This is a genomic window from Mesonia ostreae (assembly GCF_031845265.1).
GTDB lineage: Bacteria > Bacteroidota > Bacteroidia > Flavobacteriales > Flavobacteriaceae > Mesonia > Mesonia ostreae.
Genome location: NZ_JAVRBG010000007.1, coordinates 57,672 through 173,014 on the forward strand (window position 1 = coordinate 57,672; position 115,343 = coordinate 173,014).

The following is a 115,343-nucleotide window of genomic DNA, read 5'->3' on the forward strand; positions in this document are numbered from 1 at the left end:
AGTGGTTCCTGGTCTTACCTTCTATTATGTCACTAAAAGCATTATTGAGGAAAATAGTATCGTAAATGAGTTTGTAATTCATCAATTGGCAAAAGACAAGTTTAAAATTCTTTATGTCGCTGAAGCGGATTTGTCCCAACAAAAATTTAAAGAAATCATTAAAGCCGTAGAAACCTATTTAGAACCTCAACTTATAGTGGAATTAGAGCGCGTACCTATTCTTAAACGAACCAAAGGCGGTAAATTAAAACAGTTTGAAAGTTTTATATGAAAGAGATTTGCATCATCACCAATTACTTTCCGCCAGAAACGGGAGCAGCTTCTAATCGTATCGCAAAACTTGCCGTAGGTTTAAAAGAAAGAGGATTTAAAGTAAACGTGGTTTGCCCTTTACCAAATTACCCAAAAGGAAAAATTTTTGAAGACTACCAAGGAAAATGGAACGTCAAAGAGAATTATAAAGGCATTGAGGTACATAGATTGTGGGTATATGCCAACAACTCTTCCAATAAGTTTGCGCGTTTATTTTCTATGGTTTCCTTTTCTATGAGTTTGGGGATTTTTAAACTATTTCAACCAAAAAGCTTTCCGAAGAATATCATAATTCAAAGTCCGCCGCTTATTATTGCGAACACGGCTTTGCGTTTATTCAGCAATCAAAAAAGAAAGCTCATTTTAAATGTGTCCGATTTATGGCCTTCTGCAGGCTACGAATTAGGTGCTTTACAAAAAGGAAAATTTTACTCTATTTTAGAGAAAATGGAAGCTTACAATTATAAGAAAGCCAATTTGGTATTAGGTCAATCTCAAGAAATTTTAGAACGCGTAGTGTCTATTTTTCCAGAGCAAGACACTTTTTTATATCGCAATTTCCCAGAAGCACCTAAGTGGAAAGATTTCCGTTTAACGGAAGAAAAACAACCTATAAAATTAATTTATGCAGGTTTATTGGGCATTGCCCAAGGCATCGTAAAGCTTTGTCAACATATAGAATTAGGTGATAAAGAATTGCATATTTATGGGGCTGGGGCTGAAAAAGATGCTTTAGAGGATTATTTAAAAAATACTAACAAAAATATTTTCTATCACGGTGAAGTGAGCAGAGAAAAATTGCTGCAAAAGCTTCCTGAATATCATTTGGCTTTAGTTCCGCTTGTAAATGCTATATACGGCTCTACACCTTCAAAAATTTACGAAATGGCTCATAATGGGCTACCGATGCTATATTTTGCTGGTGGAGAAGGTGAAAAAGTAATTCAGGATTATAAGTTGGGCTATACGGTGACTCCAGGAGATTTTGGAGCTTTAAATAATCGCATCGCCCACTTAGAACTACGAGAATTATTAGAGTTTAAACAACAAGTGCTCACAACAGCTAGAACTCATTTTAATATTGAAAAACAATTGGATGAATTGGCAGACAGGTTATCTTAATACGCCTTATCATCTCCTTTAACGGCATTGTAAATGGTTTGAAAAACAATTTTTAAGTCTAGTAGTAGCGACCAGTTTTCTAAGTAAAAAATATCATAGCGCACGCGGTTAATAATATCATTTTCGGTTTCTACTTCTCCTCTAAATCCGCTGGTTTGTGCCAATCCTGTTATTCCTGGTTTTATAAAGTGCCTCACCATAAATTTATCTATTCGCTCAGCATACATATGCGTGTGACTTACCATATGCGGTCTAGGCCCTACCACAGACATATCTCCTAAAAGCACATTGTAAAACTGCGGCATTTCGTCTATACTGGTTTTTCTAATAAATTTTCCAACGTTGGTGATTCGTTTATCGCCTCTTTTCACTTGGTGTAAATCTGCTTGAGGATTTTCTCGCATAGAGCGGAATTTATAGCAGTAGAATTCTTTGTAATCCAATCCGTTTCTTTTTTGTCTAAAGAAGATAGGACCTTTTGATTCCATTCGTATCAAGATCGCTAAAAGGGGAGTAAGCCAAGAAAGTACGCATACAATTACCAAAATAGACATCACAATATCAAATGCTCTTTTAATCAATTTATTTAGAGGATCATCAATAGGAATATTCCGTAAAGAAAGAATAGGAAGATACCCGTAATATTCCATTTTTAATTGGCGGGTATAAATGTCTTTGTTATCTGGAAGAAACTTGAGCGGTTTTAAATTATTATCTGCAAACTCTATGACTTGATTGAGCTGCTCATTATTCAACTCTGCTACCGAGCAATAAATTTCGTTGATTTTATTTTCCAAAATCCAGTTAAAAACCTCTTTTAGATCAAAATCTTCGGATGAAAAATCGACTAATCTTTTGTATTGGTACCCATATTCTGTTTTCGAATTAAAGAAATTCTTTAAGGCTCTCGTTCGTTGATTGTCCCCTAAAATAATGGTGGTTCTATAGTTTCCGCCTAAGTCTTTTCTATAACTTTTTAATAAATAAAAAATGATTAATTTAATTACTAAAATGCTAGAAAAGACCTTCCCTACATACCAGAAGATATTTTCCCTAGACCGACTTAATTCTTCAAAAAAGCCAAAGAATGAAAAAATAAATAAGGTGAATATAGCCGCTTGCAAAAAGTTAAGCGATATAATTTTGGTGACTTTTGTAAAACGGTAGACTTCATAAAAGTCGGTTTTAATAGACATAATCAACCAGCCAATGGTAACAAACATTGTGAAGTTAAAGTAGTCTAAAAGCTCTAACTTAAACTGTAAAGCAAAGAGTAATATCACTGCGATATCTATGAGATAAACCAGCGGTCTTAAATAGGCAGAATATCTCCCTTGCTTAATCTGCATGCTTTATTTTCTTATGTGTTTGCTAAAGTCTTTATGCTCTTTTTTAGTAAGTTCTGCAGGCGATAGGTTTTTGAAATAATCGTATGTAACTTTCATCCCTTCTTCTCTATTTACAAGAGGTTCCCATCCTAAAATCTCTTTTGCACGAGAAATATCTGGCTGGCGCTGCATAGGATCATCTTTAGGCAGGTCTTTATAGATCACTTTCTGATCTGTACCTGTTAATCTCATAATTTCTTCTGCAAAATCTTTGATGGTAATCTCGTATGGATTCCCAATATTTACGGGCTCTACATAATCGCTAAGCAATAATCTGTAAATTCCTTCTATTTGATCTGTGACATAGCAAAAAGAACGGGTTTGTGAACCATCTCCAAATATAGTTAAATCTTCTCCCCGCAAAGCCTGACCTATAAAAGCAGGGATTACTCTCCCGTCATTAAGTCGCATTCTTGGTCCATAGGTATTAAAGATTCTTACAATACGCGTTTCTAAGCCGTGAAAGCGGTGATATGCCATGGTAATCGACTCTTGAAAACGCTTGGCTTCGTCATACACACCGCGTGGTCCTATGGTATTTACATTTCCATAGTATTCTTCGGTTTGTGGATGAACCAATGGATCTCCATACACTTCAGAAGTACTGGCAATAAGGATTCTTGCATTTTTTTCTTTAGCCAAGCCCAGTAGGTTATGCGTTCCCAAGCTTCCAACTTTTAGCGTCTGAATAGGAATTTTAAGGTAATCTATAGGACTGGCGGGACTAGCAAAATGCAGGATGTAATCTAGATCTCCTGCCACATGCACAAATTTGGTTATATCGTGGTGATGAAACTCAAATTGCTCTAGCGGAAAAAGATGCTCTATATTTTTTAAATCTCCCGTAATTAGGTTGTCCATTGCTAAGACATGATAGCCTTCCGCAATAAATTTGTCACAAAGATGAGATCCCAAGAATCCCGCAGCTCCCGTAATTAAAACTCTTTTTCTATTCATTTTCCTGTGGACTAAAAATTATAAATTTTTGTTACTACTTCCTATTTTGTAACACACAAATCCTATCTCTTCTAACTTCGGAATATCTAAGAGTCCTCTTCCATCAAACAGAAACGCTGGTTTTTGCATTTGGTCGTAAATTTTTTGCCAATCGTAGGTTTTAAACTCATCCCATTCGGTTAAAATAGCGATAGCATGAGCATCTTTACACGTCTCGTAAGGATCTTGAGTAACGCTTAATCCGCTTCGGTTTTCTTCGGAAGAACGCGTATTTAGGTAATCTAAATCGGTATACATTTGCTCTGTTTCTACCTTAGGATCGTAAACCGAAATTTGGGATTGCTCGCTCAGTAATTCATCGGCAACATAGATAGCAGCAGATTCTCGCGTGTCATTCGTATCTTTTTTAAACGCCCACCCCAGGAAAGCTATTTTTTTACCCGAAACCGTATTGAATAAGGTACTAATAATATTGTGAGCAAAGCGTCTTTTTTGATGATCGTTCATAATAATCACTTGCTCCCAATAATCTGCTACTTCGGTTAAACCGTAAGTTTTAGCAATATATACTAGGTTTAAAATATCTTTTTGAAAACAAGAACCTCCAAACCCAACGGAAGCTTTTAAAAATTTAGAGCCAATACGCGAATCCATTCCAATGGCTTTGGCTACTTCATTCACATCTGCTTCGGTTTTCTCACAAAGTTCTGATAAAGAATTAATAGACGATACGCGCTGCGCTAAAAATGCATTTGCTGTAAGCTTAGAAAGCTCTGATGACCACACGTTGGTAGTTAAAATTTGTTCCTTAGGCACCCAATTTGCATAAATACTTACCAAGGCTTCGATGGCTTCTTTTCCTTCTGTAGTATCGTTATCTCCTCCAATTAACACACGATCTGGATTCAATAAATCGGTTACCGCGGTTCCTTCCGCTAAAAACTCGGGATTAGATAAGATTTGAAATTTTACATCCTTCCCATTCGTATTGTCTAAGATACTTTTAATGGCAGAAGCTGTTCTTACTGGAAGTGTTGATTTTTCCACTACAATTTTATCGGTAGTGGCTACGCGTGCAATTTGACGAGCACAAAGTTCTATATATTTTAAATCTGCTGCCATGCCCTTCCCTTTTCCGTAGGTTTTGGTAGGCGTATTCACAGAGATAAAAACCATATCGGCTTCATCTATGGCTTGATCTACTTGCGTAGAAAAAAACAAATTTCTGCCTCTAGCTTCCTCCACCACTTTATCTAAACCAGGTTCATACACCGGTAATTTAGACAAATCTTTATCATTCCAAGCGTTTATCCTAGCCTCATTAATATCTACTACGGTTACTTTAACTTGAGGGCATTTTTGCGCAATCACAGCCATGGTTGGACCTCCAACATAGCCTGCGCCAATACAACAAATACTTTTTATTTTCATGATTTACTTATCTTTTAAACGAAATTTCTCTTTAAATACCAAATATAGAAACTTTGAGTTTCCCACGAGATATCTTTTCCACATGCGTTTGGGTTCTTGCAAAAATCTATAAAACCATTCTAATCCGCTTTTTTGCATCCAAAGCGGGGCTCTTTTGGTTTTCCCAGAAAGCACGTCAAAGCTTCCACCCACTCCCATAATAAACGGAACCGAATTTAATGCTTCTCGATGTTTGTGCAAAAATATCTCTTTTTGGGGAGAGCTCATGGCAACAAACAACATATTTGCTTTAGAGTGAACGATTTTATCTACGATTTGTTTTTCTTCGGAAGTAGAAAAATATCCATTTCTAAATCCTGCTATAATCTTGGGACTGTATTGCTTTTCAAATTTTCTTACGACTGCTTCGACCACCTCTTGTTTAGCTCCCAATAAATAAACTCTAAAATCTTTTTGATGAGCCATTTGCACTAAGTTAACAAATAAATCTATTCCTGCTACTCGTTCTTTTAAGGGTTTGTTTAAAAGCTTAGAAGCCCAAATCACCGCTTGGCCGTCGGCATTAATTACATCGGCCTCATTAACGCTTTTTCGCAAGACCTCATCGTTTTGCATGGCGACAATCTTACCCGCATTCACCACCGTATGATGTATTGGTTTATTTTGCACAATACTTTCATCCACCAGCTGCAAGGTTTCTTGCATGCTAAGATTATCAACAAAGGTTTTAAGAAGATGAATGCGTGGCATGGGTATTGTTTTAAAGCGGTAAAAGTACTGTTTTATCCTTTTTTAAATGATTTAGACTGGTTTTAATTTTTGATTACTTCGTGCAGTGCGAGAAGTGAACTCACGTTCTTTTATTACTAGTTTTAAAAGTATTAAATAGATAGGAACCGAGGCATTATAAAAAAAATTTCCTGTTATAAGTGGCACCGTTAAAAGCACCACATAGAAAGCGATTTCTCTGATTTGTAAGCTAAAATTGAAATAGTTTTTGAAAAACAAATATAAGTAAGGTAACATTCCCAAGGCTCCGAAATATAGAAACAAATCGATCAATTCTAATTGCGGTCTAGCTAAAGGCTGCGATAAGCCACCTACAAAGTAATGAATCGTTCTCCAGTTTTCTTGTATATAAGGTAGCGTATCTTCTATTAAAAGCTCATCCCGGTAGGATAAAATTGCGCTTAGCCAACCGTCTTCTTGAATGATACCTGTAAACAATTCCGAAGAAAACAAAAGAAGCATACTGGCCATCCCAATTAGAAACAATCCAAGGATTAATGGCCATTTCCATTTTTTTGGCAATGGAAAAGAAACTAAAGCGATAAAACCAAACAGCAATACGCCTAAGTAAATAGATTTGGTGCCGGTACAAAAAGCCGCAATGATACTCAGCCAAAACAAAGGCTTTTTGAAATAGGTTTTGGGAAATCGTATAAAGAAATAGAGCAGCGCTACCAGATATAAATAGGTGCTGTTGGACGAAGCGGTGATTAAACCATTATATCCCCAACGCTCGTTTATATATGCTTTAAAAATGAAAAGATTGAAAGCTACCGCCAAAAAAATAAGTATGTTATTAATCCATAGAAAAATCTCCCAAAATTTAAATATAAGTTGAGTTTTATTGAAGCTTAGCTGCTGAAAATCAGCAAAAAAAAGGATCATTATTATAAAGAACAAATACCGACTAAATCCTATCACAGAGGAAAATACGAAAGAATCTGGTAGGAAAACCTGTCCCAAGAGGAAAAAACCTATGAGAAGGGCAGGTATAATTAATTTACGCGGACTTTGATACAGAAGCATTCCCAGCATGAGTGCTAAAGCGATTAGTTTAACCACTTTTTGTACGATAAAATCTTGATCTGTGTTAAAAAAGAATATTTTGTTGAAAGCTTCTACGGAAATAAAAATCAGTAGAAAATAAAAAAACAGAGTCGATTTAGGAAGATTAAGAAGTCGTTTCATCGGCTAGATCTTTACTTTCCTTTGCTAAAAATTCGGCATAAAAAAGGGTTCCGAATAGCGCGACAAAATTAATTCCCATATTACGATCTAGCACATTTTCTACCATAAGAGACCAAAATAAGATAGTTAAAAAGCTTAAAAATAATAAGTTTTGGTACCTAAATGCAGTAATCGCGTTTCTAAAGAAATAAACGAGCATCAGTAACGATCCCACCACTCCAAAACGAAGCCAAAACCCCAAGAATTGATTGTGAGCATTGTACTCATTCTCTACAGAACTCTTCATATCGCGCCGCTGGTATTCTTTTAATAGCACTTCATTTTCTATTCCTCCTCCATAGCCCAAAATTGGCTTTTCTTTAATGAGATCTATGGCCACTTGCCAACGAGACCAACGTGAGTCTACTCTCATACTTTGGTTGGTGTTATACGTGCCCACATTTTCTTGTAACTCCCATAAGGTACCGTTAACTGTTTTTTGATACAAATAGGTTTTTTGCAGCGTGCTAAAACCCAAAACTCCTAAAACCAGAATCCCGGTAAGCAACACGGCAAAAGTTTTAAACGAAAGGTTATGAATAAGATATAATAAAACAAGCAATACCAAAATTCCATAAATAATTCTAGAGGCTAGAAAAACAATGCTTAAACTAAAAATAACAAAAGCCAATACTTTTAAAATCTTAGGCAGTTTTATTGGAGTGAAAAATAAAATACTTAATGCCAAAGCAAAATACATGCCCATATAAATGGGGTGCATACCACTTAGAGGTTTTAAGAAATTAAAACTGGTAAACGTATGGTTAAGGAGCCAATTCGGCGGATAGGATGTTTGACTAAAATTATAGAAATTAATAATTAACAAGATTAACCCACTTAAAAAAGATCCTGCTAAAAGACCGTAAGACGCATATTTCCTAAAGGTACCTGCCTGAATGTCTTTGCGGAAAAGAAATAATGGCGTTAGGCCTAAAAATACATATTTACTTAATTCATGAAATGCATCTACTTTTAGGGAGGAATAGATCCATCCCCAAAGTAAAGGTAAAAAGAAAACCATGGGAGAAAATAAAAGAAAGAAACCTAGTTTGCCATTCTTCCTAAATCCATTTAAACCAAAAGACAAGAGCGTAGTAACCACCAAGCCGATAAGACCAATATTACTCAATGATGTTTTTAAAGGTAAAAAAAAGGTCGCGATAACGATACAAACCATCGTTAATCCTTTTAATATGTTGAATTTATTTTGAATCATTACTGATTATTCTTCTAAAGAAGCGTAAAAATAAGCTAATTTTTTACCAATATCATTTAAGGCTTCTTGATTATAGTGTACCACATCTTTTAGCCACTGTCGCTCTATAAAAAATTCGGTTTCATTATAGCCTATATGCACATTCTCCATTTCTGCAGCTACTTCTCTTTGAGCTTCTCTTACCGCTTTATATCCTTGATCCTTTATAGAATCTCCTTGAAACCTGCCGGTTTCCACTATTATAAATGGAACTTCTCCTAAATGACTTTCGTACCTTTCCACTAATTGAATTAAAGCATTTTTATAGTCTTCTTTTTCAATAATTTGAGTTGTAATTCCCTGTCCCTCATTCTCCCCTTGGCTCCAAAAAATAGCATCTATGGATGCTTTTAGAACTTCTCCCTCTGAGAAACAAGCTTTCATCATCTCAATTTTAGTTAAGCTATTTTGAAATAAACTTCCTGACGGGCTCCAATTGCCCCAGTTTTCTATTTCAGCTTCCTTAGTTAAAGAAGATCCCCCTTTTGCGGCTTGAACAATCAAAACTTTATTATTTGTAATTCGGTTGTATTCGTAACCCAGAGTAGGGATAAAACTGCCAGTTTGAGCTTGTTGAAAGCCTAGATGGTTTTGCCCAATTGGATCGTTTAATAACCGGATGTCATCATATTGAGAATTGTATTCTACAACATCAATATTGTTTTGCATCCTTGAACTCTCCTTATCTCCAACCCCCATCGCATTGCTTTGACCAATTACAAGAAAATTCTTTTGTAACACAGGACCCTCTTTATTCTCTTTACAGGAAGTGGCTAGAACTATTAAGAGACATCCTAAAAACCCACCAAAATTTATATCTATTCTCATCATCTATTGTCTTAAAAAAATTCTTTAGTCCAAAAATAAAAGCTAGACAAAAGATACAACTGCTTCTCGTAATTGACTTTTTTATGACGATGCAAATCGAAATATTTCTTTATCTCTTCTTTATTAAAGAGCTGACTAAATAATCCGACATCCGAAAGCATTTGCTCTTCTAAATCATGTCCAATTTGTCCTTCAAACCAGCTTTTTGTAGGGGCATAAAAACCTCTTTTCTTTCTATAAATAATTTTTTTAGGTAAATGTTTTTCGGCTAACTTTTTATGTAACCATTTGTTTTTAAATAAACCTACCTTTAAAGAAGAAGGCAAACTCTCTGCAAAATGCATCAACTCCAAATCTAAAAAAGGAACCCGAGTTTCAATAGAGTGTTGCATTGAGACCTTATCTGTGTATAATAATAAATCATCAGAAAGATTCATTCGCGCATCTAATATCATCATGGCTTCTACCGCATTTCTATCTTCCAATTGATAAAACTTCAATTTATATTGTATAATTTCAATAGTTCGATTCTTAAAACCCCTTTCTGGAGGTTTTTCTCTTAAAAGCCTTTTTAACATTGCTTCATCAAATAAGGAATAGGATTCATTAAAGCGCGCTGCTCTTTGGTCTTGTTCAACAGCATTAACTGCTCTTCTAAGTCCATCTTTTTTAATCTTATGTTTTAAAGTACTTAGAAAAGGAACGGGCAAGCCACTAAGTGATTCTATAGTCTTTTGCGGATTATAGCGTAAATAACCTCCCCAGGGTTCATCTACCCCTTGCCCTGTAAGCGTTACTTTAAATCCGTCTTGATGAATTTTTTGAGTTAAAAAATGAATCGGAAAAATGGAAGTAGATCCCAAAGGTTCTTCTATGTTTTTGGTAAGTTGAGGAAAGATTTCTATAAAAGAAGATTCTTCTATAATTACCTTTTCATTTTCTAAACCTAGTATTTGTGCAGATTCTTCTGCATCTTCTAATTCGTTTATATTATCATCGGCTATGCGATAACCTCCTGTATAAGTTTTTAAATTTGTGTTAGAAACATCGGTTATCAATTTGGCAAGCAAAGCAGAATCTACTCCTCCACTTAGTAACATAGAGACTGGCACATCTCCCATTAACTGCCTGTTGATGGCTTTTTTTAAAAGAAAATCATATTGCTCTAAAGCTTCTTCTTTATTGATTTTCTTTATCGGTTTCGGAATGTTATCAAAGAATCGCCTTTGAGTTATTTTTTGGCTGGTGATATCTATCTCAAGTATACTTGCGGTATCTACTTTAAAAATGTTCTTAAACAGCGTATTTGGAGCTGGTACATAGCGTAATTTTAAATAGGTAGACAGATAATCATGATTAAATTCTTTTACAGTTCCTAATGCAAAGAGCGGTTTAATTTCTGAAGCAAAAGAAATAACCTTGCCCTCTTTTTCATAAAAATATAAAGGCTTCACCCCAAAAGGATCTCTAACCAAATAGAGCTTATTTAATTCTTTATCTAATAAGGCTAATGCAAAAATACCATTGAATTTCTTTACTCCCTCAATACCAAATTCTTGTAAATAGTAAAGAATGGTTTCAGTATCTGAATGACCTTTAAAATTTTTAAATGACAATTCTGATCTTAACTCTTGATGATTGTAAATCTCCCCGTTAAAAATTAGGGTAAATCTTTCGTTTTCAGAATGCATGGGTTGGCTTCCAGCATCACTCAAATCCACAATAGAAAGTCTTACATGACCCAATGTCAAATTTTTATACTGATAGGTCTGTTGAGCATCTGGACCTCGATGAACAATACAACTTAAAGCCTTTTTATCTATTGTATTGTTAAAACTACCTATAATACCACACATATATTATGCCTTGTTATTTCTACTTTAAGTCTAAAATTATTAAATTCACAATATATTGACTTACTTCTTGTCTCATAAAAATGATTATAAACTGCTAGAATTTTTATCCTTCTTAATTTTCAATTCTTTTTTTAATAAATTTTGCAGGTACACCTCCTACAACCGTAAAAGCAGCCACATCTTTATCCACAATAGCTCCGGCTGCAACAATGGCTCCTTCTCCAACTGTTACTCCAGGTAAAACCACCACATTACGCCCCAACCAAGCGCCTTTTTTAATTTTTGGTGGATTGGGTAAGGTTTCCCCTTGATATAAAATACTCAAGTCTACACGCCCATGTTTATGAGATATGCTTAGAATAGCTACATTAGGAGCTATAAGCACTTCTTCTTCAATAATGGCTTGTTGAATAAAAACATTCTCATTAATTTGGCAATTATATCCTATTTTGGTTCCTCTAGCATTAGATAAATACACCTTAGGTTCTAACTTGCTTTGTTTATCGTAGGGCATGATTTTTAAAACTTTAGCTACATACCAAACTCTTATCGTATTGCTAAACGAAACATACCTGCTATGTGGTAAATGTTGAATAAAAGCATAATAGATAAATAATGAAAGCTTAAATATCATTTTTTAAGAAGTTTTTTTTGTTTACAAACATAATTGCCAATGCTAATCCTATATAAAAACCGGCAATAGCAGAACTAAAAATATGTCCTGCTAAGTTAGAACTTATAGTTATAAAAATTAAAAATAAAATTACGGAATTAGCATAAATATAATCTTTAGCCTGAGATAGTTTTTTGGCATTTAAGAACCAATAATAAATTAGCATTAGTAAAACAGATAACCCTAAAACCCCGTTAGTAAATAATAGTGTAAAAAAATCGAGCTCTGGTATTGATCTTACTAGATTTACATAATATCTCTGCCCTAATCCGACTATTTTTTCTAACCAATTATAGTTTTTTTCAAAAACATTCCATCCATCAATTAAAAAGTTATTTCTGTTAGAAAGTAGCGTTTGCCAAAAATCCCCATCGTTCATCTTACTCGAGGTTTTTAGCTTTTCAACAACTCCAGACTGTGTTAATCCATAATAAAATATCCCCATCAAAATAGGTAAACCCAATAAGGCTATAGTAAACCATATTTTTAACCATTGCGGTGATATTTTTCTAGAGAAATTGCTAATCCACGGAATTAAAAAAACAACCAGAACCCCTCCCAAAACAGTTTTTGAAGTAATTAAAAAAGCAAATACAATAAATAGTAATAAGGTGGTTAAAAATAATAAATATCTTTTACTTTGTTTTAGGTAGGTAGCAATTAAGAAGCCTATGGTTAAAACAAGTATAGTAAGTTCATTTCCTGCATATATAAAACCTCTAGTCCCAACGGCGTTTCCATAACCATGAAAATAAAAAGCCATTCCTAAGCCCAAGGCTCCTAATGCTAAATTAATAGAAAGAAATAAAAACGAAATAAAAACAGCATACTTTATCCACTTATAGATATTAATAAAATATGAAGCTTGAATAAGACTTTTAAAGAAAAAAAAAGAAAGTGGAATAGTTACCCACTTCATTGCAATTATTATATCTTCTAGAAACGTTGTAAAGCTCCCTGACTTAATAAAACCAACAAAAGGAGCTAATTGAAAAACAGCGAAGAGCAATAGTAAAAATAAAAAATCTTTGGTAAAGTACACCCTAAGAGTCATTAAGACTAAAAGCAATAATTTGTATAATTGACTAATTGGAAGATGAATGTCCTGCATTAAAAAAAAGCCGTTTATCATATCTACACATACAGTAAAACACAATAACAGCAAGACAAGTTTATCTAAAATAGATAAGTGTAATTTCAAAATAAAATCATAATTTTGACAAATCTACGTATAATACTTCTAACCTATATTTACTCTATAGCAAATTTCTATGAAGATTTTTCTTATTTCCAATATGTTTCCCTCGAAAAATGATGGCTTATTTGGTGTTTTTGTTAAAAACTTTAAAGAAGAATTAGAAGATCACCATATTACTTTTTCTGAAACTGCCTTAATTAAAGGAAGAGCAATAAGTACATTAAAAAAAATAAGGAATTATAGCGTCCATTATTTTAAAATTGTGTCGTCTTTTTTTAAAGATTATGATCTTATTTATGTTCATTTTATAACCCATCATATTCCTATACTTTTAATTTTACTGCCTTTTAAAAACAAACCTTGGGTTCTTAATGCTCATGGGGATGATATTATAGGGCTTCAAAAATCAAGATTTCTTAACTATTTTGCAGTTAAGATTTTAAAAAAAGTTGATTTAATAGTAGTACCAACAAGTTACTTTAAAGAAAAAATTTTAAAAAATTATCCCTTTATAGAAAGCTCAAAAGTATTTATTTCCCCTTCAGGAGGGATTAGTCCTAAACTTTTCTATAAGAAGAAAAATATTGAAGAAAATAAAGTAATAACGCTCGGTTTTGTTTCTCGTTTTATTGAGGAAAAGGGCTGGAAAACATTTTTAGAATCTTTAAAACTACTTCAACAAAATAATGTATGTTTTAATGCAGTTATTGCTGGCAAAGGACCAGATGAAGAACTTATAAAAGATTATATAAAAAAGAATGATATTAATGGCACTAATTTTTTAGGTTTTGTAAATCAAAAAGACTTAGTGCATCTTTATAATCAATTAGATCTTTATATTTTTCCAACTTACAGAGAGGGGGAAAGTTTGGGATTAACAGGTATAGAGGCAATGGCCTGTGGAACTCCTGTGATTGCTTGTAATATGGCAGGTCCTTCAACTTATATTAAGCCGGGTCTTAATGGTTATTTGTTTGAACCAAAAAACAGTAACCAATTATATAAATATATTATGTCATATATCAGCAAAAATGAGCTAGAAAAAAAGAAAATGATCCAAGAAGCTTTAGATACCTCTAAAGAGTATGAACAAAAGTTAGTGGCAAAAAAATTAGTGATTCAATTAAATTCTATAGTAAATAGCGTTAGATAGAAGTTTGTTTCCTAAAAAACTTTTCTGCAATATATGCCATTGATATTACTACTATAACTGATGAAATAAGGTTAGTAAGTAAGGCTCCTATTAAACCATATTTTGGCAGTAAAAGATAAATAGAAATAATATTGGTAATAGCCCCCAAAAACATAATCCAAAACCTATATTTTTGTCTGTTTAAAGCAACAATAACCATTTCGTAGCCAGAATATATAAAGGAGAATAGAATCATAAGAGAAATAATGATAAAAGCCACTTGTGTTTCTTCAGTTAAACTAATTTTTGAAATAATTTTTAATATTGTTTCTCTAAAGTAAAACAGACTACATAGAATAAGAAGTAAAGCTGGTATGCTAATAAGTTGTAATTTATGAAAAAAGCTTTTTATTTCTTCTAAAGATTTTCCGGTGATATTTTGTAGTAACACTTGTGAAACAGCTACGTTTATTAATGCAAAAGGAGCTGTAATTAATAAAATTCCTCTATATTTTCCGTAAAGTTCTTCAGAGATTAATAGAGGCATAATTAACATTCCTCCTTGTACAAATGTTGCTGTTAAAATATCTTGAAAACCATAATAACCACGCTCATTTAAACTCCTGAATATGTTTATATCTTTAAAATGTATAGATTCTATTAAATCATTAGCGCTTATATCTTTTGATAGTAAAAAACATAGAAAAGTAGTGAAAAAGTTGATAAAAATTAAAGCATAGAAATAGAATGCAATATTAATAGGATAATCTATAAAGGTTAATCCAATAATCACCCCTATTAATAAGGAAAAAATAAGATTGATTAATAAATCAAATTTAAAACTTCCTAAAGCCTTTAAGTAGGTAAAAACTATTGTATTAATGCTAAAAAAAAAGCCCAAAATTATCCCTAAATATAAGAGTTGTCCATAGGGTTGATCTATAAATAAATCTATCAAATAGAAAAATACTATAGCAATACAGAAAAGTAAGTAAGAAGAAGCTAAACTTTGTTGAAAAATCAATTTTGCTTTCTCTGGGTTATTTCCAGATTTTATTAAAAAAGTTTGACTTCCAAAAGGTAAGATGGCTATAGAAAAATTAGCTATGGAATAAATAAAAGCAAAGATTCCAAAATCTTTATCTCCTAAAGAAGTTAACAAAAATATATTTAGCAACCATCTAGATCCAAATTGAAGACCCATTGATAAATTGTTAAACAATGTGTTTTTAAGAAATTTATTCTTAGTTAATTTGGTTATTATCAAAAGCTAGTTTATTTTTTATATAATTTACAATGATCACAACTCCCGGTCCAGAAAATATGACAAACAATGGATAAATCTCATATCTGTATCTAGTCTGAACCTCTATAAATATATAAGCAGTTACAAAACCTAAGAGCGCTATAAAAATCAATAGCGTATTCGTTCCCAATGCAAAGGGTTTTTTAGAAATTGTAAAACAAAAACAAAAAAATAGAATCGTAAGCCAAAAATAATTAGTTATCGCCTTTTTTGAACTGGAATTATAATTTGCCCAAAAAAATACTTCGTCAGGTTTTCCCCACATTAATTTAAACTTTTCTTCAAAGAGGTTTAACACTTCGAGCTTCTTATCTGTTCTTTCTGTTATTTTTTGTTTTGCTAAACGTTCAAAATCTAGAAAATTGTTTTGTTTTAATAAATCTGCATCATTTTTATTCCATTGCCCTGTTCTCTCAGGATTTAGTCCAACTAATAATTTATAACTAGGCGCAGGGTTATCATACAACGTATTTTTAGTAATATTAAAAAATAAAAATAAACCGCTAATAACAATCATTATCAAATGAAATGGGATCATTATCTTTAATGAGCTTACTAATAAAACTTTAATATTATTCTTTGTAAATATCTTTCTATGATTGAGAAAATGTATTATAAAATAGGCTAAGATGGCAAGAATAAAAACTGTACCAATAGGTCTAAAAATATGTCCTAACCCGATGAATAATGCACAATAAATGAGTTGTTTTTTGCAAATTAAAAAATATAAACCCATCATGATAAAAAATATAGAGATGGTTTGATTGGTAAGAATTGCCGTGTAAACAACAAATGGAGGGAATAATGCGGCAACAAATAAAGCAATAATTGCAGCTTGAGGATTAAACAATTTTTTAGTTATTTTATAGATGAAAAATACAATTCCTACACTCCATAAAACATTCATCACTTTAATAGACAATAACCCCCCCAAATATTTAATGAAAAATGCCAAGTAAATGGTAAATGGTATATTAAAAACAGCAAAATTATAATAGCTTTTATGAAAAGCTTCTCGATTACCTGATAACCAATCATTTGCTGTATTAAACATCATAACAAAATCAGATTTTAGCGGAGCTTCAATTGTTAAAATCAATCTTAATCGTACAAATAAAGCTATGAGTAAACCACTTAATAGAAGAAATATAAGGTTTTTATTGATTAATTTTCTTTTAAAAAGAAAGAAGGAGATTCCTAACGCAAGGAAAATGCTTAGCAGAAACTTTAAAATTTTTAAAGTAATTAGTTTTTCCTCAATTTGATGAAATGTGGAGGTAAACATCAAAAAAAATATAACTGAAAATACAATTAATACAAAAGGTTTAAGAATTTTAAGCATTTTTAAGTTTTTCAATGATATACCTAGGTCTTCCTTTTACCTGGTAATAAATTTTTCCAATATATTCTCCGATAACTCCAATGGCCAAAGTTTGAATACCTCCAAAAAAGACAACTGCAATTAAGATTGATGTCCATCCAGAGACTACATTACCAATGAGTAATTGTATTAACGCATATAAAGTTAAAAAGAATGAAAGAATTATTGAAAATACGCCTATGTATAATACTATTTTTAAAGGTTTATTACTAAAGGATGTAATTCCATCCCAAGCAAAAGCTAACATTTTTTTTAAAGGATATTTAGACTCCCCCAACGAGCGTTCTTTTCTCTTATAATAAACTACCCCTTGTTTAAAACCAATCTCTGGAAAAATACCTCTTAAAAATAAATGAGATTCCTTAAATTTTAGAAATTCAAGTAATACCTTATTGCTAATCAATCTAAAATCTGCGTGATGTTTAATGGATTTAACCCCCATTCTTAACATTAGATCATAAAATAACGTAGCCGTTTTACGCTTAAAGTAAGTATCATTTTGGCGGTCATTTCTTACTCCGTAAACGATATCATCGCCATTGTCGTAAGCATCAATCATTTTATCTATACAATCAATATCATCTTGTAAATCAACATCTATCGTTATATAAATATCGAAATTGTTTTTTAAGGTATCTAAACCTGCCAATAACGCAAACTGATGACCAAAATTATTAGCCAATTTTATAGCGATAATTGACTTTTCTTTATAACTGTCTAAAATTTTCCAAGTGTCATCTTTGCTTCCGTCATCTACAAAACAAAGTTTACTATCTGCGCTTATCTTCTTTTCATCCATTAAATAAGTTAGCTTCTTTAATAGATGAGATTTACTATAATCAAGAATTGTTTCTTCATTATAACAAGGCAAAATTATTGCTAATTGAGGAGTTTTGAGATCCATTTTAAAATTAATTTTATTACCGCTCCACTTTAAAATAAGGATTTAGCAAATTTTCTTTATTGTAACGTAAGGGCAAATCGTCTTCCATATTTATCACCTCAACATCTAAGCCTCTTAATACCGCGTGGGCTGCTGCAGTATCCCATTCCATCGTAGGGGCAAAGCGAGGGTAAATATCGGCATCGCTATCGGCAATGAGCATAAATTTTAGGGAACTTCCCATAGAAACGGTTTCTGCTTCTTTAAACTGGGCTATGTATTCTTTTGTTTCCTCGTTAAGGTGTGACCTGGAAGCTACAATACGCGTAGGTCCTTTATCATGCTTAATTAACTTTAACTCTACTTGCGGATCCATATTTTCAGACTTAAAAGCACCTATACCTTCTCCGCCATAATAAAGCTGATCTAAAACCGGAGCGTATACTACGCCTAAAATGGGTTTTTGTTTATAAATTAATGCAATGTTCACTGTAAACTCTCCATTCTTTTTGATAAACTCTTTGGTGCCGTCAAGCGGATCTACCATCCAGAAATATTCCCAACCCTTTCGCTCTCCGTAAGGAATTTTTGCTCCTTCTTCAGAAAGTATCGGCAAGCCGCTTTCTTTTAGTTTTTCAACAATAGTTTGATGCGCCCATTGATCTGCTTTAGTCAGCGGACTATGATCTCCTTTTTCTTCCACTCCAAAATCTTCAGAATTATAAACTTCTAAAATTTTGATTCCAGCATCTCTAGCCGCATCAATAATAAGTGGTACAAATTGTTTGATTTCCATAATTATAATATCATTCCGGCCGCGACCGTTTCATTTAATTTTTATACTGTTTTCTTTCATTTTATTTTAAAAGAAAATTTTCTTGATAAAGCTTGCTCAAACTTTTTTCCCAATCTACCATAGAAAACTCAAAAACATCTTTAAATTTTTCTTTACTTAAAACGCTATTTTTTGGTCGCGCTGCTTTGGTTTTATAAGCATTTGAGGCTATAAGTGTACATTTTGAGTCTTGCTGTAGGTTTAAAATAGCCTGGGCAAAACCATACCATGTAGTCTGTCCGTTATTGCTAAAATGGTAAATCCCATAATTTTGCTTTTTCTCCTTAATTAAATATAAGATAGCATGAGCTAAATCGTTTGCGTTCGTAGGTGTGCCGGTTTGCTCTTCTGTAATTTTTAAATCTATATTTTCTGCGGATTTCTGCAGAATTGTTTTGTAAAAATTATTCCCAAATTGCGAATATAACCACGAAGTACGTAAAATAAAGTAGGCTTGCGACTGTTCTTGAATAAGTTGCTCTCCTTTCAATTTTGAGGCGCCATACACATTTATAGGGTAAGTATCATCGTCTTCTGTATATGGAGATTTCTTTTCTCCATCAAAAACATAATCTGTAGAAATATGAATTAAAACACCGTGATGCGCATTACAAACAGCCACCAAATTCTCTACTGCGTAAGCATTAATCAAATATGCCTTATCTTCTTCTTCTTCGGCTTTCTCCACATTGGTATACGCAGCACAATTGATACAATAATCATAAGCTTCTGCTTTAAAATCTTTTTCTAAAGCATCCTTAGAACTTATGTCTAAACGAGCAACATCTTTAAAATAAAATTGAGCTTCCGGAAAGTTTTTAGCTGCTAATTGCAAGCATTTTCCTAATTGTCCTTCCCCTCCTATGACTAAGATTTTATCCATTTAAATATTCTTTTAAAGTTGGTAAACCCTTATCTTTTTCTGAAATAATCAATTGCTCTTGTGGCAGCTTCCAATCTATATGTAATTGGGGATCATTAAAGATAATTCCAGCTTCAGCGGCTTTATCGTAATAATTATCACATTTATAACTAAAAATAACCTCATCAGTTAAGCAAACAAATCCGTGAGCAAAACCTTTAGGCACGAATAATTGAAGTTGATTTTCGCTATTTAATACACAAGAGAATTTTTGTAAATACGTCTCTGAATCTGGACGTAAATCTACCATCACATCTTGTATTTCACCTAGTATAACGCGCACCAATTTAGCCTGTGCCGCTTCCCCAGTTTGAAAATGCAAACCACGCAAAGTTCCTTTTTGGGAAACAGACTGGTTGTCTTGCACAAAATTAACCACTAACCCCGTTTCTTCTTGAAATTTTTGCTGATTAAAACTTTCTAAAAAATAACCTCTTGCGTCTTTAAAAACCGATGGTTCTACAATAAAACAATCTCGTAAAGGGGTTTCTAAAATCTTCATGATTCAATATTTTTAGCATATCCACTTTTTAATAAGGGTGCTTTTAATTCTTCTAGTTGCTCCTTGTTGATGAATCCCATTTTATAGACTACCTCCTCAATAGCTCCTACTTTTAATCCTTGTCGCTCTTCTATGGCTTCCACAAAGTTAGAGGCCTGCATGAGAGATTTAAAAGTACCGGTATCTAACCACGCGGTTCCTTTATCTAAAATACTCACCTTTAACTTACCCTTTTTAAGGTACGCATTGTTCACATCGGTGATTTCAAGTTCTCCACGATGGCTGGGTTTAATATTTTTAGCAATTTCTACGACCTCATTATCATAAAAGTAAATGCCAGGAACAGCATACCTAGATTTCGGATTTTTAGGCTTTTCTTCAATAGAAATAGCAGTTCCTTCTTCATTAAATTCTACTACCCCATAACGTTCTGGATCGTGTACGTGATATGCATAAATTATTCCACCATCTGGATTGCTATTTTCTTGTAATAGTTCATCTAAACCACTGCCGTAAAAAATATTGTCTCCTAGAATAAGAGCCACTTTTTCTTTTCCTATAAACTCTTCCCCAATAATAAAGGCTTCGGCTAAACCGTTAGGGTTTTCCTGTACTTTATACTCAAAATGACAGCCAAGATGTGAACCGTCTCCCAATAATTTTTTAAATAAAGGTAAATCATGCGGCGTAGAGATGATTAAAATTTCTCGTATTCCTGCAGAAATAAGAGTGGATAAAGGATAATAAATCATCGGCTTATCATACACTGGGAGTAATTGTTTGCTAACCGCTAAAGTAAGGGGATGTAATCTTGTTCCTGAACCTCCTGCTAATATAATTCCTTTCATTGGATGTATTTATTTAAATACCATTGGATGGTTTTTTTAATTCCAGATTCAAAATTTTCTTTGGCTTCCCAACCTAATTTCCGTTCTATTTTTGATGCATCTATAGCATATCTAAAATCATGACCTGGTCTATCTTTTACAAAGCTAATTAGATTTTTATAGGATTCTTTGTTTTCTCTAGGATGAATATCGTCTAAGATTTCGCAAATGCTCTGCGCGATGTATAAATTTTGACGTTCATTCTTTCCTCCAATATTATAAGTTTCTCCTAATTTTCCTTCCGCTAAGGCTAGTTTAATTCCTTTACAATGATCCAACACAAATAACCAATCTCTAATGTTGGTTCCTTCCCCATAGATGGGAATAGTTTCTTCTTGAATCGCTTTACGGATAATCGTAGGAATCAATTTTTCGTCATGCTGATGCGGGCCGTAATTATTAGAACAATTAGTCGTCACTACAGGCATCCCGTAAGTATGAAAGTAACTTCTCACCAACATATCTGATGCTGCTTTTGAAGCGCTATATGGACTATTTGGAGCATACGGAGTTTCTTCGGTAAACAAGCCTGTTTCTCCCAAAGTTCCATAAACCTCATCTGTAGAAACATGTAAAAATCGAGCCTTAGAAAACTCCTCTTTTAAAGCAAACGGTTCTTCCATCCACGTTTTATACGCAGTTTGTAATAAATTAAAGCTACCGTTAACGTTGGTTTCTATAAATACAGAAGGATTTGCTATTGAATTATCTACATGGGATTCGGCTGCAAAATGAACGACTTCGTCAAATTGATGCTTTGCAAAAAGCTCTTGAATTAATTGAAGATTACAAATATCTCCTTCTATAAATTGATAATTGGGATGTTGAGACACTTCAATATTCGCTAAATCTCCCGCATAAGTAAGGCTATCTAGATTAACCACCTTCACTTCTTCTTGTAAACCTAACAGATAATTAATGTAGTTAGAACCTATGAATCCTGCACCACCTGTAACCAAAATTGTTTTCATAAATTATTCTTTTAATGCTCTTGCTTTCTTTAATACTACAATTAACACGTACAATATACTAAAGCCAATTAAAAGCAAAATTGGAGCTACCAACATTTTATTTTTTTGTAAAAAAGGCTTCTTATGTACGGGCTTAGAGCTTCCTAAATCAATTACTTTTAAAAATTCTTCATGTTTAATTTTTTCTGAAATAAGGTCGCGTGTTTCCCTTTGTAATTCAGAACGCTGAGAAATGAGTCCGTCAAAATCAAAATTAGCTCCGTTAACGATTACTCCCGTTGTTGCAGATTCATTTTTTTGAGAATAAGTGGCAATAAGCTCATCTAAGGAAGCGATAAATTTCTTATTGTCAACCACTTGTTGCTCTAAATAAGCCGACTTTTCTGCATATACTTTTGTAAAATAGGCATTCTCTCTTAGTTTTTTAAATACTTTTTGAAATAACTCTTCCCCATTTTGTTCTGAAGAATATTTTAAAGTAACACGATGAACACTTACTTTGTTTTGAATCAATTCGGTTTTAGCCTTCTCATCTAGTAAATTGGTTTCATCCAAATACTGTAGAAAAGATTTTTCCTCATAACCTAACAATTGTGTGATGTAAACAGGAGTTATCTGTAACGATAGCGAAGAAATAGCTTCCGTTTCTAACTCTTTCTGCCAAGATTTGTTTTTTGTAGACAAGGCAAAATTAACCTCATCTATCTTTTTATATAAATATGAAGAACCTTCATCACTCGCTGCCACTAAAGCTTCTATTTGATAATAGGTTTTAGTCTGCTGGTTCCAAAAATAGCCAACAATAAGTCCAACGATGATTATCGAAATTAAAACAATACTATACTTAAGTAGAAACTGAATTAATCTAAGAAATGCGTTTCCAATAGAATTAAACCCATTCTTTACCATTCTAAAAAGATCAAAAAGATCTATTTCTTCATTGTTTTTTGAATCGCTCATTATGATTTAAAAATTTGTTCTAATATTTTTTCTGTAATCAAATAGGTAGGTTTCACTCCAGAGGTGCCTAAACCACCAGAAGCCAATGTGCTTCCTGTTTCTAGCGGGTTATCACTAGCGTAATAAGCATACCTTACTTTTACATTTGCATTAATATTACCGCGCAATCTTGCCGCCGCCTGAATGGCTTTTTGGTAATGCGCTCCTTCCATTTCTAATCCAATCACATTCCACGTCGAATCGTGGAAAAATTTTAAAATGTCTTTATTTTGTAAAGAAGTTCCAAGCACAGTAATCATTGCACCGCCAAACACCTGTATATCATTTCCTTCTAATTCTTCTATCTTCAATTCATTGGTAAAAGGATAATTATCTGCAGTTCCTTCAAAAACGTGCGCATCTGGAATCATAATATCTCCTTTTCCTCCTTCCAAAATTCCCGCTTTTCCCATAATAGAAATAGAATCTACGTTAAGATGAAAACTTTTATCATCAAAAATATAAGGCTTTAAAAGCTCATCCATCGTTTCATAAGCCTGTTCTCCAAAAGCATAATCCATGACAATAATTACTGGAGCATCTTCTCCTTCAGCCTTAAAACGCTCTTCGTGATGGTCAATTTTACGGGTATCAAAAATCTGCACATCAATATTTGTCCCGCTACAATCTTCTAAGAAAGTCATTCCTTTGGCTAAAGCTACTTTCATTACTTTAGTTCTAACCTGCCCATTCGCAGGATTACTTAAAGCCTCATAAATTTCTCGTATAGACTTTTTCTTGAGTTCTGCTTTTAAAGCTATAGGTGCATAAAGTGTATTCATCACGCTATGCATATTGGCACTAATAATATGAATCTTTCTATTCAGTAAACCTTTTTCAACCAAGGTTTTCTTAATATGATCTGCCCAAATTTCACCGTGAATGTGATGTCCTAGACGTTCTCTTAGCACCGGACTAAAAGTTACAATTCGTTTATTATTATGTACAATTTCATCAATAGCTAATTTTCCTAAATGGTAAATAATATGTAAAAATCGCTCTTCATTTTTTGGCTGACTAAATAATGGATGAATCATTCGTACCTCGTTAAAGGTTCTTCCCAAAATGTTGGCCGTGTGGGTCAAAGCTATTTCACGCTCTGCCTCTGTAAGGTCCTTTTGTTGTACCGCTTTTTCCAGTTTTTTCCAGTCTCTGGTCACATTTCCCTCTTCATCAATAATCACTCGACGCATAATTTTATGTGACTCAATAAACATAAAAGTAAGATGAGTAAGAATATCGTAAATTTCCGACCTTCCTCTGGTAATTTCAATGTTCATTTGCTCCTCATCAATGCGGTAACAATTTCTTCTTCGCTTAGGAGGAACAATAGGCTGAAAATGAGAATTAGCATAACCTTCATCACTGGTTAAATTGATGAATCTACATTCCTCAATCCCAATAGGCAAACGATCTATAACGTATAATAGACCATTTAATTCTAATTTATCTTCTCCTACAGAGCCGTAAATTTCTGGTCTTAATATAAGCAATGCTTCTCTTAAAGTTTCTCCCGAAACTCCCATAGGCTTATAAAAACCACGGTTAAATAAGTGTCGCATCGTAATGTATAAACGCTCAATAGCATTAGAGCTTTCTTGCGCTCTATTTCTTCCCTGGGTCTTAAATTTATTCATGCATTTTTGTATCTTTTACAGTTGTCTATGTAAGGCATCGGCAATTTTTCTATCATTGGACAATCTTGGTATTTTATTTTGACCGCCTAATTTCCCTATAGACTTCATATAGGCCTGAAATCCATTTTTCTTTACGGAAGTGATTACTAGTGGTTTTAAAATTTTTCCCGATATTAAGTCTAGATAATAACTATTCTGCTCTTGTAAGTTTTCATCCAAACTTAAGGCAAATATATCTAAATTTTTAGGTTCTTCTTCAAACTCTATCAACCATTCGTGATAAGGTAAGCCTTTCGGCGGATTTATTTGCGGTGCGACCGTAAATTCATTAATTTTTACATCGTGTTCTTGCGCTGCTTTTTTCATCGCATATTCTACCTCTTTCGCAATTACGTGCTCTCCAAAGGCAGAGGTATAATGTTTTATTCTTCCCGAAACAATTACCCGGTAAGGTTTTACGCTTGTAAATATCACCGTATCTCCCAAATTATACGCCCAAAGTCCAGCATTGGTAGAAATAATCATTACATAATTAGTGTCTTTTTCTACTTCCGCTAAGCTTAAGCGCTTGGCATTTTCTTCAAAAAACTCTTCTGCTTTTATAAACTCATAAAAAATCCCGGCGTCGAGCCTTAACAACATTCCGGGTTTTCCTTGTTGATCTTGGTAAGCAAAAAAGCCTTCCGAAGCAGGGAATAATTCTATGCTATCTACCTTTCTTCCTATAAGCGAATCAAACTTAGTGCGATAAGGTTCAAAATTAACGCCGCCATAAATCAGTAAATCAAATTCTGGGAATAGTTCGCCTACCTTTTTTCCCGTTTTTTCCTGCAAACGCTCAAAATACATTTGCAACCAAGAAGGGATTCCGCTAAAAACACTCATTTCTTCAGGAAGTGTTTCTTCTACAATTGCATCTACTTTTGTTTCCCAATCTTCTATGCAATTGGTTTCCCAACTAGGCAATCTATTTTTTTGTAGGTATGCGGGCACATAATGCGCCACAATCCCCGAAAGTCTTCCCAACTTAATTCCATTTTTTTCTTGCATCTCTGGACTTCCTTGTAGAAAAATCATTTTCCCAGATACAAAATCTGCTTTTCCTGTTTCTGCAATATAATTAAGGATGGCATTCCTAGCGCCAGAAACATGTGTAGGCATAGATTCTTTTGTTAATGGAATGTATTTTGCACCGCTTGTTGTCCCCGATGTTTTAGCAAAATAAAGAGGCTTTCCTGGCCAAAGTACATCCTCTTCTCCCGCCACTACTTTATTCACATAAGGTTTTAAAGCTTCGTAATCTCGCACAGGAACTTCTCGCGTAAAATCTTGGTAACTTTTAATTTTATCAAAATTATGGTCTTTACCAAATTGGGTTTTTTTAGCCCTAGAGATCAATTCTGTAAAAACCTTTTGCTGGGTTTCTATAGGGTTCTTAGCCCATGTATTAATCTGGGACTTAACGACCTTCGCAAAAATTTTAGCTCCAAAAGTTTTTAATGACATACGCTTTTATTCAAACTCTAAAAATTCAGTTGGGTTAATGGGATACCCATCACTCCACAATTCAAAGTGCAGGTGAGGACCTGTAGAAAAACTTCCAGTAGATCCCGACATGGCGATCACTTCTCCCGCTTTAACCAATTCTCCTTGTTCTTTCGTTAAAGATGAATTGTGTTTATAGACAGAAATCAATCCGTAACTATGTTCTATAATAATCACATAACCCGTATCTGCGGTCCATGTGGCAAATATAACTGTTCCATCAGCAGTAGATTTTACCGGTGAGTTTTCTTTAGCAATAATATCTACAGCATAATGCTTCTCTTGTGCATTATAAGCTTCTGAAATCTGTCCACGCAACGGAGTAAACAATTTTACCGCTGTTTTGGCTACCGCTTTATCCAACACATTGTATTTATCTTCCTGCTCTACTTCTTTTCTCAAAATAGAATCATTAACGGAAGGTTGAAAATTCACCGTGTCAGAATTCACCGAAGTGGATGTTTCTAAAGTATCTTCTTTAAAATCTAACGGACTTACCTCGCCGCTTAACATTCTTTTGATGGAGGTGAAATATTGATTTTGTTTATGAATTACTTGTTGTAAAGAATCTGTTTTGTAAACTAACTGTGTAGCGGTTTGCTTTAATTGCGGAGAGGAATAACCAGGAATATATTCTCGTAACGGAGAAAAAGCAATGAGCAATGTGGTAAGTACAATCAAGACAATAACAGAAATCCCTACGGTTACAAAAACATTTAACAGAGTTAGCCTATACGAAAACCGCTCTTCAAACGTATCTTCATTAAGCACTACCAAACGGTATTTGTGTAGCAATTTTCTGGCAAACTTCTTTTTGCCTTTTTGTTTTTTACCCATATTCTTTAATTATTTGCAAATATAAGATAATATATTGTGCGTATTTATGTTCTTATTAACGCAGAGTTTAAATTTTAATTACTAAATTTGTTTAGATTAAAAATAGAAATTATGTTATTAAATATATTTTTGGCAATGCCTGGACCAGCCGCTCTTATTCTTATAGTGGTTGCAATTCTATTATTGTTTGGAGGAAAAAAGATTCCAGAATTAATGAAAGGTCTTGGTAGCGGTATCAAAGAATTTAAAGATGCTTCTAAGGAAGATGAAAAAACAGATACAAAAGCACCTGCCAATGAACCGGTAGAAGATAAAAAATAACTTTAAGTTAAGAGTCAAAACAAAAAGGCAGGATTTTTTAAAATCCTGCCTTTTTGTTTTCTACTTCTTTTATTTAATTTTAGCCGACTTTAAAATCGCTTCCAATTCAAAAATATTGTCTCGCTTAGTTGCTGAAGGTCTAAATACAAATCCTTCCAAGATTACATAGCGTTTATTCTTTTCGTCTCTTACAGCATAATTAATAAATGGTCCTGCCATAAATGCATTTTTCACTTCCCAAGTTCCTCTGGTTTCGTAGGCAAATTTTCCATCAATTTTAGATTCAAATAAATATGGTGCATAAGCCTCTTCTGTAATTAAAAAAGAGCCTTCTCTAGGTCCAGGCACACGAGCTTCTCCAATAGAATCTCTCATTTTAATAATATTACCTACCACATTGGTATCTCTATCAATCACATGAAAAGGAATTTCATATACCAAAATCTCCATACTTCCGTTAGGTACATCTTTTCGTATCCAAAAGAAATCTTTCTCGCTTTTAGCATATCGATAAGCCGTAGGAAACTTTAAGCTAACCCCTAAATTCTTTTCTAAGAGTTCATCTTTTTTTAAAGACTTAGAAATTCTTCGCTGCTGCTCCTTGATTTCAGTGTCCTTTAAGGCATTTATAATTTCATCATTATGAGAATTTAAAGTCTCCATAATGGCTGGTTTTGATGGACCCGAAACAAAAATACCCGTTTGCGGCTTCGCAAAAGTATCGGTTACCACTTCAAAGCTTGGCGAAGAGGATTTCTCTATTTTTAAAAAAGTTCTATTATTCTGTACAAAACCAGAAAATGCCTTAGGTGGAATTTGATTCATATCAAACAAAGGCTCTTGCTGCGGTAAACCATCTACGGGAGAAGCTAAATTTTTTCGTAAAGTCTCACCAATTTCTCCTTCCCATAAATCGTTATCTATAATGATAGAAAGATTATTTAATCTTCCGTTAGAGTCGCTTAAATTATTTTTTTCATTGGATTGGTCGTCGCAAGAAGTAACTAAAATTCCGATAAGGAATAGATAGAAAAAGTTTTTCATCGTGGTTAGCTTATGGTTTGATGTAAATTTATCCGTTAGAAACTTTTAATTTCATTCCCGGTTTTAATCTACTACCACTAATACCATTCCACTTTTGAATATTTTTTACACTAACTCCCGAAAATTTTCTAGAAATGCTCCATAAAGAATCTCCTTGCTTCACTGTGTAGGTTTTCATAGATGAAGATTTTCCTTTGCTAGAAGTATTTACGCTTGCAGTAGTTACCGGTTTTCTAGGATAAATGCTTAATCGCTGTCCTACTTTTAATCGGTTACTACGCAATCCATTCCAACGTTTAATTTGACTAATTCCAACCCCATATTTGGAAGCAATTTTTCCTAAAAAATCTCCGCTTCTTACCTTATAACGTATTTTATCCTCTGCATTTACATAGGTAGGTAAAGATTTTTCTTCTTTCTCTTTTGCGATTTGATCCTCCACAAAATTGTAAATAAGATTCTCATTAGATACAAATACTCCAGCTTCCCTTAACGGAAGTCTTATGTAATACTCTTCATCCTCTTGGTAAGGAATAATATCAATCTTATAACTTGGATTTAAAAAACTCAACAACTCTTTGTCTACGCCAGTAACCGTTGCAATTTGATCAAATTTGATAAGTTTCTTTACTTTAATCGTGTCGGTTTCAAAATAGGTAATTTCTGGTCGGTATGGTTTAAAGCCGTGTTCTTCGGCATACTCAAACATATACATAGTAGCGATAAATGCAGGCACATAGCCTGCGGTTTCTCTAGGTAAATAGTTTCTTAATTCCCAATAGTTTGTATTTCCGCCGCTTCTACGAATGGCTTTGGCCACATTTCCTGGACCTGAGTTATACGAAGCCAATGCCAAATCCCAATCTCCAAAAGTTTTATAAAGATTGGCCAAATATTGACACGCCGCCTCTGTAGATAGTACAGGATCCATACGCTCATCTACGTAACTACTCACATCTAAACCATGCATTTTCCCCGTAGCGAACATAAATTGCCACAAACCAGTAGCTCCTACTCTAGATTTTGCTCTAGGATTTAAAGCCGATTCAACAATGGCTAGATATTTCATCTCTAAGGGAATGTCGTATTTATCTAACTTCTCCTCAAAAAGCGGAAAGTAATACTGACTCAATGAAAGCAGCCGTTCTACCGACTCTTTTCTTCGTTTAATATAATAGTTAATCACACTTTCTAAAGATGGATTATATTCTACATTAAATGGTGTTTTGGCATTAATTCTTGCCAATCTCGCCTTCAAGGTATCTGTAGATACTACTTTGTAATTCACAGAATCTAAATCTGCCACCATCAAGACCGACTCATTCATGGTTTCATAAAGATCTGAATTAAGAAGCTTAGCTTTCCATAAAGAATCTACTTCTCTAGCAGACTGATAATCTCCCAAAAATATCTGAGTAGAGTCTTTTTGAATACTCGGCATAGGTTGAACCGAAGCAAAACCAGGAACCACCCGCTTTACTAATTGCTTTGTATCGTTCGCTTCCAAAACCTGTTTCTCAGGAATAGAATCTTTCTCTTTTATGGGCTGTCCTTGAGCAAACCCTGCAAAAGAAGTGATTAAAAATGCAACTGCCAATATCTTATTCATACGTGTAGTTTTCTATAATTTCATCAAAAATTGTTCCTTATACCAATTTGACAGCATAATGTCGACATAAGAAACAGGTTAGATATAACATCATCTGTTCGGTTTGGTATTAGCTGTTTTTTATGGCTTCAATACCAGGTAAAGACTTTCCTTCTAACATTTCTAACATCGCGCCTCCTCCTGTAGAAACATAACTTACTTTATCTTCAAAACCAAACTGTTTTACCGCAGCAACGCTATCGCCTCCTCCAACTAACGAAAAAGCACCAGCTTTTGTTGCTTTGGTAATCGCATTTCCTAAAGCGATGGTTCCTTTAGCAAAATTAGACATTTCAAAAACTCCTAATGGTCCATTCCATAATATAATTTTAGATTTCGCAATCACTTCAGCAAATATTTTATTAGTTTTTTCACCCACATCTAATCCCATCCAGCCTTCTGGGATTTGGTCTATTTTTTCAGTTTTAAAGTTGGCATCATTAGAGAACGCATCGGCTATAACCGCATCTACAGGTAAATGAACTTCTACATTTTTGGCTTTGGCTTGTTTTAAGATGTCTAGCGCCAATTCTAATTTATCATCTTCTACTAAAGAATCTCCCACACTTCCGCCTCGAGCTTTAATAAAAGTAAACGTCATTCCGCCGCCAATAATTAAATGATCTATTTTATCTAAAATATTTTCAATCACCGTAATTTTAGAAGACACTTTTGCTCCACCTAAAATCGCTGTTACTGGTTTTTCGTTAGAGTTAAACACCTTATCAATACTTTCTATTTCTTTGGCAAGTAAATATCCAAAGCATTTATCTTCAAAATAATTAGCCACTACCGTGGTAGAAGCATGCGCTCTATGTGCCGTTCCAAAAGCATCGTTTACATAAATATCTCCATGCTTTGATAAAGCTTCGGCGAAAGTCTCATCTCCTTTTTTCTCTTCGTCGTGAAACCTAAGGTTTTCTAGCAAAAGAATCTCTCCGTTGCTTAAATTTTTAGAGGCGTCCGAAGCTTTATCGCCTATGCAATTCTCCGTAAATTTTACTTGAACACCAATAACCTCAGACACTTTATTTACAATATGCTTCAAAGAATATTTGTCTTCTTTGCCAGAAGGTCTCCCCAAATGCGACATTAAAACCACACTCCCTCCATCTTCTAAAATCTTGGTAATGGTTTTTTTAGCCGATTGGATTCGGGTCGCATCGGTTACCTCAAATTTGTCATTGAGAGGAACATTAAAATCTACGCGCACAAGGGCTTTTTTATCTTTAAAATTATAGTCGTTAAGTGTTTTCATGAAAAGTTTTTTTCAAAGTTAAATATTTCTCACATTTGGAGGTAGCAAGCTCTAAAATAAATTAATTTTTGGTTAATTTCGCTCTTCTATGTTATTTTCAGAAATTTTAGGATTAGAGCACATTAAAAAGCACCTTAGCACGAGCGTAGATCGTGGCAGAATACCGCATGCTCAACTTTTTGTAGGAAAAAACGGAAGCGGAACCTTGCCTATGGCGATCGCGTATGCACAACATGTATTGTGTTCTAAAAATGAACGCGAAGAAGCTTGTCTAACTGCTTTTAAAAAACTTGCGCATCCCGATTTACATTTTACCTATCCTGTAGCCAATAATGACAGGGTAAAGAAAAATGCTACTGCGGAAGATTTTACAGGAGAATGGAGAGATTTTGTTTTAGATTCTCCCTACGGAAGTGTTTTTGACTGGTATCAATGTTTAGGAATTGAAAATAAACAAGGAAACATTAGTGTAAGAGATGCTCAAAATGTCTTGAAAACGTTGAGTTTAAAATCTTACGAAGGTGGTTATAAAATAATGATTATTTGGGAAGCCGATAAACTAAACACTTCTGCCTCCAACAAGCTCTTAAAACTCATTGAAGAGCCGCCAAATAATACCATCTTTATTCTAATTACTGAAAATGAAGAGCAGATTTTACAAACTATACGCTCTCGTTGCCAAGCTTTGCATTTTCCGCCATTAGGAGAAAAAGTGATTGCTACCGCTTTAGAGAAAAAGGGAATTGCTGCAGCAGAAGCTTTAAAAATTGCCCATAAATCTGACGGAAGCTATACGCAAGCTTTAAGCATGCTCGAGCAGCATGAAAGTGAAGCTATTTTTGAAACTTGGTTTATTACTTGGGTGCGATCTGCTTTTAGAGCTAAAGGAAACAAAGCTGCTATTAAAGACATCTTGCAGTGGAGTGAAGATATTGCAGCTACAGGTAGAGAGACGCAAAAAAGATTTTTACACTACTGCTTAGACTTTTTTAGGCAAGCCATGTTGTATAATTATAACAGCCAGTCATTAGTATATCTAGAACCTGATACGCCAGGATTTGAGCTAAGAAAATTTGCACCTTTTGTACATGGAAGCAATATGATTCAAATTACCGAAGAGATAGAAAAGGCAATTTACCATATTGAACGGAATGTAAATTCTAAAATCACCTTAGCAGATTTATCTATTAAGCTTACCCGATTACTACATCAAAAGGAATAAATTCTTTAAATTATCGGATCCAATTCATGAATGTGAGATGGAGCGCAGACGATATCTCTCTTCGAAATGGTTTGAGGTTGATTTAAAACTCAGTTTCGAGAAACATCATAAAAAAAGCCCGCTTAATAGCGCGCTTTTCAAAGTATTTTATGAAAGGATCTTATTTAACCGATTCATTTAAAGCTTTTAAAACTTCATCTGTAATGTCCTTTCCTTCTTTAGCGAACATAATGTTAGCCGACTCGTTAGATCCAAAAATATAAGTGTATCCATTCTTTTCACCGTAATCTGCAACAAAATCTTTTACAGTGGTAATTAAAGAATCAATAACCACATCGCTTTCTTCTCTTAATTGGTTGCTTTGCATTTGCTGCTGACGTTGTAATTGTTGTTGTTTTTGCATCAACATAGACTCTTTCTCTTGCTTTTGAGCATCAGACATAGAAGTAGATTGCTCTTGGTAAGCTTGTACTTCTTTTTGAAACTGCATCGCAACGGAATCCAATTCTTTTTTAAGCTTATCAGATTTTTTGGTAAACCTTGCTTCCGTAGATTTCATTTCTTTAAAATCTTGAATCAATTTGGTATTATTTACGTAAGCCGTTTTTTCTTGGTTACAAGATGATAATACTACAGCTCCGAAAACTAAAAGGATGATTTTCTTCATTTTCATTCTATTAAAATTTTTTGCTAAAGTAATAAGTATTCTAGAAACATCAGCGGAAAAATTGCGTATATTTAAAAACTATGCCTCATAAATTTTTGATAAATAATATCTATATAAAATTACTCCAATTTAAACGTTTTAAGCTAAATTCTAATAAATTTAGTTACAAAAGTACTTTGATTCTCTAAAAGTTGCTTACACGCCTTCATTTTAGCTTTTTGAATGTATAAATGAGAGAAGAATGATTTTTGGCGGAATTTGCATTCATATTACTTTTTAAACCTATATAAAATGCTTTGAGAGGATTCTTAGACTTATTCTTATATTTTTCAGAAAGTAAACTTACATAAAAAGAATCAAAGTTTAAAGGTTTTACTTCTTTTAACTCAATCTCATGTTCTTTAAAAATTCGTGTGATTCCTCTTTTAGAAAAATGCCATAAATGTCGAGGCACATCATAAGCCGCCCAATACTCTTTATAATATTGAGCATCGTAGCTCTCAAAATTAGGAACCGCAATCACCAATACTCCGTTAGGTTGAAGTAATTTCCTTAATTGCTGAATTTGTTCTTCTAGATTAGGCACATGTTCTAACACATGCCATAGAGTAATTACATCAAAATATTGATTCTTTACCGCAGCTAAATCTTCAAATAAATTAATGCCTTTAGCCTTTGCTAATTTTCTAGCCTTTTCATTAGGCTCTACTCCACTTACCTTCCAATTCTTCTGCGAAATAAAATGTAGGAAATCCCCAGTTCCCGCTCCTACATCTAAAAGTGTTTTTTCTTCCGTAGAAAAAGAATTAATGAGTTGAAGCTTTTTGGAAAGCATCCTTTTTTTTACCCACTGATAAGCTTTATCAAATAATCTTTTGGAAGCATCCGTATGAGAAATGTAATCTTCGCTCTCGTAATAATTAGGTAATTCTTCTAGTGAAGGCTGCGGAGTTGTAATTAGGATATCTTGATGTTTATTCCAAATCAGTTCAAAAGTTTCACCAGAAACACTATGATCCTTGCACGTTAAATAAACTGCTTTACTTTTTTGCATTTCTTAGTTTAAATAATGTTTATACTTCAAAAGTTTGTTAATAATGGCTTTACTTCTCATACTAGAACCTGCTAGAACATCATTCCCTTCTTTATCGGTGACCTGAATATGTACAAAATAATAATATGTAGTATCTGGATTTGGATCTTCGTCTTTATTCAGATTTTCATTATCGGTTTTTAAAGACTCCCTAATGATATAACCAAGTAAATTTACCATTACATCTTTATCCCTAGAAGTAATTATAAGAACGTTTAATTCTTCATCAGGATACAGTTGATCTGTTGTAAAATTAAACGGCATATAAGATGTATCTAACCTGAAGAACGAGATCGATTTTTTCTCAAAATCTTTTTTATTCCCAGGATATTCAAACACAAATTTAGACGCGGTTTCCTCCTTATTCTGAATTAATTCATAGGCATCAATCTTCTTCGCTCTATGGGTATAAAAACAAGATTGCAATAAGAATGAGATTCCGAAAAGAACTAAAAAATTTTTTATCATATCCTCATGTTCCACGTGGAACATTTCTAATTATCTGCCCAAATAAACCAATAATACCGAAATATCTGCTGGACTCACCCCGCTTACTCTAGACGCTTGAGAAACGGTAGTAGGTTGAATTTTATTTAACTTCTCTCGCGCCTCCATAGACATGGATTGAATTGGAGAGTAATCAAAATTAGCAGGAATCTTCAAATTCTCTAAACGATGAAGCTTATCCGCGTTATTCTTTTCCTTATTAATATACCCCGAATATTTCACCTGAATTTCGGCTTGTTCTAATACCTCTTCATCCAATTGATGTTCTTGCACATAATTTTCTACAGCTTCAAATTTTCTAACATCTTGCATAGAGATATTAGGACGAGCAAACAATTTAAACATTTTGCCGCTTTGTTTTACTGGAGCAGAATTATTACGTTTTAACACAGGATTTGCTTCTTCTGGAGTAACACTGGTTTGTTTAAAAAAGTCGACAAAATTTAAAGAAGCTTCTTTCTTCTCTTTCATTCGATTTAATCTATTTTCTCCTGCCAATCCAATTTGATAAGATTTTTCCGTTAAACGGAAGTCGGCATTATCTTGTCTTAACAAGGTGCGGTATTCTGCACGCGAGGTAAACATACGATAAGGCTCTTCTGTACCTTTAGTAATTAAATCATCGATAAGAACGCCTATATAAGCCTCGTCACGTTGCAAAGTAAATTCTTCTCGTTCTTGTACTTTTAAAGCCGCATTGATGCCTGCCATTAAACCTTGCGAAGCGGCTTCTTCATAACCTGTGGTACCGTTAATCTGTCCTGCAAAATAAAGGCCGTTAACTAATTTGGTTTCTAGAGTATGTCTTAGTTGTGTTGGCGGAAAATAATCGTATTCTATAGCATAACCCGGTCTAAAAAATTTCACCTTTTCAAATCCTTCTACAGATTTTAATGCGTTGTATTGCACATCTTCTGGTAAGCTAGTAGAGAAACCATTCACATAGTATTCTACGGTATTCCAACCTTCTGGTTCTACAAAGAGTTGGTGACGGTCTTTATCAGCAAAGCGATTAATCTTATCTTCTATACTTGGGCAGTATCGAGGTCCTACACTTTCAATTCTTCCATTAAACATGGGAGAGCGATCAAAACCTTCTCGCAACACATCGTGCACCAATGTCGAGGTGTACGTCATATGGCAAGAGCGTTGTTTTTCTAATGGTTTCGTAATATCTAAATAAGAAAATTTCGCAGGAATTTCATCTCCGGGTTGTTCAATCATTTTAGAAAAATCTAAAGAACGACCATCTACTCTTGGTGGCGTTCCTGTTTTCATTCTTCCAGATTCAAAACCCATTTCAATTAAATCGGCTGTTATTCCTGTGGCGGCTCTTTCTCCTGCTCTTCCCCCACCAAAGTTTTTATCACCAATATGAATCAATCCATTTAAAAAAGTACCGTTGGTAAGAATAACAGATTTAGATTTTATTTCGATACCTAAAGAAGTTTTCACTCCTTTAATTTCGTCTTTCTCTATAATCAATCCAGAAACCATTTCTTGATAGAAATCTAGATTCGGAGTTTTTTCTAACATCAATCGCCAATCTTCAGCAAAACGCATGCGGTCACTTTGTACACGCGGACTCCACATGGCGGGTCCTTTACTTTTATTCAGCATTTTAAACTGAATGGCGCTGGTATCACTTACGATTCCGCTATAACCTCCCAAAGCATCAATTTCTCGAACAATCTGCCCTTTGGCAATTCCGCCCATAGCGGGATTACAAGACATTTGAGCAATATTTTGGAGACTCATGGTAATCAATAAAGTCTTGCTTCCCATATTTGCAGCAGCAGCAGCAGCCTCGCTACCTGCGTGGCCCCCTCCCACAACAATTACATCATATTCTTCTAAAAACATAGGTGTTTTTTCTATTGTTCCACGTGGAACATTTTCATTTTTTCATTCTCTTTCTTCCTCATCAGCGCTTCTTCCTGTGGTGTTTTGTCATTAAAACCACACAAATGAAGAACCCCATGACTCATCACTCGTCGCAGTTCATCATCAAAACTTACATTAAAATCTTTGGCATTCTCAGCAAGTCGCTCGGTAGAAATGTAAATATCACTATTAATTTGTTTCCCCATATTATAGTTAAACGTAATGATATCGGTAAGCGTATCGTGATCCAAATAGTCTTTATTAAGTTTTAATAAATAATCGTCATCACAAAATATATAACTGATTTCTCCTTCTGAAAAACCTTCTGATGCTATTATATGAGAAATCCACTTTTCGTAATCTATTTCTTCTGATAAAATAAAATCATTTTCGCTAAAAAACTGAATCATTCTTTTTGGGTAAAGTATTCTTTTACAATCTCTTGATAATTTTTTTGCAAAGGTAAGGCTTGTCTATTTAATATTTCAGTAGTATTAAAATAATCTTTAGCGGTTGTTTTAAGGCTATTAGCGTCATTACTAAAATCCTTATCATTGGTTTCAGAAGTTCTTTTTTGTTCTTCTCCTTGCTGAAGCAAAGCTTGTTCCATCTCTAATAAACGGTGTTCTATTTGTTTCATTTTAGAGCCGGTATTTTTTGTAACACCTTTGGTAAGCAATTCATCTTCTATCTGTTCCATTGCCCGAGATAGTCGTTTGGCTTCTGACCCCAAATTTTGTTGTTTAATCATGTCATTTAATTGCATACGTAGAAATTGCTGTTCTTTAAAGATTTCAAATAATTCTTTACTCATCTTTTCAGAATCTCCGTCGCCTCCACTTTCTCCATTCTTACCTTCACCATCAGGTTTCCCTTGCCCCGGTTGTTGTCCATTTTCACCTTGTTCACCTTCCTTTCCTTCGCCAGGTTTTTTACCACCTTCTCCTTTCTTGCCTTCACCTGGTTTCTTTCCTTTTTCTCCAGCTTTCTCTCCTAATTCTCCTTGTTTCTTGATAATATCCTTAAGTTGAAAACCTGCTCCTTGTCCTTGTCCTTCCTTTCCATTACCAGAAGAACCTTGTCCTTCACCTTGAGCATTCATTTGCATTTGCATTTGCTCTAAACTTTCATTCAGCATATTCGCTAAGTCATTGGCGCCTTTAAATACATACTGCTGACTAGCAACTCCTCTCGCAATTTTATTATCTGCAAAGCGCTCTAAAGCTTTGTCGATATTGAAATTGATATCGGTAATCACTGAAGTAATATTTTCTGAAATCATAGGATTTCTAGAAGCTAAACCAAATAAACTGTCGTCTACATGTTTAAAGTTTTCTTTTAAGGTTTGTTGCTGCTTTAGGTTACGCACGTATCGCGGACTGTTATCATTCAGTTTCTCAAATTGAAGCATAAGCTCTTCTTGTTCAAAAGAAAAACTCATGAGGTTTTCTAAAATTTGACGCAGCATTTCAGCATCTTCTTGCATTTGTTCTTGTCCGCCTTTCGCCATAGCAGATTGCATTTTTTTAGACATCTGCTTCATCTTTTCCGCGGCAGATTGTTGTTTTTTCTGAGCAGATTTTTTGGATGGAGCACTTTCTTCACTTTCCGCTTTTTCACTTTTTTCTAGATCCTCTTTGGCATCATCTTGATCTTTCTTTACAGCATCTTCTTGAGTTTCTTCCCTAGGAATATCCATAGGGCTTTTTAGCTTTTGGTTCTCCTTTTCAAGTTCGTCCATTTGCTTTTGAATATCTTCAAAATCCTTATTGAGTTCTTCTTGGGCTTCAGCGGTATTGTCTTTTTCTTCTAAGCTTAATTTCTCCTGCTCTTTCGCGAGTTCTTGCAAATCAGAAGCAATTTTTTCGGCTTTTTGCTCTACATAATAACGTTTGGTAAGCTCTAATAGTTGTTCTAAAGATTTTTGTTGCGTGGTATTGCGTTTAGACAAGTCTTCCATCTTCTTATGCAAATCTTCCTTGTCTAATTTATCTTGGTATTTTTCTAATTCTTCTAGAAGCTGGTCGTTCTTTTCTATCTGTTTTTGACTCTTCTCCAAGCGTTTTTCCAATTCTTTTTTTAAAGGGTCATTCGTCTTCAACTCTTCCAGATTTTGCTTCATCTTCTCTGTGTAGGACTTCATCAATTCATCTTGCCTACGCTGGCGCTCAGTAAAATTTCTAAGCTTTTCTTTATCTTGGTAATTAAGCTGTTTTTTTTCCCGCTGAGATTGATCTAACTGCTTTAATTGCTTGCTTTGCTCTTTCATTTCTTGCAAAGACTCACTCATGCCTTGCATTGCATTCTGTTGGTTTTCTAAGTTTCTTTCCTGTTCCTCTTTATTAGTAAGTAATTGATAACCAAATACTTCACTTTTTTTAGATTTATACTTGTGAAACGCATCATTATCTGTCACTAAGAAGTAAAACTCATAGGGAACTCCTTTTTCTAAATCCAAATCATTCGGAAATTGATAAAAGAATTCGGCATAATCCTTTCCGTTAAACGGAAGTTTTTTAGTCTTGATATCCTTGCGATCTTTAACTGGATAATACACAATTTGAAGGTTGGTAATCGCGTGGTCATCGGTAATCACACCTTTAAAATAATGAATAGCTGCTTGTGTAGAATCTTCCTTTTTTTCTACCTGAATACTAGGGAATTGATCTTTAATTACTTTTAAGGAATAATACAGCTTCTCATAGTCTTTTAAGGAAGCATTTGAAGTTACCACCGCATAATCTGCTGAGTTATAGATGCTTTTTTCCAATAAGAACCGATTGTCTTGCTTTTTAAAAGCATACAAACTATCCAAGCCATCTAGTTTCACTTCATCGGTAGCATTGGTCGAAAGCTCCCACTTTACTTTGGTTCCTTCAGGAATCGTGGCATTTCCGGTTCCTTCCACCACTTCGTCGGGTTGATTGATGTATGCAGGATAATCCAAATACATTTTAAAATCTACTAGTGTTGGCACTGGCATTACTTCAATTTGATACGGTCTAGAGGTAACCTCGTTAGAACTTAGGTAAAAATTGGTGTTGTTTTTAATCCGTGTAAACGTGTATTCAAAAACTCCCAGTGCCACTTCTTTAAGGACAAATTCTTTCTCGTTGATATGTATTTTTGCCGTTTCCGGAATTACTTTTCCTTCCGTAGTAATTTTTAGGGTGATTTGATCATTTTCTTTCACCTGAAGTTTGCTTTCATCCAACTTAAAAGCAAAAGCTGCGGGCGGTTCATACTCGGTATCATAATTCACTACGCGGGCATAACTATCTGAAAACATTTGTTCATTTCCTGAAATATAAATCGCTAAAAATATGGCTAGTGGAATAATCGCATATTTAAGATAACCTACATTACTTTTAAAATTAATGGCTGTAGTAAAAGGTACAGGTTGCAATTCTTTAGATTTCTGCTCAATACTGGCCAACAAAAGGTCTGAATCTTGTAAATGCTTTTCCTTTTGTAATTGAAGAACATTTAAAAGCTTGTCATCTACCTGCGGAAAATGTTTCCCGATCATGTGTGAAGCCTCTTCGTGACTTATTCCACGAGAAAGCTTGAACAATTTACTTAAAGGAATAATAATAAATTTAATAAATAAGGCCACCTCTACTCCAATAAACAACCAAAAAAGAATACTTCGGCTTAAAGAGCTAAGCCATAGAAAATATTCTAAAAAGACGGTCATTAAAAAGTAAAGCAATCCTATTGCAAAAAATAAAATAACTCCTTTTAAAAGTTCGTTGATGTAGAACTTTCTAATAAAGCCTTCTAATTTTTGTTGAATATGCTGGTAGTTGTTCATAATATTTAACTCCTTCTTCTATAACCCCTAAAAATACATAATTTACTTTAGCTACGCTATTAAAATAAAAAAGCTACGAAATCACTCGCTTTTTGTGCTTTATGAATGGATGAAACACTCACTAAAACACCAAATACTAGGCATAGACTATTGGTTTACTTCTAAAGAACATAGTATATTTGCTAAAAAAATAATCATGGCACAAAAAGTAAGAGTACGATTTGCTCCAAGTCCCACAGGACCATTACATATTGGTGGTGTAAGAACTGCACTTTTTAACTATTTATTTGCGAAGAAACACGGCGGAGATTTTATCTTACGTATAGAAGATACAGACCAAACTCGTTATGTAGAAGGAGCCGAAGATTATGTAAAAGAATCCCTTGCTTGGTGCAACATCCCTTATGATGAAGGACCAGGGAAAGAAAAAGACTGCGGACCTTACCGTCAAAGTGAGCGCAAAGATCTTTATAAAAATTATGCGCAGAAGCTTATTGATAGTGGAAATGCATATTATGCTTTTGACTCTGCAGAGGAGTTAGATGCGCATAGGAAAGAGCATGAATCTCAGAGAAAAACCTTTATCTATAACTGGCATAATCGCCTAAAATTAAACAATTCTCTTTTGCTTAGCGCGGAAGAAGTGCAACAAAAAATGAATGCTGGAAAGGCTTATGTAGTTCGATTTAAATCTCCTTCTTCTCAAATTTTGCATATGAGTGATATGATTAGAGGCGGAATTCAAATAGATACCAGTGTCTTGGATGATAAAGTACTTTTTAAAAGCGACGGAATGCCAACGTATCACTTGGCCAATATTGTAGACGATCATTTAATGGAAATAAGCCACGTAATTCGTGGAGAAGAATGGTTGCCTTCTATGCCATTACACGTATTATTATATGAAGCTTTTGGTTGGGAAGCGCCTAAATTTGCTCATTTACCACTTATTCTAAAACCTACAGGAAAAGGTAAATTGAGTAAACGTGACGGCGATAAGTTAGGCTTTCCAGTGTTTCCTTTACAGTGGAAAGATCCAAAAACTGGAGCTATAGCTTCAGGATATCGCGAGGATGGTTATTTACCCGAAACTTTGGTGAATATGCTTGCCTTTTTAGGTTGGAACGCCGGAGAAGGTTCAGAAAAAGAAATGTATTCTTTAGACGAATTAATTGAAGCTTTTAGTTTGGAACACGTGTCTAAATCGGGTTCTAAATTTGATCCTGAAAAAACCAAATGGTTTCAGCATCAATATTTGCAGCTAGAGAATAATTCAGCTTTAGCTAAAGAATATAGTGAAATTTTAAAAGAAAAAGGCCTTACTCCCCCACAAGAAGATGTTATAGAAGTGGTAGCTACCATCAAAGAAAGAGCCACATTTGTGAGTGATTTTTGGGAGTTGAGCAGTTTCTATTTTGTAGCGCCCACAAATTTTGACGCCAAAGCCTATAAAAAAGCTTGGAAAGAAGACACTTCTGCCATTATGAGACAGGTAATTCAGCAATTAGAATCTGTTTCCAATTTTTCTCAAGAAAAGGTTCAAGACGAACTTAAATCTTGGATTACTTCTCAAGAGATAGGTTTTGGAAAAGTGATGCAACCGCTAAGACTTTCGTTGGTTGGGGCTATGAAAGGACCAGATTTATTTCATATTATATCTTTTATAGGAAAAGAAGAAACCATCAAAAGAATTGAGTTTGCCATCTCGCAAGCTTAAAGTTTTCACCTACAATATTCCTTTCATTAAACGAGTTCTATTAAAAGTTAACTAATACCAAAGTAGTAATGAAATGCCGTATTAAACCTCGTTCATTTTTCGTTATATTTTCTTACTCATAGTTTCCGTAGCTAAGGCTATGCAAACTAATCGGAGCGTCATATAACAAAAAAGCAACTTCGCTTTATTTGCGACATTTCAAAACTAATTTGGTATAAAACATCTCGTTATGAAAGGAATTTTTTTTGTGTTCTAGTCTTTTATCAACGAGCCAAACGATTAATTAGTTGACACTATTTTAAAATTGGTACAAGCATAAATACTTATTGATAGATCTTTAAAATAATAGTTATTTTCTTCCTTTTATTACAAATTAAGAAATTCACTTCGGAATAGTATTTCAAAAAACTATAAAATTAGTTTATAAATGGGATAGTTAAAAAATTAACAATTATCTTTAGAGCATAATTCATTTTAATTTCAACAAATTTATGGCACCATTTTTATTAGGTATTGTGATTTTCCTTGGCTTAATCATCATTCTTACAGGGATATTTACAGTCAAGCAACAAACAGCTGCTGTGGTAGAACGCTTTGGGAAATTCTTAAGCATCAGGCATTCGGGTTTACAGTTTAAGATTCCGATTTTTGATAAGATTGCGGGAAGAATCAACTTAAAAATTCAGCAATTAGATGTAATTGTAGAAACGAAAACGAAGGATGATGTATTTGTTCATTTAAAGATTTCGGTACAATTTCAGGTGATTAAAGATAAAGTTTATGATGCATTTTATAAGCTAGAAAATCCGCAGAATCAGATTACATCTTATGTATTTGATGTAGTACGTGCAGAAGTGCCTAAAATGAAGCTAGACGACGTTTTTGAACGTAAAGATGATATTGCAATCGCCGTTAAAGAAGAACTAAACGATGCGATGAGTGATTATGGGTATGACATTATTAAGACTTTGGTGACTGATATTGATCCCGATGTAAAGGTAAAAGAAGCGATGAACCGTATTAATGCTTCTGAAAGAGAAAAAGTAGCTGCAGAATATGAAGCCGAAGCAGACCGAATTAAAATTGTAGCCAAAGCTAGAGCTGAAGCAGAAAGCAAGCGTTTACAAGGACAAGGTATTGCAGACCAGCGTAGAGAAATTGCACGTGGTTTGGAAGAATCTGTAGATGTACTTAACAATGTTGGTATTAACTCACAAGAGGCATCGGCATTGATTGTCGTTACGCAGCATTACGATACTTTACAGTCTATTGGTAGCGAAACGGATACTAACTTAATTTTACTCCCTAATTCTCCACAAGCTGGAAGCGATATGCTTAATAATATGATTGCCTCCTTTTCTGCATCCAATCAAATTGGAGAAAAGATGAAAGAGCGTAATAAAGCGAAAGGAATAGTAAATAAGAAAGATAAAAATTATAGAAAACCCTCAGAGGAAAATCCAGACCATCTAGAATTTTAAATCAAAAAAAAATCCTGAGTTTGTCACTCAGGATTTTTTTATCTTTTCAATACATTGGGTTTACTAGAGCCTAAAATTTTACCTACTGCTTTCAAAATAAAAGCTTTCTTAGCAATAGAACTTACAATCCCGCTAACGATAGATATTGGAGATAAATCTTCTTTAATATCCTCCACGTTAATCTTCATTTTCTCTTTGTTAATCTCCGTTTGAAGTTTTAAAATCTTCAAATCGTGATCTACTTCTTCGTAAGAGTTGTAAATTTTCATATTCTAGTTTTTGTAAGATTCATCCTTTTTTACCACAATTTCATTCTCATGATCATTAAAAGCAGATTTGGACATTTTTCTCAAAAGTAATTTGCTAAAAAATGCTTTTCCAAAAATTAGCATCAATAAAAATAATAAAAAATAAACACCACTTATAATAAAGAAACCATAACTAAGACTGCCTAAGCTCTTTCCTATTAATATAGAAAAACCAACAGAGATGAAAGCTAAGAATAATATAAAAATCGCTCCTAGTATTAAAACGCTAGCAACGGAAGCTGATATCTTCGTTGTCTTTTTAAATATATCTAACTTATAATAATCAATAGTACTACTTACGTACTCTTGAAAATTTTCATTAAGCTCATCAATATGGTTGGTTAGGTTGTTTAGAGACATAGGGTTTATTTAGCTAAGTGCATTTTTCGTCTTAGATTTCATTTCATCTACCTTACTTTCTGCATGAAATTTGGCATTTTTTGCTCTTAATTCTTCTAATTTCCCTTCCATCGCAGAAAGAATATCATCTGCCTTATAGCTTGCAGAAGATAAAGTCTCTTCTAATTTAGATTCAAAATTATACTTTGCGCTTTTTGCAGATTCACTCAAATGTTTACTTGTTTCATTCACTTGCCTGTCTAATCTGTTCTTTGCTTTTTTAGCTTCTTTGCTAAGTTTCTTCCTTGTATCTTCTCCCTTTTCTGGAGCATATAAAAGTCCTACTCCTGCGCCAATTGCTGCACCTGTAATTAAGGCTAAAAGCGTGTTTCCTGTATTTGCCATTTTTGTAATTATTGGTTAATATTAGTAATTTATCAAATATATGTAAGTAAAATACTTTTAGCTGTTAATAACCGGTTAATATACGAACTTAGAATCCTAAAATATTCTTAATTAGATTTTTTCGACCAAGAATCACGTAATCCAACCGTTCTGTTAAAAACTGGCTTTTCAACACTCGTAGATCGATCTGCACAAAAATAACCTATACGCTGAAATTGAAAATGTTCTAATTCTTTCGCATTTTTTAAACTAGGCTCTACAAAACCTACTATAGTTTGTAAAGAATCTGGATTAATAAAATCTATAAAATCTTTTTCTTTATCGGCATCTGGTGATTCTACCGTAAATAAACGATCGTATAATCTCACCTCTGCTTTTATGGCGTGCGCAATAGAAACCCAATGCAAGGTTCCTTTTACTTTACGCTTAGATTCTTCTGTATCGCTGCCACTTTTACTTTTAGGATCGTAGGTACAATGAACCTCTACAATATTTCCATCATCATCTTTTACAACAGATTCTCCTTTAATGATATACGCATTTTTTAAACGTACTTCTTTCCCTAAGGTTAATCTAAAAAATTTACGATTAGCTTCTTCTTTAAAATCGGCCTGCTCAATATAAATTTCTTTAGAGAAAGGAACTTCTCTACTTCCTGCCGCTTCATCTTCTGGATTATTTTCTGCTTCCAGCCATTCTTCTGCTCCTTCTTCATAATTGGTAATTACTACTTTTAAAGGATCTAAAACTGCCATCACTCGGCTAGCGGTTTTATTCAAATCTTCACGCGCACAAAATTCTAAATGCGACATATCAATAACGTTTTCTCTTTTTCCCACACCAATCGTATCGGCGAATTTTTTGATAGAATTTGGGGTATAGCCTCTTCGGCGCAAGCCAGAAATGGTAGGCATCCTTGGATCATCCCAAGATTCTACCACCTTTTTTTCTACCAATTGAGCCAATTTACGTTTGCTCACCACAGTATGACTCAAATTACGACGTGCAAACTCTCGTTGTTTGGGTTGTAGTTGTTTTGGCTCACTTACTTTTTCTAAAAACCAATTGTATAATTCTCTATGCGGTAAAAATTCTAAGGTACAAAACGAGTGAGAAACGCTTTCTATAAAATCACTTTCCCCGTGTGCCCAATCGTACATTGGGTAGATTTTCCAATCTTCGTTTGTTCTATGATGCGCTTTATGCAACGTTCTATACATCACAGGATCTCGCATTAGCATATTACTAGAAGCCATATCTATTTTTGCTCTCAACACATGCGCTCCTTCTGCCGTTTCTCCATTTTTCATAGCTGCAAAGAGACTTAAATTCTCTTCTACAGAACGGTCTCTATACGGACTCGCACTTCCTGGCTGCGTTGGAGTTCCTTTTTGTTCGGCTATTTTTTCTGAAGCCTGACTGTCTACATAGGCATCTCCATTTTTAATCATTTCTACCGCCCAATCATACAGCTGCTGAAAATAATCTGAAGCATAACATTCTTTCTCCCACGTAAAACCTAGCCATTCCACATCGCGCTTAATCGCATCTACAAATTCTTGCTCTTCTTTAATGGGGTTCGTATCATCAAATCGTAAATTAACGGGCGCATTATAACGCAATCCTAATCCAAAATTTAGATTGATAGACGAAGCATGGCCTATATGTAAATAGCCATTAGGTTCTGGAGGAAAACGAAATTTAAGTTCCTCTCTTCCATACCCATTTTGAAGATCTTCTTCAATAATTTGCTCTATAAAATTCAGTGGTTTTTTTTCTTCTGTCATAACATATATTCAATAGGTACAAAGTTATTTAAAAAATTTGCTCTTTTGAGACTTTATAAATTAAATATGAATTGTAATTTTAGTAAAATAAAAGTCTATGAATGATATTCTCAAAATTATTCTTTTCTCGGGAATTTCTGGAATTACCATTTTTCTTGGCGGAATATTAGCAAAAATTTATTTAGCCAAATTTAAAAATTATAGGTATAAAGTAGAAATTAATCATTTTATTACCGCCTTTGGAGGCGGAATCATAGTTTCTGCATTAGCTTTAGTATTAATTCCTAAAGGTTTAGAAAATCTATCTGTATTGCCTACCAGTCTTTTATTTTTATTGGGTCCATTAGTTTTTTTTTCTAGACCGTTATTTAGCTCAAAAAGGCGGAAAAATGAGTCCGCTGTTAGCGATGTTAATGGATTTTGTTCCTGAAGCAATTGCACTAGGAGCTATATTTGCTACCGATACTCAAACTGGAACACTCTTAGCTATTTTTATAGGAATACAAAATTTACCAGAATCTTTTAATTCTTATCAAGACCTTACGGAAAGTGGTTTTAAAAGTCAAAAGGCCTTAATAATTCTATTTCTTTTAAGTTTCTCTGGAATTGTGGGCGCTCTTATTGGATATTTTTTCTTACAAAATCAACCCGAAATCACTTCTGGATTGATGTTGTTCGCCAGCGGCGGAATTCTTTATCTTATTTTTGAAGATATTGCACCTTCAGTTAAAATGGAAAAACAGTGGTTGCCTGCTTTTGGTGCAAATATTGGCTTTCTAATAGGAATTATAGGCGAAAAACTAATAGGTGGTTAAAAAGAATTATCTTTGTTTTTTACAATAGCTATATACCATGGGAAAAATAAAACTACATAACATTCGCGTATTTACCAACCACGGTTGTTTGGAGGAAGAAGGTAAAATTGGTAGCGAATACAGCGTAGATTTAACGGTAAAAGCTAATTTAAGTCCTTCTGCAGAAAGTGATGAACTTAAAGATACCGTAGATTATGTGCATCTTAACCAAGTGGTGAAAGAGGAAATGGCCATACGCTCAAAACTTTTAGAACATGTAGCAGAACGTATTTTAAAAAGAATTTTTAAAGAGGACGGTATAGTGAGTTTTGCCGAAGTTGAAGTCTCTAAAATCAATCCGCCTTTGGGAGGCGATGTAGAAAAAGTAACAATTATTTTATCTAAAGAAAGATAATTTGTTTCTTTTTCATAAAAATTGCTACCTTTGCAGTCCTTGTAAATATAAGGTGTCGTGGCCGAGTGGCTAGGCAGTGGTCTGCAACACCATCTACAGCGGTTCGAATCCGCTCGACACCTCAAAAAAAAAGCTCTTGAAATTTCAAGAGCTTTTTTGTTCAAAATACGTTTCATCTTTATTCCGTTTTTTCTGGTATAATATTCTCCATCTTATTCTCTAATTGTTCTAATTCTGATGGAAACAAACCTCTACTTATTAATATAAGACCAAAGACAATGATAAGAATACTTATGCCTTTTTTAAAAAGATAAATTCGTTTAGGGGTAAGTTTATGATTAAGCTTTTTAGCCAATAAGATCTTTAAAAGATCTATAACAAAATACGTTATCAAAACGGTACTAAAGAAAATTAGGAGTCGGTCTGGATTCATTTTTAACTGCGGACCAAAAACAATTATTAATCCCAGCCAAAATCCCAATACACCAATATTCACAAAGTTGAGCAAAAAACCTTTCACCATAAGACCAAAAACATCGCTTTTCTTAAGTTTTCTTACTTCTACAACTTCCTTTTTTTTAAGAGATTTTTTTTCCTTAACGTAGGTTATGGTACCATAGGTAGCTAAGATTGCACCACCAAAAATAAATAATGCAGGATCATCTTTAATACTGGTTAACAATTTGTTAGTGCTAAAATAAGCGATAGAAAGAAAAACAATATCAGCTATAATAACACCAAAATCAAAACACAAAGCCGCTCTAAATCCTTTGATAGCGGCAGTTTCTAATAAAACAAAAAATACAGGACCCAGAAGAAATGCTAAAAAAATTCCTAGAGGAATAGCTGCAAATATATCTTGAAGCATAAATGGTTTGTTCTATTTACAAAGATAGTAATTACAAACGATTAAGAACGCTTCCTAATTTTTCCTCCTAAACTGGTTTTCTTATCCAATTTTTTTGGATCACCGTAAACATCTATACTTCCGCCAGCAGTGACTTTGGCTTTGCAATAATCGCTCACAAAAATTTCTGCGTAACCACCAGCTTTCAAATTGGCCTCTGTGTTTTTGGAGTGCATTTCTTTACCTTCATATCCTCCACCGGTTCTTATCTCTACCAATTGCGAATCTACAGATCCTTCTGTCTCAATGCTGCCGCCAGTAACGGCTTTAATATCTAATTCTTTAAGATTGGCTACTGCATAAATTCTACCGCCTTCTTGAGCTCTTAAAATCAGTTTTTCACCTTTAAATTCTTTTAACTCGGCAAAAGAAGCTTCATTTACATCTACCGTATGTATGTCTTTGTAATATACTTTTACCTGCGTATTATTCTCGCTCCAAATATTGCTTAAAGAAAGTTTTATGTGCAATGTATTTCCTTTTACTTGGGCGGTGATTTCATCTTTATCAAACCCGCTAGCGATAATTTTATTTTCTGAAGACGGAATTAACACCGCTTCTATTTTATCAAAAATCTTTACTTCTTTAAAATCTTTTTCAATTTTTATTTCTTCTTGTGCTTTTACGCTAAATGCGGAAATTGCTACAACTACTAATAAAATTATTTTTTTCATGAGTTTATTTTTTTTGCGTTAGGGATAGCAACGGCAACCTTTTTTTGTATTTGGATACGTAGAAAATTAAACAAATGAGCAGAAGCTGTTTCAATTTAACTTCTATGCTTCAATCTACTTTACAAAAAAAGTTATAGTGTATAGCCCGCAGCTTTGGTAAAAGCTGAACGCCCAAATGATACTAGTTAAAGCTTTACTGCTCTACTTCTTTTTTACTTCCTACTAAATTAAAATCTAATTGTCTTTTTACTAAATCGGCATTTTTTACTGTAACATAAACCTCGTCTCCCAATTGGTAGACTTTGCCTGTTTTGCGGCCTTCAATGGCATAATTTTCTTGATCAAAATCAAAATGATCTCCTTCTATATCTTTAAGACGCACCATTCCTTCACATTTATTTTGTTCAATTTCTACATAGATTCCCCATTCGGTTACTCCAGAGATCACGCCCAAAAATTGTTCGTTCTCGTGGTCTTGCATAAATTTAACTTGCATGTATTTAATGGAATCCCGCTCTGCACTCACAGAGAAATTTTCCATATCACTACAATGCGCAGATTTTTCTTCATAATCTTCTACATTCGCTGAAGGTTTTTCGTCTAAATAACGTTGCAATAAACGGTGTACCATAACATCTGGATATCGGCGTATGGGCGAGGTAAAATGCGAGTAATAGTCGAATGCCAGTCCGTAATGTCCTATATTTTGAGTACTGTAATAGGCTTTACTCATGGTACGAATGGTAAGCGTGTCTACTAAATTTTGCTCTTTTTTACCTTGCACATCTTTCAATAAACCGTTTAAGGAATTAGAAATAGAATTTTTATCTTTTAGGTTGAGCGTGTGTCCAAATTTACCGACTAACTTTTCTAAAGCTGCCAATTTATCATCGTTAGGTTCATCGTGACAACGGTATACAAAAGTCTTTTTAGGCGTTTGTTTTCCTATAAATTCTGATACTTTTCTATTTGCCAGTAACATAAACTCTTCAATAAGCTTATTGGCTTCTTTTGCGGTTTTAAAGTAAACACCAATAGGATCGTTATTTTCATCCAAATTGAACTTCACCTCTACCTTATCAAAAGAAATAGCGCCATTTTTCATACGCTGTTTACGCATAATTTTGGCAAGTTTATTTAAACTTACTACTGCGTCTACAATTTCTGGCTTTGTGGTATATTTTTTATCTTGAATAGAAATATCTGCAGGAATATCTCCCGAGTTATTTTCTATCATAAACTGTGCTTCTTCGTAAGCAAAACGTGCGTCACTGTAAGTAACCGTTCTTCCAAACCATTGATCTTTCACCTTGGCGTTTTTATCAATTTCAAAAACCGCAGAAAAAGTATATTTTTCTTCGTTGGGTCTTAAAGAACAGGCATTGTTAGATAACACCTCTGGCAACATAGGTACTACGCGGTCTACCAAATAAATGGAAGTGGCACGCTCATAAGCTTCATCATCTAAAATACTGCCAGGTTGCACATAATGTGAAACATCTGCAATGTGGATTCCTACTTCGTAATTTCCGTTTTCTAAAGTTTTAAAACTTAAAGCATCATCAAAATCTTTAGCATCTTTAGGATCTATGGTAAAAGTTAAGGTATCGCGCATATCGCGACGTTTCTTAATTTCTTTTTCTTGGATGGAGGTATCTAATTGATTGGCAAAATCTTCTACTTCTTTAGGAAATTCTCTTGGAAGCCCATTTTCTGCTAAAATAGATTGCATTTCGGTTTCATGCTCCCCAGCTACTCCAAGTACTTCTATGATATTACCAATAGGAGAATCTGCTTTTTCTGGCCAATCTTTTAGCTTTACTAAAACCACCATACCATCATTTATATCTCCAATTTCTTCTTTTGGAATAAAGATATCTGTATACATTTTTGGACTTTGCATTTGTACAAATCCAAAGTTTTCGTGTACCTGCAGTTTCCCAACAAACTCGGTTTTACTACGTTTAATAATTTCTACAACTTCTCCTTCACTTTTACCTTTTCTTCGTCTTTTGTAAATGTAAATTTTCACAAGATCACCATCTAAAGCTTTATGCAAACTTTTGTGGGGAATATAAACGTCATCTTCTAATTCTTCTACAATAACATAACCATCTTTTCTAGTAGTCATATCGAGTTTACCCTCAAAATAATCGGTGTTTCCGTTAATCTGAAATTTTCCTCTATCAACTTCAGAAATTTGCTTTTTTCCAGCTAATTCTGATAACGCTTTTATAATCTGATTTCTACTATTAGCGTCATCTACATCTAATTTTGCCGCTACTTGCTTGTAATTAAAATTTTGAGAACTATTTTTTCTCAGTATGGTAAGTATACTTTTAGAAAGGTTTTTTAGTTTACCCCCTCTTTTTTTATTTTTTCTTTTTGTCATTTATTCATTTTATCTGGTCTAAAATTACAGTTATTAATTGAAATGACGTACATATCTGTTTAATGTTTTGTTAAGAATAGGTTATGAAAGAAGACTATAATAAATTTATATTGTCATTATTTTAATCTTTTCTGTTAAAATAAACTTAAAATAATAGTATCTTTGTTATTGAAACCCAACCACTAAGGTATTAGCATTTTAATTATGTATAATTCTAAAAAATTACTCATTTTTTTTATTATAATTTTTATAGTAGGTTTTTTATGTGTTGGTTTTTACATCAACACTGCATTTAATGCCTCTGCTAAAGAAAGTAATACGACCCAAACCAGTCCTCATTATCCCTAAGAATAATTTGGTTTAAATATTAATCTGCCCTTAAAAACTATTATTTGGTCAGATTTTCTTGTTTTATGATATGGTTATAGGGTTTACAACATCTTCAAAAATTATTATCTTCGGAAGTGATTTTCGCTTCTATTTATCCATACAATTCAATTCAATAATAGACTTAAAATGTTCTACCTGAGTTTATTTTTAAATGCTTTACGGAATAATTTTATCAAGCAGGAGTAAATATTACCAATTAAGTGGTCAGTATTTATTCGATAGTTAATATCAAATCATGTTTCTTGTTGCTGTCTGCCGCAGATAAGATCATACTAGACAGCGGCTCACTTAAACGTATCATTTTTTTTACGGGTAGGTATTTGTTTTTACTGAACCATACAGATTTTCTAAATCAATATTCCTATTTTTTTTGATTTAATTCTAAGGTTTGAATTTTCAGATATTCACAAATGTTATGAACATTATATATAATCATCTATTTTTCTTTTATAAATTTTAAAAAACAAATGATGTACATGATAGTATGTGTATAGCGGTAGAAAAATAAGAGAATAAACTTGCATTTGTATCTTTTGAAAACTACTTAACACAGATGTGAAGTAATTGTTAATACTAACTCCTTGAATTCTCTGTTTTTATACTTAATTGTTAACAATGGTGAATAGAGAAGTTAATAGCATATAGTTAATTCTATTTACAATTTTTTGATGTTGACAAGTGTGATTTGAATGCTGATAAGTTTTTTTAAAATAATAACAACTTCCCTAGGATTATTCAACATCATCATCCCTTGGAAATAAATAATGGAAAAGCAAATTTTACTTGTAAAAAGTAACCGCCACTTATGCACAATTGGTGGTTAATAGTAAAGAACTCATCTTCAAATTTTTAAGAAATAGAATTAACATCGCAAAATATCGACTCATTTTAAGCTTTCTCTTACCTTTGTATAACTAATCAACACCAAGCTCATGACAATCGCTATAGGTAACGACCACGCAGGAACGGAGTATAAAAATGAAATTATTTCATTTTTAGAAAAAAACAAGATCAACGTCATTAATCACGGCACCAATACAGAAGATAGTGTAGACTATCCAGATTTTATACATCCTGTGGCAAGAGATGTGGAGGAAGGAAAAGTAGAATTTGGAATTATTATCTGCGGAAGCGGAAACGGAGCCTCCATGACCGCCAATAAACACCAGCACGTACGATGTGCTTTGTGTTGGAGCCAAGAAATTACTAAATTGGCAAGAGAACATAACGATGCTAATGTATTGAGTATTCCGGCAAGATTTACTTCTATGCATCAAGCTATTGATATGGTAAAAACATTTATAGCTACTCCTTTTGAAGGCGGAAGACATCAAAAAAGAGTTGAAAAAATAGCTTGTAAATAAACCGCAGGAGTTTGCATAACCATTCCCATTCTCACGCTCCCGTAAAAGGGAAAAATTTGATGATATCCATTATTTTGAATATCATCATTACGATCGCCCAAGTGGTAGGCGGCCTCGTAAGCGGGAGTTTGTCTTTACTTTCTGATGCGCTACATAATTTTAGCGATGTGGTTTCTTTAATTATAAGTTACATCGCCAATAAATTATCGGCTAGAGAAGCTTCAGTTAGTAAAACTTTTGGCTACAAAAGAGCCGAAATTATCGCCGCTTTTATCAATGCTTCCTCGTTAATCGTCATTGCTATTTTATTGATAAAAGAAGCGATAGAACGCTATTTTAATCCGCAAAGTATAGATTCTACTCTAGTCATTTGGTTGGCTATTTTAGCCATTGCAGGAAATGGAATAAGTGTTTTGCTTATGAAAGCCGATAGTAAAACCAATATGAATATGCGTTCTGCTTACCTTCATTTAATAACCGATATGTTGGCTTCTGTAGCGGTGTTAATAGGAGGTTTATTGATGAAATATTACCAGCTTTTTTGGATAGATAGTGTATTAACCGCTGGGATTGCTATCTATTTAATTGTGGTGGGTTATGATCTTTTAAGATCCTCCTTTAATGTATTGATGTTGTTTACACCTAGTGATATTGTGATAAAAGACATTGTAGATTCGGTTTGTGAAATTGAAGAAATTAAAAATATACACCACATTCATATTTGGCAACTCAATGAAAAAGAAGTGCATTTAGAGGCTCACGTAGAGTTTCATACCAATATTTCGATTTCAGAATTTGATGTGATTCTCTCCAAAATAGAAAAAGTAGCTTTTGATGAATTTCGTATCAACCACATCAATATTCAACCTGAGTTTAACAAAGAAGATCCCAAAGATATTATTGTTCAAGATTAAGTAATGAAAAACCCACAATTAGGCATTCAAATAAAACAATTTAAAGATTTAAGTTTATCAGAACTTTATGCGATACTTCAATTGCGTGCAGAAGTCTTTGTGATAGAACAAGATTGTATTTACCAAGATATAGATGGTAAAGACGAACAAGCTTTACACATTTTAGGTTTTTATAACGATAAATTGGTGGCTTACACACGTTGTTATGCTCCGCATATATATTTTGAAGAAGCAGCAATTGGTCGTGTGGTGGTAGAAAAATCACAGCGAAAATATGGTTTTGGACACCTCATTTTAGAAGCTTCTATCAAAGCGATTGAAGACGAATACCAGACCAAAAAAATAAAACTTTCTGCACAACAATACCTTACCAGATTTTATGAATCTCATCAATTTAATCCGCTGGGAAAAGGCTACTTAGAAGATGGGATTCCGCATATTGCGATGCTAAAAAAAGACTAATAAAAACTTAGTAACCAATCTCTTGCGAGAAAAGCTTTTTATGAATAGTTTTGCAAACTCTTATGCAAAAAAATTTAAACACATATCTATTTAAACTTACGCCGCCATAGCGCACGTTTTTCGCCTATATTCTTTCCTGTTTCTAGGAAATCTCTATATAATTTTTAAAAAAATTTATTCCGTTTAACGGAAATTCAATATCCCATTAATGAAAAAAGTTCTGAACCTTTTCGATTTTAAGCAGAAAGTAGATTTTAAAATAGAAATTCTAGCAGGCCTTACTGTGGCGATGACGATGATTCCAGAATCGCTTTCTTTTGCTATTCTTGCGGGTTTTCCTCCATTGGTAGGTTTATATGCAGCCTTTATTATGGGATTGATTACCGCTATTTTTGGTGGTAGACCAGGAATGGTTTCTGGAGGAGCGGGAGCCACCGTAGTGGTGTTAATTGCATTAATGAATTCTCACGGTTTAGATTATGTATTTGCGGCAGTAGCCATGGCGGGGATTATTCAGATTATCGTAGGTCTTTTTAAATTAGGGAAATTTATACGTTTGGTGCCACAACCCGTTATGTTTGGTTTTGTAAATGGATTAGCGGTTATAATTTTTATGTCTCAGATGGAGCAATTTAAAACCGTTTTTAACGGCGAGATTGAATGGTTAACGGGTACTCCGCTTTTAATTATGCTAACCTTAGTCGCATTAACCATCGCCATTATTGTGATCTTACCTAAGTTTACCAAAGCTATTCCTGCCTCTTTAGTGGCTATTTTAGTGGTCTTTGGGATTGTTTTAGTATTTAATATAGATACCAAACAAGTAGTGGATATTGCTTCCGTTAGCGGAAGTTTACCGCCGTTTCACGTTCCTAATGTTCCGTTTACTTTAGAAACTTTAAAAATTATACTTCCGTACGGACTTATTATGGCCGCTGTGGGTCTTACCGAAGGTTTACTTACCTTGAACCTAGTAGATGAAATTACAGGAACTAAAGGAAATAGTAATAAAGAATGTTTGGCTCAAGGAACCGCAAATATTGCCAATGGTTTCTTTTTTGGAATGGGTGGTTGTCCTATGATTGCACAAACTCTAGTGAATTTATCATCAGGTTCTAGAGCTAGATTGTCTGGTATTATTGCTTCTCTAACCATTTTAACCATTATTTTGGTTGGCGCTCCTGTGATTGAATTGCTACCTATGGCAGCGCTAGTTGGTGTGATGATTATGGTGGCTTTTGGTACATTTGAGTGGGCGAGTTTTAAAGCTTTTACCAAAATGCCAAAGCACGATATTTTTGTGATGCTAGTGGTTACTTTAATCACAATTTTTCTACATAATTTGGCACTTGCAGTATTGATTGGAGTGATTATTTCTGCTTTGGTGTTTGCTTGGGAAAGCGCCAAACGTATTAGAGCAAGAAAAAGAATTGATGAAGACGGCGTAAAACATTATGAGTTATACGGACCTCTTTTCTTTGGTTCTACCACGGCGTTTATAGATAAGTTTGATGTAGAAAATGATCCTGAAGAAATTGTTATCGATTTTGCCGACAGTAAAATTACCGATATGAGCGCCATCGATGCAGTAAACAAAATCACCGATCGTTATTTGCAACAGGGTAAAAAAGTACATTTAAAGCATTTAAGTGCAGATTGTAGAAGACTTTTACAAAATGCCGAAAAGATTATAGATGTCAATATTATTGAAGATCCTAGCTATAAAGTAATGGGTAAGTAAACTATTTTTTAACTGAATAAAGTAAATAATACCTCGGAATCTTGTCTCGAGCTTGTCTATTTAAGCCAACGTCTACCAAATTTTATGAGTCGGTCTTGGTTGACTCCACGGAAGAAACCAAACATAATAAGACCATATATAAACTGAGTTTTAAAATTCCCATTGGTATCATAAGTTCTAGTACTTACCAAAACATCTTTCTGAATCACTTTATAATTGGCTTTTTGACTCGCTCTTTTTATAAAATCGTATTCTTCCATTAACTTTAGCGACTCATCATAGCCCTTTAATTCTTCAAAGAATCTTTTGCTAATCCAGAGGGTTTGTCCGCCTCCTCTAAACATCATTCCTTTATAGCGAGAAAAGTAACTATTAATTCTTAAAAAGGTATTTTTAGTATCAAATAGAGACCTAAAGCAACCAAAAGGAATGTCTTTTTTAAGATGAGCTTCAATATCTTCATAAAAGCTAGCAGGCGGAATGCTATCTGCATGTACAAAATAAAGAACGTCTCCTATTGCCGCTTCTGCTCCAGCATTCATTTGTTTGGCTCTGCTTTTGGGTGCATCTATTACTTTAGCGCCTAGATCTTCTGCTATTTTCTTGGAGTCATCGGTGCTTCCTCCATCTACTAGAATTACTTCTTTAGCAGCACTTTTTACTAACAGTGGTAAAAGTTTTTTTAAGTGAAATTCTTCGTTAATTACTGGAATTATAATACTAAGAGTCATAGGATGAGGTGAGAAAAAGTGAATTTGTTTTTAATTTTAAACCGATTTTTAATCAGTATAATTATCTACATCCAACTCCCAGTTATAATCTAAGAACTCCACATCGGGATCTTTGTCAGAGGGAATTAATTCATAGTTTTTTAGAATCTTTACAACACCGTCTTTTCCGCCAAAATCGGCTCTAAACCAACTCATTAAAGCAGGAACATATACCTTTTCTTCGTTTTTTTTATGTTCTACCTCCTTCTTTAAATATTTCTTTGCCGAAGCTTCCAATTGCTTATCTAAATCCTCAACGGTATAATAGCTTACTGGCGGACAACTTTTTGCTCCGCAATTAAGCGCAAAATGAATTCTCCAATCAATTTCCTCTACCCTAAAATCTTTTTCAAAACTAGACGCAAAAGGATCTTTTACATAACCCAACGAAACCTTAATTCTAGAATTGCGTAACAAACCGTGTTCTAATACATCTAAACTTGTTTCTTCTCCCACAACAACAAAGAGATTGTCTTTAAAAAAAGCAGACCTATCTTGATATAAATCTGGATTATCTTTTAGGAGGTATTGCACATAGGTGTTGTACACATTAAGCCAGAATGCTTTCTTTTGCGTACCATTTTGTAAGGTTTTTTTAAGAACTTCTGGAGAAAGATCGGCCAATTGTTGCGCATATTTATCAGCGTTTTTACCTTCTTTAACCGCATCATAAAAATCTTTAGAAATTTTAAAAGGATCTACTTGTTGCTGCGTCAAACTCAACTGAGTCGTTTCCTAACTACAAGTTCCACAAGCCACTAAAAACATAGAGAAAAACAATGCAATAAAGGTGCAACAACTTTTTAAAGTACTTGATTTTAGTTTCATAGATAAGTTTTAGTAGGTTCTAATTTAATAAAGCGATGTTTTTAAGTCCTCCCCTCAGGGGAGGATTTAGGAGGGGATGAGATGATAAAAATTATAACCCATCCTAATTCTGTCTATGCCAGCATGCAGGCCAAACCCCATCCAAACGTTTCGTCTGGGCGGACCTTTCCAAAGGAAAGCGAGTTTAAAAATTTCAAATCATCCAAATGCTTTTCCACTACAGCCTTGTCGTATTAATTGTGGTAAATCATTCTATAAACTTACGAAAAAGCTTAAAAACAAGTTTTATTTGGGTAAAATTCCTGTGTTTACCACCAAACCACGAAAAAGCGTTCAAAACTATTATCGGTTTTTTTACGCCAAATAAAAGCCGCTTTTTGGTGCTTAAAAAGATACTCAATCTCTTGAAGAATGTTGTCATATGCTTTCCACTCTTCCTGATGTTTGGGATCTACCGGCCAGTCTTTTTTTTGCGGAGAAAAATAACTGCCTTCTCCAAACTCTTCTTTTGTAAATTCATCTCGATGCATCCAATAGCCAACAATAGCGCTGGGATTAATGAGTTCATAGGTTGTTTTCTTAAATGTTTTAGGAACAAATAAATTGGCTTTAAAGCATACTTTTTGTTTTAGCTTACGCGGATTCATTTGCTGCTGATGTAAAATATCTTCACTTTCTTTACGGAATACTAAAGGCAGCTGATGCGTCTTTAAGTGATGAATCTTTCTTAAAAAACTGTCTTTTCGGTTAGGTCCAATCCAACATTTTAATTCCTCTTCTTTAGAAACCGAAGGATCAAATAAGTAAAATTTATACACCAACTCTATATGAAGCAAAGAACGTTCTTGGAGGTCTTCCACAAAAAAATCAAACTCCCCTAAGGTTTTCTTTTCATAAATCACCTGAAGGTTTTGAGCCTTCATTTTATAGCGAGTACTTTCCTTAATAGTAAATTTAAAAAAGCGTTCTGCGCGTTTTCCCAAGACTAAACTCGGTGCAATTTCTTCCGTAAAGGAATTTCTATAATTTTTAGGTAAATAGAAAACATTCAAGTCAAACCTATTCTTTTTGGGTAAAAAGATAGAGGCTGTGTTTAGAAAACCTTGATATGCGAGTTTGTTTTTAATTTTTTAAAAGTGTTTATATGAATAATCTTCGACAGTACCATGATATCCAAAACCTTATTCTATTCTTAGTTTTAACTAAAAGAGAGACCTCCCAGATTTCCGAAACCTGGGAGGTCTGGTGATTATTGAAGCCGATTCTTTTCTAATTTAATTTAAAATGTTGCGATACGCAGAACTGTTGTTTAGAATTTCTTTTGCTTTTTTAATCTCGGGATTATGACTTAAATAATACGTATATAAACCTTGCTCATAATGATAACGTTTTATAATCTCATCGCTTAACAAACGCTCAATTTCGTGCTTCTTAGCCTCGATTTGCTGTTGTTTTGCCGCTTCAATCTCTTTTAGCATATTTTGTTGGGTTTTAGCAATCGCTTCTTGATAGCCTTCTTTTTTAGAAGTCTGCATCAGTTTTTTAAGTTGCTTTTCTGTATCGGTTTCATAACTAAAATCTGCTTTTTCTAGAAATTTTTTAAAGTCGGCAAAATCTTTATCCGTGAAAACGAAATCATTTAAATTGATGTCAGCGTGAGAATAATAATACTCGGTAGCATAATTAAAGATGATTTGCTCTTGCAATAAAGCGTTGGTCACCGCGCTGTATTCTGAAGTTTCTAACTTTACATCGGGTAAAATACCGCCGCCATCATATACCTTTCTACCATTGCGCGTCGTAAATTCGTTGTAATCCTCTACTTTAGTTTTGGTGGCATTCCCGCTTTCATCACGGTTCCAATAATCTAAAGCTTGGATACATCTTCCGCTTGGCGTGTAATATCTAGAAATGGTCACTTTTAATTGCGTGCCATAAGAAAGTTGCTTGGGACGTTGTACTAATCCTTTTCCAAAACTCCTAGCACCAATCACCACAGCTCGGTCTAAATCTTGTAAACTTCCAGAAACAATCTCGCTGGCAGAAGCACTTTTCCCATTGATCAATACCGCTAATGGAATCTCAGTATCCATAGGGTCTTTTTGGGTTTTATAAATCTGGTTGTATTTTTCTATGGTCGATTTGGTGGTGGTTATAATTTCTCCCTTCGGAACAAAAATATTGGTCACGTTTACAGCTTCGGTTAATAAGCCACCAGGATTCCCACGAAGATCTAGAATGATTTTTTCGGCACCTTGTTCTTTTAAATTTTTGAGCGCTGTGGCAACTTCCGAAGAAGCTTTACGATTAAATTTAGACAAAACGATATAGCCAATTTTATCTGAAGTGAGTTCATAAAAAGGAACCGCTTTAATTTCTACAGCCTCTCTAGTGAGCGTAGTTTGCTCTGTTTTTCCTTGACGGATATATTTTAAGTTCACTTTGCTGTTGGGAGCTCCTTTTAATAGCTCTCCTGCATCTTCGTCAAAATCTTTAAGCATTACATCTCCAATTTGAATGATTTCGTCTCCAGGTTTTAAACCCGCTTTGTCTGCCGGATAATCTTGGTAGACTTCCATGAGCTTTATTTTGTGTTCTTGGGTAAACACATTGGCACCAATCCCGGTATACTGCCCGAAATTCTGAATTTTTGCTTGTTCTACTTCCTGCTGATTCCAGTAATTGGTATAAGGATCTAAATCGGCTAACATGGCTGTGATTGCTGTATCCATCAAGTCTGCCGGATTGGTTTCATCCACATAATTCATGTTAATTTCCTTAAACAAAGTAGTGAAAATCTCTATTTGTTTGGCGATTTCAAAAAAATCTGATTTATAACGAGCACTTGCCGTGGTGATTAAGATCCCAATGGCAAGAAGGGGAACGAGAATGCGTTTTTTCATAAGGCGTCGGCTTTCAATTCTGTCTCTATAAATTTATGAATTAATTTTTTCATAGCGACTTCTATCTCGCTAGATTTCAATTCTTTTCGTCCTGTGTAGATAAACATCATACTGTATTTTTTAGTATCTATAGGCAATGCATTCTTTTGTTTGCGGTAGTTTTCTCGTAATAACCGCTTGATTCGGTTACGTGTTACCGCCAGTTTAAAATTTCTTTTGGGCACAGAAACCCCTATTTTATGATAATGTTCTTCCCCGAGAATAGGATGATACATAAGCTTTAGCGGAAAACTTTTCACTGATCTTCCTTCTTCAAAAAGCTGCCCAATTTGGATCTTGCTTTTAAGTTTTTCTTCTTTAGAGTATCCTTGATTCATTCCGTAAAGATAAGGAATAGGATTTCTACTTTAAAATTAGGTATTGGATTTGCTGAAAAATGATAGACTTTCTAGATTATAAATTGAATTATAGGTATTTATTTTGATTTGGTTTTCTATATCAACTTCACGTGTACACACCCCAATTTTTCTTCGGAATAAATTCCTTGAAAAATCTGCCCCTCTTTTTAGAGGGGAGTTTTTTCATTTTTCACTTTCAACTTCACGTGTACACACCCCAATTTTCCTTTGGAATAAATTCCTTAAAAAATTTACCCCTTACTTCGACGGGGCTCAGCACATGCTTTAAGAGGGGAAATTTTGTGATCAACTATTTCTACAGATTTATTTAGAATTTTTCTCGTCTATATCGTTTTTCTCCCCTCTAAAAAGAGGGGTTAGGGGGTGTGTAGAAATATACAAATACTTAAAAATTGGTTTTCACATCTTCGTTATATTAACCTATATAAACAAAAAAGCTGCTTCAAAACTTAATTTGAAACGGCTTTTTAAAATGATAATGTTTAATCTCTAGTTTTCAAAAACGTTATTATCTCTTTTAGAATCTGCCATCATTTGAGAAGGATCTATTTCAATTTTTTTGATGGTAGATTTTGCTCCTTCAATCGTTAAATCGTACGTAGGAATTGCCCAAGCCCAATCTTCTTGAATGTTTTGAGCTCCCGGTTTATTAAAATACATCATTCTTAACGGGATGTAATATTCTTTAGTACTTCCATCGGTATAGGTAACACGTACGTCTAAAGGCATAGGCATTTGTCCTAATCGCTCTAATACTACGTTTGTTTTACCGTCCTCTTCGGTTACTTCTTTAATTCCGTAATCTATAGTATTGGTGGTTTGCGTCCAATCGGTTAAATACCAATCTAGTTGAGCTCCACTTACTTTTTCTGCAATACGCTTAAAATCGTTGGGCGTAGGGTGCTTGTATTTCCAATCTTGGTAATATTTATGTAATGTTTTAGCTAAATTTTCTTCTCCAATAATGTATCCTAATTGAGATAAAAATATAGCTCCTTTAGAGTAAGCAGTCAATCCATAAGCCTGATTAAGGTGGTAACGATCTGCATGCGTACTTTGTGGTTGTTCTGAACCAGAATTGGCTAAATAGGTATATCCGCGGTAAGCGCCACTTAAAGGATTTTCTTTTCCTTCTGAAAGTACTTCGTTTTCTGCTAAGGTAGAAATGTAGGTGGTAAAACCTTCATCCATCCACTCGTGTTTAGATTCATTAGTCGCCATAAGACCTTGAAACCATGCATGCGCTAATTCGTGAGCCGTTACGCCTACCAAACTTCCAAAGGTACGGTTCCCCGTAATTAAAGTAGACATGGCATATTCCATACCACCATCTCCTCCTTGAATCACCGAATATTGATCGTAAGGATAAGGTCCAATATGTTCGTTAAAAAACATAAGTAGGTCTTCTGTTTTAGGCTGAAGGTTTTTCCAGTTTTCGGTAAAATTATTTTCCTTTTCATACGAGGGATTGTCTTTGTATAAAAAGTGCAATACCGTACCATCTTTAGCTACACGTTTATCGTGAACAAACTCTGGATCTGCTCCCCAAGTAAAGTCATGCACTTGCGGTGCTACAAAGTGCCACGTAAGTTTTTTACCTCTACGTTTTACCTTGGTTCCTTCTTTTTCATACCCATAACCAATTTCTTGAGGATTTTGTAGGTAACCAGTTCCGCCAAGAATGTAGTCTTTATCAATAGTAATTTTTACGTCAAAATCTCCCCAAACTCCGTGAAATTCTCTTCCAATATAGGCATCTGCGTGCCAGCCTTCAAAATCATATTCGGCTAATTTTGGATACCACTGCGACATAGAAAGTGCCACCCCTTCTTCACTGTTTCTTCCAGAACGGCGAACCTGCACGGGTACTTGTCCGTTAAACTTCATTTTAAATGTAGTTTTTTCACCTGGCAAAAGTGGTTTTGCTAAATTTACTTGCAAAACGGTACCAACTACTTTGTAATCTAATTTTTTACGATCTTGTTTTAGTTGATCTATTTTTAAAAATCCAATTTCCTCTTCGGAAAGCTGACTAATACGGTCTCCTACTCTACTGTCTGGATCTTGAATAGTTCTAGATCTTACATCCATTTCGCTTCCTGGTTGGAAAGCATTAAAAAATAAATGGTAAAATACTTGATCAAGAGTATCTGGCGAGTTGTTAGTATAGGTCAGTTCTTGCGTCCCGGTATATGTGTAATCTTTTACATTTACATCTACCTCCATTTTATAATCGACATGCTGCTGCCAATACGAAGTACTATTTTGTGCAAAACTTGTCATTGCCGAACAGATAAAAAGTCCGACTAAAAAGCATTGAGATTTCATATTCATCATAAGTTATAATTTAAAAAAAAGTGTTCCAATTCCGTAAAGTTAGCATTTACTGAAAACTATAAAGAATGGAACACCTTTTAAGTGATTGATTACGTGTTTTTATTTAGACATTTTATCGGCTAAAATTAATGCATTGTATAGGTTAACCATTTTTCCTGAAACTGAAAGTTCATTAAAAGGTCTTACATCTTTAGCATCTCCTCCTACAATAACATCTGCTTTTGAGGGTAAACCGCTTTGCATAATCACATTTTTAACTTGTGCTGCAGTTAATTTTGGATAGTAAGATCTAATTAAAGCTGCAACTCCTGCCACAGCTGGAGAGGCCATTGAAGTACCTTGTAAAAACTCATATTCGTTTAATGGAGTCGTTGACCAGATTTTTGTACCTGGCGCAAATACATCTACATTGGTTTGACCGTAGTTAGAGAAACTCGCTACTACTTTAGACCCATATTCATAATTAGAAGCCCCAACCGTTAAGAAGTTGTCGGCATATTCCATTACATTTTCAGGATCTTGATCATTTGGGTAAATACGACTAGAATCCATATCTAAAGCATCGTTTCCTGCTGCATTTACAATAAGCACGTCATGATCTGCCGCATATTTTATCGCATCTACGACCCACTCTGGATTTTGTGAGAAATATTTTCCGAAGCTAGTGTTTAATACTTTTGCACCATTATCTACTGCATAACGAATGGCTAAAGCAATATCTTTATCGTACTCATCACCATCTGGGACAGCTCTAACCGCCATAATTTGTACATTTTTAGCAACTCCGTCAATTCCAATCCCGTTATTTCTTTCTGCAGCGATGATACCTGCTACGTGGGTACCATGCTTGGCATCTTCTTTTTTAGGATCTGGACCAGAAACATTTCCGTTTCCATAGTCCGTATCTGTAATATCATAAGGATCATCTCCTACAATATCACGACCGTTAAGATCTAAGTTATAATGCGTATCTAAGCCTCCAGAGAAATAGTCTATTCCTCCTTTCAATTGTTTTTTAGCATCCTCAAGATCACCAATATTTGCCATAATGTTACTTAAAAAGCCTTTTGCTTCTTTAAGTTCTTGGGTATCGGCTTCCATTTGGGCAAGATCTTCTTTAGAAAAATCTTCTTTACCTATTTTCTTACTTACCTTTTCTTCGGATTCTTCTAAAGTTTGAAGCAACTGCTTGTAATAATTGCTATTTTTGGTAGTTTCATTAAACTTTTTCTCAAACTCTTGTTGCGCTTTTTGGTACATCGCGTACTCTTCCTTGTTTTCCGTGCTTACTTCCGCAGGCGTCTTACCTTCATATTTTGGCTGTAGTCTTTTTACAATACGTACAAACTCTAAGTTTTCTGCGACAGCGTCTCCTAAGAAATTCCATCCGTGAATATCATCTACATATCCGTTTTTATCGTCATCAATTCCGTTTCCTGGAATTTCCTTTTCGTTCGTCCAAAGAACGTTTTTTAAATCTTCATGCTCAATATCTACTCCGCTATCAATAACTCCTACGATAACCGTTTTTCCCTTATAATCTTTAAGAATTTCATCATAAGCTTTTTGAACGCTCATTCCAGGAATGGTATCGGTCACCAAATCGGCTCCTCCCCATCCTTTCATTTGGGTATCTGTTAAGCTAGAAGTTTTAAGGGGTTGTTGGTCTATATTGTCTATAGGTGTAGAAGTGATTACTGGTCCCGTTGTACCACAACTAGCAGCAATCATGGCTACTGTAGCCGCAGCAAAAGTTGATTTTAAAAATGATTTTCTCATCAGTATAATTTATGAATTAAATAGTTGATTAAAAGTATAGGTCTTATCGTGTCGTACTCCTTTTTCGGTATTTTTAAGCGTGATGATTTCGTTGTGTGCATCGTGCTCCAAAAATAAGTAAAAATCCTCATCTGCCGCTTTTCCTAAAAATGCTTTTTTCTCGTTTAGAGTCAATAGAGGTCTGGTGTCGTATCCCATTACATAAGGTAAAGGAACGTGACCTGCGGTTGGTAGCAAATCTGCCATAAAAACAAGAGTTTTTCCTTGATATTGAATATGCGGAATCATTTGTTTATCGGTATGTCCATCTACAAAAAGCGCTCCAAAGCCCAAATCTTCATAAAAATGAGATCCTTTATCCCGATTTAAGAAATGAAGCTGTCCGCTTTCTTCCATAGGGAGCAAATTTTCCTTCAGAAAGGAAGCTTTTTCTCTGGCGTTAGGATTTGTAGCCCAATCCCAGTGTTCTTTATTGGTCCAAAATTTAGCTCTTTTAAATGCAGGTTCAAAACCTGTTTTATCTTTGTTCCACTGAATACTTCCGCCGCAGTGATCAAAATGTAGATGTGTTAAAAAAACATCTGTAATATCATCGCGATGAAATCCTTTTGCTTGTAAAGATTTATCTAAAGAATGGTCTCCCCAGCGGTGATAGTGTTTAAAAAAATTTTCGTCTTGTTTGTCTCCTAGTCCGTTATCAATTAAAATAAGTTGATCGCCATTTTCAATAAGGAGGCAGCGAGCAGCAATATCTATCATATTGTTAGCATCTGCGGGATTGGTTCTTGTCCATAAAGTTTTTGGAACAACACCAAACATAGCCCCGCCATCTAATTTAAAATTACCGGCTTCAATTGGGTGTAGTATCATAAAAAATTTGATTTAAATGCTGTGCGCCACAAAATAACAAAAAACAGAGCTTTAATCTCAATTTTGGCAGTGTATTTAACATTCCTTTTGGCAATAAAACAAATACATTAAAATAAAAAAGTTATTTTCGTTGATTCAATACGATTGTTATTAATCTATAATTACTTATGCTAGAACTCGCCGGAATTATAATACTAGGAATATTGGCTCAATGGGTAGCTTGGAAATTTAAAATTCCTGCCATTTTACCTCTTATTTTAATAGGACTTGCTGTAGGTCCTATTGCAACAGAATTTACCGCAGATGGCTCCAAATTAATTGAACCTATATGGAATGGAGAATCTGGACTATTTCCTGGAGAAAGTTTATTTTACTTTGTTTCTCTAGCTATTAGTATAATATTGTTTGAGGGAGGGCTCACCTTACGGCGTGATGAAATTTTAAATGTAGGACCCGTAATTGTAAAATTAATTACCGTAGCGGTAGTGGTTACCTTTATAGGCGCAGGAATAGCAGCTCATTTTATATTTGATCTTTCATGGCAAATTTCTTTCTTATTTGCAGGTCTTATTATTGTGACTGGACCAACAGTAATTACGCCCATCTTAAGAAATATACCACTTAAAAAAGACGTCTCAACCATTTTAAAGTGGGAAGGAATTTTAATTGATCCTGTAGGTGCACTGGTCGCCGTTTTAGTTTTTGAATTTATTAGAGCCGGAGAAGGGGGCGAGTTTACCCAAACAGCCATGATAGAGTTTGGTAAAATTGTTCTTTTTGGTTTTGCCTTTGGTTTTACCTTTGCTCATGCTTTGGGGTTTGCTATCAAGAAAAAAGTAATTCCACATTACTTACTTAACGTTTTTACCTTGGCTACGGTGTTAGGCGTATTTGTACTATCAGATATGTTTGCACATGAAAGCGGACTTCTTGCCGTGGTAGTAATGGGTATGGTTATGGGTAATATTAATTTACCTAACATTAAAGAAATCTTATATTTCAAAGAATCTTTGAGTGTTCTTCTTATCTCTATCCTATTTATTTTATTGGCTGCCAATATCAATATGGAAGATTTACTCTTGGTGTATAATTGGAATGCTTTAATACTTTTTGCCGTGGTAGTCTTTCTCATAAGACCCTTGGGTGTGTTTTTAAGCAGTATTAACTCTTCTTTAAAATTTAACGAAAAGCTATTTATAAGTTGGGTGGGACCACGTGGTATTGTAGCAGCAGGTATTGCTTCTCTATTTGGCCTAAAATTATCTAGTCAAGGTGTAGAAGGAGCAGAGTACATTACTCCATTGGTTTTTATGATTGTGTTGGGAACTGTGCTTTTAAACGCAACAACAGCCAGAGGCTTTGCCAAACTGGTTGGTGTATTTTTAAAGCATAGTGAAGGCATTTTAATTATTGGAGCTTCTTCGGTTTCTCGTCTTATAGGAGCGTACCTTAAGAAAAGTGGCCGTCACGTAGTATTAGTAGATAATAATAGAATTAATATTAGGAAAGCGAAAAAACTGGGTATAGATGCTTTAGAGGGAAGTGTCTATTCTGATGATTTAATGAACAATGTGGAATTAAATGATGTAGGGTATTTGATGGCTTTAACAGGCAATACGGAAATTAACCAAACTGCTATTGAAAAGTTTCAGGATCATTTTGGTGAACACGGTTCTTTTAGATTGGTATCTTCTGATGAAATGAACGATCCAGAAAATAATCCAAAAACCGGATTGTTTTCTCCTACAGATGATTACATCAAACTTACAGAAACAGCTCGCAAACATCCAGAGATTAAAGAAATTGAACTTAACTCTCAAGAACATTACAGCGGATTGATAGAATTAACCAAAACAAATTCTGAAGTGATTCCACTTTTTGTTAAAGATAATGAAGGTGACCTTAGTATTATCCCTTCTCACAGTCAAGAAGTAGAAATTGAAGAGGGCTTTCGTTTGGTATATATAGGAAAAACCTTTGAGACTCAAAATCAAGCTCAAAAAACTAATTTAGAAGAAACCTTAGATCACAATCCAAACGAAGATTAAATCAATACTTCTTATGTTGAGTAGATGACAATATTCTTTTCGCGTGGCATAATTTTAAAGCATTTTTTACCTCTTTAAGAAGTTTAAAAAATGCTTTTTGCATTTCTTTTATTTGATGTTAATTTCGTTTTATACCAATTGTATAGCTTAATTTGAGTAAGCCTTCTGTCCGCTGAAGCGGACAACTTCCCTTTAAGAGGAAAGCAGCTTTTTTAAAAACTTAAATTTTTTAAACTGTGATTGATTTCAAATGTAGGGAAAAGTCTGTCATTTGTTAAGGTGAACGGTGTTTTGATTTATTTTAAAGAACTAATAAAGTAAATTTCTTAAAAATTTCTTAAAAAAATTTAATAAAAATTTTTATTTTGACTTTAAACCGATAATATTGCAGCCATAACTAACAAAAACTAAATTTATGAAAAAAATGATGTTTATGGCTTTGACCGCCGGTTTATTTGCATTCACTTCATGTTCTAGCGATGATGATGGTGAATCTGCATCTTCAGCTTGTAAAACATGTACTTTAGAAGCAGGTGGATTAAGTATGGAAACAAAATACTGTGATAATGGTGATGGTTCTTACACACAAACTGACGAAAATGCTACGGAAACGACTGTAGATTTACCTGATGGGACCACATATAGTCAATTTATTGCAGCGCAGAGTGCAATACAAACCTGTAAATAAATTTACTTACCCAAAGAATAAAACCTCCTAAAATTTCAAGGAGGTTTTTTTATGGGAGAACTTTTAATTAGTATGAAACCTTTAATGCATTTGAATTAGGTTAAATATTGCGTAATGCAGGCTGGTTTTTATTGGATAACTTTTCTTCAATTATATTGGAATGCCACATATAAAATTAAAATTTTAGGATTTTTTTAATTTAATCTTGGGAAATTATAGTAAATATTCCTTATATATTAGCATTTGTAGTAATAAAAAATGAATAAATTATGAAAAGATGGATATGTATGGCTTTGGCCACAGGATTATTTGCATTTACCTCTTGTTCTAATGATGATGATGGAGGAGATAAAACTGGTGCGGATTGTCAGACTTGTACAACCTCTTTTGAAGGTGTAGAAAGTCAAGCAGATTATTGCGATAATGGAAATGGAACTTATACGGTTATAGAGTCAAATGGCCAGGAAACGACTCAGGACATACCCGATGGAACAAATTTTGATAATATTATAGCCGATTTAGAATTAACAGGGAATTGCCAGTAGTATTCATTAAAATGAAAATCTATTGTAAAGGAGATTTTTTGGTAGCTCCAAGCAAGTAATTTCAACGCAGTGTTTTTATTAAAGATAGTCATTAGGAGGACTGACTTACGAAATGTTGAAATGGATATTTGAAGAATAGAACATTCCTGCTATCTTGCCAAGAAATAAAAAATATAAATATTCATGAAAAAATTAACCTTAATAATTGCAATGGCAGGTGTATTCACGTTTACTTCCTGTTCTAGTGATGATGACGGCGATGCTACATCTTCACAATGTAGAACATGTACAGGAGACGCTGAAAGTACAAATTCTATATCGGAATACTGTGATAATGGAGATGGGACATATACAAAGACTGAAAATGGCGAAACTGTAACAGGTGAAATTCCTGAGGGTCTTAATTTTAATGAATTTATTGCGAGTGAAGTTGGGATATGGGCAGACTGCCAGTAATTTCCTATAAATAAAAGAATTAGAAAAACCTCTGAAATTTTTCAGAGGTTTTTTTATTTAAATATACTAAGATTTGATAAGTAAATTAAGCTATCTAGAAGTTTTCCCAAATTTAGAATAGAAGTAGTCTTAAATCTAATAGCGAAGCGGTCGAGTATCTAAAAAACTAGTCATTAAGCTTTAATACCGCCATAAAGGCTTCTTGAGGTATTTCTACATTCCCCACTTGGCGCATACGTTTCTTTCCTTTCTTTTGTTTCTCTAACAGCTTTCGTTTACGAGAAATATCTCCTCCATAACATTTTGCTGTTACATCTTTACGCAAAGCTTTTACGGTTTCACGCGCAATAATTTTTGCTCCGATGGCCGCTTGTATAGGAATATCAAACTGTTGACGCGGAATAAGCTCCTTCAATTTTTCACACATTCTCTTTCCAATATCGTAAGCATTATCTACGTGCAATAAAGCAGAAAGTGCATCTACATTGCTAGCATTAAGAAGCACATCTACTTTTACCAATTTAGATTCTCTTAATCCAATAGGCGCATAATCAAAAGAGGCATATCCTTTAGAAACCGTTTTTAAACGGTCGTAGAAATCAAATACAATTTCTGCTAGGGGCATATCAAAATTAAGTTCTACTCGCTCTGTAGTTAAGTAAGTTTGAGCAGTAATCTCTCCTCTTTTTTCTATACATAAAGACATCACGGGGCCTACAAAATCGGCTTTGGTGATAATTGTTGCTTTTATAAAAGGTTCTTCAACACGATCTAACTTAGAAGGTTCAGGTAAATCTGACGGGTTGTTAACTAAAACAATCTCATTTGGGTTTTTATGGGTAAAAGCGTGGTAGGATACGTTGGGTACCGTAGTAATCACCGTCATATCAAATTCGCGCTCTAATCTTTCTTGAATAATTTCTAGGTGAAGCATGCCTAAAAAACCACATCGAAACCCAAATCCAAGTGCTGCCGAACTTTCTGGTGCAAATACCAAAGAAGCATCGTTTAATTGCAGTTTCTCCATTGAAGAACGTAATTCTTCATAATCTTCTGTATCTACAGGGTAGATTCCTGCAAAAACCATAGGTTTTACATCCTCAAAACCAGGAATAGCTTCGGTGGTTGGGTTTTTAGCATCAGTAATGGTATCTCCAACTTTTACATCGCGAGCATCTTTAATTCCTGTTATTAAATAGCCAACATCACCGGTTTTTATTTCTTTTTGAGGAAATTGTTTTAAGCGTAAAGTTCCTACTTCATCGGCGTAATAATCATTGCCAGTAGCCACAAACTTAATATGTTGTCCTTTTTTTATACTTCCGTTAATTACTCTAAAATAAGTTTCTACACCACGAAAAGGATTGTAAACCGAATCAAAAATTAAAGCTCTAAGAGGTGCATCTACTTTTCCTACAGGTGCAGGAATGCGATTAATGACGGCAGTTAAGATATCTTCAATTCCGAGTCCTGTTTTTGCACTTGCCGGGATTATTTCCGAGGCATCGCAACCCAAAAGATCTACAATATCATCGGTTACTTCCTCAGGATTGGCACTGGGTAAATCTACTTTATTCAGTACGGGAATAATCTCTAAATCGTTTTCTAAAGCCAAATAAAGATTAGAAATAGTTTGCGCTTGTATACTTTGTGCAGCATCTACCACCAATAAAGCCCCTTCACAGGCAGCGATAGAACGAGAAACCTCGTAAGAAAAATCTACGTGTCCAGGAGTATCAATGAGGTTAAGTATGTATTCTTCGCCCTTATGCATGTAATTCATTTGGATCGCGTGACTCTTAATGGTGATTCCACGCTCACGCTCCAAATCCATACTGTCTAATAATTGCTCTTGCTTTTCACGATCGGTAACAGATCCTGTAAAGTCTAACAATCTATCTGCCAACGTGCTCTTACCGTGATCAATATGGGCAATTATACAAAAATTTCTTATATGCTTCATAACATCATCTTAAGTCTTACCGGCTTTTTTCAAAATTTCTTGCATCGATTGCGGTAAGATATTTGTGCAAATATAGTTTTTTGAAATACAATATGAGAAGCTAAGAATAACTAAGAATGTATTATCTTAGTTTTTTGTTACGAAAATTACACATTATCTTGAAAAGTAAACTACCCCCACTCTTATTCTTCTTAATAGTATATCCTTTTATTAGTCATGCCCAATACGACATTCGTGGCACGGTGCAAGATGAGCAAAAATCACCCATTGGGTATTGCAACATTTCTTTACATGAAGCAAAAGACTCTGTATTTGTAAAAGGAGCAGTGACTGGAGACGATGGCAGCTTTGCGCTTACGGCTGTAAAGGAGGGCGATTATATTTTAAAAGCAAGTTTTGTGGGTTATAAAAGTCTTATGCTTCCTGTAAAAATAAACGACCATAAAAGCCTGAAAACTTTGTTGCTAAAAGAAGATTTGGCGCGGTTAGAGGGAGTTAGGATTTCTACTAAAAAACCTCGAATAATTAAGGAAGTAGATAAACTTATTTTTGAGGTAGAAAACACCAGTCTTTCTAGCGGAAATACGTGGGATATTTTAAACAAAACTCCTGGAGTGATCAATGTTGGAGGAGATTTAAAAATCAGAAATACATCGGCGACTATATATATTAATGATAAAAAAGTATATTTAACCTCTGCGGAATTAAATCAGCTATTAAACGGTCTTTCTGCGGAAAATATCAAACAAATTGAAGTGATAAGAAATCCTTCTGCCAAATATGATGCTGGTGATGGTCCCATCTTAAATATTGTAACCACAACCACTTTAACTCCTGGATATAAAGGAAGCCTTAACGGAAGTTATACGCAGGCGGTGAAGCCCAAATATAATCTAGGGACGAGTCATTACTACAAAACTGAAAAATTAAATGTATTTGCCAATTACAGTTATACCAATGCCAAGCGTTTTAAAGAAGATGAGGGCTACATTAACTTTATAAATACTCAAAATGAGGTTTTTGAACGATGGCGAAGTAATCTAGATAAAGACACGCAAGAACAGCAGCACAATCTTAACTTTATTGCAGATTATGAGTTTGATGCTAAAAACAAACTGAGTCTTAACGGAACTACTTTATTTACTCCCCAAAAAGATTTTTCTAACCGAGAAAATACTAGAATTTTTGACGTTAATAAAGTTTTAGACTCTAGCTTTAATACCACAAGTGAGCTAAAAAACGAATTTTTAAATACTGCTGTAGATCTTACATATGTCCATGTATTTAATAAAGAAAACACACAGCTAAGCGTAAATGCGCATTCCACATATTATAAAAAAAACAATAAGCAACGGCTTTTTACGCGCTACTTTAATGAGCAAGATATGCTTTTGGCAGAAAATAAGTTCTCCACTAAAGGCGATCAAAAAATAAATATTTATGCCGGTCAAGCCGATTTTGAAACCTTATTTGATACCTATCAATTTTCTACAGGAATAAAATATGCTTCTATCAACTCTAGTAGTAGTTTAAATTTTTATGATGTAGAAACTTTTGCTCCAACCTTTGAAAATAACGATTTAAACGATGATTTTAGGTATCAAGAAAAAATAAGTTCTGCGTATGCTTCTATTGCTAAAGATTGGGAAAAATGGAGTGCTAAAGCAGGATTAAGACTAGAGCATACCAATAGAGAGGGAGAATCTATCACTTTGGCAGAAATAACTACTAGAGATTATACTCATTTTTTCCCTTCTCTATATCTTAGTTATCAAGCCGCAAAGAATCATAGTTTAGGTTTTGATTATGGCAGAAAAATAGCCCGGCCAAGTTATTCTAGTTTAAATCCGTTTAAGTATTTTATCAATGAAAATAATTTCCAAACGGGTAATCCTAACTTAGAAGCAGCTTTAAGTCATAGCTTTAATCTTAATTACACCTATAAAGACGCTTATTCATTTGATATTTATTTCCATGACAACGGAGAAAATGTGACGCAATTGGTATTTCAAGATAATGAAAACCAGTTTTTACGAAATGTGCACGGCAATATGTTAGAAAGCAAGTCTTACGGCATCGATTTTTTTCACGGGCGCTCGCTTAGAAATTGGTGGTATGCTCAAGTGATCCTTTCGGGTTTTCATGAAGAGGAAACTTTTCTGGCATTAGAAAGTAGTAATGTAGAAGTCACTAATGAGATAAATGGTTTTTACGCGTCCTTCTATAACGGACTTACGCTTTCTAAGGATGGTACGTTTACAGGAGATGTTACTTTTCTTTATATTTCTTCGCTGTTGCAAGGTTCATATCAAATGAACGATATGCTCAACCTTTCCTTGGGAGTTAGAAAAAGCTTTTGGGAGAAGCGTGCCGAGCTTTCTCTACATCTAGCCGATGTGTTTAATAGTTATGCTACGCAGCTAAATTCTACGTACCTCAACCAAGACAATGGCTTTTTTGCTCATCCAGAAAATAGATATGTACGTTTAGGCTTTAAATATCATTTTGGAAACTTTAGATTAAAAGATAATCAGCGTACTATCAAAAACGAAGAAAGAGGACGTTTGTAAATTACCGGAAAACGCTTTGACTAAAATCGATGAAAGGTAACAAAAACTGTTAAAATTTGATTTTTTTCTTGCAAAAGCGTTTTTTTCTTTCATTTTTACAACATTGAGCTTCAATGCACAACCAGAATTAATCTATAAAAAGAAAAATTGCGCTAATGAAGCTATAGGTGTTTATGACCACATATATTCACTTACCTATGATTCTCAATTGGCTTATTCAGCTGCAGATACGGCATATGATGATTGTATCTCGGCAGGTGGCTCTCCTGGAGTTTTAATCGACTAAAAAACAGAAAACATCGTTTATAATTTAATATAAGAAATGAAAAAAGCTATATTTTTTTCCTTGATCTTTTTCTTATTATCAAGAATTGTTGATGGTCAAATAAAATCGGGTAAAATAATTTATGGTGTAGAGGTTAATGAAAGCGAAACACAAAAACTAATTGAGAGTACCACAGATAAGGCAGGAAAAGCATATTTAGTTAAATACATAAATAGTTTTAAAAAAAGTTTTCCTTATGTAAAAGTCACTTTATTGTTTAATGAACAGGAATCTATTTACAATGGAGAGAAAGTAATGAAAAGTGATAACGGATTGAATTTAAAGATGGCATATCAATTGGTTTCACCAGGTACATACTATACAAATCTTGGAAGAAGTTTGACATTACACCAAAATGAGTTTATGGGAAACAAATATTTAATCAATAAAAGTGAAGGTTTTAATTGGAAAATCACTCAAAAACAAAAAATAATAAAAGGTTATGTATGCTATAAAGCTACTTTAGATATTAAAAAGAATGATAAAATTATTACATCCACAGCTTGGTTTTGTCCAAGTCTTCCATTCCAATTTGGGCCAAAAGGGTTTAATGGTTTGCCAGGTTTAATATTAGAATTTAATTACCTTAATCGTTTCCGTTTTTTTCCAAAACAAATTGAATTTTATAATGAAAAAATGGAAATACAAGAACCTAAAGAAGGGAAATCAATTTCAAAAAAAGAGTTTGAGAAAATCCTTAAAAAGCATACTCGTTTTTATAGAGAATAATAAGGAAAGATTTTTTGTGTGTTAACTAAACATTTAAAAACAATATTAAAATGCCAAGACACAAACGTCTCGGCATTTTTCAAGTTATTATGAAGTATAAATTTTTAGTAGTTTTTGTCTTATTTATTTGCAATGCAAATAGTCAAAATAATTTAGGCGGCAAAATTTCGTTTGGACACAGGATAGTTGAATTGGGAATTGATACCTCTGCTGTTTCAAATGATCACGTAAAAAGCGTTATTGTAAACCAGATTATGAGGAGCAAAAGGGCTTTAGAAAAAACAAATGAACTTTATCAATTAACATTTAATACTAATGAATCACTATTTGAAACTCTACCATTTTTAGATAATGATTTTGATCCAATTTTGAGTAGATTCATTTCAAAAATGAAATATTACCATAATCTTTCAGAATGCTCTAATTTAGAACAAATTCCTGTTTATGGCAATTTGTATATTGTAGATAAAGAACCAAAGCAATACAATTGGAAATTGAAAAATAAAACAAAGAAAATTGCAGGTTTTAATTGTCGATTAGCTGTGACATCAATAATTAAAAATAATAAATCTGTTAATGTTAAAGCATGGTACACTCCTAGTATTCCTGTTAGTTTAGGGCCAAAGGATTTTAATGGTTTGCCAGGTATGATTCTTGCAGTTGAAGAATTGGGAAATTTTTATTATGCGATTGATGTGGACTTTAATGAAAATATAAAGATTAAAGAACCAAAAAAAGGAAAGACAGTTTCTGAACAAGATTTTAAACAAATTGTAAAAGGTTCTATGAAAAAAATGAGAGGTGAATAGGAAACAGAACACTTCAAGTTATAGTCTAAAATCAATAATAATCCTGTTACTCCTAACAGGGTTTTCATCTTTATTTGCCCAACAAGTTCAATTAAAATGATTATAGAACGTTAATAGATCGCATATAAAACCGATTAAACCACACTAAAAACTGTTAAAATGTAAATTTTTCTTTGTAAAATCGTTTTTTTTTTTTTTTGATATTCGTAGTATTATTAATCATAAACTTATAGCAATTTAAATTTGAAATGTTGAATCGAAAACGAAGTTGCTTTTTTATTCTATGCCGCTATGACCTATTTGCATAGCCTTAGCTACGGAAATGGGGAATAAGAAAATAGAATGAAAAATGAACGAGTTTAAATACAACATTACATGTTTATATTGGTATTGATATTATGAAAAAATTACTAGCAGTTGCTGTATTATTTACAGCATTTTCGTTTACGAGCTTAGATGCTAATGCAAGTTCTAAACTAAAAAAAAGAAATTGCTCGGAAGAGGCAATTCAAGCTTATGATATTGTATATGAATATACAGGTAGTATGTTTTACGCAGGGTATTCAGCAGATGCAGCTTACAATGGTTGTATTTCAGGAGGCGGAAGTCCCGATGGAGCTTAATTTTTTTGATAAAAGTTATAAATAATGAGAAAGCTAATTGTAGTTTTAATATTTTTTACAAGTAATTTAGGAATTTCGCAAATACTTTCTGGAGAAATCACTTATGGCGTAAGAATGGATGAAGTTGCTCTTCAAAAGATTATAAATTCTGTTAAAGATAACAGCTTTAAAAAAGATTACCTAATAAAATTACATAATGATCTTAAATCGAGTATAAAATATTTAAATTATACTTTAAAATTTAACACAAATGAATCCAATTTCAACCGAAAAGAAACCTTAGCAAATGACAATGGAATTGATTTAAATATGAGTTCAATGGCAGTTAGTGCAAATGGTATTTTTTATTCAAATTTGAAAGAAAATGTTAATTTGCATCAAGTTGAGTTTAGTGGAGAGTCCTATTTATTATCAAAAAACATAGACTATAATTGGCAAATAACTACAGAAACCAAAATTATTCAAGGATATAAATGTTATAAAGCTATATCTAAGGTAACAAAAAACTCAAAAAACTTTATTACTACTGCTTGGTTTTGCCCAAGGTTATCTTTTCAACATGGACCTAAAGGATTTAATGATTTACCAGGGTTAATATTAGAATTAAAATATCTTGATAGATTTATTTTTTATACTAAGAATATTAAATTAAGAGAAAATGAAATAAAAATAAATAGACCCACTAAGGGCAATAATATGACTCAAAAGAAATTTGATAAATTTTTAAAAAACCGAATGAATTCTATGAAAAATTAATCTTTGTGTATTTTTTTTAAATTAATTATAAAGCGTCATATATTGGCGCTTTTGTAAATTTAATAACATATATATGCACAAATTCCTTTTAATACTATTTATTCTAATAACAAATCAAATTATTGCTCAAGAGTACTCTTCCGGTATCATTACCTATAAGAAACAATTTATTGGTAAAATGAAAAACCCACTATTAAAAAAGGATAGATTGAATGAAAGTAGGGCTCAATTAAATTATATATTAAAATTTAAGAGCGCAGAGTCTTTATTTTTTTTGGAAGAAAAAATGGAAAACGATCTAAATAGAAATTCTGCTCTGGCTAAAAGGATAGGCGGTACCTCTGGACAATACTATATAGATATTAATAATCAAACTTTTTTACAACAGACTGAAATTTTTTCCCAGAAATTTTTAGTGATGTTAGACGAAAAAGATTATTCTATTACGAAAGAATCAAAAAACATACAAGGATATAAATGCTTTAAAGCTATTTTCAAAAAAATAGAAAAAGCTCCAAATGAAAATCTGAAAGATATTGAAAGTATAGTAGAAGTCTGGTTTGCACCAGAATTATCTTTTCCTTTTGGACCTTTAGAATACCATAGTTTACCGGGCTTAATTTTAGAGGTAAAAACTAACAACATAACCTTAACAGCAACGAAAATATCTTTAAATAAAAGTAATTTTAATATTGAAAGACCTTGTGACGGTCAAGAATTAACGGAGAAAGAATATATGAATACACTAGAAAAAATCGTTAAAAACTTGAGTCGAGAGAAAAAATAGGTTTAAACCAAAACTCAACCTCACTCTAATATAAATTAGATTAACTAAAATAAATAGAGTCGTATCCAAACTACATTTAATAGAATATTAAACCTAACAGTCCTGTTCCTCCTAACAGGGTTTTCTTCTTTATTCGCCCAACAAGTTCAATTAAAAGGGACGGTCATAGACAGTACCCAAAATCCTATTCCTTATACCAATTTAATTGCTTCTCCTCTAGCCGAAAACCAAGACATTACTTTTGCGATTACAGATAATCAAGGGCGGTATAAACTTAACTTGGTGCAAGATGTTAGCTATCAAATAGAAATTACTCATATGGGGTTTTCTAAACAAATAGATACGTTACAACTTTCTGCAAATCAAGATAAAAACTACATTCTACAAGAAAGTACAGAGAGCCTAGAGCAAGTCATTATTAAACAAGAGATGGCGGTTATTGTAAAAGAAGACACCATTACCTACCGTACAGACCAGTTTAAAACCGGTGAAGAACGTAAGTTAAGAGAAGTTTTAAAAAAATTACCTGGCGTAGAAGTAGACCGCGAAGGTAATGTCACCGTAAATGGTAAAAAGGTGACCAAACTCATGGTAGAGGGAAAAACCTTTTTTACAGGAGATAGTAAGCTGGCAGTAAACAACATCCCTGCAGATGCTGTAGATGAGGTAGAAGCTTTAGACAACTACAGTGAAGTTAGTTTTTTAAAGGGTCTAAATGATAGCGATCAAATGGCGCTTAATATTAAACTAAAAGAAGGAAAAAAAGAATTTGTTTTTGGCGATATAGAAGCCGGTGGGGGAGTAAAAGAACGTTTTCTATTTCATCCTACCTTATTTTATTACAGTCCAAAAACAGCCATAAATGTGATTGGAGATATCAATAACATTGGTAAAAAGTCGTTCACCATGCAAGACTATATTAATTTTGAAGGCGGTTATGCGGCTATGTTAGACGGCTCTACTTCGTTTGGTAATATTTATAACAGCGATTTCGCTCAATTTCTCAATCAAAAAGAGTTTACCTACCAGAAAAATGATTTTGGGGCAGGAAGCATTTCTCAACAATTAGCTACGGGGCTTCGGTTAGAAGCTTTTTCTATCGTTAATAAAGGAAAGACAGATACCCGCGTAACCAATAACATCAGTTACCTCACCGATGATGCTGTAGATGAGAATAGAGAAACGGCAACCCGTAACGAGGTTTTCTTTACCTTAAATAAATTAAAACTGCGCTATCAACCCAACAGTGATAACGATTTGGCTTACGAAGCTTTTATTAAAACCTCTAACGGCGATGCTTCGCAAAACCTCAACTCTTTTACTGCAGAAGACACTACATTAACGCGAATTTTACAGCAACCCAAAAATGTTTCTGTAAATCAAGAAATACGCTATAATAAACAATTCTCTTACGAGCATACGTCCACCTTAATCGCTAATTACACCTATAACGATCAGCAAAACGATAATTCTTGGTTGTTTAACCAGCCTGTATTTAATAATTTAATTCCGTTTCAAGAAGACGGCGATTTTTATAATTTATTACAAAACAGCGCATCCAAAAAACACCAAGCTACCGTAGACCTTAAGCATTATTGGGTACTAAATAATTTTAATCACGTTTATCCCAGAGTTGGTTCGACCTACCTTAACCAAAGTTTTGGCAGTGTAGATCAACAAAAATTACAAGACGGTAATTTTAATAGTTTTCTAGCCAACGGTTTTAATAATGACGTCCAATTTAATCTAATAGATACCTATGTAGGTTTTCAGTATAAAGCCAAGGCAGGCGATTTTATTTTTAAACCCGGTCTTATGTACCACGCTTATTTTTGGAACGTAGATCAATTTACTGAAGAAGTTGCCAATAAGCAAAAAAGTGTTTGGTTACCCGAATTAAATATAGAATATGAAATCTCTTCCGCAGAGAAACTAAAACTAGATTATCGCTTAAAAACAAGCTTTTCTCAAGCCGAGCAATATGCCAATAGATTGCGTTTAGTCAGTTTCAATCAGCTGTATCGCGGGAACGAAAATCTAGAAAATCAACTCTATCATTCGGCTTCATTGCGTTACCATCAATTTAATATGTATAAAGGAATTTTTATCAACGCTAATCTAAGTTATACCAAACGAGAAAAGTCGATTAGAAATACCACCCAAATTGAAGGAATAGACCAAGTAAATACTTCTATTTATACGAGTCTCCCCGAAAATAACTATAACGCCATGGGCTCATTTGCTAAACAAATTTCTAAGTATAAATTTACACTTAGCGGAAATTTGAGTTGGGCAGATTACAGCCGAGTGGTAAATGATGAGCTAAATGATTATCAATCTAATAATTATGGGTACACCATCAAAGCCGAAACCCGTTTTAAAGATTGGCCCAATTTAGAATTAGGCTGGGAGCAAGGTTTAAATAACTTTAAATCTGACCGCTTAGAGAATAAATTCACCAAAATTAACCCTTATGCAGTTTTGGATTGGGATTTTCTAAATGACTTTATTTTCTTTGCAGATTATACTTATAATCATTATAAAAACCTCAATACAGATCAAGTCAACCAGTTTGATGTAGGTAACCTGTCCTTATATTATAACAAAGAAGACAGTCCGTGGGGTTTTGAAATTGATGTAGATAATGTGTTTGATGTGCGTTATAAAAATGAAAATTCTTTTAATCAGTTTTTGGTAAGTGACACCCGCATTTTTATTCAACCCAGAACGGTATTGTTTAAACTTTCCTATAAGCTCTAACAAATTCCTGCGCAGGCAGGAATCTTAAAGCGCGCTGTTGTGGGATCTACTTGATCTATTGCTCTTTTCGAAGTAGGCTTTTTTAATGAAAAATTTTCAGTAGAGAATCACTTTACGGAATTAATTTTATGATATTTGGATCATGGAATTTCTAAGCATGAGATTCTGAGCTGAACTCAGAATGACAGGAATCGAGTGAGATTGGAGTTTCTAAGCATGAGATTCCGGGTCAGGCCCGGAATGAGTTCCTGCGCAGGCAGGAATCTTAAAGCGCGCTGCTGTGGCGTTTGCTTGACCTACAGAGCTTGTCGAAGCAGGCTTTTCTTCAAATTTTCAATATAGAATTCCTTTACGGAATTAATTTCGTAATAATTGAATGATTTGGTTTTCTAAGCATAAGATTCCGAGTCAGGCCCGGAATGTAATTCCTGCGTAGGCAGGAATCTTAAAGCGTACTGCTATGATGTTTGCTTTACTTACTGAGTTTGGAGTCTTATGGTATTTGAGAAGAAGCTAAAATTATTAGCGCATTACTTTTTGATTCTAAATGTCCTACTGAGCTTGTCGAAGTAGATTAGTAAGAAGATCCAACTTCTAAGCATGAGATTCTGAGCCAAGCCCAGAATGACAAGAACGGGTTGAGTTTTGAGTTTCTAAGCATGAGATTCTGAGTCGAGCCCAGAATGACAAGATTTAAACTTAAGATTTACATCTTATTTACTAATTTTGCAATTAAAATAAAAGAAATCAGTTTTGGCGAAAATAGGAGATATTGAGGTAGGAGAGTTCCCATTGTTATTGGCACCTATGGAAGATGTAAGCGATCCTCCATTTAGAGCTTTGTGTAAAGAACAAGGAGCAGATGTAGTGTATACCGAGTTTATTTCTTCGGAAGGCTTGATTCGCGATGCGGCAAAAAGCGTGATGAAACTCGATATCTACGAGAAAGAACGTCCTGTTGGGATCCAAATTTTTGGAGCCAATTTAGAATCTATGCTAGAGTCGGTAGAGATTGTAGAAAAATCGGGTCCAGATATTATTGATATCAATTTTGGTTGTCCCGTAAAAAAGGTGGTTTCCAAGGGAGCGGGCGCAGGAATTTTAAAAGATATAGATCTTATGGTTTCCTTAACGGAAGCGATGGTAAAACATACCAACTTACCCATTACCGTAAAAACACGTTTGGGCTGGGATCAGGATTCTATAAAAATTTTAGAAGTAGCCGAACGTTTACAAGATGTAGGCTGTAAAGCGATTTCTATTCACGGAAGAACGCGTGCGCAAATGTATAAAGGCGAAGCCGATTGGCAGCCTATCGCCGATGTAAAGAACAATCCACGGATGCATATTCCTGTTTTTGGGAATGGAGATGTAGATACGCCCCAAAAAGCCATGAAAATGCGTGATGAATTTGGTTTGGATGGCGCCATGATTGGCCGCGCCAGTATTGGTTATCCTTGGTTTTTTAGAGAAGTAAAACATTATTTTAAAACCGGAAATCTTCTAGATCCGCCTACCATGATCGAACGTTTAGAAGCCGCCAGAAGGCACTTGCAAATGGCCATTGACTGGAAAGGAGATAAATTGGGGGTTTTTGAAACCCGCAGGCATTATACCAATTACTTTAAAGGCATTCCGCATTTTAAAGAACACCGTATGAAAATGGTAACCAGCGATGAAGCAAAAGACGTATTTAAAGCCTTTGATGAAGCCGAAAAAGAATTTGGTGATTTTCAGTTTTCATAAGTGTAGCAATAATTTACAGATTACCTCTGGAGAACTTGTTTTATAAGTGAAGAGAATCTAATTTTAAACGACCCACGACCCACGACCCACGACCCACGACCCACGACCCACGACCCACGACCCACGACCCACGACCCACGACCCACGACAAGAAAATAAATTAGAGAAACTAGAAGCTAGACAAAGAGCCAAGAGATTGGAGACAAGAAGCAAGAGACAATACGCTAGAATTAAGGTAAAAAGAAGATTTTATCTCGTAAATGGTGTTTATTAAACTCACCAACTCACCAACTCACCAACTCACCAACTCACTCACTAAGCCAAAACCTTACTAATTCTTGTAGCGCCGATATAAGTAGCCATAATTCCCAAAACCATAATAGTAGCAAAAACAATAGCAATATTTTCTGCTTTTAACGCAACGGGATAAGGTAGCGTTGGAGTAATCATGATTAAATCGAATTGCAACTGCAATAAGATAATCAACATTCCTAATCCTAAGCCCAACATGCCTCCTACAAAAGTAAGCAGGCTACCTTGCAGTAAGAAAATACGTTTAATTTCTTTAGCTGAAGCTCCTAAATAATGAAGGGTTCTAATATTGTGTTGTTTGTCTAAAATAGCCATTACAATAGCTCCTCCCACATTAAAAAGAGCAATAATAAGAACTAGAGTAAAGATGAGGTAAACCGCTAGATTTTCGGTATTTAACATTTTGTACAGCTTATCATTTAACTGCATTCTATTTTTAATGATAAAATCAGCGCCTAATATCGAAAGTAGTTCTCCTCTTACTTCATCTTCGTTTACGCCAGATTTCAGTTTAATTTCTAATGCAGAAAATTCTCCCTCTTTTAATTGCAATAATTCTTTCGCAAAGAAATAAGGTGCAAAAACATATTTAGAGTTGAGCTCTTCGTTAATGCTATACACGCCAATCACCACGGCAGATTTGCTAGAGAACGCATCGCTAGCAACACTCACTTGTCCTTTTCCTGGTTTGGGAACCATGATTTTTAGAGCGTCATTATAACCGCCTATTCCTAAAGATAATTTTTTGGAAATAAGACTTCCTATAACCACTTGATTTTCTAACGGGTGCATCCAAACACCACCAATCAGTTCGTTTTCAATTGGGTTAACGCTGAGGTAATTTTTATCTACAGATTTAATAAATGCAGGTGTATGTTTGTTATTGTAACTAAGTAACACCTGTTCTTCAATAATTTTAGAAAAGGCTTCTAGACCTTCTATCTGTTTAATTTCACCTAGTTTTTTTGAATCGATTTGAATTGTTTTTCCGCTTGACGGAAGAATTTTTAAATCGGGATCAAATTCGTTGGAAAACGAGAGGCTAAATTCCTTTAGCCCTGCAAAACCAGATAAGACAATAAATAACGCCAAAGCGCCAGCAAATACTCCTATCCCTGCAATGATGGTAATAATATTAATGGCAGAATTTTTACTTTTCGTCGCCAAATACCGCTTTGCGATGTAATAGGAGAAATTCAAATTAAGATTTTTTTCTTTTATCTAGTAAATCTGGGTTCTCAATAGGATTTTCTTTTCCTTTTACTGCCTCATCAATTTCTTCGATGTAATCTAGAGAATCATCTAGAAATAAATCTAAATCGGGCATTTTTCTCAATTGATGCTTTGTCTTTAAAGCCACTTGATGCTTTAAACGATGCTTGATTTCTCTTAACTCATCTAAAAGAGCCTTGCCTTGAGCGCTTGGGAAAATACTTAGGTAAGCTTTGGCTATAGATAAATCTGTAGTTACTTTCACTTTAGAAACCGAAATAATTATATTAGTTTTTCCAGCATTCCTAAGCTCTTGTTGTATTACATCGGCTAAGTCTTTTTGTAAGACTCCGCCAATTTTTTTCTGTCTGTTTGTTTCTTCCATACCGCAAAAATAGCGTTTTTAAAAGTTATAGTATTTTTGTAAAACAAAATTTTAATAAAAATGGATAAAATTGAACACATTGGGATTGCAGTAAACAATCTAGAAGAAGCAAATGCCACATATAAAAAGCTGTTAGGAACTTCTCCATACAAGCAAGAGGAGGTAGAAAGCGAAGGCGTAACAACCTCTTTCTTTAAGACAGGCGAAAGTAAAATAGAATTGTTGGCAGCAACGCGGGAGGATAGTCCTATCGCTAAGTTTTTAGAGAAAAAAGGAGAAGGGATTCATCACATCGCTTTTGCGGTGAGTGATATAGAACGAAAGATAAAAGAATTAGAAGCAGATGGTTTTGTGGTTTTAAATAAAACCCCAAAAAAAGGAGCAGATAATAAGTTGGTTGCTTTCCTGCATCCAAAATCATCTCACGGCGTCTTAATAGAATTATGCCAAGAAATAAAAAAATAGCTTTTTTGTTGGCAGGTTTCATGAATATGACTATTTTTGCGTCCTGTTTTAGGACCCATAGCTCAGCTGGTTAGAGCACCTGACTCATAATCAGGTGGCCGATGGTTCGAGCCCATCTGGGTCCACAAGTTAAGTTACAGTATAAATCCCTCGCGATTTTACCTAATTACTTAAGAGGGATTTATACTTATTTAGATAATTTCTTTTTTTTTAAAAGATTTTACTATTTTAGCCTTTAGTTATGAAGAATAGAAAAAGTTTAAGAATTATAATTTTATCTGCTGCGGTGAGCTTGGTTTCATTGCAGGGCTTTTCTTTTCAGTTAGAGAATCACGAATTAAATAATCCTACCGCTCAATCTGGAAGCAATAATAATAACACTATTAGTGAAGCTCCTAATGATTCTGAAACGCCTCAAGCGTTACCAGAGCCGGGGATACCACCTCCTCCAGGAACTGTACCTATAGATGGGTTCTTAACGTATTTTCTTGTAGCAGGAGCTTTTTTTGGAGTTCGTAAGTTAAGAAAGAAGAACTAGCTTCTTAATTCTAAAAGGCGTTGCACATATTTTCCTATTACATCAAATTCTAAATTAACCAGTGTTCCTATTTCAAAACTTTTGAAGCATGTATGCTCATAAGTGTATGGGATAATTGCTACATTAAAACAGTCTTTTCTACTGTTTACCACCGTTAAACTTACACCATTTACTGTAATTGAGCCCTTTTCTATGGTTACATTATTTAATGAAGAATCATAGGTGAAGGTAAAAATATGGCTTCCGTTTTCCTCTTTAATTTGAGAACAAGTGGCAGTCTGGTCTACGTGGCCTTGTACGATATGCCCATCTAATCTAGCATTCATTTTCATTCCGCGTTCTAGATTAATCACATCTCCTATCTCTATATGAGTTAAATTCGTTTTTTCTAAAGTCTCTTTAATGGCAGTTACCGTATAATAATGACCATCTATTGCAGTAACGGTTAAACAAACGCCATTGTGAGCCACACTTTGATCTATTTTTAATTCTTCCGTAAAGGAAGATTCAATTTTAAGATGCAAGTTGCCTCCATCCTTAGTTAAGTCTACTACTTTCCCGAGTACTTCTACAATTCCTGTAAACATAGTTGTTAATAATTAGTTACCTTTGTGAGAGCAAAAATAGAAATTATTTTGATGAAAAAAGCACAAAAAATAAGAGTTGGTATAAGCATTGGGGATTTAAATGGGATTGGCAGCGAGGTTCTTTTAAAAACTTTTGAAGATTCGCGAATGTTAGATTTTTGCACTCCCGTAATTTTTGCGAATAATAAATTACTTTCCTTTTATAAGAAACACTTTAAAATGAATATCAATTTTCATGGGATTGATAATGCTAAACAAATTATAGATGGAAAATATAATGTCATAAATGTGTGGAAAGATACTCTCAAAATAAATTTTGGAGAAGAAGATAAGTATTTGGGAAGCTTTACCCTTCAATCTTTGGAGGCGGCAACGCAAGCTTTAAAGGAAGAACATATAGATGTATTGGTAACGGCTCCTATTAATAAAAATGTAATACAATCTAATAAATTTAATTTTCCAGGCCATACCGATTATTTAGCTAAACATTTAGGAGGCGGCGAAAGTCTCATGTTTATGATTTCTGAAAACCTAAAAGTAGGTTTGCTCACAGATCATGTACCAGTGAAAGATGTTGCAGAAGTGATTACACCCGCTCTTATCGAAAAAAAGATTAAAATTATTTCTAGCTCTCTAGAAGCAGATTTTCGAGTGAGAAAGCCTAAAATTGCCGTTTTAGGAATCAATCCGCATAGCGGAGATAATGGGGTGATAGGAAATGAAGAAGAAGAAGTTTTAAAACCTACACTAAAGAAATTGCGGGATAGAGGAAATCTAGTTTACGGTCCTTATGCGGCAGATAGTTTTTTTGGCACGAAAAATTATCTAAATTTTGACGCAGTTGTAGCAGCCTATCACGATCAAGGACTTATTCCCTTTAAAACTTTATCCTTTGGAAACGGAGTAAATTTTACTGCTGGATTAGATAGAATAAGAACTTCTCCAGACCATGGAACGGCTTATGAAATTGCGGGAAAAGGAGAGGCAGACCCTACCTCATTTAAAGAAGCAGTATTCGCTGCTATTGAAATATTTAGGAATAGAGAAGAGTATAAGGAGCTCACTAAAAATCCGCTTAAAAAACAGAACAAAAAATTATAAACATTTTTTGTTGATAAAGATACTTAATTAATTATATTTTATATATTTGCACGCCTGAAATTGACGATGTGATGAAGAAGTTAAAAGAGTTTACCATCCCATTTGTGGGATTGAAATTAGGAAGGCACCATTACGATTATCATATTAATGATACGTTCTTTGATTTTTTTGAGTACGAAGATTTTAATGATATCGATGTGAAAGTAAACCTAGAGTTTGAAAAAAAACCTACGATGCTGGAGCTAGATTTTCATATTAAAGGCCACATTAACATCAATTGCGATGTAACTAATGAGCCTTACAATCAGCCTTTAGAGAATCATATTTCTTTGGTGGTAAAATTTGGAGATGAATTAAACGATGAAAATGAGGATTTGCTTATTTTGCCGCACGGGGAATACGAGATAGAAGTCCAACAATACATTTATGAGGCCATCGTATTGGGCATACCTATTAAAAGGGTTCACCCAGGTGTTGAAGATGGAACTTTAGATTCAGAAATACTCGATAGATTAGAAGAATTGGAACCCAAAATTGGGGAAGAAAAAGAAGAAAATGAGGTAGATCCTCGCTGGAATAAATTAAAAAACCTATTAAACGATAAAAATTAAGACTTAGCTATGGCACATCCTAAGAGAAAAATATCTAAGACCAGAAGAGATAAAAGAAGAACGCACTATAAGGCTAAAGCTCCGCAAGTAGCTACAGATCCTACAACAGGAGAAGCGCACTTATACCACAGAGCTCACTGGCATGAAGGAAAACTTTATTATAGAGGACAAATCCTTATTGATAATACAGAAGAAGTTGAAGCTTAGGTATTAAGCTAGATAAAATACTATCAAAACTCTCGTTCGAAAGACGAGGGTTTTTGTTTTTTTAAGACCTTTTGTCTTATAAAACGATAAATGATTGAGTTAATAAGTTGAATAAGTGGCAAAAACATATTACTTTGCACCTTAGTTTTAGAAATTAATCGATTTTTCTGAATCTAAACAATGTAGGGAAAACCCTATTTTTGCGAAATAAAATCCTTTTTATGAATAAAATCAAGGCAGCGATAACAGCTGTAGGATCTTACGTGCCGGACGACATCATTACCAATAAGATGTTGGAAGAAATGGTAGAAACCAATGATGAATGGATTACTAGCAGGACAGGTATTAAAGAAAGAAGAATCTTGAAGGATCCTAGTAAAGGAACCTCTTATTTAGGTATACAAGCTGCAAAGAATCTTATAGAAAAAAGTAATATCGACCCAGCAGAGATTGATTTATTAATTTTTGCAACCACTACGCCAGATTTACCAGTAGCCTCTACAGCAGCTTATACAGCATCAGCAATAGGAGCTACCAATGCTTTTTCTTATGATTTACAAGCCGCGTGTTCTAGTTTTCTTTACGGAATGTCTACGGCATCAAGTTATATAGAGTGTGGCAGGTATAAAAAAATTATCGTGATTGGAGCAGATAAGATGTCTTCTATCATTGATTATAAGGACAGAGCCACCTGTATAATTTTTGGAGATGGAGCAGGAGCTGTTCTTTTTGAGCCTAACGAAGAGGGCTTAGGCTTTCAGGATGAATTTTTACGAAGCGATGGGGTAGGGAGAGACTTTTTAAAAATTGATGCTGGCGGATCTCTTTTACCCGCAAGCCAAGAAACGGTTGCCAATGGGCAGCATTACGTACGGCAAGATGGAAAAACGGTCTTTAAATATGCGGTTTCCAATATGGCAGAAGTTAGTGCAGAAATTATGAAGAGGAATAAACTTCAAGAAAACGATGTTAACTGGTTGATAGCACATCAAGCTAATAAGAGAATTATTGATGCCACCGCAAAGAGAATGGGCCTAAGCGAGGAAAAAGTTCTTATGAATATTGAACGCTACGGTAATACTACATCTGCAACATTGCCATTATTGTTAAGCGATTTCGAAAAACAATTTAAAAAAGGAGATAATTTGGTATTCGCTTCCTTTGGAGGCGGCTTTACTTGGGGTTCTATTTATTTAACCTGGGCATATAACTCCTAATTACAAACGAAAAAAAATCTTATAGTTATGGAATTAAAGGAAATTCAAAATTTAATAAAATTTGTAGCTAAATCTGGAGCTAGCGAAGTGAAATTAGAAATGGATGATATTAAAATCACTATTAAAACCACTTCAGACGATAAAGAAACAACTATCGTTCAGCAAATTCCAATGGGAGGAATGCAAGGACAAATGCAGGCTCCGCAGCAACAAATGCAGCAACAAGCTCCTGCTTCTACACAAGAAGCACCAGCATCCACTCCAGATGCACCAGCAGCAGATGATGATTCTAAGTACATCACTGTGAAGTCTCCAATTATTGGTACATTTTACCGTAAGCCATCACCAGATAAACCTGTTTTTGCAGAGGTAGGAGATACCATCAAAGAAGGAGATGTGGTATGTATCATTGAAGCGATGAAGCTTTTTAATGAAATAGAAAGTGAAGTAAGTGGTAAAATCGTAAAGGTTTTGGTAGATGAAGCTTCTCCTGTAGAGTTTGATCAGCCCTTATTTTTAGTAGATCCATCATAAGAAGTTTTAAATACTAAAATTTGAATGATGCTCTAGTATAGCATTTGAAATAGTGGATTATTAAAACTCAAATTTAAAATTTCAAAAGATGTTTAAAAAGATACTAATTGCCAATAGAGGAGAAATTGCATTACGTGTAATTAGAACCTGTAAAGAAATGGGAATCAAAACCGTGGCGGTATACTCAAAAGCAGATGCAGATAGTTTGCACGTACGTTTTGCAGATGAAGCTGTTTGTATAGGTCCGGCACCAAGTAACGAGTCTTATTTAAAAATATCAAATATAATTGCTGCTGCAGAGATAACTAATGCAGATGCGATCCATCCTGGATATGGTTTCTTAGCCGAAAATTCTAAGTTTTCTAAAATTTGTCAAGAGCACGATATCAAATTTATTGGAGCTTCGCCAGGTATGATCGATAAAATGGGCGATAAAGCTTCGGCTAGAGCAACTATGCAATCTGCGGGAGTGCCTTGTATTCCAGGCTCTGACGGTCTTTTAGAAGATTTTGCAGACTGTCTTAAAACTGCAAAAGCTATGGGCTTTCCAGTAATGCTTAAAGCCACCGCAGGTGGTGGAGGTAAAGGGATGCGTGCCGTTTGGAAAGAAGAAGAACTTCAAGATGCTTGGGATTCGGCAAGACAAGAAGCTGGAGCTGCTTTTGGTAATAATGGTATGTATTTAGAGAAACTCATTGAAGAACCTCGTCATATCGAAATTCAAATTGTAGGAGACAGTAAAGGAAAAGCATGCCATCTTTCAGAAAGAGATTGCTCTATACAACGTCGTCATCAAAAACTTACCGAAGAAACTCCATCTCCATTTATGACCGATGAACTTCGGGAAAAAATGGGAGAAGCTGCCATAAAAGCAGCAGAATATATTAAGTACGAAGGAGCGGGAACTGTAGAGTTTTTAGTAGACAAGCACCGTAATTTTTACTTTATGGAGATGAATACTCGTATCCAAGTTGAACATCCTATTACAGAGCAAGTAATTGATTATGATTTAATTAGAGAGCAAATTTTGGTGGCGGCAAACGTACCAATATCAGGCAAGAACTATTTGCCAAAGTTACACTCTATTGAATGTCGTATCAATGCAGAAGATCCTTATAATGGGTTTAGACCTTCTCCAGGAAAAATCACCAATCTGCACGCGCCAGGAGGACACGGAGTGCGAATAGACACTCACGTATATAGTGGATATTCTATCCCTCCCAACTACGACTCTATGATTGCCAAGCTCATCACAACAGCGCAAACAAGAGAGGAAGCCATCAATAAAATGAAGCGCTCTTTAGATGAGTTTATTATAGAAGGGGTAAAGACAACCATTCCTTTTCACCGTCAATTAATGGATCATCCAGATTATTTAGCGGGTAATTATACCACAAAATTTATGGAAGATTTTGAAATGGATGAAAAATATAAAGACCAAGATTTATAGATATAAAAACCCTCAATTAATTTGAGGGTTTTCTTTTTTTAGGGCGTTCCCCTGCGGGTCGGGCTATTCGCTATATCTTTTTTGGTTTTCAACACAAAAAAGGATGCCGCTACTATCCCTAACGCAAAAAACTTCGCTATTTTAGTTTCAAAATGAGAAGAGCGTATTTTTTATCAAGAATGGATGCCCAGCATCGCCTATGAAAAGATTTTTTAAGTTTATTGGGAAACTAATCTTATGGTTTTTTGGAATCACTATTCTATGGGTAGTAATTTATAAATGGGTTCCTGTGCCTATAACGCCATTAATGGTTATTCGATATGTAGAAACTCCTTCAGAAAATAGAAATGGATGGCAATACGATTGGGAACCTATAGAAAACATTTCTGTTAACCTACAAAAAGCTGTGATTTGCAGTGAAGATCAAAATTTTCTAAAACACAATGGCTTTGATTTGGAAGCTATAGAAAAAGCGATTCAAAATAACAAAAAAGGTAAACGCTTACGCGGAGCAAGCAGTATTAGTCAGCAAACAGCTAAAAATGTTTTCTTATGGCCAGGAAGAAATTGGCTAAGAAAAGGACTAGAAGTGTATTTTACTTTTTTAATAGAAACCATTTGGAGCAAAGAACGTCTTCTAGAAGTGTATGTTAACAGCATAGAAATGGGCAACGGAGTTTATGGCGCCGAAGCTGCCGCAAACTTTTGGTTTAAAAAATCTGCCAGTCAATTAAGTGCTTCTCAAGCTGCTGCGATTGCGGCGATATTGCCTAATCCTTTGCAATATCGAGCCAATCCACCAACAAGCTATATTCAATCAAGAAAAGCTTGGATTACACGTCAAATGGATTATTACGGACCCTTAACCTTTGACCCCAAAGAAAATAAAAAGTAATGCAAAGACAACAACTTTTAGAAGCTTGTCACCTTTACGTAGAAGAACGCATGTTGCGTTTACAAACTTCTATTAGAGGTTTAGAAAGTGACTTAGAAAATGAAACTAAAAGCAGTGCAGGTGATAAATATGAAACCTCCCGCGAAATGATTAATACTGAGATTTCTCAGCTCGAAAATCAGTTGAAGGAGTTTAAAAAACTACAAGAAATTTTACAATTGCCCAATTTACAAAAGGCTGCTACAAAAATTCAGTTGGGAAGCATAGTTACTACAAGTCTCGCGAACTACTTTATAGCCATTTCTGCGGGAGAGATTAAACTGAAGAAGCAAAATTTCTACGCCATTGGAATTAATTCTCCTATTGCAAAACTCTTGCTAGGAAAGCAAAAAGACGATAGGTTTAGTTTCCGTAAAGAAGAAATAAAAATTTTATCTGTGGATTAAGGATCAATTTCAGAATAATTAGAGAAAGCTTAAAACTTGTTTTCTACCAAATATTCTGCAATTTGTACTGCGTTGGTGGCAGCTCCTTTTCTTAGATTATCAGCAACAATCCATAATTGTAAAGCTCTAGGATGCGAATGATCTTTACGTATTCTACCTACAAAAACATCATTTTTTCCTTCGGCATATATAGGCATTGGGTAGGTATTCACACTCGGATAATCTTGTAGCGTAATCCCTGGAAAATCCTTTAGCGCTTTCTTAATAGATGAAATTTCAAACTCTTTTTCAAATTCTATATTCACCGACTCACTGTGACCACCCACCACTGGAATTCTCACTGCAGTTGCAGAAACCAAAACCGTATCGTCAGCCAGAATTTTCTTGGTTTCATCGGTAAGTTTCATCTCCTCTTTGGTATAATCATTTTCTAAGAATACATCACAATGCGGAATTGCGTTTTGATGAATAGGGTAGGGATAAGCCATTTCTCCCGTTTCTCCCTTATATTCGCGCTCTAATTGCTGCACTGCTTTTACTCCAGTACCAGTAATCGATTGGTAGGTAGAAACGATCACGCGTTTTATTTTAAATTGGTCGTGTAATGGCTTTAACGTCAAAACTAATTGTATGGTTGAACAATTGGGGTTAGCAATAATCTTATCTTCTTTGGTAAGACTGCTGGCGTTAATTTCGGGAACAATTAGTTTTTTGGTGGGATTCATTCGCCAAGCCGAAGAATTATCGATAACGGTTGTTCCTGCTTCGGCAAATTTTGGTGCCCATTCTAACGAAGTTTTTCCTCCCGCCGAAAACAAAGCGATATCGGGTTGTAAATCTAATGCAGTTTGCAGATTTACCAGTTGGTATTTTGCCCCTTTAAATTCAATTTCCTTTCCTACAGATCGCTCTGAAGCTACCGGAATTAATTCCGTTAACGGAAAATTACGCTCTGCTAATACTTTTAGAATCACTTGACCAACCATACCTGTGGCACCGATTACTGCTACTTTCATAATGAGGGTTTTATAATAGAATAACGAAAATTGATTTTTTTAAAAAGCTAACTGAAAACTATATTTTCGTTTTAAAAACCTCACAGTTCTTTAAGACCTGTGAAGTTTCACAAAGATAAAATACGTTTTTCAAAATAAACCATTAGAAGATAAAAAAGGACCCCGTAATTGTTTTTCAACAATTCGGGGTTTGATTATTAAATGAACAGTGTAGCGGTTACTACGTCTTTTAATTGTTTTTATGAAGTGCTATTTTGCTTTTTCAACTCGTCTCTAATTTGAGTAAGAAGCTGTTCTTGAGAGGGACCAGCGGGAGCTGCAACGGGTTTTGGATCTTCTTTTTTCTTCACATTTTCATAGTATTTTAAAAATAGGTAGATAAAAAGACCTACAATAATAAAATTGATAATCGCTTGTATCAGGTTCCCGTAAGTAATTACCGCCGCTTTGGCTTCTCTGGCTGCTTCTAGACTTTCATAATTGACTCCGTCTAGAGAAATAAATTTTTTGGTAAAATCTACTCCGCCCGTGAGCATTCCAATAATTGGTGTAATGACATCTTTTACAAAAGAGTCTACAATAGTTTTAAAGGCAGCGCCAATAACAACTGCTGTTGCTAAAGCTACAATGTCGCCTTTCATTAAGAATTTTTTAAAATCGCTTAGAAAGCCCATAATTTTGATTGGTTTAGTTTATAAAATTAAAGGTAAACTAAATTTTAACTTTACGGAATAATTTTTCTTTTTACGCGCTGAGAGATGGATGTAATCAGTTCATAGGAAATGGTGCCGGCATTGTGAGCAAAAACTTCGGCGCTTTTATCTTTTCCAAAGAGAATCACTTCATCTCCTTCTTCACAATCAATACCTGTAATGTCTACCATAATCATATCCATACACACGTTGCCAATAATGGGAGCTAAATTTCCATGAATGGAGACGTTGGTGTTCTGTTTGCCGTAAATTCTATTAATTCCGTCGGCGTGACCTAAAGGTAAGGTGGCCGTTTTGGTATCTTTTGAAGCATTAAACATTCGGTTATACCCTACACTTTCGCCTTTTTTGATGTTGTGAATTTGAGAAATAATGGTTTTTAGAGTTCCAATAGGGATGAGTTGTTGGTCGACTTCTTTAGAGTTTCCGTAGCCGTAGAGGCCAATTCCTGTTCTCACCATATCCAGATGAGCCTCGGGATAATTTAAAATTCCACTGGTATTGCACAAATGTCGTAATGGACGGTAGCCTAAGTTCTCTATCAATTGATCACTTACTTTTTTAAACGTGTCCATTTGATGATGGGTAAACTCTTTCTCTTTAACATCTTCACTAGCAGCAAAATGAGAAAAAATTCCGTCTACTTTTATACTTGAAGTTTGTTTTAATTTCTCCACTATCATTGGGACTTCTTTCGGATCAAAACCCAGTCGATTTAAACCCGTATTCAGTTTTAAGTGAATAGGATAATTTTTTTGTTGATTTGCTTCCGCGGAAGCGATAAAATGATTAAGTACAAATTCGCTATAAATACTTGGTGTAAGACATTGATCTATAATTTCTTGAAAGTGTGTAGACTGCGGGTGAAGCACCAAAATAGGTTGGGTGATTCCACCATTTCTTAAATCGATTCCCTCTTGCGTGTAAGCCACCGCAAAATAATCTACGCCCAGGCTTTCTAGTTTTTTAGCCAATGCTACCGAATCACTTCCGTAGGCAAAAGCTTTAATGACGGCGAGTTTTTTTACGTTATCATCTACTTTAGAGGCAAGATAGCGGTAGTTATGCTCTAGCGCTTTTAAATCTATTTCGAGAACGGTTTCTGAAGGTTTCATAGTTTTCTTTCTTTTGGGAGAACCTCACTTATTTCAACATCCAGTTTTCTCACTTTTTGATCGCGCATGGCTTTGTAATAGGCGGCTCTACTAAGCGGTTCATATTCTTCGGTTTCTCCAAGAAGAACCAAATCTTTACTGGCTGCTTTTCTAAAGCTGTATTGTGCCAAATTTCCTGTTCTTGTACATACGGCGTGCACTTTGGTCACATATTCTGCAGTCGCCATGAGATTAGGAATTGGACCAAAAGGGTTGCCTTTAAAATCCATATCTAAACCCGCCACTACAACGCGAATGCCTTTATTGGCAAGATCGTTACAAACGCTTACAATCTCATCGTCAAAAAACTGAGCTTCATCAATACCCACCACATCGCAAGAATCTGCTAAAAGCCTAATATTTGCAGCTGCAGGAACAGGAGTAGACCTAATTTCATTCGCATCGTGAGAAATCACCATGTCTTCATCGTAGCGAATATCTATGGTAGGTTTAAAAATTTCTACTTTCTGTTTGGCAAATTGGGCGCGCTTTAATCTGCGAATAAGCTCTTCGGTTTTTCCAGAGAACATACTTCCACAAATTACTTCAATCCATCCAAATTGCTCTTCGTGATTTACGGTATTTTCAAGAAACATTTTGTAATTTTCAGCATTCAAACAGGAAACTTCCTGTAAAAAAATAAAGTTGAGATAAATTTACTAAAAATTAAGCTCCACAAGCAAAGTAAATCATAAAGTTATGAAGAAGACCTTAGAAGCAGAGCTTATGAGTATTGCTCATAGAATCTTGCAATTAAAAAATAAAGCAGATGTTCATGAATTAAAAGCGGTAACGGGTGTTTTGTACGAAAAGCTTTCGGTGCTTTCATTTACCGAAAAACATTTTGATGGACCCCAGCCTACCATTGGAAAAAAAAATATTGAAGAAGCCTTAACGGAAGAAAATAAGGAATCTCAAGCAGAAGCGATTTCTTTTCCTGAAGAAGAGGAGCAGCAAGAGGTAATCCAACATGAAGCTGAAGCCATTATAGAACCAAAGGCGGAAGAAATAAAAAAAGTTACTTCTTCTGTACCTTCTGAAACTACAAAAGTAGAAGAGGTGCTCGAAGATATTTTACCTCAGGCTGAAGAAGAAACCAAAGACGAATTTAGAAGTTTGGGCGGAGTTCATTATGACGATTTACCCCAGTTTGAAAGACCTTCGGAAGTAAATAAATCAGAAGAAATTAAAGAAGACGAGGTTTTTGTAGAAGGAGCTTTTTCAGAAGAAGTTCAGCCAGAAGAGATTCTGCAAGAAAAAGTTTTTCATAAAGAAATTTTCAATACAGAAGTTCAGCCAGAGGCGAAAACCGAAGTAGAGGAAGAAGTTAAAGACGAAATAGAACAAGCAAAGGATGAAGGTTCACTTACAGATGAGCAACAGAATCTCTTTGGAATTATGCCTGAATTTGAGCGTAAAGAAGATTTTAACAGCAGACATGCTGCTAAGAAAAAATCGCTTAATGATCAACTAAAAAAAGGAATTCAGATTGGTTTAAATGACCGCTTAAGCTATATCAAACATCTTTTTGATGGTGATGCGGCAGACTACAACCGGGTGCTGTCTCAATTGAATAGCGTTGAAAGTCTTCCAGAAGCCCAACGTTTTATTCATGAGGTGGTAAAACCAGATTATCAGAATTGGGAAAATAAAGAGGTGTATGAAAGCCGTTTCCTAAAAGCCATTGAAAATAAATATGCTTAATGGGAAAATTATTTATTGTTCCTACGCCCATTGGTAATCTAGAGGATATGACATTTAGAGCTGTAAAAGTGCTCCAAGAAGTCGATTTTATTCTTGCGGAAGACACCCGAACTAGCGGAAAACTGCTCAAGCATTTTAAAATTTCTACGCAAATGCACAGCCACCATATGCACAATGAGCATAAGACCTTGCAAATGATTGTAGATAGAATTAAACATGGAGAAAATGCAGCTTTAATTAGCGATGCAGGAACCCCGGCAATTTCAGATCCTGGGTTTTTGCTAACCCGTGCTTGCGTAGAAGAAAATATAGAAGTAGACTGCCTTCCAGGCGCGACGGCTTTTGTTCCTGCCTTAGTAAATAGCGGTCTCCCAAACGATAAGTTTGTTTTCGAAGGTTTTTTACCCGTAAAAAAAGGCCGACAAACCCGTCTTAAACTATTGGCAGATGAAACGCGGACTATGATTTTTTATGAATCACCGCATAAGCTTTTAAAAACCTTGCAGCATTTAATTGATTATTTAGGGGTAGAGCGGCAAGCCTCAGTTTCTAGAGAGATTAGTAAACTGCACGAAGAAACACAACGAGGAAATTTACAGGAAGTTTTAGATTATTATACCCAAAAGCCTCCCAAAGGAGAAATTGTACTTATTGTGGAAGGTAAAAAATAGAAGATTTTAGTAATTAGTAGCCAAAGCATTAAGTAATTTTTCAAAATAAACTTGATCTTCTTTGTGATACGCTTCCAAATTGATGCTAAAGTTCTCTTCCTCTTTTAACTGAATTTCTAACACCTGTTCAACTAATTCTGCTTTAATTAAAAGCGTGTTTTTAATCTTATGGCTTTCATCATTTAATTTATATTTTACAAAAGCAGGATCGTAAACTACTTGATTCTTTTTTACTCTAGAAATAAAGAAAATATAAGCAATCACTAAATTAGCTGCCACTACGAGATAAAAATAAGTAAAGTTTTCTGATGTAAAATAACCTATTAAACCTATCACAAGCAAAATAAAACCTACGAAAACAAAAACAAAAATTTTCAGCACATTGCGTTGTGTAAATTGAATTGGAGTTGCAGACATAGATTTTATATTTAATAAGGGACTCAAAAATAATAAACTTAACCTAAGCCATGAAACAACTTTTAACTAATATTAGAAATTGTACCTTATGCGAGGAGCATTTACCATTGGGTGCTAATCCCATTTTACGAGCGAACAAAAACTCTAAAATTGTGCTTATAAGTCAGGCTCCAGGAAGAGTGGTACATGAATCGAATATCGACTGGAATGACCAAAGTGGTAAAAAACTAAGAGAATGGTTAGGCGTAAGTGAAGAAACATTTTATAAAGATAAAAACTTTGCTGTTTTACCTATGGCATTTTGCTACCCAGGCAAAGCGAAAACAGGCGATTTACCGCCAAGAAAAAAATGTGCGCCGCAATGGCATCAACGTGTGTTAAATCATTTTGAAAATGATCCTTTATACATTTTAATTGGTTCTTATGCGTGTAAATATTATTTAGAAGGAAAAGAAAATCTAACCTATCGCGTAAAAAATTACCATACTTATCTGCCTAAATATTTTCCTATTCCGCATCCTTCTCCAGTGAATAGATTTTGGAGATCAAAAAACCCTTGGTTTGAAATGGAGGTAGTTCCAGAATTGCAGCAGCTTATTAAAAATAAACTTTCGTAACTTTATAGATTCTTTTCAATCTTTTAAATTAATCTTATGCGTTGGACGCTAGCCCCAAAACCAGACCCCAAAAAAGTAGAGCAGCTTCAAAAAAGTTTGGGAGTTGAAAAAGCTGTGGCTTACCTATTGGTGTTAAGAGGTGTTGAAACGTATGAGGAAGCGAAAGATTTTTTTAGGCCAGATTTAGCAAAACTTCACGATCCATTTTTAATGAGAGATATGGAGGTGGCTGTTAAGAGAATTCAGCAAGCCATTGCGCAAGAAGAATTGATTATGGTGTACGGCGATTATGATGTAGATGGGACTACGAGCGTTGCCTTAATGAGTTCGTATTTAAAAACCGAAACCCATTTAGTAACTACTTATATTCCCGATCGTTATAAAGAAGGTTACGGTATTTCTTATGCAGGAATTGATTACGCCCACGATAACGGTATCCACTTAATTATTGCTTTAGATTGTGGTATAAAAGCCATAGAAAAAGTAGCTTATGCCAAAGAAAAAGGGATAGATTTTATTATTTGTGATCACCATAGGCCCGGCAATGAAATTCCGCAAGCGGTGGCAGTTTTAGATCCCAAACGTGAAGATTGCAACTATCCTTACAAAGAGCTTTGCGGCTGCGGAGTAGGTTTTAAACTGATTCAGGCTTTAGAGCAGCTAAGAGGAAATTCGGTAGAAACACTAGCTCCTTATTTAGATTTGGTGGCCACCGCTATTGGGGCAGATATTGTGCCCATTACGGGAGAGAATAGAATTTTAGCCTATCACGGTTTACATATAATTAATACGCTTCCGCGGAAAGGTTTTCAGGCGATTATTAATCAGATAAAAAAAGAAATATTAACCATTACCGATGTGGTATTTATCATTGCTCCAAGAATTAATGCTGCGGGAAGAATGAAGCATGGGTTGCATGCGGTAGATTTGTTAACCGAAGAAAATGAAGAACAAGCTCAGCTATTTGCACAAGAAATAGAGCAGTACAATAAAGATAGAAGAGAAGAAGACCGAAGCATCACCGAAATGGCGTTGCAGCAAATTTTAACTCATAAAGAAGAGCATAAATCTACCACGGTAGTTTACCAAGAAGATTGGCATAAAGGCGTTATTGGCATTGTAGCCTCCCGCTTAACCGAAACGTATTACAGACCCACGCTTGTTTTTACCAAAAGCGGAGAAAGATTAGCAGCTTCGGCAAGATCTGTCAAAGGATTTGATGTCTACAATGCGTTAGAAGCTTGCCAAGAACATATAGAGCAATTTGGCGGACATAAGTATGCTGCGGGATTAACGCTACACGAAAACCAATATGAAAATTTTAAGCAAAAATTTGAAGAAGTAGTAGCTGGCAGTATAGAATCTCATATGCTCACGCCCGAAATTAAAATCGATTTAGAAATTTCACTAGAAGAAATCACCGATAAATTTCATAGAATCTTGAAGCAATTTGCTCCTTTTGGTCCGGGAAATATGGCACCCACTTTTTTTACCTCAAACCTAACCGATACGGGCTTTGCAAAAGCAGTAGGAAAAGAGAAAGATCATTTAAAATGTGCTGTACAACAACTTCCTAACCCTAAATCTATTGGAAGTATAGGTTTTAACTTGGGAAAAAAGCTAGAACTCATCTCAACTAAAAAACCATTTGACGCCGTATATGCTATAGACGAAAATGAATGGAATGGAAATGTAAGTCTTCAGTTGAAGTTAAAAGATATTCGATAAGTTACTATCGACCTTTGAAACCTAAAACCTCAAAACAATGAAAAAACCTTATTTAGACCTATTGGTCATTATTTTCTTATCAGGCTTCTCTATACTGGCTAATGAAATGGACTGGTGGCAAGATTATACTGCTTTTGTTATGGTTCCGCTTTTATTCGCTTATTTTATGGGTAAAGAAGTGGCGAAGAGACAAAAGAAGTAACTAGGGTGTTATACTTTTTATTTGAGGTTGCATTTTTAATTTTTTAGGTATCATTATAAAAAAATTTTTGCAAACATCTAAAATGAACTCAACTTTAGCGTTAGTAACATAAAACAAAACTATGATTATTCCTTTCGGCTCGAAACAGATCGAACAAATTTGGAATGGAATCCGATTAAAAAAGATGCCGATTGAAATACAGAACGTTGGACGTCGGAAATTAAAAAGGCTGAATAATTCACAGGATATATCTGATTTGAGAATACCGCTTTCTAACCGACTTGAAAAACTAACTGGGAAATTAAAAGAGTTTTATAGTATTAGAATTAACAAACAATGGCGAATTACATTCATTTGGAAAAGTGAAAACGCAAGCGAAGTGAAAATAATCAATTATCGCTAAAAAAATTATAGAATGGAAAAATTAGCTAACATACATCCAGGAGAAATTTTGAATTTCGAATTTATTGAGCGCTTTGAAATTACAGCATTATCGGCTTTCAAAGGACTTGAAAATTCCACAAATTCGGATATCAGAAATCATAAAAAGTAAGCGCAGAACTACAACAGATACAGCTTTACGATTGAGTAAATATTTTAGAAACTCTGCAAAGTTTTGGCTTGGGATACAAAATGATTATGACATCGAAGAGGAGAAAGGAAACAAACAAAAAGAATTAAACGAAATAGAAAATTATGGAGATAAAAATCTTGCCTAACAAAATTTATAAAAAATAGCTACTTCTTTTCTAAACCGAAAATTTAATTTTTTCGGGTTGTGTTTAGCCGACAAATCTGTGCTTATTTGCACAATGCTTTTTAAATACAAAGCGATATAAAATAAAAACTTGTAATTATTTAGAACAAATATAAATAATAGTATCTTTGATTTCAAAAATAGAAATGAAGGATATCGATATTATACACAAGACCAAGTATGGGATTTCTTTCTATTGGAAAAACCCAACAAGATAAGATTCAGTTGGTTTTTAGAGATATGGGTTTCTTTTTGAAGGAAGAGGAAGTGAAAATATTTCACAAAAATGTGATGGAAGCGCTAGAGCAAGGTTGTTGTTCGCAATGTAAAACTCCAAAAGATTGTAAATCTATTCTACTAAAAACACCTTCTTCTAAAATAGAATTAGCGGTAAGCAAATTAGAACTGAAAGAGATTAGAAATTTTTTGAGCGCTACGCTCTTTCATTTGGAGATAAAAAAATATCTTTCACTTTCAGCAAATTGACTTTTTTTAGTATTTGTCGAATAGTGTAAGTATTAAAAAAAAACAGTCTTTTAAGTTGTCAGGTCTAGCGGAGTCGAGAACTCATCACCTCTCTAATTTAGCTTATCTTGAGCAAAGTCGAAAGGCTCTCGCAAAGCATCTGGAGTGACAGATTAATAAGCAGCTTTTTTCTATTTAAACAATATACAGCCTATTCTTTCCTAGAGGTATTCTGATATTCTTTCAACTCAAATTTTTCTCCGTCAAAAACACCGTAGGTATAATAATTAATCCAATCGCCTAAATTGTGGTAGGTAGAATTTTCTCCTACTTTAATACTCATAGGTAAATGCCGATGGCCAAAGACAAAATAATCGTAGTGTTTGGTTTTCAATTTTCGCTTGGCGTATTGTACCAACCATTCATTTTCTTCGCCTAAAAATTTGGCGTCATCATCGCCAGAAATCAGTTTGTTTTTTACCGATAGATGTTGCGCTAATGGCACGCCCAAATCTGGATGAAACCAGCGGTAAAGCCATTTAGAAAACTTATTGGTGAAAACTTTCTTCATGCGTTTGTAGCCTTCGTCTCCAGGGCCTAATCCGTCACCGTGACCAATGAGAAATCTTTTATTGTTAAAGACAAATTCTTTGGGTTTGTGATACACAGGAATATTTAATTCATCTTGAAAATAAGAATCCATCCATAAATCATGATTGCCTACAAAAAAGTAGATAGGTATACCGCTGTCTCGAATTTCAGCGAGTTTTCCCAATACGCGTACAAAGCCTTTAGGAACTACGTGCTTATATTCAAACCAAAAATCGAACAAATCTCCCAACAAAAAAATGGCAGCAGCATCTTCTTTGACGTCGTCTAACCATTGTACAAATTTTTTCTCTCTAGGTTTACTTAATTCTTTTGTAGGCGCACCCAAGTGGTTATCGCTAGAGAAGTAAATTTTTTTGCCTTCGAGAATGTGCATAGTATTTATTGTTGAGCTCAAATATACTTATTTCTTAGCAGGAAGTCTTTTTGCGTTAGGGATAGTAGCGGCATCCTTTTTTGTGTTGAAAACCAAAAAAGATATAGCGAATAGCCCGACCCGCAGGGGAACGCCCTAATTATCGCTAGCAAACCACTCGGCAAAACTAGTTTCTGTTTCTTGTAGTCTTAGGCTATGTAATTTTATTTCTTGAGGAAGTCTGGCTTTTATCTTTTGTGCAAAATCGATAATCATTTGCTCACTGGTGGGTTGATATTCTACCAAAATTACATTGTGCTCTCTTTTAATAAGCTCCTCTGCCAGCTCTAGATGAGGTGTGTTTTTATTGAGAACGGTGGCGTGATCAAACTTATCTACAATTTCTTCTTTTACAATTTTTTTAAGGTCGCCAAAATCGATTACCATGCCGTTTTTAACGTTTTTACTATCGTTAATGGGCTTGCCAATTACGGTTACGTTAAGTTTATAACTGTGGCCGTGAACGTTTTTACATTTTCCGTCATACCCATAAAGGGCGTGACCGGTTTCAAAATTAAATTGTTTGGTAATGCGAATCTGACTCATTATTTTTTGAATTTATTGTATAAAACGACAACGACTACGGCTATGCCTAGGATTAAAAAAAGCCCTGGGCCACTTAAAAATTGTAATACTTCCACAAGAATTGGTATTTAATTTAGGCTGCAAAGTTAAACATTAAACTTGAGTTGAAATAAATTTTAAAAAATTGTGCGATCTGAAAATAAAATAAACAAGCTATACTAAAAAGTAGTACTATTACTTTAATATTTTAATATCTTTTAATGGAAAAACTAGAGCTATTTGAACAAGTAGATTTTAAGGCTAATTCTAAATACGAAAAAATAATTGAAGATCTGTTATTGCAGAAATATAGTATTACCGACACTTTTTTTGAGGCTTCGGAAATTGAAATTTTGCGTGCAGCAACGTTAAGGAAGTTAGAAGAAGATCAGTTTAAAAAAGCGGCCATAGGAAACCGAACTAACGAAATCATCGCAAAAAAAATACGCGGAGATTTTATTTTGTGGATGGATGAACAAAAAGCAGATGCTGCCGAAAAGGTATTTTTTGATAAAATCAACAATTTGGTGAATTATCTTAATAGTACATGTTTTATGGGCATCTTGCATAAAGAATTTCATTATGCGGTGTATCCAAAAGGAACATTTTACAAACGTCATTTAGATACTTTTCAAAACGATTCGTGTAGAAAACTCTCTATCGTATGCTATTTGAATGAAGAAAATTGGTTGACATCTAATGGGGGCGAACTCGTGATGTATACCTCTGAATCAACAGAAAAAACTATTTATCCTTTACCAGGAAGGCTGGTTATTTTTGAAAGTCAGCTTTTAGAACATGAGGTAAAAGAGGTGAAAAATGACCAGCGATTAAGCATTACGGGTTGGCTGAAGACTCGTTAGCCTTTTTTTGTGCTTCATCCTTTCGTTCTTGGCGTTCTTTTTTCATTTTTTTAGAATATATAAGAACCAACACAGCAATTAAAACCACTGCAGTGATATAAAACCAATTGGCCGCCATAAAATCTCCAAAAGTGTACCAACCAAATTGTTGGTTGGTACCTGTTTCTTCGGGATTGGGAATTTGAGTTTGTAAAAACATAGAATTATTTTTATGAAATATAAAGATATTTTAAGAAAATATCCCCATTTTAGGGAAGCTTTAACCCTTATAAATTATTGATATAATTTCCATATAAATCCTGAAACTGTGTTCCTTCAGAAAACTCATGCTTGCTTAACTTTTGATGAGCTGCCAGTCCCCAGAGCACAACTTCCATCATAAAGTAGCGTTCTTCTTCGGGTAGATTGGGTAAATATTTAATTACTAATTTTTTAAGGGGCTCTATACTTAACAAGGTTTTTTGATATTCTTTATCGCTTAAATCTGAAGTTAAAATAACACCTTCTTCATTAAAAAACCAATGCAGTACATCATCATAAGGAGTTTCTTCGTCTTGCTTCTGAAGCTTTTCTATATTCGGGAAGTTTTTAAGAAATAAGGTTTTTACTGCTTGGGTCATCAATTCTTTAGCGACAAAATCGGCGCCTTCTTGCTCGCCTTCATACACCAATTCAATTTTACCCGTAATTGCAGGAATAATTCCGGCAAAATCACTAAGTCTGAGTATAGTTTTTTCTTCGTCTAATAAAATAGCTCTACGTTCTGCGGTGCTCAATAAATTTTGAAAAGCAGTAATACTCATTCTAGCACTAATTCCACTTTTTACATCTACATATTCACTTTCTCTAGCCTCAAAACTTATTTGCTCTAAAACATCTTTGGCAATTTCAGGAACTACTATGCGTTGATGCTGACTTTCTTCTAAGCGTGCTTCTTGTGCTGTAATTTTTTTTGCTGTTGCCACATCTTGCGGATAATGGGTTAGAATTTGAGAACCGATTCTATCTTTTAAAGGCGTTACAATGCTACCACGATTGGTATAATCTTCTGGATTTGCCGTAAAAATAAACTGAAGGTCTAAAGGCATTCTCAATTTGAATCCTCGTATTTGAATGTCTCCTTCTTGAAGAATATTAAAAAGCGCCACTTGTATTCTCGCTTGCAAATCTGGTAATTCATTAATCACAAAAATGCTTCTGTTGGCACGAGGAATCATTCCGAAGTGAATTACCCGGTCATCGGCATAACTTAATTTTAAGTTAGCAGCTTTGATAGGATCTACATCACCAATTAAATCGGCTACCGTTACATCTGGGGTCGCTAGTTTTTCTGCAAAGCGCTCTTCTCTGTGCAACCAACTAATAGGCGTATCGTCTCCTTTTTCTTCTAAGATTTGTCTGGCATACCTAGAAATGGGATGAAAAGGATCGTCATTAATTTCAGAACCTTCGACCACGGGAATATACTCGTCCAACAACTGAATCATTAATCTTGCGATTCTTGTTTTTGCTTGTCCGCGTAAACCCAGGAGGTTAATATTGTGCTTAGAAAGAATGGCGCGTTCCAGTTCTGGAATTACTGTTTTTTCGTATCCGTGAATGCCTTCAAAAACATTTTCTTTGTTTTTTATTTTTTCAATTAAATTTTGGCGCAACTCTTCTTTAATGCTTTTACTTTGGTAAGAAGCATTTTTTAATTCGCCAAATGTTTTTATCTGTAATGTGTTCATAGTTTTGTGTTTGAAATAAACATCCCTCCCCAACCCTCCCTTCGAAGGGAGGGAGTTTTTTCGTTTTTGTTATGGGATTTGGTTGAATTCATTAATATAATTGCGTATTTCCATTTTTATAGCGTCGAAATCAGTAAAAACTTGAGCGTTAGTAAACCTTAGAAATGAAACACCATACTTTTCGATTTCACCTTGTCTTTTTGCATCTTCTAGAAAGTTATCCTCATGAATTTTACCATCTATTTCTAAAACTAAACCTATTTCATGGCAATAGAAATCAACAATATAATTTAACATAGGTACTTGTCTGTGAAATTCTACTCCTAAAGATTTCTTTCTAATATTTTTCCATACTAGAATTTCAGCGGGAGTCATATTTTTTCTCAGTTCTCTAGCTCTAATTTTTAATTTTCTATTATATGGTATAATTTTATTTGCCATAATGCTATTTAGCGCCCCTCTTTACAAGAGGGGTTGGGGAGATGTAATTACCGCATTCTCCTCTTTCTATTGGTTTCATAATCTTCAAAAATCATTTCCCCTAAGCCTGCAAGTCCGGTGTAGTAAGCTTTTCCCTGGTTGGAAGCCGAGAATTCATCTACAAATTGTTGCAAATACGGGTCTGAAGCTATCATAAAGGTGGTGATAGGAATTTTAAGTTTTCTCGCTTGCGCTGCCATATTGTAACAACGTTGCATGATGTATTCATCCAATCCCATAGAGTTTTTATAATAAGTACCATCGGGCATTCTTAGGCAACTCGGTTTACCATCGGTAATCATAAAAATTTGCTTGTTGGCATTTCGCTTCCGCCGAAGTAAATCCATTGCCAATTGTAAACCAGCAACTGTATTGGTATGAAAAGGACCGACTTGCAGATAGGGCAGGTCTTTAATTTTTATGGGCCAAGCGTCATTTCCAAAAACAATCACGTCTAACGAATCTTTAGGATATTGGGTTAGAATTAATTCCGCCAAGGCCATCGCTACTTTTTTGGCGGGAGTAATTCTATCTTCACCGTACAAAATCATACTGTGGCTTATGTCAATCATCAATACCGTGCTCATTTGCGATTTATGATTGCTTTCTTCCACCACCAAATCATTCTCGGTTAGATGAAAATCATCCATTCCATGATTGATTTGTGCATTTCTTATACTTTCGGTCATCGAGATTTTATCTAAAGAATCTCCGTATTGATAGGCTTTAAAATCTCCTGTTTTTTCTTGCGTATGACCGCTGTGTTTGGTTTTGTGATTCCCTGAAGAACCTTTACGCATCTTCCCAAAAATTTCTTTTAAGGCACGCTGCCTGATTGCTTTTTCGGTTTTAGAAGTAATTTCTATACCATTTTTGCCATCTGGTTTTATCCGCTCTTGGATGTAACCTTTGTTTTTGAGGTCTTCAATAAAATCTTTAATGGAATAATCTGGCGTGGTCAATTGATACTCTTTATCGAGCTGTTTGAGCCAATCAATCGCCTCATCAAAATCTCCAGAAGTATGGGTAATCAATTCTTTAAATACTTCAAAAAGAATCTCAAACGGAGACTGATAAGGTTTCTTATAGGTTTTAAAGATAAAACCGCTACTTACATCATTTCTATTCATAAGCTTAAAAATACGATATTTTGAAAGCATTTAGTAATAGACAGGTGTTAAACTGAAATTAATGTTTAAGATTAGTTGTGTCCCACTAAGATTTAAGACTCGCCCGTACCTAAGCGTTACGTTCGGGCAGGCCGCTTCGCTAAAAGACTATAGATTTTAGACTTAATTCATAAAATCTTGATAACTACATGAAATTATTTAAGTCTAGGCATTACTCTTATATTTTCATACGCAATATAATAGTAAGCTGTATTTTCTTTAAAAAGTTTGAAAATAGTATTGTACTTAAAGTAACAGAATTCGGTAAAATTTTTATCAGACACTTTTATGTTATGCTAAGAATTTTTTTTTAGACTTTAATCTTCTTCTTTCTCTTCACACGTTCCATTAACCGCACAAAATTGATGTTATCAAAAATTAAGCCTCCTATAATGAGGGCTAAACCTATTAATGTGGAAGTTAAAATTTCTTCCCCCACCGTAAAATAAATGACGATGAGCGATAGGAAGGGAACAAGGTAAATAAGCCTACTCACTTTTGCCGTATGCGAAGATTTCTTTAATGCCATAGACCAGATGATAAAGGTAACGCCCATTTCAAACAATCCTACATAAGCAGCACCCAAATAGTGTTGGGTAGAAAAGGCTGGAAAATCTGAGAATACGGCTAATGCAATGCTGATGTATACAATTCCGAAAAGGAAATTCAGAAATAATTTGCTGATTTCATCCCGCTTATCCTTAATGTTATAAATCCAAAATAAAGCCCAAATTACTGCGGAAGCAATGCCGAGTAAAGCTCCGTAAGGGTTACTAAAAGAGAAACCCAATATATCTCCTCCAGTAGAAATGGTGATGACACCCACAAAACTAATGAGAATCGCCATAAAATTCTGAAGGTTAATCTTCTGTTTTAAAATGGGAATAGACAGTAAAGTCATCATAATAGGCCAGGTATAATTTAAAGGCTGAGCTTCTTGCGCAGGCAATAAATCATAAGCTTTAAACAATACAATATAGTAAAGAAACGGATTTATGAGTCCGAATACTGCCGACCTCAAATAGGCTTTCGCCGGAAGTTTAAACACATTCTTCAGCTTCCCTTGAGCTACAATCACTATAAAAAGTACGACTAAGGAAACGGAAACCGATAAAAAAAGCAATTGTAAAAAATCGAGATGCTTTAAGCTTAACTTCATGGCAGAAGCTACCGTAGACCATAAAAGGACGGCAATACCAGCGTAGAGATAAGCTTTGTGTTGGTCTTTCATACCACTAAAAATTTATTGTAAATATTTTCTTCTAAACTGAATAACTAAAGCGCTGCTGCGGATAAGCATCCACACAAAAAAGGCAATCCATATGGCGTACAATTTTAATCCGAAATAATCTCCCAATAACAGCGTGGGCGTAAATCCTAAAAAAGTTGCTACCAATAAGACATTTCTAAGGTATTTGGCTTCGCCTAAGCCTTTAAAAATCCCATCAAACATAAAGGCAATTGCATTAATGGGTTGCATGAGTAAAACAATCCAAAAAACGGAGGAGAACAGTACCAACACACTTTCTTCTTTGTTAAAGATAAGTCCGATTTCTTCGTAAAAGAAACCACAAATTCCCATTAAAATCAGCGCGATAAACACAGCATATTTAGAAATATCTTTACTTAAATTCCATAATCTGGTATAGTCTTTTGCTCCTAGTAAACGGCCGCCAATTGCATTGCCTGCATTCGCATAACCATCAATAAAAAAGGAAAAGAAAAGCCAAATATTCATGAGAATACTTTGCGCAGCGATGTAATTTTTCCCGTAATCTGTTGCGTAGGCATTGGCTAAAAAGATGGCAAAATTAAGTGCCGCCGTTCTTACAAAAAGATTGGCTGCCATAAGTAAAAGCGGCTTCATTTGCGGATTAATCGTAAAGCTCAATTTTAAATGGTAAGGTGTTTTTTTAAAGAAATAATACAATGCCATGATGAGCATCGTCACTTGTGCGGCAAGACTGGCGTAAGCAGCTCCAGCGAGATGCATAGGTTCTATAAATCCTTCTACGCCATACACCAGCAGAAAATCTAAACCTACATTCACCACCGCTCCCGCCAAACTACATTTCATCGCCCAAAGCGTGTTTTGTAGCCCGCGGAAAATTCCGAAAATAGCAAAAGTGACTAAGGTAAGCGGGTAACCTAAGGCGCGGATCGTATAGTAATCTTGGGTGTATTGAAGAATGAGTCCGTCTGCATTATAGGCGCTAAAAATGGCTTCCGCAAAGAAAGCCGTTAAGCCGTAGATGATAAAACTCAGCAATAAATTAAAAAGAATGGCTTGCGGAATCAAGGTTTTAACCGCATGGAGTCTGTTGGCACCTAAATGCTGAGAGATAATTGCTGAAATCGCGGTTTTAGTCTGTGCGACAATCCAAATAATCGCCGAAAGAAAAGAGCCTACAATTCCCGCTGCCGCCAAGGCTTCAATAGAATGATGTTTTACATTTCCAATAACCGCGATATCGGTTAAAGAAATAAGAGGCTCGGCTATTCCTGCAATAATCGCAGGAATAGCAATTTTATTGATTTCTTTAAAAGATACTTTGGGAGTTGTGGCCAAACTAAATAAATTAAGCCACAAATTTCGGAAACCAAAACCAATAACCTAAGCTTTTACACTATTAATCCCACCTTACTTGGCTTCTTCTTTAATCACAAAAAAACCATCATTTCCTTGGGCTTGATATAGCGGCATAAAAATACGAGCGTCCCATTCGCTTCTTAGTTCATTTCCATTTTGAATGGCTAGCAAATCTCCTTTTTGAATCTCTTGAAAGTTTTCAAAACCAGGTTCCATTTTAAAATCATCTTTGTCTTTAATTCCGTGGCGGTATTCGATATCAAACACCTTTTGGGCTGGCGCATTTTTTTGCGTAAAATTTTCCACGCAAGTGGGATAACTAGAAATTTGAGTTAGATCTAATCCGCAGGCTTCCTTTAAACAAAGCCAAATCATACCTTCGTGGTTTTCTACAGAAGTTTTACTTTCGTGTTGGCCCGCTTCAAAAACAAAACCGGTGAGTCCCGTTCTGCTTAAATAATGATCAAAATCTCCTGTAATAATATCGCTAAAACCTCTTACAATATAAGTAGGAAAATGGCGTGACCAAGCATCGTTATCGTTTACTTCTTGTACAGAAAGGTATGGCGCACTATCTGAGGATGTGGTGTGACAATCCATAAAATACCGCTTGTTAAAATCACTTTCGGGATAATCTTTTAGCACCTCTACAATTTCATACATTTCTCTTTCTTCGTGACTATTGACTTCCCCATTTTGCATATTCTCTTTGGTCCACGTGCGGTTAAGATCTTCATCTATATAGCGTTGATTTTGATTGAGAGCTTTTAAGTTACCAGAAACGCCTATAAACGTACCTTTAATTTCAGGTTTTGTTTTCTCTAGTTCTCTAAAAACTTTTTGTAGCGCTATAACTCCGCTTGGCTCATTTCCATGAATCCCTGCGCTTACAAACAACAATGGCCCTTTTTTACCCGATGTATATTTTCCTATAATTCTAGAAACCTTCTCTTTCATATCTATTTATTTTTAATCCATAGTGGCCAAAATTCGATTTGAAAAATGTTGACCATACATTTCTTTATAACTTAATTTTCTTTCAATAGCATCGATGATTTCGTCGCCAAAATCTGGATAATCTATTTCACTAAAATAATCTAAACCACCTGGGCTAAGTACATTGATCTCAATGAGTTTGTCTTTTACCACATCCAAGCCTACAAAAAATAATCCATCCTGAATTAATTTGGGTGCGACTATTTCTATAATTTTCTCAAAATCTTTAGTGAGTTTTACCGCTTGTGCGGTAGCACCTTGATTAAAATTACTTCTAAATTCGCCTTCGCCCATTTTTCTTCTAATCATGGAATGTTTCCCATTGCGTTCGATAAGTCTTCCATTCATCAATAAAATTCTCACGTCTCCTTCACTCACATCGGGTAAAAATTCTTGTCCAATTACGTAACCTTGATTGAGCAAAGTTTCTATAATTTGATTAAGATTCTTCTCATTTTCATCGATGAGGTAAACATCTCTTCCTCCAGATCCTTCTAGAGGCTTAAGCACCATTTTTTTATTTTGCTTTTCGTAGAATTCTAAGATATCTTCCTTTTTTCGGGTGATGATAGAATCTGGTTTTATGCTTGAGGGAAGCTCTTCAAAATAAAGTTTATCAATGTAAGCATGGGATAGCGCATAGGCATCATTGAGCACCAAAACACCCTCTTGCTGCATCATTTTTCCAAAAGCGATTCCTGAGTGTTCTGCCCATTTGCGATCTACCTCTTCCGTAGGATTATTTCTAATAAAAAGTACATCTACATTTTTTGAGGACATCTTTTTCTTTTTAAGCTTAGCCTTTTTGATGTCTTCAATAAATTTTTTCGCCGATTTTGTTTTTATCGATGTGGGAACCTGAAGCACGTAAATACTTAGCGGTTCATTATGGGTGAAATTAAAATCTCCCACATCCATCATTAAAACGGTGTGGCCGCGTTGATGCGCCTTGTGCATTAATACTACAGAACTGTTGTAGTTTTCTTCGTGCACGTCATTTAATACGAAACATATTTTCATGGGTTGATCATTTGTGAAATGGGTAAACCATCTCTGATTAGTTGTAGTCTTTTCTTGGCACTTTCACTCGTTAAATAACTAGGGCTTAATTTTGGCGGATGTAAAACTTGTCTTTCGGTAAGTTCTTTTACAACCTCCAAATGCTTTAAACTAAATTTCCCTGCCAGTAGCGGTTCGTAAGCTCCTCCTTCTTGCAAATAATTTCGTAAAAGCACTAAACCTTTTAAATAAATAATATCTTTTATAAATCCGCCTCCTTGCATAATTCTAGAGGTAATGTTGAATGCATTTTCTGCGGAAAAGCCTTTTTCACTTGTAAGTAGTCTAAAAATAGACTGAAAATCGCCTCCATTCATTAAAGCTTTTCCTGCAACAACTCTTCCTGCCAACGTACGTAAGCGGTTGGCGGTAAGTCCTCCAATTAAATACTCGGCCATTACAGCAAGACCTTCTTGTAGCGTGTCATAATCTGCCAAGCCTACACTTAATTGCTGCAAAGGTTGCTTTCCCCCATTGTAATAGGTAAGTACGTGCGTGCCTACCTCGTGTTGAATTAAAGCTTGCGCCTCTCTTGCGCTCATTTCATAATCGCTAGGAATGTACAATTCACCCTGAGAGACCATCATAATGTTAACGTCATCTCTTAAATGAACTTTACTTGTAAACTGATCATCTTGACTTTTAAAATACTCAAATTCTTGATGCGCCAATTTCCGAAAATAACTAGCATCGCAATTGTGTTTGGTATGCGTTTTTTCGGTTTCTGAAATGTCTTGAAGAATTAACTCTGCTTGTTCACAAATTTCATTGTCAATTCCTTTATAAAGTCTTATGCTGCTGTAAAAGAAATTTTTGCTCCCTCTTTCGTTGAGCATGGTGATTTGTTGATCTAGCTCTTCCCTTTTTTCGTGGAAAATATAAGACATCGCAGGATCGTTAATGTCTTCAATTCTTAAATCGTAAAGCTTTCGTTTTAAAATATCGGGGTCTATGGGAAGCAAACGATAATGGTAATCTAGTACTTTCTCATAGTTACTCTCAAAAAAAGTTTGTTTTATGTTTTGAATATTTACTGGAGAGACCAACCAAAGAAATTGAAAAGATTTTTCAATTTCTGCCAGCTCTTTATCAATTTCGAATACTTTATGTTTTAGACTTTTGCGTCCTAAAGCATAATAACTTTTAATAGGATCTGTGGTTTGTACCCGTATAAAATCAAATACAGCTTTTTGAACGGCATTGACCAAGAAATCTCTAAATTTTCTAAAAAATAAAGGATACAAATGATATTCGTGATCCCTAAATATTGGCGGAATTTCTAGTCCAACCCATAAGCTTCCGGTGTCTTTAGCATCTTTAATTGAAATAAGAGGAAGATCTCCTTCCGCTTGACGGTTTTCTTCATTTTTTATTTCTGCTGAAAGCGTAATTTCTTCAGATAAAGTAGAAGATTTAAGAAGTTCTTTCTTTAAAAGTTCTAAGGTAGTAGAGATTTTTTTGGAAGGTCCTTTAATATAAAAGGTTCTACTTTCTATAGGACCCAAATACATCTCAAAAAACATATAAGAACCAAATTTACTAGACAGCTGGTGCGAAAGTGCTTTTAAGAGTCGTTGATAGCCTTCAAAATCTTCGTTTCCAATAACGAGATAAGCTCCGCCGCTATTGATCATTTTTTTGATCCCAGTGTCTTCGTTCTTTTGACGATAAATAACAAGATAGGGAAGGTTGTCTTCAATATGCATCCATCCATTTCCTGGTAATTCACAATTCACATTAGAAGAACCTTCAAGCTTTGTTAAAATCTTTTGTATGGATTCTTCTGAAAAACTCGAAATTTGAAGCATTCGTAAGCGTATTTTATTTCAATTAATTAGTTAGATAAAAAATAATTCACAGTGATAGGAATCATTTTCTTCTGTTAAATTAGAAATAAAACGGCGGTATATGACCAAGTAAAATCAACTTTGGCTTTAATTTAAGAGGAAGCCAAAGCTTCTTAAGCTTTTTTTTAGAATTGCTAACGAATATAGTTGCCCTATTTATTCAAAAAGTGCTTTTAGTTCGGTAGCTTCTTTGGGATCCATTTTACCTGCCAAGACTAAACTGAGTTGTTTTCTGCGCAAAGCAGCTTCAAAGCGCTTTTTCTCGAATTCGGTTTCGGGTTCTAAGGGAGGAACGGCAATAGGAAAACCACCATCATCTACCGCCACAAAGGTGTATATTGCATCATTTGCTTTAGAGCGAATTCCGCTTTCGCGATCTTCAATCCATACATCTAAAATCACTTCCATAGAGGTCTTAAAAGCGCGAGAGATATTGGCTTCTACGGTAACTACACTTCCTAAAGGGATGGTTTTTTTAAAAGCCA

At 34.5% G+C, this 115,343-nt stretch carries 112 protein-coding genes, 2 tRNA genes and 1 pseudogene (2 of these 115 cut by a window edge); 48 read left to right on the forward strand and 67 right to left on the reverse strand.

Annotated elements, in window-relative coordinates; genetic code table 11:
* Both RLT85_RS08360 and RLT85_RS08365 read left to right on the forward strand, forming a co-directional pair.
* On the forward strand, positions 1-271 hold the 3' portion of the coding sequence (locus RLT85_RS08360) for a phenylacetate--CoA ligase family protein (RefSeq protein ID WP_311401578.1). The gene continues 1,037 nt to the left of window position 1, outside the view; 271 of the gene's 1,308 nt are visible here — the last part of the coding sequence; the start codon falls outside the window, past its left edge; it ends in the stop codon at positions 269-271.
* Positions 268-1,434, forward strand: a complete 1,167-nt coding sequence (locus RLT85_RS08365) for a glycosyltransferase family 4 protein (RefSeq protein ID WP_311401579.1) — start codon at positions 268-270, stop codon at positions 1,432-1,434. Before RLT85_RS08360 ends, RLT85_RS08365 begins: the two co-directional genes overlap by 4 nt.
* Here the strand turns inward: RLT85_RS08365 and RLT85_RS08370 are convergent.
* From RLT85_RS08370 to RLT85_RS08415, 10 genes are all read right to left on the reverse strand, one after another.
* Complete coding sequence (locus RLT85_RS08370; protein ID WP_311401580.1) at positions 1,431-2,783, reverse strand: undecaprenyl-phosphate glucose phosphotransferase; 1,353 nt, start codon at positions 2,781-2,783, stop codon at positions 1,431-1,433. The two genes, RLT85_RS08365 and RLT85_RS08370, sit on opposite strands and share 4 nt — an antisense overlap.
* A 3-nt stretch (positions 2,784-2,786) precedes the next feature.
* Positions 2,787-3,779, reverse strand: coding sequence for a UDP-glucuronic acid decarboxylase family protein (locus tag RLT85_RS08375; RefSeq protein WP_311401581.1), 993 nt, complete (start codon positions 3,777-3,779; stop codon positions 2,787-2,789).
* Positions 3,780-3,797: 18 nt separating this feature from the next.
* Positions 3,798-5,210 (reverse strand): UDP-glucose 6-dehydrogenase, encoded by a 1,413-nt coding sequence (locus tag RLT85_RS08380; protein ID WP_311401582.1) that lies wholly within the window; start codon positions 5,208-5,210, stop codon positions 3,798-3,800.
* A 3-nt stretch (positions 5,211-5,213) separates the two neighbouring features.
* The gene (locus RLT85_RS08385; RefSeq protein ID WP_311401583.1) at positions 5,214-5,960 is read right to left on the reverse strand and encodes a WecB/TagA/CpsF family glycosyltransferase; all 747 of its coding nucleotides are present in this window, start codon (positions 5,958-5,960) and stop codon (positions 5,214-5,216) included.
* A gap of 51 nt (positions 5,961-6,011) precedes the next feature.
* Positions 6,012-7,187, reverse strand: coding sequence for a hypothetical protein (locus RLT85_RS08390; RefSeq protein WP_311401584.1), 1,176 nt, complete (start codon positions 7,185-7,187; stop codon positions 6,012-6,014).
* Entirely contained in the window at positions 7,171-8,442 is a 1,272-nt protein-coding gene (locus tag RLT85_RS08395; protein ID WP_311401585.1) for an O-antigen ligase family protein, read from the reverse strand. Before RLT85_RS08395 ends, RLT85_RS08390 begins: the two co-directional genes overlap by 17 nt.
* A 6-nt stretch (positions 8,443-8,448) precedes the next feature.
* A complete protein-coding gene (locus tag RLT85_RS08400; RefSeq protein ID WP_311401586.1) occupies positions 8,449-9,309 on the reverse strand; it encodes a sialate O-acetylesterase in 861 nt (286 codons plus the stop codon).
* Between the two features lie 11 nt (positions 9,310-9,320).
* The gene (gene asnB / locus RLT85_RS08405) at positions 9,321-11,165 is read right to left on the reverse strand and encodes an asparagine synthase (glutamine-hydrolyzing) (protein ID WP_311401587.1); all 1,845 of its coding nucleotides are present in this window, start codon (positions 11,163-11,165) and stop codon (positions 9,321-9,323) included.
* Positions 11,166-11,277: 112 nt separating this feature from the next.
* Entirely contained in the window at positions 11,278-11,799 is a 522-nt protein-coding gene (locus RLT85_RS08410; RefSeq protein WP_311401588.1) for an acyltransferase, read from the reverse strand.
* Positions 11,789-12,757 carry an O-antigen ligase family protein gene (locus tag RLT85_RS08415; protein WP_311401589.1) on the reverse strand — a complete coding sequence of 323 codons (969 nt, stop codon included), beginning with the start codon at positions 12,755-12,757 and terminating at the stop codon, positions 11,789-11,791. The genes RLT85_RS08410 and RLT85_RS08415 overlap by 11 nt, the downstream gene beginning before the upstream one ends.
* Before the next feature lie 352 nt (positions 12,758-13,109).
* Here RLT85_RS08415 and RLT85_RS08420 point away from each other — a divergent pair, with 352 nt between their 5' ends.
* The gene (locus RLT85_RS08420; RefSeq protein WP_311401590.1) at positions 13,110-14,189 is read left to right on the forward strand and encodes a glycosyltransferase family 4 protein; all 1,080 of its coding nucleotides are present in this window, start codon (positions 13,110-13,112) and stop codon (positions 14,187-14,189) included.
* Here the strand turns inward: RLT85_RS08420 and RLT85_RS08425 are convergent.
* From RLT85_RS08425 to RLT85_RS08480, 12 genes are all read right to left on the reverse strand, one after another.
* Complete coding sequence (locus RLT85_RS08425; RefSeq protein WP_311401591.1) at positions 14,182-15,372, reverse strand: lipopolysaccharide biosynthesis protein; 1,191 nt, start codon at positions 15,370-15,372, stop codon at positions 14,182-14,184. The two genes, RLT85_RS08420 and RLT85_RS08425, sit on opposite strands and share 8 nt — an antisense overlap.
* A 40-nt stretch (positions 15,373-15,412) precedes the next feature.
* Positions 15,413-16,816 carry a glycosyltransferase family 39 protein gene (locus tag RLT85_RS08430; RefSeq protein WP_311401592.1) on the reverse strand — a complete coding sequence of 468 codons (1,404 nt, stop codon included), beginning with the start codon at positions 16,814-16,816 and terminating at the stop codon, positions 15,413-15,415.
* Positions 16,809-17,759, reverse strand: coding sequence for a glycosyltransferase family 2 protein (locus tag RLT85_RS08435; RefSeq protein WP_311401593.1), 951 nt, complete (start codon positions 17,757-17,759; stop codon positions 16,809-16,811). Before RLT85_RS08435 ends, RLT85_RS08430 begins: the two co-directional genes overlap by 8 nt.
* Positions 17,760-17,775: 16 nt before the next feature.
* On the reverse strand, positions 17,776-18,534 hold the full coding sequence (cysQ, locus tag RLT85_RS08440; RefSeq protein WP_311401594.1) for a 3'(2'),5'-bisphosphate nucleotidase CysQ: 759 nt from the start codon (positions 18,532-18,534) through the stop codon (positions 17,776-17,778).
* A gap of 61 nt (positions 18,535-18,595) precedes the next feature.
* The gene (gene rfbD / locus RLT85_RS08445) at positions 18,596-19,456 is read right to left on the reverse strand and encodes a dTDP-4-dehydrorhamnose reductase (protein WP_311401595.1); all 861 of its coding nucleotides are present in this window, start codon (positions 19,454-19,456) and stop codon (positions 18,596-18,598) included.
* On the reverse strand, positions 19,449-19,997 hold the full coding sequence (rfbC, locus tag RLT85_RS08450; RefSeq protein WP_311401596.1) for a dTDP-4-dehydrorhamnose 3,5-epimerase: 549 nt from the start codon (positions 19,995-19,997) through the stop codon (positions 19,449-19,451). The genes rfbD and rfbC overlap by 8 nt, the downstream gene beginning before the upstream one ends.
* Positions 19,994-20,845, reverse strand: a complete 852-nt coding sequence (rfbA, locus tag RLT85_RS08455) for a glucose-1-phosphate thymidylyltransferase RfbA (protein WP_311401597.1) — start codon at positions 20,843-20,845, stop codon at positions 19,994-19,996. Before rfbA ends, rfbC begins: the two co-directional genes overlap by 4 nt.
* Entirely contained in the window at positions 20,842-21,855 is a 1,014-nt protein-coding gene (gene rfbB, locus RLT85_RS08460) for a dTDP-glucose 4,6-dehydratase (protein ID WP_311401598.1), read from the reverse strand. The genes rfbA and rfbB overlap by 4 nt, the downstream gene beginning before the upstream one ends.
* Positions 21,856-21,858: 3 nt before the next feature.
* The gene (locus RLT85_RS08465) at positions 21,859-22,815 is read right to left on the reverse strand and encodes a hypothetical protein (RefSeq protein WP_311401599.1); all 957 of its coding nucleotides are present in this window, start codon (positions 22,813-22,815) and stop codon (positions 21,859-21,861) included.
* The gene (locus RLT85_RS08470) at positions 22,815-24,491 is read right to left on the reverse strand and encodes a DUF6909 family protein (protein ID WP_311401600.1); all 1,677 of its coding nucleotides are present in this window, start codon (positions 24,489-24,491) and stop codon (positions 22,815-22,817) included. Before RLT85_RS08470 ends, RLT85_RS08465 begins: the two co-directional genes overlap by 1 nt.
* A 15-nt stretch (positions 24,492-24,506) precedes the next feature.
* Entirely contained in the window at positions 24,507-25,997 is a 1,491-nt protein-coding gene (locus tag RLT85_RS08475) for a GH3 auxin-responsive promoter family protein (protein WP_311401601.1), read from the reverse strand.
* Positions 25,998-26,003: 6 nt separating this feature from the next.
* On the reverse strand, positions 26,004-26,873 hold the full coding sequence (locus tag RLT85_RS08480; protein ID WP_311401602.1) for a M23 family metallopeptidase: 870 nt from the start codon (positions 26,871-26,873) through the stop codon (positions 26,004-26,006).
* Between the two features lie 108 nt (positions 26,874-26,981).
* Between RLT85_RS08480 and tatA the strand changes: the two genes are divergently transcribed.
* Positions 26,982-27,194: a Sec-independent protein translocase subunit TatA gene (tatA, locus tag RLT85_RS08485; RefSeq protein ID WP_311401713.1), complete on the forward strand. Its 213-nt coding sequence runs from the start codon at positions 26,982-26,984 to the stop codon at positions 27,192-27,194.
* Between the two features lie 69 nt (positions 27,195-27,263).
* Here tatA and RLT85_RS08490 read toward each other — a convergent pair whose 3' ends face one another.
* The 3 genes from RLT85_RS08490 to RLT85_RS08500 form a co-directional block, all read right to left on the reverse strand.
* The gene (locus RLT85_RS08490) at positions 27,264-28,238 is read right to left on the reverse strand and encodes a DUF4837 family protein (RefSeq protein WP_311401603.1); all 975 of its coding nucleotides are present in this window, start codon (positions 28,236-28,238) and stop codon (positions 27,264-27,266) included.
* A gap of 28 nt (positions 28,239-28,266) precedes the next feature.
* Positions 28,267-29,847 (reverse strand): lytic transglycosylase domain-containing protein, encoded by a 1,581-nt coding sequence (locus RLT85_RS08495; protein ID WP_311401604.1) that lies wholly within the window; start codon positions 29,845-29,847, stop codon positions 28,267-28,269.
* A gap of 109 nt (positions 29,848-29,956) precedes the next feature.
* Positions 29,957-31,144: a phosphoglycerate kinase gene (locus RLT85_RS08500; RefSeq protein ID WP_311401605.1), complete on the reverse strand. Its 1,188-nt coding sequence runs from the start codon at positions 31,142-31,144 to the stop codon at positions 29,957-29,959.
* A gap of 88 nt (positions 31,145-31,232) precedes the next feature.
* On the opposite strand from RLT85_RS08500, the gene RLT85_RS08505 reads away from it, so the two are divergent.
* Positions 31,233-32,366, forward strand: a complete 1,134-nt coding sequence (locus RLT85_RS08505) for a DNA polymerase III subunit (RefSeq protein ID WP_311401606.1) — start codon at positions 31,233-31,235, stop codon at positions 32,364-32,366.
* 160 nt (positions 32,367-32,526) lie between these two features.
* On the opposite strand, the gene RLT85_RS08510 is transcribed toward RLT85_RS08505, so the two are convergent.
* The 6 genes from RLT85_RS08510 to RLT85_RS08535 form a co-directional block, all read right to left on the reverse strand.
* Positions 32,527-33,039: an OmpH/Skp family outer membrane protein gene (locus tag RLT85_RS08510; protein ID WP_311401607.1), complete on the reverse strand. Its 513-nt coding sequence runs from the start codon at positions 33,037-33,039 to the stop codon at positions 32,527-32,529.
* 199 nt (positions 33,040-33,238) lie between these two features.
* The gene (locus tag RLT85_RS08515) at positions 33,239-34,087 is read right to left on the reverse strand and encodes a class I SAM-dependent methyltransferase (protein ID WP_311401608.1); all 849 of its coding nucleotides are present in this window, start codon (positions 34,085-34,087) and stop codon (positions 33,239-33,241) included.
* Positions 34,088-34,090: 3 nt separating this feature from the next.
* On the reverse strand, positions 34,091-34,594 hold the full coding sequence (locus RLT85_RS08520; RefSeq protein WP_311401609.1) for a hypothetical protein: 504 nt from the start codon (positions 34,592-34,594) through the stop codon (positions 34,091-34,093).
* A gap of 30 nt (positions 34,595-34,624) precedes the next feature.
* Positions 34,625-36,496, reverse strand: coding sequence for a tRNA uridine-5-carboxymethylaminomethyl(34) synthesis enzyme MnmG (gene mnmG / locus RLT85_RS08525; RefSeq protein WP_311401610.1), 1,872 nt, complete (start codon positions 36,494-36,496; stop codon positions 34,625-34,627).
* Between the two features lie 11 nt (positions 36,497-36,507).
* Positions 36,508-36,927, reverse strand: coding sequence for an rRNA maturation RNase YbeY (gene ybeY / locus RLT85_RS08530; protein ID WP_311401611.1), 420 nt, complete (start codon positions 36,925-36,927; stop codon positions 36,508-36,510).
* Positions 36,924-40,331: a coiled-coil domain-containing protein gene (locus RLT85_RS08535; RefSeq protein ID WP_311401612.1), complete on the reverse strand. Its 3,408-nt coding sequence runs from the start codon at positions 40,329-40,331 to the stop codon at positions 36,924-36,926. Before RLT85_RS08535 ends, ybeY begins: the two co-directional genes overlap by 4 nt.
* Positions 40,332-40,527: 196 nt before the next feature.
* Here RLT85_RS08535 and gltX point away from each other — a divergent pair, with 196 nt between their 5' ends.
* Together gltX and RLT85_RS08545 are read left to right on the forward strand one after the other, a co-directional pair.
* Complete coding sequence (gene gltX, locus RLT85_RS08540; protein WP_311401613.1) at positions 40,528-42,048, forward strand: glutamate--tRNA ligase; 1,521 nt, start codon at positions 40,528-40,530, stop codon at positions 42,046-42,048.
* A 491-nt stretch (positions 42,049-42,539) separates the two neighbouring features.
* On the forward strand, positions 42,540-43,529 hold the full coding sequence (locus tag RLT85_RS08545) for an SPFH domain-containing protein (protein ID WP_311401614.1): 990 nt from the start codon (positions 42,540-42,542) through the stop codon (positions 43,527-43,529).
* Between the two features lie 38 nt (positions 43,530-43,567).
* Here RLT85_RS08545 and RLT85_RS08550 read toward each other — a convergent pair whose 3' ends face one another.
* The 4 genes from RLT85_RS08550 to RLT85_RS08565 all read right to left on the reverse strand — a co-directional run bounded on the left by RLT85_RS08550 (position 43,568) and on the right by RLT85_RS08565 (position 46,368).
* A complete protein-coding gene (locus RLT85_RS08550) occupies positions 43,568-43,798 on the reverse strand; it encodes a DUF6327 family protein (protein ID WP_311401615.1) in 231 nt (76 codons plus the stop codon).
* 3 nt (positions 43,799-43,801) lie between these two features.
* Positions 43,802-44,197 carry a hypothetical protein gene (locus RLT85_RS08555; protein ID WP_311401616.1) on the reverse strand — a complete coding sequence of 132 codons (396 nt, stop codon included), beginning with the start codon at positions 44,195-44,197 and terminating at the stop codon, positions 43,802-43,804.
* A gap of 9 nt (positions 44,198-44,206) precedes the next feature.
* Entirely contained in the window at positions 44,207-44,581 is a 375-nt protein-coding gene (locus RLT85_RS08560) for a YtxH domain-containing protein (protein ID WP_311401617.1), read from the reverse strand.
* Between the two features lie 107 nt (positions 44,582-44,688).
* Complete coding sequence (locus tag RLT85_RS08565; RefSeq protein ID WP_311401618.1) at positions 44,689-46,368, reverse strand: glutamine--tRNA ligase/YqeY domain fusion protein; 1,680 nt, start codon at positions 46,366-46,368, stop codon at positions 44,689-44,691.
* A 97-nt stretch (positions 46,369-46,465) separates the two neighbouring features.
* On the opposite strand from RLT85_RS08565, the gene RLT85_RS08570 reads away from it, so the two are divergent.
* From RLT85_RS08570 to RLT85_RS08585, 4 genes are all read left to right on the forward strand, one after another.
* Positions 46,466-46,798, forward strand: a complete 333-nt coding sequence (locus tag RLT85_RS08570) for a ZIP family metal transporter (protein WP_311401619.1) — start codon at positions 46,466-46,468, stop codon at positions 46,796-46,798.
* The gene (locus RLT85_RS08575; protein ID WP_311401620.1) at positions 46,758-47,183 is read left to right on the forward strand and encodes a ZIP family metal transporter; all 426 of its coding nucleotides are present in this window, start codon (positions 46,758-46,760) and stop codon (positions 47,181-47,183) included. Before RLT85_RS08570 ends, RLT85_RS08575 begins: the two co-directional genes overlap by 41 nt.
* Positions 47,184-47,220: 37 nt before the next feature.
* The gene (folB, locus tag RLT85_RS08580; RefSeq protein ID WP_311401621.1) at positions 47,221-47,577 is read left to right on the forward strand and encodes a dihydroneopterin aldolase; all 357 of its coding nucleotides are present in this window, start codon (positions 47,221-47,223) and stop codon (positions 47,575-47,577) included.
* A 51-nt stretch (positions 47,578-47,628) separates the two neighbouring features.
* A tRNA-Cys gene (locus RLT85_RS08585) sits at positions 47,629-47,699 on the forward strand.
* Between the two features lie 56 nt (positions 47,700-47,755).
* Here the strand turns inward: RLT85_RS08585 and RLT85_RS08590 are convergent.
* The 3 genes from RLT85_RS08590 to rnr all read right to left on the reverse strand — a co-directional run bounded on the left by RLT85_RS08590 (position 47,756) and on the right by rnr (position 51,550).
* Positions 47,756-48,445 carry a LysE family translocator gene (locus RLT85_RS08590; protein ID WP_311401622.1) on the reverse strand — a complete coding sequence of 230 codons (690 nt, stop codon included), beginning with the start codon at positions 48,443-48,445 and terminating at the stop codon, positions 47,756-47,758.
* Positions 48,446-48,486: 41 nt separating this feature from the next.
* Entirely contained in the window at positions 48,487-49,158 is a 672-nt protein-coding gene (locus RLT85_RS08595) for a head GIN domain-containing protein (protein WP_311401623.1), read from the reverse strand.
* Between the two features lie 193 nt (positions 49,159-49,351).
* Positions 49,352-51,550 (reverse strand): ribonuclease R, encoded by a 2,199-nt coding sequence (rnr, locus tag RLT85_RS08600; RefSeq protein WP_311401624.1) that lies wholly within the window; start codon positions 51,548-51,550, stop codon positions 49,352-49,354.
* A gap of 1,322 nt (positions 51,551-52,872) precedes the next feature.
* On the opposite strand from rnr, the gene rpiB reads away from it, so the two are divergent.
* The 4 genes from rpiB (at position 52,873) to RLT85_RS08620 (ending at position 56,421) form a co-directional block, all read left to right on the forward strand.
* A complete protein-coding gene (gene rpiB, locus RLT85_RS08605; RefSeq protein WP_311401625.1) occupies positions 52,873-53,304 on the forward strand; it encodes a ribose 5-phosphate isomerase B in 432 nt (143 codons plus the stop codon).
* 59 nt (positions 53,305-53,363) lie between these two features.
* Positions 53,364-54,218, forward strand: a complete 855-nt coding sequence (locus tag RLT85_RS08610) for a cation diffusion facilitator family transporter (RefSeq protein WP_311401714.1) — start codon at positions 53,364-53,366, stop codon at positions 54,216-54,218.
* Positions 54,219-54,221: 3 nt separating this feature from the next.
* Positions 54,222-54,680, forward strand: coding sequence for a GNAT family N-acetyltransferase (locus RLT85_RS08615; RefSeq protein ID WP_311401626.1), 459 nt, complete (start codon positions 54,222-54,224; stop codon positions 54,678-54,680).
* 208 nt (positions 54,681-54,888) lie between these two features.
* On the forward strand, positions 54,889-56,421 hold the full coding sequence (locus tag RLT85_RS08620; RefSeq protein ID WP_311401627.1) for a SulP family inorganic anion transporter: 1,533 nt from the start codon (positions 54,889-54,891) through the stop codon (positions 56,419-56,421).
* 56 nt (positions 56,422-56,477) lie between these two features.
* On the opposite strand, the gene RLT85_RS08625 is transcribed toward RLT85_RS08620, so the two are convergent.
* From RLT85_RS08625 to RLT85_RS08660, 8 genes are all read right to left on the reverse strand, one after another.
* Positions 56,478-57,152, reverse strand: coding sequence for a TIGR04283 family arsenosugar biosynthesis glycosyltransferase (locus tag RLT85_RS08625; protein ID WP_311401628.1), 675 nt, complete (start codon positions 57,150-57,152; stop codon positions 56,478-56,480).
* A 48-nt stretch (positions 57,153-57,200) separates the two neighbouring features.
* Positions 57,201-57,908 (reverse strand): DUF547 domain-containing protein, encoded by a 708-nt coding sequence (locus RLT85_RS08630; protein WP_311401629.1) that lies wholly within the window; start codon positions 57,906-57,908, stop codon positions 57,201-57,203.
* Positions 57,909-58,327: 419 nt separating this feature from the next.
* Positions 58,328-59,071 carry a DUF1853 family protein gene (locus tag RLT85_RS08635; protein ID WP_311401630.1) on the reverse strand — a complete coding sequence of 248 codons (744 nt, stop codon included), beginning with the start codon at positions 59,069-59,071 and terminating at the stop codon, positions 58,328-58,330.
* A 222-nt stretch (positions 59,072-59,293) separates the two neighbouring features.
* Positions 59,294-60,922, reverse strand: coding sequence for a S41 family peptidase (locus RLT85_RS08640; protein WP_311401631.1), 1,629 nt, complete (start codon positions 60,920-60,922; stop codon positions 59,294-59,296).
* Positions 60,919-61,299 carry a ribonuclease P protein component gene (gene rnpA / locus RLT85_RS08645; RefSeq protein WP_311401632.1) on the reverse strand — a complete coding sequence of 127 codons (381 nt, stop codon included), beginning with the start codon at positions 61,297-61,299 and terminating at the stop codon, positions 60,919-60,921. The genes RLT85_RS08640 and rnpA overlap by 4 nt, the downstream gene beginning before the upstream one ends.
* Before the next feature lie 531 nt (positions 61,300-61,830).
* The gene (locus RLT85_RS08650) at positions 61,831-63,669 is read right to left on the reverse strand and encodes a M1 family metallopeptidase (protein ID WP_311401715.1); all 1,839 of its coding nucleotides are present in this window, start codon (positions 63,667-63,669) and stop codon (positions 61,831-61,833) included.
* Between the two features lie 108 nt (positions 63,670-63,777).
* A complete protein-coding gene (locus RLT85_RS08655; RefSeq protein WP_311401633.1) occupies positions 63,778-65,457 on the reverse strand; it encodes a S8 family serine peptidase in 1,680 nt (559 codons plus the stop codon).
* 9 nt (positions 65,458-65,466) lie between these two features.
* The gene (locus RLT85_RS08660) at positions 65,467-66,327 is read right to left on the reverse strand and encodes an MBL fold metallo-hydrolase (protein ID WP_311401634.1); all 861 of its coding nucleotides are present in this window, start codon (positions 66,325-66,327) and stop codon (positions 65,467-65,469) included.
* 167 nt (positions 66,328-66,494) lie between these two features.
* On the opposite strand from RLT85_RS08660, the gene RLT85_RS08665 reads away from it, so the two are divergent.
* The 4 genes from RLT85_RS08665 (at position 66,495) to RLT85_RS08680 (ending at position 70,064) form a co-directional block, all read left to right on the forward strand.
* Entirely contained in the window at positions 66,495-68,375 is a 1,881-nt protein-coding gene (locus RLT85_RS08665; protein WP_311401635.1) for a cation:proton antiporter, read from the forward strand.
* A 415-nt stretch (positions 68,376-68,790) separates the two neighbouring features.
* Complete coding sequence (locus RLT85_RS08670; protein WP_311401636.1) at positions 68,791-69,063, forward strand: hypothetical protein; 273 nt, start codon at positions 68,791-68,793, stop codon at positions 69,061-69,063.
* 269 nt (positions 69,064-69,332) lie between these two features.
* The gene (locus tag RLT85_RS08675) at positions 69,333-69,608 is read left to right on the forward strand and encodes a hypothetical protein (RefSeq protein WP_311401637.1); all 276 of its coding nucleotides are present in this window, start codon (positions 69,333-69,335) and stop codon (positions 69,606-69,608) included.
* Positions 69,609-69,791: 183 nt separating this feature from the next.
* Complete coding sequence (locus RLT85_RS08680) at positions 69,792-70,064, forward strand: hypothetical protein (RefSeq protein ID WP_311401638.1); 273 nt, start codon at positions 69,792-69,794, stop codon at positions 70,062-70,064.
* Between the two features lie 166 nt (positions 70,065-70,230).
* Here the strand turns inward: RLT85_RS08680 and lepA are convergent, their stop codons facing one another.
* Positions 70,231-72,027 carry a translation elongation factor 4 gene (lepA, locus tag RLT85_RS08685; protein WP_311401639.1) on the reverse strand — a complete coding sequence of 599 codons (1,797 nt, stop codon included), beginning with the start codon at positions 72,025-72,027 and terminating at the stop codon, positions 70,231-70,233.
* A gap of 158 nt (positions 72,028-72,185) precedes the next feature.
* On the opposite strand from lepA, the gene RLT85_RS08690 reads away from it, so the two are divergent.
* The 9 genes from RLT85_RS08690 to dusB all read left to right on the forward strand — a co-directional run bounded on the left by RLT85_RS08690 (position 72,186) and on the right by dusB (position 83,132).
* Positions 72,186-74,597 (forward strand): TonB-dependent receptor domain-containing protein, encoded by a 2,412-nt coding sequence (locus RLT85_RS08690; RefSeq protein WP_311401640.1) that lies wholly within the window; start codon positions 72,186-72,188, stop codon positions 74,595-74,597.
* Between the two features lie 103 nt (positions 74,598-74,700).
* Positions 74,701-74,883 (forward strand): hypothetical protein, encoded by a 183-nt coding sequence (locus RLT85_RS08695; protein WP_311401641.1) that lies wholly within the window; start codon positions 74,701-74,703, stop codon positions 74,881-74,883.
* Between the two features lie 36 nt (positions 74,884-74,919).
* Positions 74,920-75,651, forward strand: a complete 732-nt coding sequence (locus tag RLT85_RS08700; protein ID WP_311401642.1) for a GLPGLI family protein — start codon at positions 74,920-74,922, stop codon at positions 75,649-75,651.
* A gap of 50 nt (positions 75,652-75,701) precedes the next feature.
* Positions 75,702-76,460, forward strand: coding sequence for a GLPGLI family protein (locus RLT85_RS08705; RefSeq protein ID WP_311401643.1), 759 nt, complete (start codon positions 75,702-75,704; stop codon positions 76,458-76,460).
* Positions 76,461-76,858: 398 nt separating this feature from the next.
* Complete coding sequence (locus RLT85_RS08710; protein WP_311401644.1) at positions 76,859-77,083, forward strand: hypothetical protein; 225 nt, start codon at positions 76,859-76,861, stop codon at positions 77,081-77,083.
* Positions 77,084-77,107: 24 nt separating this feature from the next.
* On the forward strand, positions 77,108-77,839 hold the full coding sequence (locus tag RLT85_RS08715; RefSeq protein WP_311401645.1) for a GLPGLI family protein: 732 nt from the start codon (positions 77,108-77,110) through the stop codon (positions 77,837-77,839).
* A 73-nt stretch (positions 77,840-77,912) separates the two neighbouring features.
* Entirely contained in the window at positions 77,913-78,626 is a 714-nt protein-coding gene (locus tag RLT85_RS08720) for a GLPGLI family protein (protein WP_311401646.1), read from the forward strand.
* 102 nt (positions 78,627-78,728) lie between these two features.
* Positions 78,729-81,386 carry a carboxypeptidase-like regulatory domain-containing protein gene (locus RLT85_RS08725; RefSeq protein WP_311401716.1) on the forward strand — a complete coding sequence of 886 codons (2,658 nt, stop codon included), beginning with the start codon at positions 78,729-78,731 and terminating at the stop codon, positions 81,384-81,386.
* Between the two features lie 753 nt (positions 81,387-82,139).
* Entirely contained in the window at positions 82,140-83,132 is a 993-nt protein-coding gene (gene dusB, locus RLT85_RS08730) for a tRNA dihydrouridine synthase DusB (RefSeq protein WP_311401647.1), read from the forward strand.
* 315 nt (positions 83,133-83,447) lie between these two features.
* Here the strand turns inward: dusB and RLT85_RS08735 are convergent, their stop codons facing one another.
* Both RLT85_RS08735 and RLT85_RS08740 read right to left on the reverse strand, forming a co-directional pair.
* A complete protein-coding gene (locus RLT85_RS08735) occupies positions 83,448-84,644 on the reverse strand; it encodes an ABC transporter permease (RefSeq protein WP_311401648.1) in 1,197 nt (398 codons plus the stop codon).
* A 1-nt stretch (position 84,645) separates the two neighbouring features.
* Positions 84,646-85,041: a ribosome-binding factor A gene (locus RLT85_RS08740; protein WP_311401649.1), complete on the reverse strand. Its 396-nt coding sequence runs from the start codon at positions 85,039-85,041 to the stop codon at positions 84,646-84,648.
* A gap of 60 nt (positions 85,042-85,101) precedes the next feature.
* Here RLT85_RS08740 and mce point away from each other — a divergent pair, with 60 nt between their 5' ends.
* The 3 genes from mce (at position 85,102) to RLT85_RS08755 (ending at position 86,044) form a co-directional block, all read left to right on the forward strand.
* Positions 85,102-85,506, forward strand: a complete 405-nt coding sequence (mce, locus tag RLT85_RS08745) for a methylmalonyl-CoA epimerase (RefSeq protein WP_311401650.1) — start codon at positions 85,102-85,104, stop codon at positions 85,504-85,506.
* A gap of 51 nt (positions 85,507-85,557) precedes the next feature.
* Positions 85,558-85,631: transfer RNA gene (locus RLT85_RS08750), tRNA-Ile, on the forward strand.
* 116 nt (positions 85,632-85,747) lie between these two features.
* A complete protein-coding gene (locus RLT85_RS08755) occupies positions 85,748-86,044 on the forward strand; it encodes a PID-CTERM protein-sorting domain-containing protein (protein WP_311401651.1) in 297 nt (98 codons plus the stop codon).
* On the opposite strand, the gene RLT85_RS08760 is transcribed toward RLT85_RS08755, so the two are convergent.
* Positions 86,041-86,631, reverse strand: coding sequence for a riboflavin synthase (locus RLT85_RS08760; protein WP_311401652.1), 591 nt, complete (start codon positions 86,629-86,631; stop codon positions 86,041-86,043). The genes RLT85_RS08755 and RLT85_RS08760 overlap by 4 nt on opposite strands.
* A gap of 51 nt (positions 86,632-86,682) precedes the next feature.
* Between RLT85_RS08760 and pdxA the strand changes: the two genes are divergently transcribed.
* The 8 genes from pdxA (at position 86,683) to RLT85_RS08800 (ending at position 93,092) form a co-directional block, all read left to right on the forward strand.
* Positions 86,683-87,732: a 4-hydroxythreonine-4-phosphate dehydrogenase PdxA gene (gene pdxA, locus RLT85_RS08765; RefSeq protein WP_311401653.1), complete on the forward strand. Its 1,050-nt coding sequence runs from the start codon at positions 86,683-86,685 to the stop codon at positions 87,730-87,732.
* Positions 87,733-87,803: 71 nt separating this feature from the next.
* Positions 87,804-88,343, forward strand: a complete 540-nt coding sequence (locus RLT85_RS08770) for a YceD family protein (protein WP_311401654.1) — start codon at positions 87,804-87,806, stop codon at positions 88,341-88,343.
* 9 nt (positions 88,344-88,352) lie between these two features.
* Positions 88,353-88,550: a 50S ribosomal protein L32 gene (gene rpmF / locus RLT85_RS08775; protein ID WP_311401655.1), complete on the forward strand. Its 198-nt coding sequence runs from the start codon at positions 88,353-88,355 to the stop codon at positions 88,548-88,550.
* 221 nt (positions 88,551-88,771) lie between these two features.
* The gene (locus RLT85_RS08780; protein WP_311401656.1) at positions 88,772-89,767 is read left to right on the forward strand and encodes a beta-ketoacyl-ACP synthase III; all 996 of its coding nucleotides are present in this window, start codon (positions 88,772-88,774) and stop codon (positions 89,765-89,767) included.
* Positions 89,768-89,794: 27 nt separating this feature from the next.
* The gene (accB, locus tag RLT85_RS08785; protein WP_311401657.1) at positions 89,795-90,301 is read left to right on the forward strand and encodes an acetyl-CoA carboxylase biotin carboxyl carrier protein; all 507 of its coding nucleotides are present in this window, start codon (positions 89,795-89,797) and stop codon (positions 90,299-90,301) included.
* A gap of 88 nt (positions 90,302-90,389) precedes the next feature.
* Positions 90,390-91,751 carry an acetyl-CoA carboxylase biotin carboxylase subunit gene (gene accC / locus RLT85_RS08790; RefSeq protein ID WP_311401658.1) on the forward strand — a complete coding sequence of 454 codons (1,362 nt, stop codon included), beginning with the start codon at positions 90,390-90,392 and terminating at the stop codon, positions 91,749-91,751.
* Between the two features lie 199 nt (positions 91,752-91,950).
* Entirely contained in the window at positions 91,951-92,646 is a 696-nt protein-coding gene (mtgA, locus tag RLT85_RS08795) for a monofunctional biosynthetic peptidoglycan transglycosylase (protein WP_311401659.1), read from the forward strand.
* A complete protein-coding gene (locus tag RLT85_RS08800; protein WP_311401660.1) occupies positions 92,646-93,092 on the forward strand; it encodes a transcription elongation factor in 447 nt (148 codons plus the stop codon). Before mtgA ends, RLT85_RS08800 begins: the two co-directional genes overlap by 1 nt.
* Before the next feature lie 29 nt (positions 93,093-93,121).
* Here the strand turns inward: RLT85_RS08800 and RLT85_RS08805 are convergent, their stop codons facing one another.
* The 4 genes from RLT85_RS08805 to RLT85_RS08820 all read right to left on the reverse strand — a co-directional run bounded on the left by RLT85_RS08805 (position 93,122) and on the right by RLT85_RS08820 (position 96,571).
* On the reverse strand, positions 93,122-94,108 hold the full coding sequence (locus tag RLT85_RS08805) for an aspartate-semialdehyde dehydrogenase (protein WP_311401661.1): 987 nt from the start codon (positions 94,106-94,108) through the stop codon (positions 93,122-93,124).
* Positions 94,109-94,347: 239 nt separating this feature from the next.
* Entirely contained in the window at positions 94,348-94,782 is a 435-nt protein-coding gene (gene mscL / locus RLT85_RS08810) for a large conductance mechanosensitive channel protein MscL (protein ID WP_311401662.1), read from the reverse strand.
* A gap of 50 nt (positions 94,783-94,832) precedes the next feature.
* Complete coding sequence (alr, locus tag RLT85_RS08815; RefSeq protein WP_311401663.1) at positions 94,833-95,936, reverse strand: alanine racemase; 1,104 nt, start codon at positions 95,934-95,936, stop codon at positions 94,833-94,835.
* Positions 95,933-96,571 carry a thymidine kinase gene (locus RLT85_RS08820; RefSeq protein ID WP_311401664.1) on the reverse strand — a complete coding sequence of 213 codons (639 nt, stop codon included), beginning with the start codon at positions 96,569-96,571 and terminating at the stop codon, positions 95,933-95,935. Before RLT85_RS08820 ends, alr begins: the two co-directional genes overlap by 4 nt.
* 103 nt (positions 96,572-96,674) lie before the next feature.
* On the opposite strand from RLT85_RS08820, the gene RLT85_RS08825 reads away from it, so the two are divergent.
* Together RLT85_RS08825 and rsmI are read left to right on the forward strand one after the other, a co-directional pair.
* Positions 96,675-97,679 (forward strand): DUF8457 domain-containing protein, encoded by a 1,005-nt coding sequence (locus RLT85_RS08825; RefSeq protein ID WP_311401665.1) that lies wholly within the window; start codon positions 96,675-96,677, stop codon positions 97,677-97,679.
* Positions 97,679-98,350 (forward strand): 16S rRNA (cytidine(1402)-2'-O)-methyltransferase, encoded by a 672-nt coding sequence (gene rsmI / locus RLT85_RS08830; protein WP_311401666.1) that lies wholly within the window; start codon positions 97,679-97,681, stop codon positions 98,348-98,350. Before RLT85_RS08825 ends, rsmI begins: the two co-directional genes overlap by 1 nt.
* A gap of 6 nt (positions 98,351-98,356) precedes the next feature.
* Here rsmI and RLT85_RS08835 read toward each other — a convergent pair whose 3' ends face one another.
* Positions 98,357-98,767: a hypothetical protein gene (locus RLT85_RS08835; RefSeq protein WP_311401667.1), complete on the reverse strand. Its 411-nt coding sequence runs from the start codon at positions 98,765-98,767 to the stop codon at positions 98,357-98,359.
* 50 nt (positions 98,768-98,817) lie between these two features.
* Between RLT85_RS08835 and RLT85_RS08840 the strand changes: the two genes are divergently transcribed.
* The 6 genes and pseudogenes from RLT85_RS08840 to RLT85_RS08865 all read left to right on the forward strand — a co-directional run bounded on the left by RLT85_RS08840 (position 98,818) and on the right by RLT85_RS08865 (position 102,557).
* Positions 98,818-99,384 (forward strand): uracil-DNA glycosylase family protein, encoded by a 567-nt coding sequence (locus tag RLT85_RS08840; protein WP_311401668.1) that lies wholly within the window; start codon positions 98,818-98,820, stop codon positions 99,382-99,384.
* Positions 99,385-99,420: 36 nt separating this feature from the next.
* Positions 99,421-101,112, forward strand: coding sequence for a single-stranded-DNA-specific exonuclease RecJ (gene recJ / locus RLT85_RS08845; RefSeq protein ID WP_311401669.1), 1,692 nt, complete (start codon positions 99,421-99,423; stop codon positions 101,110-101,112).
* A 37-nt stretch (positions 101,113-101,149) separates the two neighbouring features.
* The gene (locus RLT85_RS08850; protein WP_311401670.1) at positions 101,150-101,314 is read left to right on the forward strand and encodes a hypothetical protein; all 165 of its coding nucleotides are present in this window, start codon (positions 101,150-101,152) and stop codon (positions 101,312-101,314) included.
* Between the two features lie 121 nt (positions 101,315-101,435).
* Complete coding sequence (locus RLT85_RS08855; RefSeq protein WP_311401671.1) at positions 101,436-101,717, forward strand: type II toxin-antitoxin system RelE/ParE family toxin; 282 nt, start codon at positions 101,436-101,438, stop codon at positions 101,715-101,717.
* Between the two features lie 12 nt (positions 101,718-101,729).
* Positions 101,730-102,033, forward strand: a pseudogene (locus RLT85_RS08860) (HigA family addiction module antitoxin).
* A gap of 218 nt (positions 102,034-102,251) precedes the next feature.
* On the forward strand, positions 102,252-102,557 hold the full coding sequence (locus RLT85_RS08865) for a hypothetical protein (RefSeq protein ID WP_311401672.1): 306 nt from the start codon (positions 102,252-102,254) through the stop codon (positions 102,555-102,557).
* A gap of 190 nt (positions 102,558-102,747) precedes the next feature.
* Here the strand turns inward: RLT85_RS08865 and RLT85_RS08870 are convergent, their stop codons facing one another.
* Together RLT85_RS08870 and queD are read right to left on the reverse strand one after the other, a co-directional pair.
* Complete coding sequence (locus RLT85_RS08870; protein WP_311401673.1) at positions 102,748-103,521, reverse strand: UDP-2,3-diacylglucosamine diphosphatase; 774 nt, start codon at positions 103,519-103,521, stop codon at positions 102,748-102,750.
* 135 nt (positions 103,522-103,656) lie between these two features.
* A complete protein-coding gene (gene queD, locus RLT85_RS08875; protein WP_311401674.1) occupies positions 103,657-104,106 on the reverse strand; it encodes a 6-carboxytetrahydropterin synthase QueD in 450 nt (149 codons plus the stop codon).
* A 239-nt stretch (positions 104,107-104,345) separates the two neighbouring features.
* Here queD and RLT85_RS08880 point away from each other — a divergent pair, with 239 nt between their 5' ends.
* Positions 104,346-104,987: a 2OG-Fe(II) oxygenase gene (locus RLT85_RS08880; protein ID WP_311401675.1), complete on the forward strand. Its 642-nt coding sequence runs from the start codon at positions 104,346-104,348 to the stop codon at positions 104,985-104,987.
* Here the strand turns inward: RLT85_RS08880 and RLT85_RS08885 are convergent.
* From RLT85_RS08885 to RLT85_RS08930, 10 genes are all read right to left on the reverse strand, one after another.
* Positions 104,962-105,186 (reverse strand): hypothetical protein, encoded by a 225-nt coding sequence (locus tag RLT85_RS08885; RefSeq protein ID WP_311401676.1) that lies wholly within the window; start codon positions 105,184-105,186, stop codon positions 104,962-104,964. The genes RLT85_RS08880 and RLT85_RS08885 overlap by 26 nt on opposite strands.
* 67 nt (positions 105,187-105,253) lie before the next feature.
* On the reverse strand, positions 105,254-106,717 hold the full coding sequence (locus RLT85_RS08890; protein WP_311401677.1) for a sigma 54-interacting transcriptional regulator: 1,464 nt from the start codon (positions 106,715-106,717) through the stop codon (positions 105,254-105,256).
* 69 nt (positions 106,718-106,786) lie between these two features.
* Positions 106,787-107,158: an endonuclease domain-containing protein gene (locus RLT85_RS08895; RefSeq protein WP_311401678.1), complete on the reverse strand. Its 372-nt coding sequence runs from the start codon at positions 107,156-107,158 to the stop codon at positions 106,787-106,789.
* A gap of 47 nt (positions 107,159-107,205) precedes the next feature.
* Positions 107,206-108,357 (reverse strand): vWA domain-containing protein, encoded by a 1,152-nt coding sequence (locus RLT85_RS08900; RefSeq protein ID WP_311401679.1) that lies wholly within the window; start codon positions 108,355-108,357, stop codon positions 107,206-107,208.
* A gap of 319 nt (positions 108,358-108,676) precedes the next feature.
* The gene (locus tag RLT85_RS08905) at positions 108,677-109,597 is read right to left on the reverse strand and encodes a DMT family transporter (protein ID WP_311401680.1); all 921 of its coding nucleotides are present in this window, start codon (positions 109,595-109,597) and stop codon (positions 108,677-108,679) included.
* 12 nt (positions 109,598-109,609) lie between these two features.
* Positions 109,610-110,935, reverse strand: a complete 1,326-nt coding sequence (locus RLT85_RS08910; protein WP_311401681.1) for an MATE family efflux transporter — start codon at positions 110,933-110,935, stop codon at positions 109,610-109,612.
* 72 nt (positions 110,936-111,007) lie between these two features.
* On the reverse strand, positions 111,008-111,913 hold the full coding sequence (locus RLT85_RS08915; RefSeq protein WP_311401682.1) for a succinylglutamate desuccinylase/aspartoacylase domain-containing protein: 906 nt from the start codon (positions 111,911-111,913) through the stop codon (positions 111,008-111,010).
* Between the two features lie 12 nt (positions 111,914-111,925).
* Complete coding sequence (locus tag RLT85_RS08920; RefSeq protein WP_311401683.1) at positions 111,926-112,972, reverse strand: glutathione synthetase; 1,047 nt, start codon at positions 112,970-112,972, stop codon at positions 111,926-111,928.
* Positions 112,969-114,819 carry a peptidase MATCAP family protein gene (locus RLT85_RS08925; RefSeq protein WP_311401684.1) on the reverse strand — a complete coding sequence of 617 codons (1,851 nt, stop codon included), beginning with the start codon at positions 114,817-114,819 and terminating at the stop codon, positions 112,969-112,971. Before RLT85_RS08925 ends, RLT85_RS08920 begins: the two co-directional genes overlap by 4 nt.
* 195 nt (positions 114,820-115,014) lie before the next feature.
* On the reverse strand, positions 115,015-115,343 hold the 3' portion of the coding sequence (locus tag RLT85_RS08930; RefSeq protein ID WP_311401685.1) for an acyl-CoA thioesterase. 181 nt of this gene lie beyond the right edge of the window; only the last 329 of its 510 coding nucleotides appear in the window; its start codon lies beyond the right edge, outside the window; the stop codon is at positions 115,015-115,017.

Coding starts and splice junctions, on each gene's coding strand:
- RLT85_RS08365 (WP_311401579.1), top strand. CDS start 268: ATGAAAGAGATTTGCATCATCACCAATTACTTTCCGCCAGAAACGGGA.
- RLT85_RS08370 (WP_311401580.1), bottom strand. CDS start 2,783: ATGCAGATTAAGCAAGGGAGATATTCTGCCTATTTAAGACCGCTGGTT.
- RLT85_RS08375 (WP_311401581.1), bottom strand. CDS start 3,779: ATGAATAGAAAAAGAGTTTTAATTACGGGAGCTGCGGGATTCTTGGGA.
- RLT85_RS08380 (WP_311401582.1), bottom strand. CDS start 5,210: ATGAAAATAAAAAGTATTTGTTGTATTGGCGCAGGCTATGTTGGAGGT.
- RLT85_RS08385 (WP_311401583.1), bottom strand. CDS start 5,960: ATGCCACGCATTCATCTTCTTAAAACCTTTGTTGATAATCTTAGCATG.
- RLT85_RS08390 (WP_311401584.1), bottom strand. CDS start 7,187: ATGAAACGACTTCTTAATCTTCCTAAATCGACTCTGTTTTTTTATTTT.
- RLT85_RS08395 (WP_311401585.1), bottom strand. CDS start 8,442: ATGATTCAAAATAAATTCAACATATTAAAAGGATTAACGATGGTTTGT.
- RLT85_RS08400 (WP_311401586.1), bottom strand. CDS start 9,309: ATGAGAATAGATATAAATTTTGGTGGGTTTTTAGGATGTCTCTTAATA.
- asnB (WP_311401587.1), bottom strand. CDS start 11,165: ATGTGTGGTATTATAGGTAGTTTTAACAATACAATAGATAAAAAGGCT.
- RLT85_RS08410 (WP_311401588.1), bottom strand. CDS start 11,799: ATGATATTTAAGCTTTCATTATTTATCTATTATGCTTTTATTCAACAT.
- RLT85_RS08415 (WP_311401589.1), bottom strand. CDS start 12,757: ATGAAGTGGGTAACTATTCCACTTTCTTTTTTTTTCTTTAAAAGTCTT.
- RLT85_RS08420 (WP_311401590.1), top strand. CDS start 13,110: ATGAAGATTTTTCTTATTTCCAATATGTTTCCCTCGAAAAATGATGGC.
- RLT85_RS08425 (WP_311401591.1), bottom strand. CDS start 15,372: ATGGGTCTTCAATTTGGATCTAGATGGTTGCTAAATATATTTTTGTTA.
- RLT85_RS08430 (WP_311401592.1), bottom strand. CDS start 16,816: ATGCTTAAAATTCTTAAACCTTTTGTATTAATTGTATTTTCAGTTATA.
- RLT85_RS08435 (WP_311401593.1), bottom strand. CDS start 17,759: ATGGATCTCAAAACTCCTCAATTAGCAATAATTTTGCCTTGTTATAAT.
- cysQ (WP_311401594.1), bottom strand. CDS start 18,534: ATGGAAATCAAACAATTTGTACCACTTATTATTGATGCGGCTAGAGAT.
- rfbD (WP_311401595.1), bottom strand. CDS start 19,456: ATGGATAAAATCTTAGTCATAGGAGGGGAAGGACAATTAGGAAAATGC.
- rfbC (WP_311401596.1), bottom strand. CDS start 19,997: ATGAAGATTTTAGAAACCCCTTTACGAGATTGTTTTATTGTAGAACCA.
- rfbA (WP_311401597.1), bottom strand. CDS start 20,845: ATGAAAGGAATTATATTAGCAGGAGGTTCAGGAACAAGATTACATCCC.
- rfbB (WP_311401598.1), bottom strand. CDS start 21,855: ATGAAAACAATTTTGGTTACAGGTGGTGCAGGATTCATAGGTTCTAAC.
- RLT85_RS08465 (WP_311401599.1), bottom strand. CDS start 22,815: ATGAGCGATTCAAAAAACAATGAAGAAATAGATCTTTTTGATCTTTTT.
- RLT85_RS08470 (WP_311401600.1), bottom strand. CDS start 24,491: ATGAATAAATTTAAGACCCAGGGAAGAAATAGAGCGCAAGAAAGCTCT.
- RLT85_RS08475 (WP_311401601.1), bottom strand. CDS start 25,997: ATGTCATTAAAAACTTTTGGAGCTAAAATTTTTGCGAAGGTCGTTAAG.
- RLT85_RS08480 (WP_311401602.1), bottom strand. CDS start 26,873: ATGGGTAAAAAACAAAAAGGCAAAAAGAAGTTTGCCAGAAAATTGCTA.
- RLT85_RS08490 (WP_311401603.1), bottom strand. CDS start 28,238: ATGAAAAACTTTTTCTATCTATTCCTTATCGGAATTTTAGTTACTTCT.
- RLT85_RS08495 (WP_311401604.1), bottom strand. CDS start 29,847: ATGAATAAGATATTGGCAGTTGCATTTTTAATCACTTCTTTTGCAGGG.
- RLT85_RS08500 (WP_311401605.1), bottom strand. CDS start 31,144: ATGAAAACACTTAACGACTATAATTTTAAAGATAAAAAAGCCCTTGTG.
- RLT85_RS08505 (WP_311401606.1), top strand. CDS start 31,233: ATGTTATTTTCAGAAATTTTAGGATTAGAGCACATTAAAAAGCACCTT.
- RLT85_RS08510 (WP_311401607.1), bottom strand. CDS start 33,039: ATGAAAATGAAGAAAATCATCCTTTTAGTTTTCGGAGCTGTAGTATTA.
- RLT85_RS08515 (WP_311401608.1), bottom strand. CDS start 34,087: ATGCAAAAAAGTAAAGCAGTTTATTTAACGTGCAAGGATCATAGTGTT.
- RLT85_RS08520 (WP_311401609.1), bottom strand. CDS start 34,594: ATGATAAAAAATTTTTTAGTTCTTTTCGGAATCTCATTCTTATTGCAA.
- mnmG (WP_311401610.1), bottom strand. CDS start 36,496: ATGTTTTTAGAAGAATATGATGTAATTGTTGTGGGAGGGGGCCACGCA.
- ybeY (WP_311401611.1), bottom strand. CDS start 36,927: ATGATTCAGTTTTTTAGCGAAAATGATTTTATTTTATCAGAAGAAATA.
- RLT85_RS08535 (WP_311401612.1), bottom strand. CDS start 40,331: ATGAACAACTACCAGCATATTCAACAAAAATTAGAAGGCTTTATTAGA.
- gltX (WP_311401613.1), top strand. CDS start 40,528: ATGGCACAAAAAGTAAGAGTACGATTTGCTCCAAGTCCCACAGGACCA.
- RLT85_RS08545 (WP_311401614.1), top strand. CDS start 42,540: ATGGCACCATTTTTATTAGGTATTGTGATTTTCCTTGGCTTAATCATC.
- RLT85_RS08550 (WP_311401615.1), bottom strand. CDS start 43,798: ATGAAAATTTACAACTCTTACGAAGAAGTAGATCACGATTTGAAGATT.
- RLT85_RS08555 (WP_311401616.1), bottom strand. CDS start 44,197: ATGTCTCTAAACAACCTAACCAACCATATTGATGAGCTTAATGAAAAT.
- RLT85_RS08560 (WP_311401617.1), bottom strand. CDS start 44,581: ATGGCAAATACAGGAAACACGCTTTTAGCCTTAATTACAGGTGCAGCA.
- RLT85_RS08565 (WP_311401618.1), bottom strand. CDS start 46,368: ATGACAGAAGAAAAAAAACCACTGAATTTTATAGAGCAAATTATTGAA.
- RLT85_RS08570 (WP_311401619.1), top strand. CDS start 46,466: ATGAATGATATTCTCAAAATTATTCTTTTCTCGGGAATTTCTGGAATT.
- RLT85_RS08575 (WP_311401620.1), top strand. CDS start 46,758: ATGAGTCCGCTGTTAGCGATGTTAATGGATTTTGTTCCTGAAGCAATT.
- folB (WP_311401621.1), top strand. CDS start 47,221: ATGGGAAAAATAAAACTACATAACATTCGCGTATTTACCAACCACGGT.
- RLT85_RS08590 (WP_311401622.1), bottom strand. CDS start 48,445: ATGCTTCAAGATATATTTGCAGCTATTCCTCTAGGAATTTTTTTAGCA.
- RLT85_RS08595 (WP_311401623.1), bottom strand. CDS start 49,158: ATGAAAAAAATAATTTTATTAGTAGTTGTAGCAATTTCCGCATTTAGC.
- rnr (WP_311401624.1), bottom strand. CDS start 51,550: ATGACAAAAAGAAAAAATAAAAAAAGAGGGGGTAAACTAAAAAACCTT.
- rpiB (WP_311401625.1), top strand. CDS start 52,873: ATGACAATCGCTATAGGTAACGACCACGCAGGAACGGAGTATAAAAAT.
- RLT85_RS08610 (WP_311401714.1), top strand. CDS start 53,364: ATGATATCCATTATTTTGAATATCATCATTACGATCGCCCAAGTGGTA.
- RLT85_RS08615 (WP_311401626.1), top strand. CDS start 54,222: ATGAAAAACCCACAATTAGGCATTCAAATAAAACAATTTAAAGATTTA.
- RLT85_RS08620 (WP_311401627.1), top strand. CDS start 54,889: ATGAAAAAAGTTCTGAACCTTTTCGATTTTAAGCAGAAAGTAGATTTT.
- RLT85_RS08625 (WP_311401628.1), bottom strand. CDS start 57,152: ATGACTCTTAGTATTATAATTCCAGTAATTAACGAAGAATTTCACTTA.
- RLT85_RS08640 (WP_311401631.1), bottom strand. CDS start 60,922: ATGAAAAAACGCATTCTCGTTCCCCTTCTTGCCATTGGGATCTTAATC.
- rnpA (WP_311401632.1), bottom strand. CDS start 61,299: ATGAATCAAGGATACTCTAAAGAAGAAAAACTTAAAAGCAAGATCCAA.
- RLT85_RS08650 (WP_311401715.1), bottom strand. CDS start 63,669: ATGAAATCTCAATGCTTTTTAGTCGGACTTTTTATCTGTTCGGCAATG.
- RLT85_RS08655 (WP_311401633.1), bottom strand. CDS start 65,457: ATGAGAAAATCATTTTTAAAATCAACTTTTGCTGCGGCTACAGTAGCC.
- RLT85_RS08660 (WP_311401634.1), bottom strand. CDS start 66,327: ATGATACTACACCCAATTGAAGCCGGTAATTTTAAATTAGATGGCGGG.
- RLT85_RS08665 (WP_311401635.1), top strand. CDS start 66,495: ATGCTAGAACTCGCCGGAATTATAATACTAGGAATATTGGCTCAATGG.
- RLT85_RS08670 (WP_311401636.1), top strand. CDS start 68,791: ATGAAAAAAATGATGTTTATGGCTTTGACCGCCGGTTTATTTGCATTC.
- RLT85_RS08675 (WP_311401637.1), top strand. CDS start 69,333: ATGAAAAGATGGATATGTATGGCTTTGGCCACAGGATTATTTGCATTT.
- RLT85_RS08680 (WP_311401638.1), top strand. CDS start 69,792: ATGAAAAAATTAACCTTAATAATTGCAATGGCAGGTGTATTCACGTTT.
- lepA (WP_311401639.1), bottom strand. CDS start 72,027: ATGAAGCATATAAGAAATTTTTGTATAATTGCCCATATTGATCACGGT.
- RLT85_RS08700 (WP_311401642.1), top strand. CDS start 74,920: ATGAAAAAAGCTATATTTTTTTCCTTGATCTTTTTCTTATTATCAAGA.
- RLT85_RS08705 (WP_311401643.1), top strand. CDS start 75,702: ATGCCAAGACACAAACGTCTCGGCATTTTTCAAGTTATTATGAAGTAT.
- RLT85_RS08710 (WP_311401644.1), top strand. CDS start 76,859: ATGAAAAAATTACTAGCAGTTGCTGTATTATTTACAGCATTTTCGTTT.
- RLT85_RS08715 (WP_311401645.1), top strand. CDS start 77,108: ATGAGAAAGCTAATTGTAGTTTTAATATTTTTTACAAGTAATTTAGGA.
- RLT85_RS08720 (WP_311401646.1), top strand. CDS start 77,913: ATGCACAAATTCCTTTTAATACTATTTATTCTAATAACAAATCAAATT.
- RLT85_RS08740 (WP_311401649.1), bottom strand. CDS start 85,041: ATGGAAGAAACAAACAGACAGAAAAAAATTGGCGGAGTCTTACAAAAA.
- mce (WP_311401650.1), top strand. CDS start 85,102: ATGGATAAAATTGAACACATTGGGATTGCAGTAAACAATCTAGAAGAA.
- RLT85_RS08755 (WP_311401651.1), top strand. CDS start 85,748: ATGAAGAATAGAAAAAGTTTAAGAATTATAATTTTATCTGCTGCGGTG.
- RLT85_RS08760 (WP_311401652.1), bottom strand. CDS start 86,631: ATGTTTACAGGAATTGTAGAAGTACTCGGGAAAGTAGTAGACTTAACT.
- pdxA (WP_311401653.1), top strand. CDS start 86,683: ATGAAAAAAGCACAAAAAATAAGAGTTGGTATAAGCATTGGGGATTTA.
- RLT85_RS08770 (WP_311401654.1), top strand. CDS start 87,804: ATGAAGAAGTTAAAAGAGTTTACCATCCCATTTGTGGGATTGAAATTA.
- rpmF (WP_311401655.1), top strand. CDS start 88,353: ATGGCACATCCTAAGAGAAAAATATCTAAGACCAGAAGAGATAAAAGA.
- RLT85_RS08780 (WP_311401656.1), top strand. CDS start 88,772: ATGAATAAAATCAAGGCAGCGATAACAGCTGTAGGATCTTACGTGCCG.
- accB (WP_311401657.1), top strand. CDS start 89,795: ATGGAATTAAAGGAAATTCAAAATTTAATAAAATTTGTAGCTAAATCT.
- accC (WP_311401658.1), top strand. CDS start 90,390: ATGTTTAAAAAGATACTAATTGCCAATAGAGGAGAAATTGCATTACGT.
- mtgA (WP_311401659.1), top strand. CDS start 91,951: ATGAAAAGATTTTTTAAGTTTATTGGGAAACTAATCTTATGGTTTTTT.
- RLT85_RS08800 (WP_311401660.1), top strand. CDS start 92,646: ATGCAAAGACAACAACTTTTAGAAGCTTGTCACCTTTACGTAGAAGAA.
- RLT85_RS08805 (WP_311401661.1), bottom strand. CDS start 94,108: ATGAAAGTAGCAGTAATCGGTGCCACAGGTATGGTTGGTCAAGTGATT.
- mscL (WP_311401662.1), bottom strand. CDS start 94,782: ATGGGCTTTCTAAGCGATTTTAAAAAATTCTTAATGAAAGGCGACATT.
- alr (WP_311401663.1), bottom strand. CDS start 95,936: ATGAAACCTTCAGAAACCGTTCTCGAAATAGATTTAAAAGCGCTAGAG.
- RLT85_RS08820 (WP_311401664.1), bottom strand. CDS start 96,571: ATGTTTCTTGAAAATACCGTAAATCACGAAGAGCAATTTGGATGGATT.
- RLT85_RS08825 (WP_311401665.1), top strand. CDS start 96,675: ATGAAGAAGACCTTAGAAGCAGAGCTTATGAGTATTGCTCATAGAATC.
- rsmI (WP_311401666.1), top strand. CDS start 97,679: ATGGGAAAATTATTTATTGTTCCTACGCCCATTGGTAATCTAGAGGAT.
- RLT85_RS08835 (WP_311401667.1), bottom strand. CDS start 98,767: ATGTCTGCAACTCCAATTCAATTTACACAACGCAATGTGCTGAAAATT.
- RLT85_RS08840 (WP_311401668.1), top strand. CDS start 98,818: ATGAAACAACTTTTAACTAATATTAGAAATTGTACCTTATGCGAGGAG.
- recJ (WP_311401669.1), top strand. CDS start 99,421: ATGCGTTGGACGCTAGCCCCAAAACCAGACCCCAAAAAAGTAGAGCAG.
- RLT85_RS08850 (WP_311401670.1), top strand. CDS start 101,150: ATGAAAAAACCTTATTTAGACCTATTGGTCATTATTTTCTTATCAGGC.
- RLT85_RS08855 (WP_311401671.1), top strand. CDS start 101,436: ATGATTATTCCTTTCGGCTCGAAACAGATCGAACAAATTTGGAATGGA.
- RLT85_RS08865 (WP_311401672.1), top strand. CDS start 102,252: ATGGGATTTCTTTCTATTGGAAAAACCCAACAAGATAAGATTCAGTTG.
- RLT85_RS08870 (WP_311401673.1), bottom strand. CDS start 103,521: ATGCACATTCTCGAAGGCAAAAAAATTTACTTCTCTAGCGATAACCAC.
- queD (WP_311401674.1), bottom strand. CDS start 104,106: ATGAGTCAGATTCGCATTACCAAACAATTTAATTTTGAAACCGGTCAC.
- RLT85_RS08880 (WP_311401675.1), top strand. CDS start 104,346: ATGGAAAAACTAGAGCTATTTGAACAAGTAGATTTTAAGGCTAATTCT.
- RLT85_RS08885 (WP_311401676.1), bottom strand. CDS start 105,186: ATGTTTTTACAAACTCAAATTCCCAATCCCGAAGAAACAGGTACCAAC.
- RLT85_RS08890 (WP_311401677.1), bottom strand. CDS start 106,717: ATGAACACATTACAGATAAAAACATTTGGCGAATTAAAAAATGCTTCT.
- RLT85_RS08895 (WP_311401678.1), bottom strand. CDS start 107,158: ATGGCAAATAAAATTATACCATATAATAGAAAATTAAAAATTAGAGCT.
- RLT85_RS08900 (WP_311401679.1), bottom strand. CDS start 108,357: ATGCTTTCAAAATATCGTATTTTTAAGCTTATGAATAGAAATGATGTA.
- RLT85_RS08905 (WP_311401680.1), bottom strand. CDS start 109,597: ATGAAAGACCAACACAAAGCTTATCTCTACGCTGGTATTGCCGTCCTT.
- RLT85_RS08915 (WP_311401682.1), bottom strand. CDS start 111,913: ATGAAAGAGAAGGTTTCTAGAATTATAGGAAAATATACATCGGGTAAA.
- RLT85_RS08920 (WP_311401683.1), bottom strand. CDS start 112,972: ATGAAAATATGTTTCGTATTAAATGACGTGCACGAAGAAAACTACAAC.
- RLT85_RS08925 (WP_311401684.1), bottom strand. CDS start 114,819: ATGCTTCAAATTTCGAGTTTTTCAGAAGAATCCATACAAAAGATTTTA.